Raw genomic sequence first — 112,787 nt, forward strand, 5'->3', positions numbered from 1 at the left:
GAGACGGCTCTCCCTCAAAAAGCAATCGACCAGCTTTTTGAATAATGCCATAGCATGAGAAAGACCGGTGAGCATTAGCTGCACCGGTCTTTTCCATTTAGAAGTGATTTAAAACCTCTTTATATTCATCATAACATCCTTCAGCACATCTACTGAACCTACCGGATCCTCTGAATCTTCCAGACTGTGGTCAGCCCCGTTTATGAGGACACGCTCAAGAAATGGATTTTCTGAAAGCTTCTCAAACCGTTCGGGGTCATAGCAAGGGTCTGAATCGCCGATGATGCATAAACCTCTCTTTTTGCTTGTGTACATGCCCTCAAATACATCATCCCTTTTCAGCAAAGGCGTGAGCCAGACAATTTTCGCATCGAGGAATGCCGTTCTCCCAAGTTCAGCAGCAAGTGCGATCGTGCCGAGTGATTTTCCTATCAAGTAAAAGTGTTCATAGGAGTGCGCGCTTAATACGGTATCAATGACATGCCGGACATCTCTTTTTAACGCATCATCAAGCTCTTTATCTGAAAATGATTCATAAAAAGGCGACTGGTAGGAGTAGTTGAGATGCAGCACATCCTCACCGCGGTTCAGGAAAATTCCTGTTGAATAGTGAAACAGCGGGCCCTGCGCTGTATACCCGTAGCCCGGAAACATAATAGCAAGTGTTTTTCCTTGAGAGGCTTTTTTGAGCAGGGAATAGGAAACAGTGCCGTCTTTGTAGCCTGTGATGGAATCTTTCTGGATTTGGACCATTGGATTTTATCCTCTCTTTTTTAGTATGATACTACTAATTCCACTAATTGGGTGCAGATTCCTTTCTTGAGTAAAAAAGAAGCTTATCTTTCGCCGGGAGAGGGTAATACATTTGGTGGCGCTATGATAACACTATAGAAAAAAGGTGAGCAGATGATCCGGTTTGAGAATGTGACAAAGGTATACAAAGACGGTACGAAGGCAGTAAACGCCCTGGACTTAACAATAGAAAAAGGTGAGTTTTTTGTCTTTATCGGGCCTTCGGGATGCGGCAAGACGACGACGATGAAAATGATCAACAGGCTGATTGATGCCACAGACGGCACTGTCAGCATAGATGGCAAAAATGTTCATGATTACGACATTCACGAACTGCGGTGGAATATAGGGTATGTTCTTCAGCAAATTGCGCTTTTTCCTCATATGACGATTGAAGAAAACATCGCGATTGTTCCTGAACTGAGGGGATGGAATGCAGAGAAAATACGGCAACGCACAGATGAACTTCTGGATATGGTAGGGCTTGATCCGGATACATACAGAACAAGAAAACCGAATGAGCTGTCAGGCGGTCAGCAGCAGAGAATCGGGGTCATCAGAGCTCTTGCTGCAGACCCGGATATTATTTTAATGGATGAACCTTTTAGTGCACTAGACCCGATCAGCAGGGAAAAACTGCAGCAGGATATCATAGACCTGCAAAAACGTATTCATAAGACGATTGTGTTTGTGACTCATGATATGCAGGAGGCCCTTGCTCTTGGTGACCGGATTTGTGTGATGAAAGACGGGGAAGCCGTGCAAATTGACACCCCTGAAGCGCTCGTCAGACGTCCCACCAGCGATTTTGTCAAAGAATTTATCGGGAACAGAGGACAGGCTGCTGTTCTGGAAGGATCCATTGAACCCTGGATCAGGCCTCTGCAGGAAACAGATCCGCTCAAAAAGCCGATATCTTTTACGGCTGACCGGCAGGAAGCCCTCCAGAGACTGGGGACAGAAGACATGATTCCTGTTGAGCGGAACGGACAGATTATCGGGACCATAACGAGAGAGTCCGCGGTACAGTTCTTAGCCGGCCGTGCGGAAGAAAGAGGGAGAGTATGACGGCATTTATTGACGTATTTAAAGAACGGCAAAGCGAGCTTTTAGCTGCTTTGCTTGAGCATATCCAGATCTCATTTATTGCTTTACTGCTCGCGGTCGCCATTTCCATTCCGCTGGGCATTTATCTGACTAGAAAATCAGGAGCCGCAGAAGGAGTGATTGGTGTTTCTGCCGTCCTGCAGACCATTCCGTCACTTGCCCTTCTCGGACTGCTGATTCCTCTTGTTGGCATTGGAGTAGTGCCTGCCATTATTGCACTGGTCATCTATGCACTGCTTCCGATTCTGAGAAATACGTACACCGGCATCAAAGAAGTGGATTCTTCCTTAATTGAAGCGGCCCGTGCGATGGGGATGAACAGCATGAAACGGCTGTATAAAGTAGAACTGCCCCTTGCCATGCCGGTCATCATGGCTGGTATCCGCACGGCGATGGTACTGATCGTTGGAACTACCACACTTGCGGCCCTTATTGGTGCAGGCGGACTCGGAAAACTCATTCTGCTTGGAATCGACAGAAATGACAACATGCTGATTTTGCTAGGAGCGATTCCTGCAGCCCTGCTTGCTATTTTCTTTGATGCTGTTCTGCGGGGCGTTGAAAAAGCGGCATCGAGGCGATCAATGAAAGTAATCGGCATTGCAGGATTAATTGCCATACTGGCTGTTGCTGTGCCGCTTGCGTTTGGTGCCGGCAAGAAAGACATTGTCATTGCAGGAAAACTGGGGGCTGAACCGGAAATTCTGATCAATATGTACAAACTGCTGATCGAGCAGGAGACGGATCTTGAGGTTGAATTAAAGCCCGGTCTTGGAAAAACGACATTCGTCTTTAACGCTCTAAAATCAGGAGATATTGATATTTACCCTGAATTTACAGGAACAGCGATTACGACCTTTTTAAAAGAAGAGGCCGTCAGCACTGACCGGAAAGAAGTATACGAGCAGGCAAAAGCAGGTATGCTCAAGAAGTTTGACATGGCATATCTTGAGCCGATGTCATTCAACAATACGTATACACTCGCTGTGCCTAAGGAAGCTGCAGAACAGTACAGCCTTGAAAAAATGTCAGATCTTAAACCGGCTGCAGGGAATATAAAAGCAGGGTTCACTCTTGAGTTTTCGGACAGGGAGGATGGCTACAAAGGCATACAGAAAGTTTACGGCACCACCTTTGCAAACTTAAAAACAATGGAGCCTAAGCTCAGGTATGAAGCCATTCAGACAGGCGAAATCAATTTAATTGATGCTTACTCGACAGACAGTGAGCTGAAACAATATAATCTTTTAGTGCTTGAAGATGATAAAAAACTGTTTCCACCCTATCAGGGAGCACCGCTGCTGAGAAAAGAAACGCTCGATCAGCATCCAGAACTCCAGAAAGCCCTGAATCAATTGTCAGGAAAAATAACGGATGACGAAATGAGAGAAATGAACTATCAGGTAAATGTTGAAGGGCAATCTGCTGCAGAAGTTGCTGAGCAGTACTTAAGTAATGAAGGTTTATTAGGGAAATAAGGAGCAAGAGGGAGAATGTCATGATTCTCTCTCTTTTTCTGATGGATGTGTTAGACAAAAAGGATTTCTGACAGAAAACAAGAATAAAGAAAGAAGATCATTCCGGAGGTGAAGCACAAATGAAAGCTGACGGAGTATTTGAAGGCGGAGGAGTCCGGGGCATTGCGTTTACAGGTGCTATTCAGGCAATGGAGGAAGAAAAAATTGAATGGGAGCGCCTTGCAGGGACATCTGCGGGTGCAGTCATTGCCGCTCTTTTGGCAGCAGGCTATAAAAGCTATGAAATCAGGGAGCATCTCATAGAGCTGGATTTTACAAAATTCAGGGGCAGAACCTTTTTGAATTATATCCCAATCATCGGCGGACTGCTCCAGCTTATGATTCATCTCGGTTTTTACAAAAACAGCTATCTGGAAGAATGGATAGACGGTCTCCTTTCGGCAAAAGGGATTCGCACGTTTGCAGACCTGCCCCAAGATAAGCTGAAAATCATTGCATCAGACGTATCCAATGGCGAAATACTTATCCTGCCCGATGATCTGCCCAAATATAAGATGAAACCCTCCGATCTGAAAGTCTCTAAGGCGGTTATGATGAGCGCATCGATTCCCTTTTTCTTCAGGCCGGTAAAATGGAAATCATCTTCCCAGTTCACTTCCTATATATTAGATGGCGGATTGCTGAGTAATTTTCCGATCTGGCTGTTTGATTCGAAAGAAGAACCGCGCTTTCCAACCTTCGGATTCCGTTTTATTAAAGAAGAAATCAGAGCGGGGGCTGTTATACCGACACCCGTTCATCTTTTCAAAAATATGTTCAAAACGATGCTGCAGGCACACGATTTGAGGCATCTGACAGAAGAAACAAGAGAACGGACCGTACAAATCCCCACAGGAGGAATAACAGCAACTGATTTTGATTTGAATAAAGACGAAATCGAGTTTTTGTATCAATCAGGGTATTCTTCCGCACAGCAGTTTCTGAAGAGCTTTGATTTTCAGAAATATAAAGAAATACGAAAAAAAACCAAAAACGCTGCGGGTCTGTAACTGGCCCGCTTATTTGCAGTTTATGCTGGTATCTTATTCAAATTTGACTATAATAGAAGATGAAGCTTCATAAACTTAACTATTAAGGAAGTGAAGGAAATGGACGCATCTCAACAACATACCCGGCTGGTTGTCGCAGGTCTTCTCCTCGGTATTTTTATGGCTGCAATTGATAATACCATTGTTGCAACTGCCCTGGGATCGATTGTCAGTGATCTTGGAGGACTTGATCAATTCGTGTGGGTGACGTCTGCCTATATGGTGACGGTCCTTGCGGGTATGCCGATTTTTGGAAAGCTTTCTGATATGTACGGACGAAAACGGTTTTTCATCATTGGACTTATCATTTTTCTTGCAGGATCTGCCCTGTGCGGGATTGCACAGAACATTACTCAGCTGAGCATCTTCAGGGCTATACAGGGAGTTGGCGGCGGTGCGCTTCTGCCAATTGCATTTACCATTGTGTTTGATATTTTTCCGCCGGAAAAACGCGGGAAAATGACAGGACTTTTAGGTGCAGTGTTCGGATCTGCATCTGTTTTCGGCCCGCTGATCGGAGCGTATTTAACAGAATACATCAGCTGGCACTGGGTTTTTTATGTGAACATTCCGATCGGCCTTTTATCTGTCATTCTTGTCGGAAAGTTTTATCATGAAAAAGCAAAGCTTGAAAGGCAGAAAATTGACTGGGCCGGTGCCCTCACGCTTGTAGCCGGCGTTGTCAGTCTTATGTTTGCTCTTGAGCTTGGAGGAAAAGAGTTTTCCTGGACTTCATGGCAGTCCTATTCCTTGTTCGGCTCTTTCGTCTTATTTTTGATTTTATTTTTAGTGGCCGAAACAAAAGCAAAAGATCCAATCATTTCCTTCTGGATGTTTAAAAGCAGGCTGTTTGCAAGTTCACAGATCCTTGCTTTTTTGTACGGGGGGTCATTTATTATTCTTACGATCTTCATTCCGATTTTCGTTCAGGCTGTATACGGGGGATCAGCAACAAGTGCCGGTTACATTCTTATGCCACTTATGCTTGGGTCTGTTGTCGGCAGCGGGCTTGCGGGTGCATTTATGACTAAAACAAGCTACCGCAGCATTATGTTTGTTTCCATCATTTCCTTTATAGCCGGAATGGGGCTGCTCAGCACGATGACTCCGGACACGGGAAGGCTGCTGCTGACGCTGTTTATGATACTTTCAGGATGTGGCGTCGGATTTTCCTTTTCGCTCCTACCAAATGCGTCCATTCATAATCTGGACCCTCGTTTCAGAGGTTCAGCGAACGCAACGAATGCCTTTTTCAGATCGCTTGGGATGACAATCGGAGTGACAATCTTCGGAGCTATTCAAACAAAAATCTTCATAAGAGAGCTTGAAAATGCCGGTTCTGCCGGCAGCGGTTTTGATATGGGCAATCCTCAGGGGATTTTTCAGCCGGAAGTACGGGAGCAGATTCCTCCCGGGGTGCTTGAACCGGTTGTAAATGCGATGTCAGATTCAATTACCGCCATGTTCCTGTTTGCCCTTATTCCGCTTGGAGCTGCCCTGATCACCGTCTTTTTCATGGGTAAAACAAGACTGATCACCGGGAAGAAAGAAGAAGTATCCGCCAATTAAAAAGAGAGCTTAAATGAAGCGTACTGCTTTGTTTAGGCTCTTTTTTATTGCGGAAGGTTTTAAAAAAAATGAGCCGAAAGACGGTCTAATCAGATATACTTCCGTATACTGCGAGTATTTATTCGCTATTATAAGGAGAATCAGAACCTGTCCATGTTCCTGTTTTGAATGGGATTGAACATACCATAGGAAGACATAGGAATATAAAACTAGTTTGAATTTTTTGATAATATGATCTTTTTCCTCTAGGATTGTAAGCAAATGACAAGAGGAGTTGGGAAAATTTGAAGAAAAAGGCGATTCCTGTTTTGCTGACAGCGAGCTTCCTGCTTGCCCCTGCAGTCAGCGCAGAAACACCATACTATGGAAAAACGTATACACAGCCCGAACAAGTGAGGCCGCTTTTTCCCGATGTTTCACTAACTGATGAAACACCGGCTTTTACTAAAGGTGAAGAGGCCTTTACCACCCAGGAGGAAATGCTTGCTTACATAGAAGAACTCAAAAAAAAATCTCCATACGTATCAGTAAAAGAGATTGGCAGATCGCAAAACGGAATGGCGATTCCTGCGCTTTACTTTACAAAGGACGGGAGCATAAAACCGAGCTACGCATCGCGTAAGCCGACGGTCTGGATTCAGAGCCAGATTCACGGAAATGAGCCTGCAAGCGGTGAATCCATTCTCGCCATCGCAAATCGTCTGACTGGCGAACTTGGGAATGAGCTGCTCGATGATATCAATATTATTATTGTTCCACGTGTAAATCCGGATGGTTCTTACAATTTTAAACGACAGCTTCAAAATGGCCTTGACGGCAACCGTGACCACGTCAAGCTTGAATCGCCGGAAGTCCAGGCCATCCACAGAGAATATAATAAGTACACGCCTGAAGTTGTCATTGATGCCCATGAATATACGCCATACACCCGCTCGTTCGACCGGTTTGGGGAAGAGGGTCTTCTGAAATATCATGATATCCTGCTGCTGTCAGGCAGAAATTTAAACATTCCTGAAAAAATCAGAACCATGTCAGACAGCCTCTATGTTGAACCAACGTTTGCTGCACTTGAAGATCAAGGGTTTTCAGCTGACCGTTATTATACATCGGCTGTGACAAATGGTGAAATCGATATTTTAGAAGGAGGGACAGAACCGCGCATCGGAAGAAACTCCTTTGGACTGCAGCCTGCTTTTTCGTTCCTTGTGGAAAGCAGGGGCATTGATATTGGGCGAGAGGACTTCGGGCGCAGGGTTGCAGCACAGATTGAAACACATGAAAACATCTTAAGACAAACAGCAGAAAATGCCCGAAAAGTGAAAGTGACCGTTGCAGCTGAACGGGCAAAGCTAGTTAAAAAAGGTCTGCTTCCAAAAGACAATGATCCTGTTTATGTGAACAGTGAAGCATTGGAAATAGATGGACAAACTCTTGAAATGATTGATATTGCAAGCGGAACCGTTCAGGATGTGCCTGTTAACTACTTCAGTGCAACAGAAGCTGTTCCGACATTGACACGCGAGCGTCCGACTGCATATGTCCTGCAGCCTGATCAGGGTGATGCTGCAGCAAGGCTGATGAATCAGGGGGTAAAAGGATTTAAGCTTCCGAAACAAATGAAACTCCCTGTTGAAGCCTATCAGATAACAAGCAAAGAAGAGACGGAACAGTACGAAGGAAAGCAGCTGGTCGAAGTAGAGACAGAGCTCACTAAAAAAGAGGTCGTTTTCTCGAAAGGCTCATATATCTTCCTGTCTGCTCAGCCGCAAAATAATCTGCTGTCTCTTTCCCTTGAGCCCGAGTCGATTGACAGCTATGTAACATTCGGCTATATTCCGTCAGAGATTGGAGAAGAATTGCCGGTTTACCGGTTTATGTTTGATGGAAAAAAGCTGAAGTAAGGTAATAAAAAAACAGATCCCGCTAAATAACGGGATCTGTTTTTTCATTATAGTACGATACTTACAATAATCGCTGACAGGATACTTACAAGTGTAGCACCATAAAGCAGCTTCAAACCGAAACGTGCAACTACGTTTCCTTGTTTTTCATGCAGACCCTTCACCGCACCGGCAATAATTCCGATGGAAGAGAAGTTGGCAAAAGATACAAGGAACACAGAGATAATACCAAGTGTACGCTCACTGAACGTATCTGCAACATTTGCAAGGTCCATCATGGCTACAAATTCGTTTGTCACAAGCTTTGTTGCCATGATTCCGCCCGCAGCTACTGCTTCATTCATAGGAACACCCATGATAAAGGCGAATGGGGCAAAGATGTAACCGAGAATACCCTGGAATGTAATGCCGAAGACCATATCAAAAATGTTGTTGACCGCTGCAATCAGTGCAACGAAACCGATCAGCATGGCACCGACAATAACTGCTACTTTGAAGCCGTCCATGATGTATTCGCCAAGCATTTCAAAGAATGACTGCTTTTCTTCTTCCTGAATGACGAGAATATCTTCTTCATCTGAAACAGTGTAAGGATTGATGATTGAAGCAATGATAAATCCGCCGAACAGGTTGATGACGATTGCCGTTACAACATACTTTGGCTCGATCATTGTCATGTATGCTCCAACAATGGACATGGATACAGTTGACATGGCAGATGCGCAAAGCGTGTAAAGACGCTGTGATGTCAGCTGTCCAAGCTGTTTTTTAACGGTGATGAAAACTTCTGATTGACCAACGATGGCAGATGCGACAGCGTTGTAAGACTCAAGTTTTCCCATTCCGTTAACTTTGCTCAGTACAAAACCTATGCCCTTCATGACAAAAGGCAAAATCTTAAAGTACTGGAAGATCCCAATCAATGCTGAAATAAAGACGATCGGAAGAAGAACATTCAGGAAGAACGGAGCTTGTCCATCGTTCGCGAGTCCTCCAAAGACAAACATAATTCCTTCATTTGCATATTCGAGAAGCTTTCCGAAACCGTCGGCAATAGCTGTAATTAAAATGAGTCCGAATTTGGTATTCAGTAATAGGAACGTTAAAGCGATTTGAATAACAATCATTAATGCAACTGGTTTAAACTTAATCTTCTTTCTGTCGCTGCTTGCAACCCAGGCAAGACCCAGAACAATCGCAAGTCCAAGAAGGGCAATCAGGTATTTCATTTCGTTCACCTCTATGATGGAATAGTAATCGTTTTTTGAAAGAATACTGTATACGCTTTCATCAACTTTGAAAAAGAGAGTCAGCGTCATCTGATGTCTGACCTCTGACGTATTCAACTATAATAGATTTATAGGAACAAAGCAATAACAAATTTTTGAAAGTTTAAGGAAGATACAAAGGATAAAATACTATAGTTAAATGACAAATTTATCCTCGGCCAGCTCCAGCGCCTAGATCCTCTGTCAGAACAAATCCGCCAAAAAAGTCAAACCCGGACTTTTCCGCCGGATTCTTATCTGCCTATCGGATCTGACCAAGGCGCTTGCGCTTTTGTTCTTACTTATAAGATAATCTGCTGCTCATACGCAGCAGCAATCCCTCAAACTTCGGATGGAAATATTGAACAACAAACCCAAGTGTAAGTGTTACAGCAAATGTGCCGATGCCGATTGCTCCCTGAAAAGCAAAAGCGAGAAGCAGCGCAAAGGTTTCGCTGATGATCCTTGAATTTCTTAAATTAAGACCGAAACGGGTATGAATGGCAACCATCAGTGTATCCATCGGACTTGCAGGGAACTTCGCCTGAAGGTAAACCGCAACGCCAATGCCCATTGTCAGAATCCCGGCAATTAAAGCAGATGCCTGGAAGAATAGTCCTGCAGGGGAATAATGCTTTAAAACTACAAGAAGCCAGAAGTCAATTAATGCACCTATTAAGAGAATGCTTCCTGCTGCCAGCAGTTCAGGTTTCTTTTTCATCAAAAATGAGTTAATAAAGATCAGCACGATGCCATTTATAAAAATACAGGTACCGACTGTGAGCCCAAATAAATTGGATTCTCCTACTGCAAGGGCGTCCCATGAGGATGCGCCGAGACCTGATTTGATAATCAGCGCCACACCGAGCGTAAGGGCCAGTAAGCCTGTGATAAAAAATAGTGTTCTTTCTTTCATGGAGTTTCCCCTCTCAAGTGGAGTTGTTTGAATAGTGGTTAGTCGTCAGACCTCTTGAATTCGTTTTCATCATATCCAATAATCTTCCCTTTGGCAAGAGAAAATGAGGTGGAAGAAGAATCCACAGGTTTGGGGGAAAATGAAAAAGCCGCAGAAACCATGTTCTGCGGCTTTTATTCAGCTTAGCTGAGTCGTTCTTAAAAACTCTTTTGTACGCTCTTCTTTAGGATTTGAAAAGAACTCTTCCGGGTGTCCGATTTCAACAATTCTGCCTTCGTTCATATATACGATCCAGTCGGCAACCTCTCTCGCAAACTGCATCTCATGTGTGACGACAACCATAGTCATTCCTTCTTCTGCAAGCTCCTTCATCGTTGCGAGCACCTCTCCGACAAGTTCCGGATCAAGAGCGGATGTAGGTTCGTCAAACAGCATGATTTCAGGCTTCATGGCAAGTGCACGGGCAATGGCAACCCGCTGCTTTTGTCCCCCTGACAATTTGTTAGGATAGACATCTGCTTTGTCGGAAAGGCCTACTTTTTCAAGGAGAGCCCGTGCTTCCGCTTCAGCCTGGTTCTTTTTCATTTTCTTTACCATCAGCGGTGCTTCCATAATGTTTTCAATCACTGTTTTATGAGGGAACAGCTGAAAATGCTGGAACACCATGCCGACTTTCTGGCGGACTTCGTTGATGTCATGTGTGCCCTGTGTGACTTCTTCGCCGTTTATGATGATCTTTCCGTTATCTTTTTTCTCAAGAAAGTTAAGGCACCTGAGAAGGGTACTTTTACCGGATCCGCTTGATCCGATTAAGCAAACAACATCGCTTTCACCAACTTTCATATCAATATCTTTTAGGACATGCAGGTCGCCGAAAGATTTATTCAGCTTTTCCACTTTGATCATTTCTTTTGATTCCAAAAAGATTCCCTCCTTTAGCGGTCACTGATGGACATTTTCTTTTCAAGTCCGTTTACAACGAGTGTCAGAATTGCAACCAGTATTAAGTAGTAAACGGCAACAATCAGCAGGAATGTCATTTCATCGAAATTGTTTGAACCGAGTGTGGTCGCAACGTTAAATAATTCATTGATGGAGATAAATGCTGCCAGAGAAGAATCCTTTAAACCGATAATCATCTGGTTTCCAAGAGGAGGAAGCGCACGTCTGAACGCCTGAGGCATGATGATGCGCCTCATTGTGAGACCTCTTGTCATGCCGAGGGAACGGCCCGCTTCCATTTGACCTTTGTCGATGGACTGGATGGTGCCCCTGAATATTTCAGCAATATAGGCACCATTGTGGAAGGCGAGAGCAAGGGATGCAGCCCAGAAATCAGGGATTAGAAACAATCCGCTGAAACCGAAGTACAGAATGAAAATCTGAACGATTAATGGTGTACCGCGGACAAGGTAAATATAAGCATCCGAGATCCAGCCGAGCACTTTCAGTTTGGATATTTTCAGCAATGCGAAAAAGAGACCGATAACAATCCCGATTAAAATGGACACTACTGTCAACTGGAGAGTGACAAGCATCGCATCGAAAAATACGCCTCTGCTTGCTATGAGAGAATCAAAAAAATGAGAAAAGCTAGGCAATATAAACAACATCCTTTCTGTACAGGCAGTGATTATTCCGGTTTAGTTGTAATGTCTTCTCCAAAATACTCAATGCTGATTTTCTTCAATGTTCCGTCTTTGCGCAGGTTTTCGAGTGCTTCGTTAACACGCTTTAAGAGTTCGGGGTTGTCCTGCGGAATAACAACAGCCTGTTCACTTCTTTCAATCAGCTGCTGTCCGGTAATGTCAAATCCGCCTTTTGCTGCACTTTTTCCTGTTACAAAATCGGTGATCACCGCGTCATGGCGGCCTGTACTAAGCGCTTTAAGAGCAGTGATATCGCTGTCGTACATCTTTATGTTGTCTGTATATTTCTCTGCGGTTGCAGCATATGTAGAGCCTTTGGCTACAGCGACTTCTTTTCCTTTTAGATCTTCAACTGTTTTGATGCTGCTGTCAGGACGCGTGAAAATTTGAGGTCCTGAATAGTAGTAGGGTGTGGAAAAGGACACGTGCTTTGCCCGCTGGTCATTGATGGTGTGGCTCGCCACCGCTGCATCGGCCCGGCCGGTTTTGACACCTTCAACAATCCCTTTGAATTTAATCCGTTTCTGGACGGGCTTAAGTCCAAGCTCCTTCGCAATCGCTTCTCCGACGGCAACATCAAATCCGGTCATCGTCATATCGTCCTTCACGTAGCTGAATGGTTTGAATTCACCTGATGCAGCAAATACAAATTCATCCTTGTCAATCAATTCTGTTCCGTCTGATAATTTTTCTTTCTCAGCACAGGCTGCTAAAAAAACACCTGTCATCAGAAGCAGGATCATAAGATATACTTGTTTTTTCATAAGTTGCTCCAAGTCTCCTTTCTGTATGGTATGTGTGATTATGGTAAACAGGAAAAAATGCGCTAGTTGTACATACCCTTATCTTACTTACTGTAATCGCATTTTTTAGAATTTTTCAGAAAAAGAAAATGTAAACTTGCATAAAAAAAGAAGCAGCTTTATAGCTGCTTCTACTGCATAGCATTCCATTCAATTTCTCCTGCCTGCTCTTCGTAATCAATGCTTACTTTAAAGTCATGCTTTTCGTAAAAGTGCACAAGACGGTCGACGTGATCCCAGTCTCTTTTGGCGATATCCCCGGTTATAGATGGAATGTTCTGGTCTTTAGCGATTTCTTTTAAATAATTCATGCAAATTGATCCGTAGCCTTTGTTTGCAGGGCCTTTAATGTCGCCAATATGAATGGCCTGATCGTCTGAATAGGTGGCATGAATGGAAAAATCCCATTTCCCCCGATAGGCTGTTTCACAATCATTAAGCATCACTTTGCATGAATCACCGTCATTTTGTGCATAAACAACGACCCATTTGTCTTCTTTTGTCTGATCAATTCCGACAACTTTCCACCTCTTGGCGATTTCCTTGAGATTATCCTGCATTCTATAAAGCTGAAACTGCAGTTCTTCCGCGTCCACAGGTGCCTGATTTCCGCCAGTCAGTACAGATTGATACATAAATATCTCCTTCCTTTATGGTAGTCCGTACGTAAAACACAGTTATCTATTGTACTGGACTGGAGCAAAAGCATCAACCGTTTTGCTCAAATTGGAAGGAGTTGCTTAATAAAAAAACGGCGCCAGTACAGGCGCCGGATGCTAGTCTTCATGACTGTCATAAATACAGTGGTCAAAACTGTCATTGTGGATTTGATTCAGTTCCTTTACCCCGTAAATTAAAAACTGGTGGTCGTCGCCATACAAGTCAAGCTTGTTTGCTTTTTTATACTGCTCTAAAGCTGTGCGTGCTTTATCTTCTTCTGTAAAGACACCAACTACGTTTGAAGCCTCTCCACAGTCTGAGCAGCCTATATCAACTACAACATAGTACATGAAATCACCCTTTATGCTTTCATTCGTCCCTTATTTTCTCACGATGGCCGGGTGAAAACAAGGAATTGGCATAAGCGGATCAGACATCCAGTGTCTGAGGTGTTTTCTGTCCGCTGTTCATCAGGCGGATCTTGTTCGGTTTAATGGCAAGAACAATATAGTCCGGGTCATCAGGACCCTTGAACCAATTTTTCATATGCTCATTCCAGATACGGTCTTTCAGTTCCTGGTCTGTGCTGATTTCCGCTGTTCCTTCAAACTCTACATAGGAATCACCATATCCCTCACCTTCATAGCCAAGCAGGATATGTACGTTCGGATTTTTTTCAATTTCATCTGCTTTGTGCGTGTGAACATTAGTCGGGGTATAGAGCATGAGTTCATCATTGGAAAAGGTCATATAGCGGGAGTGGGGTTTATCGTCCACGACGGTGGACAATGTGCCGACTTTGTGTTTCTCAAGAACGTCCAGAACTTCTTTGTTCAGTGTCTGCTTATTCATACATACATCTCCTTTAAACGTGATAGTGTATGTATTCCTTCCTTTCCTTTATCTAAAACCTGAAAGTGAAAAGGGATGCTTTATATTGGAGTGGAAATACCCGGATTAATCATCGTCAGCTCCCTGAAGAAACGTTTTTCATCTTTTGGCAGCGAAACAAGCGCAAATTTTGAATAGGCAGGGCGGCTTGATGAAAAAGAACCTGTGTACACAATTTTCAGGCGCTTGAATGTCCAGGCCGGTGAAGATAGTGGATTCATTGAATAGTGCACTTCTTTCATGTCTCTAATAAAAATTTCTTTTCTGATGAGTCCGAATACAATTTTCAGTTTCTGATCTGCAATGACAAAATAGGAGTTAAAAAGAGCATGTGCAAGAAAGGCTGCAATTAAAAAAGGAAAAACAAGAGGTGCCGCGGGTTCACCCTGATACAGGAGAAAAAACGGGAAAAGAATTAAAAACACGATGATACATACAAGAATTGGGTTTCGCTTTACTTTAAACTTCATGACAGACCTCCTCTCATTTATTTTAGCATATTTTTCCTGGAGTTATGACGGACAAATGTCGTTCTAAGTTTCTTTTAACGGAAGTTGGAGTAAGGCGGATGCGCGGAAGGAGGCCAGGGTAAGTTAAGGGAAATGAATGAAATATAAACTGGTATAGACAACTAGTTGAATAGATGTTATAGTATGTGTGAAAACGGATGCAAGGAGCTGTAATGATGGCACAAATATGCTTATTGAACGCTGAAATTTATACTGGCGAATCCATTATTGAGAGTGGGTACGTTTTAATAGAAGATGAAAAAATAAAAGAAGTCGGGATGATGGAGGATTATCAGGAGCAGAGCGGATTTGAGCGCGTAATTGATTTAAAGCACGCTGCAAAGGCCGTGCCGGGGTTTATTGATCTCCACATCCACGGCGCACATGGCGCGGATGTGATGGATGCTACTGAAGAAGCGCTGCAAACAATGACTTCAAAGCTTCCATTTGAAGGAACAACAAGTTTTCTGGCAACTACAATGACTTCAAGTAAAGAACAAATTTCTAAAGCGCTTGTTAATACAGCCGGATACTTAAAAGAAAAAAATCAAACCGGTGCAGAGATCCTTGGCATTCACCTTGAAGGTCCATTTTTAAATCCGAAACGCGCAGGAGCTCAGGCACCCGGAAATATTATTGAACCCTCAGTTGAACTTTTTGACAGGTGGCATGAAGAGTCAGGCGGAAGTATCAAACTTGTGACACTGGCAGCGGAACGCGAAGGCGGGTATGAGCTTGCGAGCCATTTAAAGAGTTTGTCAATCGTCCCGTCAATCGGCCACAGTGATGCTGTTTATCAGGAAGTGGAGACGGCGGTTGCAAGCGGAGTTCATCATGCAACACATCTTTTCAACGGGATGAGAGGCATTCATCATCGCGATGCAGGCACTGCCGGCGCTGTTCTGATGAAGGATGAAGTGATGACGGAAATGATTGTGGACGGCATTCATATTGCACCTGAAATGGTCAAGTTTGCTTATAGAATGAAAGGCAGTGAAAGGGCCATTCTCATAACAGATGCCATGCGTGCTAAAGGGCTCGGTCCAGGCACATACGATCTTGGCGGACAGGAAGTAACAGTTGACGGGGAGCGGGCGACACTCGCCGATGGAACACTGGCGGGAAGTATTCTTACATTTAGAGATGCAGCGGTCAACATGATGTCATTCACGGGATGCTCTCTTTTGGATGCTGTCACGATGTCATCTGTTAATCCTGCTAAACAAATTGGGGTCTACGACAGAAAAGGGAGCCTTGAGAAGGGAAAAGATGCAGACATTGCCGTGCTCGATGACGAGTTAAATGTGATGATGACGATCTGCAGAGGAACGATATCTTTTACAGGGAGTGCTGACAAATGAAGCTGATTGAAGCGAAGGATTACAAGGAAATGAGCATACTTGCTTCAAGAATGATCTCAGAGCAGGTCCGGTCCAAAAAAGACACAGTGCTTGGGCTTGCAACGGGAGGAACGGTTTTAGGCACCTATCAGCAGCTGATCCTTGACCATCAGGATAACGGAACAGACTACTCTGAAGTTAGAACTTTTAATCTGGATGAGTATGCAGGTCTCCATAAAGATGATGAAAACAGCTATCATACGTACATGAAAAAGCATTTTTTTGACAGCGTCAATGTCTCTGCTGCCAATACACATCTTCCTGACGGAGAAGCATCCGATTTAGAGAAAGAGTGCGGGGATTACGACAGGCTGATCAGCGAAAGCGGCGGCATTGACCTGCAGCTTCTGGGAATAGGTCAGAACGGGCACATTGGATTTAATGAACCGGGCAGCTCATTTGATTCAAACACCCATCTTGTGAAGCTTGCACAATCGACCCGCGAAGCGAATGCAAGGTATTTCGACAGAATCGAAGATGTACCGAAACATGCGGTTACCATGGGAATCGCTTCAATCATGAGAAGCAAAAAAATTCTTCTTCTTGCATCAGGTGTTCAAAAAGCAGCTATATTAAATGATCTTTTTCATGCGGATGTATCTGAAGATATTCCGGCGACTGTCCTTAGAAACCACCCGAATGCAGTGATTATTGCAGACCGGGAAGCCCTGTCAAAGCTTCAGCCGGATGAAAGGAAGATGTTTGCAAGATGATTCAAAAGAACTCACCCCTGCCAATCTACTATCAGCTCGAAGAAGCCATCAAAGAAGCAATTCAAAATCAGGAGCTGACACCAGGCCGGATGATTCCATCAGAGAGAGAATACGCGGAAAAGTACGGAATCAGCAGAATGACTGTCAGACAAGCTCTTTCTAACCTTGTAAATGACGGATTTCTTTACAGACAGAGAGGGAAGGGAACGTTTGTCGCCCACCAGAAAATTGAACAGCCGCTTCAGGGGCTGACCAGTTTTTCTGAGGATATGAGGTCGCGGGGCCTTGAACCAAGTACGCGGGTCATCAGCTTCAAGGAAGTGCCTGCAAGTCATGACCTTGCTTCCAAGCTTGAGGTGGAAGCGGGAACATCCCTTTTTGAATTAAAACGGATCCGGCTTGCAGACCAGCTGCCGATGGCCTATGAAATGCTGTACATTTCAAAAGAAGTGGCACCCGATCTGACCGAAGAAATCGCTCAATCTTCTATCTATGAGTACGTGGAAAATAAACTGGGACTGAAGATTCAGCATGGACGCCAAGTTCTTGAGGCCTCTATTGCCAGAAGGACAGAAGCGGAAATGCTCCAGGTCGAAGAAGGTGCCCCGGTCCTGATGATCGAGCGGAGAAGCACGCTTGAATCAAATAAACCCCTTGAAGTCGTTAAATCTGTTTACCGGGCTGACCGCTATAAATTCACCATTGATATGGAGCGATTCTCATGAAAAAACGCGCAACAGAAGAAAAAAACATCCGAACGTCTGCCATTGATGAAATGACTTCCTATGAGATGGTTAAACTTATGCACCAGGAGGACGCGGCAATATCTGCTGCTGTGGAGAAAGCACTTCCCAAAATTGCTGAAGCAGCCGATGAAATTGTAGTGCGATGGAACAAAGGCGGAAGAGTGTTTGTGATTGGAGCAGGAACCAGCGGAAGAGTGGGCATGCTGGATGCTGTGGAGCTCGGACCGACTTTTTCTGTAGAGGAAGACAGATGGACGGCCATTGTATCCGGAGGAAATGAAGCGATGTGGATGCCGCTTGAGGAGACTGAAGACGATGAAAACGCCATCAGGGAGGAATTGAAATCCCATTCACTGGCTGAGCAGGACTGTGTCATCGGCATCACAGCCAGCGGTTCAACTCCGTTTGCTGTAAGCGGCCTTGACTATGCGAAACAGGCGGGTGCCTGTGCAATATCGATCAGCAACAATGAACATTCCGTCATATCCAAGATAGCTGATGTTGCCATAGAACTTACAACTGGACCTGAAGTCATACGGGGGTCAACAAGACTAAAAGCGGGGACTTCTCAAAAAATCGCTCTGAACATGATCTCAACAAGCGTCATGATTCAGCTTGGGAAAGTATACGGAAACGAGATGGCCGACATGAAACTGATCAACCGCAAACTGAAAAAGCGGGCAGAGTTGATTTTGGCGGAAACGACGGGCATTGATGAGGAAACAGCAGGACTAACCATGGAAAAAACGCAGTACAATCTTAAAGAAGCCATTTTCATGACAGTCACACATGCATCTCGGGAAGAAGCAGGCCTCAATATTCATGAGGCTCAAGGGAGATTGAAACAAGCGATTCATCGCTTTTTCGATAATAAAAACAAGTAAGGGGGAATTATTATGTTGGGGTTTTTACAGAAAATAGGTAAATCACTGCAGCTGCCGATCGCCGTACTTCCGGCTGCCGGGCTTATGCTGCGCCTTGGACAGGATGACCTGCTCGGCATTCCGTTATTGGCGCAGACAGGCGATTTCATTTTTGCAAATCTGGCTCTTATCTTTGCCATTGGGGTTGCAATCGGCTTATCGAAGGATGGGCATGGTTCGGCCGCGCTTGCAGGTACAATTGGCTACCTGGTTTTAACGAAAGGGATCGAAGTCATCAATCCGGATATTAAGCTGTCCGTTCTTGGGGGGATTATAGCAGGTATTATAGCCGGTCTCTTATATAACCGTTTTTCAGAGATAAAATTGCCTGAATGGCTCGCATTCTTTGGGGGGCGCAGGTTTGTTCCCATCATTACGGCTGCCGTTATGCTTATTCTCTCTCTTGCATTCGGCTATCTTTGGGGTCCTGTGCAGGAAGGGATCAACAACGTGGGTGTCTGGTTAACCGAGGCTGGTGCCGCAGGTGTAGCCATATATGGATTCTTAAACCGAATCTTAATTCCAGTAGGACTTCATCAGTTTATTAATAGTTTGGTATGGTTTGTATTCGGCGAATATAACGGAGCGACAGGTGATCTTAACCGATTCTTCGCCGGTGATCCAAGTGCAGGATTTTTCATGTCAGGCATGTTCCCGATCATGATGTTCGGCCTTCCTGCAGCTGCAGCTGCCATGATTATGGCTGCTAAAAAAGAGCGCCGCAAAGCTGTATCAGGGTTGCTGATCGGTGTTGCGTTTACATCTTTTTTAACAGGTATTACAGAACCGATCGAGTTTATGTTCATGTTCTTATCGCCATTGCTGTATGTTATCCACGCTGTCTTAACCGGTGCGTCGATGGCAATAGCACAGTTGCTTGATATTCACCTTGGCTTTACATTCTCTGCTGGAGCCATTGATTATGTATTGAACTTTAACGCTCCGGCTGCGAAAAATGCATGGCTGCTCCTTGTCATGGGAGCTGTGTATGCTGCAATCTATTTCTTCCTGTTCTACTTCCTGATCAAGAAGCTTGATCTGAAAACGCCTGGCCGCGAGGATGAGACAGATGAAGAAGCAATCAGCGAACCTGCTGCAGGCGGAGACAAATATGCTGCAATGGCAGCAAAATATATGGCCGGTCTTGGCGGTAGCGACAATCTGACAGAGATTGATAACTGTGTGACGCGCCTTCGCCTTAAAGTGAAGGACGCAGGTGCAATCGATGAAAAAGCACTCAAGCAAGCTGGTGCAAGAGGCGTTATCAAGCTGACGAAAACAGATGTACAGGTGATCGTCGGAACAGACGTTGAGTTTGTATCCAATGAACTGAAAAAACTGAAATAAAGAAGAATGCCTGAATCATCTCCTGATTCAGGCATTTTTTATGCGGACAGAAAAACGGTCTGCTTCTGTCTTTACTATAAATGAGACAGCATGATGATTGAATCTGTCAGGCTGATCAATATTGCAGACGTGACCTGAATCAGCTATGTACACGGCCTGTACATCCTTGTTTTCCGAGGCAATCTCTTTTACCGGCTTTAAAAATAAATGGTCTTGTTCTCCCATTAAAAACAGGACAGGAATTTTGTGGAAGTCTTTTTGAAGCTCTATCAAGTACGGATTCACGAAACGCGTCAGTGAAAACCATTGAATAAACTCTTTTTGGCACATCTTCTTTGCCTGGCTGATGAACATCGTGCGGGATTCTTTATGAGTTGCATAGGGCATTATGATCCAGGCAAACAAAGAGTAAAGCCACATATACGGGAGAATTCTTTTGCCGAGGTTGCCAACAACAAGCAGCATTCTCGTAAAGACGTTCAGTTTTGTGATGGCCCCGCCGAGAACCATGGAAGAGAGAAGCCTTGGCCTGATCTTCGCGATGGTTTGAATAACAATCGTGCCAAGTGAAATCCCGACAAAATGAGAAGAGGATATTTTCAGCCGGTCATGAACATCGATAACTTCTTCAGCAATGTCTGAAAAATCATCGCCCTCTTTCCACATCCCCTTTGCGGATCTTCCATGTCCGCGCAGATCAATGAGCAAGATGTTAAAATGTTTTTTAAATTCCCTTATTTGCTTGTACCAAATTGACGAGCTTCCGCCTGCACCATGTATAAAGGTAACCCACGGCTTTTTCTCGTGAAGTTTCAGGGTTCTGTAATATAAAATGTGTAACACCTGCCATCTGGTAAGATTATAGGTTCATAGGAACTTATATCTTAATATGAGCAGGGAACAAATAGTAGAAAAAGAGGTCAATTGTAAGAAAAGTGTCACAATTGAGAGGCAGGCTCATGTCGTGGAAGAACGCTGCGCGTGTTCTGCCATAATATGCACACAGACAAGTAGATTCCTACTTTAAAAAGATCTTAGAAACGGTTGCGGGTCCTTTAGGCTTTTGTTATAATGAAGTTACTTATTTTTGTTCGTAATATGATTAAAAAGGCACTCGTCTTGAAGAATATTATTTAGAGCAGGGATAGTAATACAATTGTGCGCTTGGCGCACGAGGAGGATACACACATGTTACAAGGTAAAGTTAAATGGTTTAACGCAGAAAAAGGTTTCGGTTTCATCGAAGCAGAAGGTCAAGAAGACGTATTCGTACATTTCTCTGCTATTCAAGGCGAAGGCTTCAAATCTCTAGAAGAAGGCCAAGAAGTTACTTTCGAAATCGTTGAAGGCGCTCGTGGACCACAAGCTGCTAACGTTCAAAAGTAATGACTGAAAAAGACTCCTGTTAAGGAGTCTTTTTTTGTCTGCACAATTAAAACACGGCAAGCGTGTGAATCCTACCCTCGGAAACCGTAAAACGATCTGGGAGGGTAAGCAAGCTCTGGGATCGTACCCTCGGAAACCGTAAAACGATCTGGGAGGGTAAGCAAATGCTGGAATCCTACCCTCGGAAACCGTAAAACGATCTGGGAGGGTAAGCAAATGCTGGAATCCTACCCTCGGAAACCGTAAAACGCTATTGGATGGTAAGCAAGCGCCCGAATCGTACCCCGCGAACCGGTAAAAACGTTATTGAAGGGTAAGCAAGCGCCCGAATCGTACCCAGCAACACGGTAAAACGTTAATGGAGGGTAAGCAAAAGGCAGAATCGTACCCAGCAACCCGGTAAAAACGCTATTGGATGGTAAGCAAGCGCCCGAATCGTACCCCGTGAACCGGTAAAAACGTTGATGGAGGGTAAGCAAAAGGCAGAATCGTACCCAGTAAACCGGTAAAAACGTTAATGGAGGGTAAGTAAAGCCCCAAGGTCTCCCCCCTGCAAAACTTACTCTTCCTTTATCATTTTCAGCGGCTTATCAGCCGGCCCTTCTATCACATCACCCTTATAAGAAAACCTCGACCCGTGACACGGGCAGTCCCAAGAGCGGTCTCCGCTGTTCCATTCCACTTCGCAGCCGAGATGGGTGCAGGTCATGTCCACAAGGTGAAGCACTCCATGTTCGTCTTTATAGCCCCCTGCTTTTTTCCCGTTCACCATCACCGCACAGCCTTCATCAGCATGAAGATCATCAGGTGTCTTTGATGGACGCTTGATTTTACCTGCTATTAGGTGCTTTGCTACATCGGCATTTGCTTTCAGAAATTCTTTTACACCAGGGTCAGAGTGAAAGCGGCTCGGAGTGAAAAGGTCAAAATAGCGTGATTCTTTCTTCACAATTAAATCCCTGAGCATATGTGCAGCAAACGTGCCGTTTGTCATGCCCCATTTATGAAACCCCGTGGCTGCGTAGATATTGGGATTGCTTGATGTGAGGGGGCCGATGTACGGGATTTTATCCAATGTAAACAAGTCCTGTGCGGACCACCTGTGTGTAATCTCCTCCAAGCCAAAAATCTCTTCTCCAAAACCTTCGAGCTTTTCATAAAGTTTGTGGGTATCTTTCTCCTGGCCTGCTTTATGTCCTTCGCCTCCGATCAAGACGACATCCTGACCGCTGGAGGATGCGGATCTTAGCGAACGCTTAGGTTCATCGACACTTAGATACATGCCGCCGGGATACGGTTTTGACGTTTTTGCACTGATGACGTATGAACGATCAGCATACATTCTGGCAAAATAAAAGCCGTTTCCGTCATAAAAAGGAAAATGAGTCGCTGCAATGACATGTTCACAAGTGACCTCAAAACCTTCATTTGAAAGCAGAACAGGCTCTTCTTTTGTGCCTTTCACGTCAATTATCGCTGTGTTTTCATAAATCTGTACACCAGACTGCAGCATTTCTTCAAGAAGGGCGTGCAAATAATTCAGCGGGTGAAACTGAGCCTGGTTTTTTACAACCAGGGCGCCTTTAATGTCTATATTCAACGAGAGCTTTTCAATAAACTCATAAGGAATGCCAATAGCATCATAAGCATCTTTTTCCTTAAGGAGTTTGTCCAGCGATTCATCTGAAACTGCATATAGAACGGCATCCTGATTGCTGAAATCACACGGGATGTTTTTTTCTTTAACGGTATTCCTTATAAAATCCAGACCTGCCTGGTTCGCTTCATAATAGTGTTTGGCCCCATCTGTGCCTGCATGCTGAATCAGCTCGTGATAAATAAGATCATGCTGAATGGTAACTTTAGCAGTCGTATGGCCGGTCGTGCCATTGAGCAGACAATCAGAATCAATCAGTGCGACCTTAAGTCCTTCTTTCGCAAGAAGATATGCTGAAGTGATGCCGGTAATGCCCCCTCCGACTACAGCAGCATCAACAGTTATGTGCTTTGAAAGCTTGGGAAAAGCGGGAAGGTTTGACGTGTCTCTCCAGTAAGGTTCAGGAAACCGGGGCAGTTTCGAGTTCGTATTTTTCATATGTAATCCTCCTCCTGAGTCATTATTAGAATATCCTCATGGTAAAAATACATGTATTTGGAAGAATGGATTGATAATTCTGAAAGCGGCAGGTTATAATAGTAGTACTTTAAGGAACGGAGGTGGATGAGAGATGAACAGTTTGAATGTGCTGCACGGTAAAGAATTATCATACCTTTATTTGTGTCGTGCTATTTTTCATGCATTTGCTGCTGACGGGATACGTCTGTCCTTTTTCAGCAACTGCATAAACACATTCAAACGTTAAGAAGATTCTCTTATCCACAAGTGATGCGGAGGGCTTATTAGCTCTCCGTTTTTTGTTTTGGCGCGTTCAGATAAACTCGCTGAAGAACCAGGATAAGCAGGAAACTGCTTATTCTGGTTTTTTTTATATTTGAAAGGGGTTCCTACTAATGACGATATGTTCGGTTCAGGGATTAACAAAATCATACGGTAGCCAGCTGATTTTTGAAAAGCTGAGCTTTGAAATAAACGAAGGCGAAAAGATTGGGTTTACAGGCAGAAATGGTACAGGGAAAACGACGATTTTTAAATGTTTGTCAGGAATTGAGCAGCCGGACGAAGGCACAATTGCTATTAAAAAAGGAAAAAAGATCGGCTATCTGGCGCAAATCCCTGTTTTCCCTGAAGGTACGACTGTGGAAGATGTGCTGAGAGAGGGGTTCTCGGAACTGACAGAGCTGTCAGCTGAGATAGCTGAACTTGAGATGAGAATGGCTGAGGAAAAAGATCCCCATCTACTAGAACGGGTGATGGAGCGTTACGGCAGCTGCAGGCAGCAATTTGAATTGCTCGGGGGCTACGAAATGGATGCGAAGGTGCAGGCTGTTGCCAGCGGACTGAAGCTTCAGGAACTCCTGAATAATGAGTTCCAGGCCATAAGCGGAGGAGAAAAAACGAAAGTTTCAATTGGCATGATCCTTTTAAAGCAGCCGGATATTCTGCTGCTTGATGAACCGACCAACCATTTGGATATTGCAGCTGTAGAATGGCTGGAGGGCTATCTCAAAGAATATAAAGGTACCGTTGTTGTAATATCGCATGACCGGGCGTTTCTGGATGAGACGGCTGGAAAAATCCTTGATCTTGAAGGAGGGGAAGTGACTGTCTACCATACTAATTATTCAGGTTTTATCGCCCAGAAACAGAAAAGGCTGCTGGCGGAATTTCAGGCCTATCAGGACCAGCAGAAAAAAATCAAAAAAATGAAAGAGGCGATTAAAAGATTGAAAGAGTGGGCAAATCAGGCTAATCCCCCGAATGAGGGCCTTCATAAGCGGGCGAGAAATATGGAGCGCGCGCTCATGAGAATGGAGAAACTGAAACGACCTGTCCTGCAGCATAAAAAAATGGATTTGTCCTTTGAAGAGACGGACAGAAGCGGAAAAAGAGTATTGTGTCTTGAAGGCGCTTCAAAATCATTTGGAAATCGGACGATTATAGAAGAGATTTCACTGGATATTCAGTACAAGGACAGAACCGCCATAGTCGGGGAGAACGGCTCAGGCAAATCCACTTTGCTGAAGATGGTCATGGGACAGGTCGAACCTGAAAGCGGGGCTGTGAAAATAGGAAGCAGTGTTAAGATCGGTTACCTTTCCCAGCAGTTTGCGCTTGAGGACACCGATGCTGCAATTATTGATTTTTTCAGGGAAGATGTGCATGTATCTGAGGAAGAAGCCCGTCACATTCTTGCAGGGTTCATGTTTTACGGACCAGCCGTTTTTAAAAAAATGAAGCATACAAGCGGCGGCGAACGGATGAGAATTCAGCTTGCAAAGCTTATGCAGCAGGATTTGAACGTGCTTATTTTAGATGAGCCGACAAATCATCTGGATATAGATTCCAGGGAGGTGCTTGAAGATGCGATTGAGCAGTTTGAGGGAACAATCCTGGCCGTTTCCCATGACCGTTTTTTCCTCAACAAGCTTTTTACAAAGACATGCTGGATCCATCAGCAAAAGCTCTACTCCTTTGATGGGAACTATGCCTGGGCCCGTGAAAAAATGGAGCCAGTGATGAATCAGTCTCCAAAAGGCATTAAAGAAAGTCAGCCTTCAATTCTTAAAACGAAACAACCGCAAATAAGAATGCGGGAAAATGTTGAGGACGTACTGAACCAAATTGAACAGCTTGAACATGAGGTGTATGAGATTGAACTGAATATGAATAAACAAAGTGAACTAAATGAGCTGATCCTGCTTAACAGCCGGAAAGAAGAAATAGAAGGAGAAATTAAATGTCTGTATGAAAGACTTTAGAATGAAAAAAGATCCGCTGCCTGTGCAGCGGATCTTTTTTATTGTTGAGTAACATCAAGCGGTTACTTGAAATTTTCTACGCTTTCCGGGTTATCCGAATGATTATCTTTCAAGATGCCATTTTCTTCGATATGGCGTTTGGCTTCTTCGTCGCCAAGCAAATAAATCATCCCGTAAATTTTTCTCATCGAATCGTCATATGCTTTATTTTCAGCATCATGATGATATTCGCGGAATGGCACCTGCGCGCGCTGAAAGGTTTGAAAGTCAGCCGAGCTGTTCTCACTGTAATAGGACTTCAGCTGATCAATCTCAGCCGGAGTGGCATACAGTTTGAAGCTTGGACTTGATTCTGCAGGATTCTGAAGGATTTCTCCGCTTGCCACGTCAATATAGTATGTTTGTTTTTCCTGATTCATCCAACCCATCTCCTTTTAGTGATTTGTCTTTCTTTACCACTAATCGGAGAAATGTAACCCTCTATTAACTCAGCATGACCTTGTCTGACAGTGAGCTTCCGCCTTTTATTTTTGAAAATTCGTTCAGCAGGGAGGCTACAGTCAGTTTTTTCTTTTGATCTCCCTCTGCCTGAAAGATAATTCGTCCGCCGTCCATCATGACAAGGCGATTGCCAAGGTCGACTGCCTGCTGCATATTGTGGGTAATCATCAGAGTCGTTAACTGACCTTCTGAAACGAGCTTTTCTGTCAGGTTTGTAATGAGGTCGGCCCGGGAAGGATCAAGTGCAGCTGTATGCTCATCGAGCAAGAGTATTCCCGGATTCGTGAACGTGGCCATTAAAAGGGAAAGCGCCTGCCGTTCGCCTCCTGAAAGAAGCCCGACTTTTGCAGAGAGTCTGTCTTCGAGTCCAAGGCCGAGCGTCGTCAGCTTTTCCTTGAAAAATGCTTTTCTCCTCGCTGTAACGCCGGGTCTCAGTGTGCGTTTATGGACACGTGCATAAGCGATGGCGAGATTCTCTTCTATCGTGAGCGCAGGTGATGTTCCGGCCATCGGATCCTGAAAAACGCGGCCTAGGTATTTGGCGCGCTTGTGCTCGCGCAGGTTTGTCATCGATTTTCCTTCGATCAGCACGTCCCCGTAATCAGGAAAAAGCCTGCCAGATATAACGTTCAGCAAGGTGGATTTACCTGCTCCATTGCTGCCGATTACGGTTACGAAATCTCCTTTTTTAAGAGAAAGGGAAAGCCCGTTCAAAGCTTTTTTCTCATCGGGAGAACCTTCATTAAACACTTTTTCAATCTGCTTCAGCTCAAGCAATATGAACATCTCCCTTTCTCCTGAGAAGTTTTTTCCTTTTTTCTTTCTGTTTTGCCAGCAGCTGCGGCACGACGAGGGCCGCGATGACGATGGCTGCCGTGATCATCTTCATATCGCCTGTCTCAAGGAAGTCTGCTCTAAGCGCAAGCGCAATAATAATGCGGTAGAGTATGGCTCCAATGATGACAGCGAGAGTTGCCCGGATGATCGTTTTTGTTCCGACAAGGGCTTCCCCGATAATGACAGATGCAAGACCAATGATGATCATGCCGATTCCCATGCCAATATCGCTGAATCCTGAAAATTGAGCGATGAAAGCACCAGAAAAGGCAACAAGTGCATTGGATATGCCGAGACCGATAATTTTCAGAAGATCCGTATTGGCTGAAAAGCTTGAGATCATTTTTTCATTATCACCGACAGCGCGGATGGCAATGCCGATTTCTGTTTTCAGGAAATAATCGAGTGAAAGCTTTATAAGCACAATAATGGCGCACATGGCTGCGAGAACTGACCATGTTTTCGGGATAAATGCTTCAAGACCTGCTGATACAAATACAGACTGTATAAATGCGTCGATTCCAAGCCGATTCCAGCCATCAAGCAAAACAGAAAAGACCGTGCTTTCCTGAAGCAAAGGGACGTTTGATTGTCCCATGATCCGCAGATTTATCGAATATAAGGCAATCATCATCAGGATCCCCGAAAGCAGGGGATTGATTTTCCCTTTCGTGTGAAGAATTCCCGTAAGGCACCCTGCAACAAATCCGGCGACAAGGGCCGCCAGAGTTGCGATAAAAGGGTTAACGCCATTTACAATCAATGCAGCACATACCGCGGCACCTGTGACAAAGCTGCCGTCAACGGTGAGATCGGGAAAATCGAGAATCCTGAAGGAAAGATACACACCAAGAGCCATGATGGCGTAGATCAGTCCGGATTCAACAGAAGAGAATAGGGCAGTAAACATGGTGTATCCTCCTTAATCGATTAATTCAGCGTCTTTAAAGTCTTTTATGTCAACATTCATCGCTTCAGCCGCTTTTTTGCTGACCTGCAGTTTTAATTTCTGAGGGTAATCAACAGGGATATCTCCCGCTTTTTTTTCTCCTTTTAGGATATCAGCTGCCTTTAAGCCCGCTTCATATCCAATGTCCCCGTAGTCAAATCCATAAGCAGCAAAACCGCCTCTGGCTACTGAATCAAGCTCTCCGACAAACAGGGGAATGTCTTCGTCGCCTGCAACAGAAATAACAGACTCTAAAGCGGATACGACCGTATTATCAGTAATAATATAGAAAGAATCTACTTTTCCGACTAAGCTTTCAGCGGCCTGCTTGACTTCAGCTGAGGTTGAAACAGATGCTTCAACAATTTCAATATCTGTTCCCTTAGCTGCTTTTTTAACAAGATCAATTTGAGCCGCCGAGTTTTGCTCACCTGAGTTATAGATCATCCCGACCTTATTTCCGTCCACATTTTCATCTATGAATTTGACCGTATTCGGAATGGCATCAGGGTGAGTATCTGTCGTTCCGGTAATGTTTGCACCCGGTTTTTCAAAGCTTTCGACTAGGCCTGCCCCTATTGGATCCGTGACTGAAGTGAAAACAATCGGAATATCTTTAGTAGCATTGAGTGCGCTCAGAGCACTTGGTGTGGAGTTGGCGAAGATCAAGTCAACGCCATCGCCGACAAAATTGCTTGCAATGGTCTGATTATTATTCTGATCGCCGCCTGCAATCTGCACGTCATAGTCAACCTTTAGACCTTCATCTTTCAGTGCTTTTTGAAATCCTTTTAAAGCAGCATCAAGAGAAGGATGCTCGACAATTTGAGTGACACCCACCTGATAGGTCTTTTCGCCGCTGCCTCCCGACGTTTCTTTGCTTCCGCAGCCGGCAGCGATCATCATGCTTGACAGTGCGATTCCCATTCCAAGGTTTTTCCAGTTCATTTGACATACCCCCGTTTTATTTGCTTTTACGCTTTTATGCTTTTATTCATTAAATTATACCGCAATATTTAGTTTCGACAATCATTATTTTCTGATTTGAGTGAAATTTCAGCTATTTTTTCTGTTTAAAAGAAGAGATAATGAGGGAAATTACATGTATGTCAAATACATCTAGGAGGATTCCATGTCAGACACCCGGAAAATTGCCGAAGAAGTCATCTGGGCACTTGGAGGCCGTGAAAATATCACATCTGTGTCGCACTGTGCGACAAGGCTTCGCGTAATGGTGAAAAGGAAAGAAGACATTGATCAGAAAAAAGCGGAGTCCATTGATAAAGTAAAGGGAGCCTTTTTTCATTCAGGGCAATATCAGCTGATTTTCGGAACAGGGACGGTGAACCGCATTTATGAAGAGGTCATTGCGCTAGGTGTTACCGGGTCTGCAAAGGATGAACAGAAAGAGGCAGCAGCAAAAAGCGGCAATTTGTTTCAAAGATCCGTCCGTGCGTTTGGGGATGTTTTTGTTCCAATCATTCCGATTCTCGTTGCTACCGGGCTTTTTATGGGGATTAGGGGCCTTATCCTCCAGGAGCAGGTGCTTGCTTTTTTCGGCATGACACCTGAACAGATCCCGCAAAATGTCATTACGTTTTCAGAGGTGCTGACGGATACAGCCTTTGCTTTTCTTCCCGCGCTTGTTGCATGGTCTGCGTTCAGGGTTTTCGGGGGAAATCCCGTCATTGGAATGGTGCTCGGCTTAATGCTTGTAAGTCCTGCCCTTCCAAATGCCTACGATGTGGCGGCAGATAAAGCCGAGGCGTTGACGTTTTTTGGTTTTATTCCGGTTCTTGGCTATCAGGGGTCGGTCCTCCCTGCATTTATCGCGGGGCTAATAGGAGCAAAACTTGAGCGTTCAATCAGGAAACATACAAGAGAATCGCTTGATTTGATTTTGACACCATTTTTAACGCTTTTATTCATGATCATTCTTTCTCTTTTTATCATAGGACCAGTTTTTCATACAGTTGAGGAATTTATCCTGAACAGCACAGTAGCCATATTAAACTGGCCTTTTGGCATAAGCGGTCTCATCATAGGTTCATTAAATCAGCTGATTGTTGTAACAGGCGTCCATCATGTGTTTAACCTGCTTGAGATCCAGCTGCTCGAGCGCTTCGGATACAATCAGTACAATGCGATCATTACGTGTTCTGTCGTTGCACAGGGGGGAGCGGCGCTTGCTGTGGGCCTGAAAACCAAGTCAAAAAAACTGAAGGCCATTGCGCTGCCATCTTCTTTTTCTGCTTTGCTCGGAATCACAGAGCCCGCGATTTTCGGCGTGAACCTCCGCTATATCAAACCGTTTGTCATGGCGCTGATTGGCGGCGGCATTGGCGGATTTGCTGCCTCTCTTGCAGGCCTTAAAGCAACAGGAATGGCGATAACGGCAATTCCTGGAGTTCTGCTGTACTTAAATGGACAGATCATCATGTATCTCGCTGTGAACTTTCTCGCAGTCGCAACGGCATTTGTCCTGACATGGCTGTTCGGTTTTTCAGATAAGATGATTGATTTAGACGATGAAAAGGAATAAATTCCTAAAAATTCACAGATATATAACAAACGGGTAAAAACTATATTACAAAATGATGATATGAAACATTGGCCCTAAGACAATATGTATACTGATTTGTAACAGATTGGATTAGGTGGCATAGAAATGAACATAAATGAGAGAGCATTGGTACATCTATCAGGCATCTATTCAAAGCTTCTAGGGTATTTGCTGGTTCATCGAGATGCTGACGGAAATGTCGCATATGACATCAGCGAGCTGTCGGATGAACTGGGATTGTCAAAGAGGACCGCTATTCTCAGAATGCAGCAGCTTGAGCAGTTTGGCGCCATTCAGACAGAAAAGCAGGGGGTGTGCAGAATCATCACCACCCGCATTGAAAAAACACCGATAAGCCTTTGCTATCAGGCATTGCATGCTTTGAAAAGAAAACCCGGCCTGGCAGAAGATCCTTTGAAGCTGGCTGATGAAATGAATGTGGATGAAAAAGATGCAGAAATGATCCTGCACGTTCTTTCAAAATAATGAAGTGAATACCTCCGGGCTCCCGGGGGTATTTCTGCTGCCGAAAAATATTCTGTTTGAACTCGGGGCCAATCAATTGGGCATGCCGTTATAATAGTTTTATAGAGATGCTTTGACACAGGGGGATGACGCAGCATGCTGGAAGGAAAAATTATTAAATTTTACCGTGAATTCTACAACATAAAGCAAAGGGACCTTGGTGAGGCGATTTGTTCGGCCACGCACATCAGTAAAATAGAACGCGGGCTGACAGAAGTATCGAAGGAAACCATTCAATTGCTGTGCGAGCGGCTTGGAATCAGCATCGATTCAGAAATTGAAAACTACTATAAGATTAAAAAACTTCTTAATGAATGGCACGAAGCCATCATACACAAAAGCCATTCAAAAACCGAAGCTGTCAAAGAGCAGCTTGAAAACAGCCGCCTGCTTCAGATTCAGGACTTTCACCGTACATATACGCTTATTTTAACCAGGTATTATCTATCATCTTCTAAAAATGAAGAAGCAGAAGCTCTTTTAAACGAGATGCGCCTGTGGACCGGTCTGTCCCCATATGAACAAAATCTTTTGCTGCATATCCAGGGAAATTATCATTTGAGAGCCCGGCATGATTACTTTAAAGCAATTGCCGTATTAAAAGAAATTAATCTTGCAGAATATTCTAACCGTGAATATTATTACGATCTGGCGCTTGCTTACCATTCGATTCATTCAAATGTCCTTGCTTACTTTTATGCGGGCAAAGCCCTCCAGTTCTTTACAGAAAACAGAAGCCTGTCACGAATCATTGAAACGGAAATGCTTATGCTGATTCAGCTGGAGCAATCGGATGATGCTGTTTTTCAAAACAAAGAATATGAGCGCCTCATAGAGATGGCAGGAGATTACGGACTGTCTCATCAGCAGGCGCTGCTGCACCACAATTTCGGATATCATCAGCTCAGGCAGGGGGAATTTACAGCTGCAGCAGAATACTATAAAAAATCTGCCGATAAACGGCAGCCCGGAGATCCCAATTACCTTGGTTCTTTTGAAGGATATGTGAATGCTCTCTCAAAAGAGGGCCTGACAAAGAAGGAAGACCTGGCAGCCCTTGCCCAAAAGGGTCTGTCACTCGCCGAAAAAGACGACAATAAGACTTTTATTCATTTTTTTACGATGCACCTATTAAAAATAAACGGGGAAGTCGAATCCTACTATCAGTACATAGAAAACCATGCTTATCCGCACTTTAAAGAACTTGGATATGTTCTTCCGGCACAGCATTACGGTTTATTGCTGTTTGATTATTACATGGAAAAAGGCGATTTGAAAAAGGCCAATGACTTCGCTAAAGGGCTGATGGAGAAGTTCAGGAGGAACAATCAGTTTGTTTAAGCGGATTTTTTCAGGTGACTACTTGAGATCATACAAAAAGAGCCATCATCTTATGCGGATGATGGCTCTTGATTATTCTTCTGAATCTCCTTCGGCAGCATCCCGGAGCAGATCAGGCGCTGTCAAGTAGAGCAGTCCATTGCCTTCGAGCGTCTTTGGATTTCCATAAGGAATTGTACGCTTAATGAGCTGGGCGTATAGTTCAGCTTCAGTCAGCGTCCTGTCAAATTCTTTTTCTTCCAGCTCTTTAATTAAAGCAAGTGCACCTGAAACGTGCGGAGTGGCCATAGAGGTACCGCTGAATGCAGCATATTCCCCGCCAGGTATAGTAGAAACAATCCTTTCACCAGGTGCAACTAAGTCAAGTTCATTATTGGAATTGGAAAAAGGGGAAGATGCCCTGTTAAATCCTACTGAGCCAACCGAAATCACTTCATTATATGAGCCGGGATAAGAATACTCGGAAGTGCCCCCGTCCTGATCTCCTTCATTTCCCGCAGCACAAACGACGGATATCTGATTCGCAACGGCTTTTTTTACAGCCTTGCGCAGCTCAGAATGATCAGACGGTCCTCCGAGTGACATCGAAATAACATCAACTTTCTGTTCAATGGCGTAAAGAATGCCTTTCACAATCCAGTCGTACTCACCGCTTCCTGTATCTCCTGCCAGCACTTTTACAACGAGAATTTTTGCCTGCGGGGCAACTCCCACATATTTTGATGCGGCAATTGTTCCCGCTACGTGAGTGCCGTGGCCGTGGTAATCGTTCACCCGGTTTTGGTCCCCGTTGTCATCGGTCGTAAAATTACGCCCTCCTGCTATATTGCCGCGCAGATCAGGGTGATTGATGTCACAGCCTGTATCAAGCACTGCGATCGTTATGCCCCTTCCGCGGACTCCCTTTTCCCAGATCTTTGGGGCTTGAATCATTTCCACACCTTCAGAATTGGTTTTCACATTTTTAACAACCGGGCCATATTTATGGGGGAGCAGCCTTACTTGTCCTCTCATCTCTCCCTCTCCTTTACTCGTAATGCTTTAGGTATATGATGGCGTGAGCAAAAGCATGATGAATGACGAGAAGAAACTCATGACTCGTTCAAAACTCCCAAATGTGCTTTGCTTATTTTAATTTGACTAATTAAGGGTATGAAAAAAAGACAGGCAAAATACACTAATTGTGAAAAGGAGGAGGTCATCATGAAGAGATTTTCCGGTTTTGCCCTTCTGAATGCGGCGGGATATGTTCTCGTCATTGTTGTTAACTATCTGGCAAATGCCCTGCCGCTCAATGGACAGACATCTGCAGAGGTGTCTGACAGTATCCCGGTTTTGTTCACGCCTGCAGGCTATGCATTTTCCATCTGGGGACTGATTTACCTGCTGCTTGGAATTTGGACGGCAAGACAATTTTTTGTGAATGAAGAAGAACGCATGAACTATGCAAAGATTGGCATTTGGTTTTTCCTGAGCTGTATCTTTAACAGCCTATGGCTTTTTGCTTTCCATTATGAACTGTTTCCGGTCTCGCTGCTTGTCATGCTGGGACTGCTGATTTCCCTGATTATCGTGTATACGCGCATTCAGCGTTTACCAGAACGGAAATGGCTCATGAGAACACCGTTTTCGATTTATCTAGGCTGGATTTCAGTTGCAACAATCGTAAACTTTTTCATTTTCTTTTATACGGCAGGCATTGAATCATTCCTTGGCTTGAATGAGCTCGCCTGGGCAGTTATTATGCTGATTGTCGGAGCCGTGCTTGCCGTCTGGTTTACATTCAAAAATGATGATGTCTATTATCCGCTTGTCTTCATCTGGGCATATATTGCCATTTATGTGATGCAGGATCCGGCTGCCATCAAAAGAACAGTTGTCATAACGGTGATCGTCATTGCAGCGGCTGTTCTGTTAAAACTTATTCAAAAGCTTCGGAAATAAGAAAAGTGATGCTGGAACTTAACGATTTCAGAGATGAAAAACACCGAACTAGGATATAGCTAGCTCGGTGTTTTTTTCGTGTTAAAGTACAGGACTAGAAGAGGGTGCCGCCACTTTTATCAGACATGGAACCTCGTTTGTGGCGTTATTAGAGGTACTGCTGCCACTTTCATCGGAAGAGGAACCTCATTTGTGGCGTTATTCGAGGTAGTGCTGCCACTTTCACCGGAAGAGGAACCTCATTTGTGGCGTTATTCGAGGTAGTGCTGCCACTTTCACCGGAAGGACCTCATATGTGGCGTCATTCGCGATAGTGCTGCCACTTTCACCGGAAGAGGAACCTCGTTTGTGGCGTTATTCGAGGTAGTGCTGCCACTTTCATCGGAAGAGGAACCTCATATGTGGCGTCATTCGCGATAGTGCTGCTACTTTCATCGGAAGAGGAACCTCATATGTGGCGTCATTCGCGATAGTGCTGCCACTTTTATCAGAAAAGGAACCTCATTTGTGTAGTCATACCCTGAAACAGCATCAGTTTTAAGAATATTTTCAAGTGAACTACCGACATGTTTTCTCCCAGCCCCTAGGATGATTCTTTTTTAAAACTTCCTTCCAGTACCTTCTGATAGCCGTAAATCAAAGCTGCATAGGAAACCGAAAGTGCAAAGAGGCAGTGCTTATTTAATTTCTTCAGCTTATATAAACCTGTTTTTTCGAAAACGTAGGTGAGAGGATAGGCCAATAGGAAATCCATGGCCGCATTAAGCAGCATAAACCTCCAAAATTTTCCGTGTGTAAGGTGGAATATCCAGAGGGTTCCTGAAATGAACGGGCCGAATATAAAGCTCAGATCTCCCCATAAGCGGTTTTTCTTTCCTCCTTTAATCGTCCAAAGCTGATAAGGCCCTGCGATCATTGTTTCAACCGCCAACAACAATGAGACAAGAAAAGAGGCAGGCGAAAAGCGAAGGATGGAAGCGGGCTTTAATAAGAACAGGCTTCCCCAGGAAAGAATAAGAATGATGATTCTGATCGGTTTTGAATAGGTCACAAAAAATCCCTCCTGTTATTCATCATGCTCGAATGGGGGAGGAATTATGAAAAAACGTCCAGACAATTGCCTGAACGTTTTTTGTTATGCTTTTTTGTCGTCATACTGCATGTAAACGGCTTGTGTGACAGTGAAGTCTTCAATCCCGTGTTTGCCGTCTGCTCCGCCAAGCCCTGATTTACGCAGGCCGGCATGATAGCCTTGAATGGCTTCGAAATTTTCACGGTTAATGAAGGTCTCGCCGAACTTCAGTTCATTTGCTGCACGCATGGCTTCGTGGACATTATCTGTATAGATGGACGATGAGAGGCCGTAATCAGAATCATTTGCAAGCTCGATTGCTTCATCAAGCGTTTTATACGTCATAATCGGAAGAACGGGTCCGAAAATTTCTTCCTGGATGATTTCTGAATCCTGACTGACATTTGTTATGACGGTAGGTTCATAAAAGAATCCTCCGGATATGTCAGCCCGCTTTCCGCCAGTAAGAATTTTTGCCCCGCTGTCAACAGCATTATGAACCATCTTTTCAACCGTTTCCAGGCGGTCCTTGCTGACGAGCGGTCCCATTTCAGACTCTCTGTCTGCAGGCATTCCAACCTTTGTATCTTTCATAGCTACTGTCATTTTCTCGATAAATTCTTCAGCAACATCCTCATGCACATACACACGTTCCGCATTTGTACAAGCCTGACCGGAATTTGTGATTCTCGACTGTTTGATGCTCTTAACGGCAGTCTCGAGATTTGCATGCTTCGTCACGATGGCAGGTGCCTTACCGCCAAGCTCCAGGTTCACCTTCGTGATGTTTTGGGCAGCTGCTTCCATAACCTTTGTTCCTGCTTTCACGCTGCCGGTCATGGTAATGATGCCAACCTTAGGGTGAGAGGCCATCACGTTTCCGATTGTCGAACCTTTTCCGGTAATGAAATTGTAAACGCCGGGAGGAATATCTTTCATTTCATCAATGATTTTTGTGAACTCAGCTGCGGTATTTGGTGTTTGCTGGCTTGGTTTGAGAACAATGGTGCAGCCTGTAATAAGAGCGGTTGCGACTTTCCTTGCCAAGATGAAAACAGGAAAGTTCCATGGGACGATTCCCGCAACAACGCCTATCGGCTTCCTGAACATCAGGATGTTTTCATTCGGACGGTCACTCGGAATGATTTCCCCTTCAATCCTGCGTGCCCACTCGGACATGTAGTAAAAGTAGTCAATTGCCGTATCAACCTCACCGCTTGCCTGCTTATATGGCTTTCCCTGTTCCTCCATCAGTAGTTCAATAAAGGTTTCACGCCGTTCCTTCAGCCTGTCCCCAAGAGCTCTGACGATTTTTCCTCTATCTGCTGAGGGGACTTTTTCCCATTGCTTCTGAGCTTTGAATGCCGCTTCAATCGCTTTGTTTGCATCTTCTTCTGTACCTGCAAAAATGGCTGAAATGACTTCCTCTGTCGCCGGATTTACGACTTCAATTGTTTCATCTGAAGTTGAATCCATGTATTCTCCGTTAATATATAATTTATGCCGTTTCATAGTGATCCTCCTTCAATTTCAATCTAGTAGACTGTTCCACTCATGGTTATCCCTTAAACATGAGAATCTTTTTTAATGTGCAGCGAAAAATTGGAAATTGAAACTTTTTTGTGCTAGATTCGTAGTACAATAGAAGCAGACTTCCTTTAATGGAAAATATTTTTAGGGGTGATCAACTTGTCAATTTCATTATCAAAAGGACAGCGCATTGATCTTACGAAAACAAATCCGGGTTTAACAAAAGTGATTATCGGTCTTGGGTGGGATACGAATAAATATTCAGGCGGCAGAGATTTTGATTTGGATGCGTCGGCATTTCTTGCAGATGGAAATGGAAATGTACAGAACGATCTTGATTTTATCTTTTATAACAATTTAAAGAGTCCAAATGGGGCAGTTGAACATACAGGGGATAACCGCACAGGTGAAGGAGACGGGGACGATGAACAGATGATCATTGATTTTTCCCTGATGCCTTCTCACGTTGAGAAAATCGGCATTACCGTTACCATTCATGATGCAGAAGCCCGAAGCCAGAACTTCGGCCAGGTTTCCAATGCCTTCGTGCGCGTTGTAAATGCAGACAACTCTGAAGAAGTGCTGCGCTATGACCTCGGTGAAGACTTCTCAGTCGAAACAGCAGTAGTTGTATGCGAATTGTACAAGCACGGCCAGGACTGGAAGTTCAATGCAATCGGCAGCGGCTTCTCAGGAGGACTCGCTGCATTATGCCGAAACTACGGACTTGATGTCTGATAGGAGGCTGTGAACATGAGCACAATCAATTTGATGAAAAAAACGGCCGGTATCGTTCTTGAGAAAAAAAAGCTTACAGGTGTCGTCGCAAGAGTAGGTCTTGTTCTTGATATTTCCGGTTCAATGCGGAGCCTCTACAAGGATGGAACCGTGCAAAAGGTGGTTGAGAGAATTCTTGCAGTGGCAAGCCAGTTTGATGATGACGGAATGCTTGACGTCTGGGTATACGACAATGAATTTACAAGACTTCCATCAGTCACAGAACGAGATTTCGAAAACTATGTAAACAGAGAGATTCTTTTTAACGATTCTATACATAAATTCGGGCGCAACGATGAACCGCCGGTCATGTTTGATGTCATGACAAAATATTTAAAGGAAGAGCCGAGCAGTGATCCTGCGTTTGTCGTGTTTATAAACGACGGAGGCTGTAAAAGCACAATTAAAAAACCGGTTGTGTCATCTTCTGATAAGCCGCTTTTCTGGCAGTTTGTCGGGATTGGAGATTCCAATTTTAAAGTGCTTGAAAATCTGGACACAATGGAAGGCAGGTTCATCGACAACGCAAACTTCTTCCATGTGCAGAACATCGATGCAATGACAGATGAAGAGCTTTATGACCGTTTACTGAATGAGTTTCCGGACTGGATCAGAGAAGCAAAGGACAAACGAGTATTGTGATTTTGAGGCCACAGGGCATAATCCTGTGGTCTTTTTTTTCTGTTCTGATTGAAAAATCATTCCTTTTTCCTGTTTGCTTATGTGAATCTGCATACAAACCAATCTTTTTTCATGCCCCGCTCACAAAAAACGAATCAAAAGACCCGTAAAATTGTGGGCATTTACATAATTTACAATTGAGAAAACAGGTCGGCACCTCTTGCCGTCTAGTCATAAAAGCGCTATCATGGACGTATAATCTGAAATGTAATTTCAAAAAAGTTAAGTTTAAATTGAAATTATGTTTAGATTAAAATATACTGAATAGTAAGAATTTTGTTAGGGGGCAACATCCTTTTATGGAAAAACAGCTGCGTTCATTAACGACAGAATTGAGAAATGAACAAACAATGAAGATCGACAGCGCAAGCACGCTTGAAATCCTCTCGATCATGAATAACGAGGATATGAAAATAGCGGCGGCAGTACAAGAAGTTCTTCCTGAAGTGAAGGCGGCCGTAGAGTTTGCCTATGAATCTCTTAAAAAGGGAGGCAGGATCATTTATATTGGTGCAGGCACAAGCGGCAGGCTCGGAGTCCTCGACGCTGTCGAATGCCCGCCGACCTTCAGTACATCACCGGATACAGTCATCGGGCTGATTGCCGGTGGGGAACGAGCTTTTGTTAAAGCGGTAGAAGGAGCAGAAGACAGAGAAGATTTTGGAGTAAATGATTTAAAATCCATCCAGCTCACAGCTAATGATACGGTAGTAGGCATTGCCGCAAGCGGAAGAACGCCTTATGTTTACGGAGGCCTTCAATATGCAAAAAGCATCGGGGCTAAAACAGTCGCTCTTTCATGCAACAAAGATGCGAAAATTTCTGAAGCGGCGGAAGTCGGTATAGAAGTGATTGTTGGGCCTGAAGTTGTAACGGGTTCAACAAGAATGAAAGCGGCTACTGCCCACAAGATGGTTTTAAACATGATCTCAACAGCATCCATGATCAAAATCGGAAAAGTGTATGAAAATCTGATGGTTGATGTGAATGTGAGCAACTACAAGCTCAAAGAACGGGCCGTCAGCATCATCCAGACGTTAACTGGATCAGATTATGAAACGGCAAAAGAGACTCTTGAAAAAGCGGAGCTGAAAGTGAAGCCGTCCATTGTCATGATTAAAGCGGGAGTCGCGTATGACGAAGCATCTGATTTATTGCTTCGCGCAGACGGAGATGTCCGAAAAGCCATCTCACTTCATGAAGGGTAAGGAGCGAAAGCTATGACAACCGGTGCTCTCTCCATTATCCAAACGATGCTTTCCAAGCTGCCGCAATCTGAACAAAAGCTTGCCGAATATATTCTCAAACATCCGCACGAAGTGGTAAACAGCACCGTAAGCGAGCTCAGCACATCGGCAAAGACAAGCGGGGCAGCTGTTGTCAGGCTCTGCAAATCACTTGGACTCAGAGGGTTTCAGGATCTGAAAATGAGAATTGCCGGCGACTTGATGAAGTCTGTTGAACAAGGCTACCGTGATATTGAGCCTGGTGAATCTCTTTACAGAGTTGTTGAGAAAACGACAAGCAATACGATTCAGATTATAAGAGATACAGCGGAGATTATTGATCATGACAATCTGAAAATGGCAATCAGCATGCTCATGAAGGCGAAAAACGTTCACTTCTGCGGGGTAGGCGCATCAAACATAGTCGCGCAGGATGCCCAGCAAAAGCTGATCCGCATCAACAAAGGAGCAACTGCCTTTACAGATATGCATCTTGTTGCAACATTAATAGCAAATGCACAGCCGGACGATGTGCTTTTCGCCATTTCGTTTTCGGGTGAAACGAAGGAAATCGTCAATGTGATGAAACTTGCAAGAGAAAGAGGAGTGAAAACGATTGGGCTTACCCATTTCGGGCAGACGACTGTTTCCTCACTCAGCGATGTCTCGCTTCATACTTCTTTCTCAAATGAAGCTCCATTCAGGAGCGCCGCGACGTCATCACGGCTTGCGCAGCTTTATATGATTGATATTTTATTCCTCGGAATGGCGACCGAGCAGTATGATGAGACCGTTCGATATATTGACAATACAAGAGCGGCGATCAAATCAATGACAGAAAAAATGAAATAGGCACAACAAAAGGGGGATTACAGAATGGCTAAGGGGAATAACAGAAACTTACTCATTGCCGAGCAGCTGCTTGAGCATCTTGGAGGAGCAGAAAACGTCAGTGCTTCTACACACTGCATGACTAGGCTTAGAGTTTCTCCGTATGACAAATCAAAAGTAAATATGGATGCCATTAAAAAAACAGACGGTGTTCTCGGGGTTGTAGAGGAAGAGACGATTCAGATCATTCTTGGACCTGGAGCTGTCAACAAGGTTTCGGCCGAGTTTGAAAAGCTGCTTGCTTCAGCGGACGGATTCGACTTAAAGGATGCCGCATCGAAAAACAAGTCGGAAATCGATAAAAAGAATGCAAAGCCTTTTAAACTGTTCCTCAGAAGAATTGCAAGCATCTTTATTCCGCTAATTCCGGCACTTGTCGCATCCGGGTTGATTACCGGTATTACAAAAGCAGTTGTCCAGGCAGAGTGGCTTGCAGCCGATTCACAGCTGGCCATTATTTTAACTGTTATAGGTTCAGGATTGTTCGCTTACCTAGGAATATTAGTCGGTACAAACGCGGCAAAAGAATTTGGCGGTTCGCCGGCGCTTGGCGCACTCGCAGGTATTCTGGTCATTAACCCCGCAGTGGGCGATATTGCCCTGTTCGGCGAAAATCTTCTTCCTGGACGCGGCGGCTTAATCGGAGTCCTTTTCGCTGCCATCTTTATTGCTTTCGTTGAAAAGCAGGTTCGCAAATTTGTTCCGCAGTCTCTTGATATTATCATTACACCTACCATTGCACTTTTAATTACAGGGATCGTAACCTATATCGTATTCATGCCAGTTGGAGGTTTTGTATCTGATACGATCACAAAAGGACTTCTGAGCGTGCTTGATCTTGGAGGAGTAGTTGCCGGTTTTGTCCTTGGAGCTACGTTCCTTCCGCTTGTTGTAACAGGTCTTCATCAGGGTCTGACACCTGTACATCTTGAGCTGATTAATTCAATCGGCGATGATCCGCTTCTTCCGATTCTTGCTATGGGAGGCGCAGGTCAGGTAGGGGCAGCCTTTGCCATCTACTTCAAAACAAAGAAGAAAAGCCTGAAGCGCGCCATTGGCGGCGGTCTTCCATCAGGCATGCTCGGCATCGGCGAACCGCTGATCTTTGGTGTCACACTGCCTCTGGGCCGTCCTTTCCTGACAGCATGTCTTGGAGCAGGAGTAGGGGGAGCCTTCCAGGCGCACTTTGATATTGCGACAATTGCAGTCGGTGTATCCGGCCTTCCGCTGACATTCCTGGTTCACACAAACCAGATCCTTCTTTACCTTGCAGGACTCGCCATCTCTTATGCTGCAGGTTTCATCTTTACGTATCTATTCGGATTTAAAGACGAAATGGCAGCTGAGTTCAAGTGATCGGCATATCATTTTATCTTCAGGACCCGCATGCAGAACAGCAGATTCTGCATGCGGCAGCATCAGGCGTGAAGCGGGCGTTTACCTCGCTTCACATTCCTGAAGAAAAGGGAAATCTGAAGCAGAGGGCGGCAGAGCTTCTGGCACTTGCAGAAAACCATGACATTGAGATCCATGCCGACGTATCACCTTCCACACTAAAGCATCTTGACATACATAATTTTGAAGAGCTTTCTGCATTTGGTATCAGGGGAATCAGACTTGATGACGGATTCGATGAAGCTGCGATACAGTCACTGTCTGCCGTTTTTGCCCTTTCTATTAATGCGAGCACGATAACCGGGCCCGAGCTTGCATCTTTGCTGAAAAAAGGCTTGGAACCTCAAAAGACGATAGCATGGCACAATTTCTATCCGAGGAGAGAAACCGGTTTAGACGAAGAATTCTTTCATTCTCAAAATGAGCTGTTCAGAAAATACGGCATTGAGACAGCAGCCTTCATCCCCGGTACAGGGACAAAAAGAGGACCGCTGTATGATGGACTGCCAACTTTAGAGAAACATAGAAACATATCCTCCTATGCAGCCGGTGTTGAACTGCTTCAAAAGGTCGATCACGTCTATATAGGCGACCCGGGTACAGAAGACGGCCTGATAGAAAAATTGTCTCTTTATAAAAGACGGAATATTCTAACTCTAAGGGTTCATTCAGACCAGTTTACAGGCGGCTTTTATCAGTTTCGGCCAGAAGCATCAAGAGATGTTTTCAGACTAAAAGATACGCGATTGGCTGAAGAGGTAAAACCATGCAATACGATTGAACGGCAAATAGGAATGATTACGATGGATAACAGCGGGTACGGCCGCTACAGGGGAGAAGTCCAGATTTGCAGGCGGGTCTTAAAAGCAGATGAAAGAGTGAATGTCATCGGAAAAGTGATAGATGAGGATTTGCCGCTTTTGAACCTTGCCCTGCCCGGACAAAAAGTGAAGATCGACGCGGTTTAAAAAAATACGGAAAACAAAGGGGAAACACATGAAAAAATGGACAGCCAGCGCACTTAGTTCGGTTCTTGCTCTATCGCTTATCGCACCATCTGCATCGTTTGCAGAAATCAAAGCCTCGCCTAAAGCTAAAACAGAGTACTCTGTTCTGTCGAAAGCAAAAAAACCTGAAGAAGCCGGTTTCTCTTCTGAAAAACTTGAAAAAGTAGACCAGCTGATTGAAAAAGAAGTCGCAGCCGGTTTTCCGGGAGCCGCTCTGATTGTCATAAAAGACGGCAAAATCGTAAAAAATGAAAGCTACGGCTACAAACAAAAATTTGACGGTCATACACCGCTTAAGAAATTTTTGAAGATGGAGAACGATACGCTGTTTGACCTCGCCTCCAATACAAAAATGTATGCTGCAAACTTTGCTCTGCAAAAACTGGCAAGCGAAGGAAAACTGGATGTTTACGACAAAGTTCAAACGTACATTCCGGAATTTAAGGATTCAGAGTCTGATGTGATCAAGGGCAAAGACACGATGCGCATTATTGATGTCCTGCATCACACAGCAGGATTTAAGCCTGACCCGCAATATCATAACCCTGCAGTATCAAAGGAACTGTATTCGCAGGAGCGGGAAAAAACAATTGCAAATATCAACAAGACGCCTCTTACATATGAACCGGGAACACAGAATATTTACAGCGATGTAGATTATATGCTTCTTGGCACGATCGTTGAAAAAATTACTGGACAAAAGCTTGATCAATACGTTGAAAACGAATTGTACAAGCCTTTGAAATTGAAGGATACAGTCTTTAATCCGCTGCAAAAAGGGTTTAAACCGAAGGAAATCTCAGCAACAGAACTTATGGGCAATACCCGCGACGGCGTCATCAGCTTCCCGAACATCAGAACATATACACTTCAGGGGGAAGTTCATGATGAAAAAGCCTTCTATTCAATGGAAGGTGTATCTGGACACGCAGGTCTGTTTTCAACAACACAGGACCTTGCCGTTCTTCTTCAAGTGATGCTGAATGGAGGAGGCTACGGAAACGAGAAGCTTTTTGACAGAGAGGTTATCGAAGAATTCGTAGAGCCTTCTGACATGAATGGCACGTACGGCCTCGGCTGGAGATTAAATGGAAACGACAGCATGGACTGGATGTTCAGCAAGTATGCAAGCGACAGCGCTTATGGTCATACAGGCTGGACAGGCACTGTCACGATTATTGATCCTGAGTATGACCTTGGCATCGTTCTTTTAACAAACAAAAAGCACTCTCCGCTAGTGAATCCGGCTGCAAACTCTAATCAATTCTTCGGAGATCTGTTTACAACAGGCAGCTATGGAAGTGTTGTAACAGCTGTTTATGAAGCTTTGGAAACCAAATAAAAAATAAGGGGATGGGTAACATGGGGAAAAAGAAATGGATATCCGCCGCTCTTGCAGCGGTCCTGTCAGTATCAGCTTTAGCCGGAATCAAGCCGGTTAAAGCATCGGCAGAAACAGATGTGAAAGCCATTGTAGAAAACATGTCCGTTGATGAAAAAATCGGACAGATGCTGATGCCTGATTTCCGCAACTGGAAAAAAGAAGGGGAAAGCACTGCGACAGGCTTCACGGTTATGAACGATGAAGTCGGCGGCATCATTCAGAAATATCACCTTGGGGGAGTCATTCTTTTCGCAGAAAACGTTGTCGGAACCGAACAGACAGCACGTTTAACAGACGGCCTTCAGCAGGCAAGCCCTGATATTCCGCTCTTCATTACAATTGATCAGGAAGGCGGGATTGTCACGCGTCTTCAGACAGGGACAAACCTTCCAGGCAATATGGCACTCGGTGCTGCAAGAAGTGAAAAATATGCCTATCAGACAGGTGAAATTGTCGGCAAAGAGCTTTCCTCTCTCGGAGTGAACGTTAACTTTGGTCCGTCGGTTGATGTGAACAATAACCCGGGGAATCCGGTAATCGGCGTCCGTTCGTTCAGTTCCAATCCGGAACTTGTTTCAAAGCTTGGCATCCAGACAATCAAAGGACTTCAAAGCCAGAACATGGCTGCAACAACAAAGCATTTCCCGGGACATGGCGATACAGCGACAGACAGCCATTATGGGCTTCCTATCGTGACGCATGACAAAGAAAGACTTCGTGCTGTGGAACTCGCTCCTTTCCAAAAAGCCATTGATGAAGGCGTTGACATGGTCATGACGGCTCATGTTCAATTCCCGGCATTTGACGATACGACGTACATCAGCAAAAAAGACGGACAGGAAATTCTTGTTCCGGCTACGCTTTCCAAGAAAGTTCTGACTGGACTGCTTCGCGAAGAAATGGGCTTTAACGGTGTCATCATTACGGATGCCCTGAATATGAAAGCCATCGCCGACAACTTCGGCCAGGAAGAAGCTGTTGTTCTTGCACTGAAATCCGGTGTGGATATCGCATTAATGCCTGCACAGGTAAATTCACTTGATATGGAGCAAAATCTTGCATCTGTCTTCAATGCTGTGAAAGAAGCGATCTCAGAAGGGGAGCTTCCGATTGAGCAGGTGAATGCATCCGTTGAGCGCATTCTTACACTGAAGGAAAAACGCGGCATCTTAACACCTGATTCAACTCCTATTGAGGAAAAAGTAGAAAATGCACTTGAAGTAGTCGGAAACAAAGATCACCTGAAAAAAGAAAAGAAAATGGCAGAAGATGCTGTCACCCTTTTGAAAAACGAAGATAAAACACTTCCTTTCAAACCGAAAAAAGGCGAAAAAGTATTGGTGCTTGCACCATTTGCGGATCAAGTAGAAGCGATGACACGCAGTATTAAAGAATTAAAAGGCAAGAAAAAAGACGTTGAAGTCTCCGGATATGCTTTCTCCGGAAAAACATTCGGTCCTGAAACAGCAGCGATGATTGATGGGGCTGATTATGTCATTACCGGTTCCTATGTGGTGAAAAACGACCCGGCTGTAAACGACGGCGTCATTGACGACTCAGTACAGGATTCAAGCAAATGGGCAACGGCCTTCCCGAGAGCAGTCATGAAAGATGCACAGTCAAAAGGCAAAGATTTTGTCCTTATGAGCATGCGCAATCCGTATGACGCAGCAAATTTTGAAGAAGCAAAAGCTGTCATGGCCGTTTACGGCTTCAAAGGCTATTCAAACGGCGCATACAGACAGCCAAACATCCCGGCCGGAATCAGAACGATCTTCGGAGAGTCAAATCCAAAAGGCAAGCTTCCAGTCGACATTCCATCCGTCACAAATCCAGAAGAAACGCTGTATCCGTTCGGATATGGACTGGACATCCGCTCAGGCAAACAGCTTAAATAACCTGATCTAAGGGAGAGGCTGAAATGAAACGAATACTTGTGCTCATAACGGTACTGATGCTTGCAATCAGTGCATGGCCGGCTGATAAAGATGTTTCTGCCCATAAAGAGAAAAAGAAAAACAAAGTCACACCGGGTGTTGAAGTACTGCTGAAGGATGAGAAAGAACTTCTCAAGGGGAAAAAAGTCGGGCTGATTACAAATCCGACGGGAATTGATTCAAACCTGAACAGTATCGTTGACCAGCTCCATAACGATCCGGAGATTGAACTGACGGCCCTTTTCGGCCCTGAGCACGGCGTCCGCGGAGATGCTCAGGCCGGCTCGTACGTCGAGTTTTACATCGACGAAAAAACTGGACTTCCTGTATACAGCCTGTACGGTGCAACAAAAAAACCGACGCCTGAAATGCTTGAGAACGTAGAGATTCTTCTTTTTGACATCCAGGATGTCGGAACGCGCTACTACACATACATTTACACAATGGCTTATGCCATGGAAGCAGCGAAAGAAAACAACATTCCGATTGTCGTGCTCGACCGCCCGAATCCGCAGGGAGGGGACAGTGTTGACGGACCTGTCCTAGAACCGGAAGCAGCGTCCTTTATCGGACTTTATCCGATTCCGACTAAGCACGGCATGACGGTTGGAGAGCTTGCTTCTCTGTTTAATGAAGAATTCAACATCGGAGCCGATCTCACAGTCGTGAAAATGAAAGGCTGGAAACGCTCCATGGATTACGATGACACAGGACTTCCGTTTGTTCTGCCTTCTCCAAACATGCCGACTGTGTCGACAGCATTTGTCTATCCTGCAACTGGTCTGATTGAGGGAACGAATCTTTCAGAAGGACGGGGTACAACAAAACCGTTTGAGCTGATTGGAGCACCATTCATCAACAGCACAGACCTTGCTGCGGAGCTGAACGCACTCAGCCTGCCGGGCGTGAAGTTCCGGGCTGCATCATTTACACCGACCTTCTCAAAGCATGCCGGCAAACTCAGTCATGGTGTAGAAGTTTATGTGACCGACAGAGAGGAATTTGATGCCGTGCCGACAGGTCTGCACATCATAAAAACCGTCCATGACATGTATCCGGAAGACTTCGAGTTCTTATCAAACAACTTCTTCGACAAGCTGATCGGCAACACATGGACAAGACCGATGATCCTTGAAGGAGCAGCAGTCTCTGACATAACAGACAAATACAAAAAAGACCTTGATGCATTCAAAAAAGTACGAAAAGAATATTTGATCTATAAGTAAACGCAAAAAGGATGGAATCTTCGGATTTCATCTTTTTTGTTGCCCTCCAGCACTGTAAAACGGTTTGGGAGGGTAAGTAAGAGCCGGAATCGTACCCTCGGAAACCGTAAAACGATTTGCGAAGGTAAGCAAACAGGAGAAACGTACCCTCGAAAACCGTAAAACGATTTGCGGGGGTAAGCAAACAGGAGAAACGTACCCTCGAAAACCGTAAAACGATTTGCGAGGGTAAGCAAACAGGAGAAACGTACCCTCGAAAACCGTAAAACGATTTGCGAGGGTAAGCAAACAGGAGAAACGTACCCTCGAAAACCTTAAAACGATTTGCGGGGGTAAGCAAACAGGAGAAACGTACCCTCGAAAACCGTAAAACGATTTGCGGGGGTAAGCAAACTCGGAAACCGTACAACTAAAAGCATGTTCCCCCAATCTAACTGCAATCCAAATAAATAACCACAGGTTGCAGGATATATATGGAATACAGAGAATGTTTTAGTTAAGTAAACAGAATTCCTTTTCAACGTTGCTGTAAAGGGAGACATTTTATGAGAAAACAGGTAAATATGAGGGCAGTGCAGCAATCATATCGCGAAAGAAAGAAAAAGAAGGCAGCAGAAAATAAGGAAATGCTCAGGGGCAGCCGCGGTTCTTTCCATCTTCTTGCTTTTTGCTTTTTTATTTTTTCATCAGTATCTCGTGTGGTAGCAAGAATAAAATGGAAAAGCGGTGGACATGTTGATTGAAACGAAGAGGTGTCAGGCGTCCCGGATCCGAATAGCAGACATAGAAGAAGTAAAACAGCTCTATTTAAACCCGGAAGTGCGCAAATATCTTGGAGGAGTTCGCGATGAAGAGTCGCTTGCGCCTATGATTGAAGCTGTAAAGGTCGCTGAAGGCCAGCTGCCTTATTGGGTTGTAAGGGAAAAAATGACTCAGCAGTTCATGGGTACTGTTTCTCTTGATGTGCATCATGAAGGCGTGCATACGGAAATCTCCTATCAGTTCCTGCCAAAATGGTGGGGAGCGGGGTATGCTTCTGAAATTGTCCGTGCCGTAATAACATATGCTTTTGAAGAGATGAATCTTCCGGTTATCCTTGCCGAAACGCAGACAGCCAATCTGGCATCATGCAAAATGCTTGAGAAGATTGGCATGAAGCTGGAACGTAACCTGGTGCGCTTTGGGGCACAGCAGTCGCTGTATGCTTTGGAGTCATGCAGCCAGAAAGAGAATCCGAGGATATTGTATAAATAGAGGAAGACTGCACCTGTTCCAATCATATATTAATGTATCCTTTGAGCGGAGGGGTTCGATGGATAAGAATGATGATAAGACAAAGGTGAGGGAAGATGCCTGGAACCGGACGGTTTACGGGAGTCCGACAATAGGGGGATTCATAGTCTTCGGAAGTATTGCTGCAGTTATTATTTATCAGTGGCTGTTTGGATGAAAACAAAAAGGAACCGGATTAAAACCCGGTTCCTTTTTGTTTTTTCAGGCTGTTGCCGAAACGCTGTTTTCTTCAGTTTCAGCATGGCCGCTTTCACGCTCGAGCGGAGCTTTTTTATGGTATCTTCCGAGAATTGCCGTCATGACGAAGATGGCAATGGCCGAGTAGATAATTTGCAGGGGACCGAATACAAGCAGTGCTGATCCGACAATCATCAGGTCGGTGATAAGCATGGTTCTGCCTGGGTTGAATCCGAATTTCTTCTCGAGAAAAATACAAAGAATGTTCATGCCGCCAAGTGACGATCCGTTTCTGAATAAGAAGATGAGACCGATTCCAATGGAGATTCCTCCAAGTATGGCTGCGATGACAGGATGCGGAAAATGGACAATGAATGTTTGCTGCAGAAATTCTGAGGTGATGGACAAGATGCTGACGCTGATGAACGTCCTTAGGGTAAATGCGATGCCCAGCTGTGTGACGGCAAGTGCATAAAAAGGCAAGTTAATGACAAAAAAAAGAGTTCCGAATGAGTAGGCTGAAAGGTGCTGTGCTACAATTCCCATTCCTGCCGTTCCGCCGATGACAAGCTCTGAGGATGATAGCAGATGAACGCCGAGCGACACGGCAAAACAGCCTGTGATGATGCTGATCCAGCGAATAACAATGTGCATGCTTTCCGTACGACTCCTTCTATAGATGATAAAACTCATTATACATGAAGATTCCAGGAAACCTTTTGTTATTGAAAAATGGAAATGTTATGAAAATTAATGGAGGCTGAATACGCTGAAATTCCTGTCACACAGATTTATTGTGTTTCATTTTTCATCATAATGGGTATTAGTGCTAGGTTCTTAGAACGAGAAAGATCAACGATGAAGTTCAGAAGGGCTGGTGAACAGAAGTGACAGACACGCTTTTAGGTTTGAGCAAGCCGATAAAGAAATATTCAAATTTTGATGAAGCTTCTGAAAGCATACTTCAAATGATGAGCAAGTTCATTGAAATTAACACCTTGTTCATTGCGAAAAATGATCGGCAGCGTAATGAAATTGTGAAAGTTTTTAATAAGGATTCAGTACTCCTCGAGGAAGGCTCTGAGCTCCCATTCAGGGAAACATTCTGCAAGCTGAGCGTCGATCGGGGAAGAGAGGTTCTGATTATTCCGGATTTGGCAGGCAGCGGCTTGACGAAGGATCTGGATGTGACGAAAAATTTAGGCGGAGGATGTTTTATCGGCATTCCGATTTACTATGAAAACGGAGAGAATTACGGAACAATATGCGGACTGGATACAAATTCTCTTCCTTTTACAGATAAGCATGTTGAGCTATTTGAAACGATGGCAACCCTCCTTTCTTATGTACTTGAGCTTGACCGGGCGAACAAAGAAATTATTCACTTGTCAGCTCCGATTGTCCCAATCACTAAAGGAGTGGCTATTCTTCCGATCATTGGTGATATCAGCGAATACCGTGCAGAAAAGATCATACATACGGCACTTACCTCGAGTACAGATTTGTCATTAAACTACCTGATCATCGACTTATCGGGGATTCTTCAAATAAATGACGATGTGAGCGTTCATTTGCTTAACCTCGTCAGAATGCTTGAGCTGATCGGGGTGACACCTGCCCTTACAGGAATACGTCCTGATTTGGCGATGAAGGCTGTTCAGCTGAATCTTGATTTGGATAATATCCTGATTGGAGGAGATGTCGAGGGGGTTTTAAGTCATATCGGCTTTTCTCTGAACCGCAAATGAGTGTAACTTTAAAAGCATGAAGCCGCGGCTTCATGCTTTTGCTGGTTTTATATAATCAGGAAAATCGGTCGTAATGCCGTCCAAATCAAGCTGAAGAAACGCATTTGCAGATCTTCTGTCACGGATGGTGTAGGGAATGATTTTCATGTCATGTGCGTGAATGCGGGAAATCAGCTTTTTTGTCACCAGGCGTTTGTTTGGATTTACGTAGTTTGCATATTTTTTGAACTCTTCCAGCTGGGCATTTGAGATTCCCTTTGGTGTGAATTTTACGAGTACGCCAATTGGGACAGTCGGAGCGATATCATGAAACAGCTTCATTGAATTCGTATCAAACGACTGAACAATGATTTTGGGTTCACGGTTTTCAATGAGCCCCCTGCCTGCAAGCGCGTCATAGACTTTCTGCTCAATTCCGGGATAAAGGGCAGGGCTTTTGAGTTCAATCAGCAATCCGCATTTTTGAGGATACCGGTCGAGAACTTCATCAAACGTCGGGATGCGCTCCCCTGCAAAAACGGGATCAAACCAGCTCCCTGCATCTAAGGCCTGAAGTTCGCGACGGGTCAAGTCACGTACATTGCCTTTGCCGTTTGTTGTCCGCTCGACAGAATCGTCGTGGATCACCATCAGTTTTCCGTCTTTGCTCAGCTGGAGATCAATTTCGATAAAGTCGGCTTTCATGTCCATTGCCTTGTCAAAGGATGCCAGGGTGTTCTCGGGTGCATATCCCGAAGCTCCCCTGTGGGCAATTGTCAGCATGGATTTTGCTTGCCCGCGGTGTGAAATCTTTTTTATGAAATAAATAACTGCCAGTATAATGACTGCAGCAGCAATCACAATCGTTTCCATAAATCTGTCCCTCCCGTTCAAGCTTGTCTTTTTATAGTACCCCAGTTCAGGAATGTTTGCCAGCTGGATGGTAAGAGTTCTCATGGAACTGTGATATACTGCAAGTAAAAAAACACAGGGGAGTTCGTATGGAAAAAATTCTGGTCGTGGAAGATGAAGTGAAAATTGCGCGTGTTCTGAAGCTTGAGCTGGAATTTGAAGGGTACAGCGTCCATTCTGTACATGACGGCCTTGAAGCGCTCGAGGAAATCCGTTCTTCTTCATGGGACTGCATCCTTCTTGATGTCATGCTGCCCGGGGTTACTGGTTTGGAAGTGCTGAGACGGCTCAGGGCACAGGATGACCAAACACCGGTTATTCTTTTGACAGCCCGTGATACCCTGCCGGATAAAGTGAGCGGACTTGATCAGGGAGCAAATGATTATATAACTAAGCCTTTTCAGATTGAAGAACTTCTTGCAAGGATCAGAGTATGCCTTCGTTCAGCGAAGCCTGCTCATGTTCAGAAAGAAGCAGAAATTCTAAAGGCGGGAAATCTTATAGTGAACATAAAAACAAGGGACGTAACACGAGGAGATGACTCAATTGAATTAACTCCGCGTGAATTTGATCTTCTTGTGTATTTGCTTTCGCATAAAAATCAGGTTTTAAACAGGGAGCAGATTCTAAACGCAGTGTGGGGGTTTGATTACTACGGAGACACAAATGTTGTTGATGTGTACATACGGTACTTGAGAAAGAAAATTGACAGCGGCGATAATCAGCCCCTCATCCACACTTCTAGAGGGGTCGGGTATTCTATCAAGGAGCCAGCAGAATGAAAATCAGCCATAAAATCCAGCTGTTTTCAACGGTATGGATGCTGATTATTGTCCTTGGCATTCATGCGGCCATTTATTTTCTTTTTTTAACAGTCACTCTTGATCGCGAGGTTGAACGAACGGAGAAGCAGGCACATGCCGTTGCAGCAGCATTAAAGGAAGAAGACGGCAGAACGATGAATACAACGAATCTTTTAAGGGCTTATTTACCTGCAGATGGAATGATCCGAATCATTGACGAGTCGTCAAGGCAGCTTGCCACTGTTTCTAAAAAAGGAGAGTACCGTTCAGATTTTGATCCGGATTACTCAGCTTCTGAAAGTAGCGGCACTGTCAAATCTGATGGTGTCACCTTCTCAAGGGCTGCCATTCCTCTCATCTGGACGGACGGTGGAGTTGTCCAGCTTGAGGTGACAGAAAACCTTTCGCATGTTGATGAGGATATGGACCGGCTGAAGGTCGTCCTAGCCCTGGCTTCTCTTTTTGTGCTGCTGCCGATCTTTGCAGCGGGCAGCACATTAAGCAGAATCATCCTGAAACCCATTCACACGCTAATACAAACGATGGAAGAAATTCAAAAGAAAGAAACGTTCAAAAAAATAGAGACAAACAGCGGTTCAAAAAAAGATGAACTTCATCAAATGACCGAAACATTCAATAAAATGATCGGGCTGATTCAGACGAATTTTGAAAAACAGCAGCAGTTTGTGTCTGATGCAAGTCATGAACTGAAGACTCCTCTGACGGTCATTGAAAGCTATGCTAAACTGCTGAAACGATGGGGCACAAAAAAGCCTGAGATTATGGAAGAAGCGGTTGAAGCCATCTATTCCGAAGCAGTAAGAATGAAAGAAATGACAGCCCAGCTCCTCCTGCTTGCAGAAAATGATGCACACATGCAGGCTGAAACGAAAAGAACAGATGCAGCAGCTATATGCAGGCAAACAGGGAAAAGCCTGGAACAGGTATATCAAAGAAGGGTGGTCTATCACTTTTTCAAGCAGGAAGTGATGGTGTCTGCAGATGAGTTAAAGCTAAAACAGCTGCTCTTTATCTTACTTGATAATGCCTTTAAATACAGCGAAGAAGAAATTGAATGCACAATCGATCAAAAGGGGGACATGATTCATTTTTGCATCAGAGACAGCGGGATCGGCATCCCCAAAAAAGATCTCCCCTTTGTTTTTGAGCGGTTTTTCAGAGTGGATAAAGCACGTGCCAGGGGAACTGGAGGAACGGGCCTTGGCCTGTCGATTGCCCGGAAAATTGTCGCTGCACATAATGGCGAGATTCGGATTGACAGTTCAGAAGGACAGGGAACAGAAGTTCATGTGTATCTCCCTGCTTTCTCATGAAATTTTAATGTTTGGGGTTTATGCTGAACATATAGATTAAGGGGGGAGCTCATGCCAAACAAATGGACGGTGCTGATAACTTTCATTCTTTTAGCAGGTGCAGCATCACTGGCTGTTATGGTTTTTTTCAAGGACGAGCCTCTCACTGAAGCAGAGGCGAGAACACTTGTTAACAGCCAGTACTCTGGAACAATCACTGCACTCGAAGAGACACGGGCAGACGGAGAACATCTTTTCATTGCTGAACTTGAGGAAAAGGGAGCCCTGTACTCGGTGTCCGTCGATGCTGATGCCGGTAAAATTAAAGAACTGAAAAAAATAAAAGACGTTGATGAGAAAAGAAGTCTTCCTGTTACAACGGCAGAAGCGAAGGAAATTGCTGAGGAGCAATATCAAGGAAAGGTAGAATCATTGTCCTACGATGAACCTGAACAGGCTTACAGCATCCGGCTTGTAGCCGGCAAGGATGAAATTTCGCTGAAGATGGATGCGTCAAGCGGGAAGATACTATCTGAAGACCGGAAGACAATAGGTTCAAACAATCCGAAGGTGAAGCTGACAGAAGAACAGGCGATTGAAATTGCAAGGAAAGAAGCAAAGGGTGAGGTTGGTGATCTTGACCTTGAAGAGGAGGACGGCCGGCTATATTACGAGGTTGAAATTGAAAATGGCGAGAATGAGACAACCGTTCAAGTCGATGCTTTTACAGGAACTGTCCTTTCCGTTTCTGTTGAAGATTAAAAGTGAACCTTTTGCCATCAAAAGGTTCTTTTTTATCGTTTACACCAGAAACTAATCGATTTCTCATCAAATTCTAATCTTTCTCTCTCTTGTTTATCATTTTTCAGAGGTAGGATAAATGTATACAAACCAAGGAGGAATTCAGATGAAAAAAACAGCAGCTATTTTAACCGGAGCATTAATTGTCGGAGGAATCGGGGTAGGTTCACAGTTTATCACGCCTGGAGATAAAGCGCTGGCAGAAAAAACAGCAGAAGAACAAAATTTGAAAATCAGCTATGAAAAAGCAAAAGAAATCGTTCTGAAGGAGAAAAAGGGCAGTATATCAGAAATGGAGCTTGAGCAGGAGGCTGACGGCTGGGTTTATGAAGCCGAAGTGAAGTCAAAAGGAATAGAATACGATTTTACCATTAACGCCGATACCGGCGAAGTGACAAAAATGCATGAGGACGACGAAAGCAGCGATGACGGCAGTGTAAATCAGGATGAGGTTAAAGTGACAATGGAAGAGGCCAAAAAGGCTGCTTTAAAAGAAGTGAAAGGCAAGGTCACTGAAGCGGAGCTTGAAAGTGATGACGGCCAGGCTGTCTACAAGTTTGAGATCGTGGCAGAAGACGGCAGAGAAGCTGAAGTTGAAATTTCCGCTGAAAGCGGAGAAACGGTCAAAACGGAATGGGAAGATAAAGACTGATATAAGTATCCCTCAGGGTGCCCTCAGGGCGTTTGAGGGATTTTCTCAAATCTCCACTCTTGTCCTATATCAATCTCTATCATTCTACATATTTTGATAAGGAAAGTGAATAAGAGGTGAAATGGAGGAAGAGACATGTCAGGTGGATACGAAAACGGCTTCGCGCTTGTAGTTGTATTGTTTATTCTTTTAATCATTGTAGGAGCGTCATTCTTCAACTAAGTATAACATGACAAAGAGAAGCTGCTGATGAGTAAGATCAGCAGCTTCTTTTTATGTTTCTTGAAAGGCTGCAGCTTCGGTGCGGGGCGTATAAAGGCAATTGCTGATTTTTGGCGGAATTTGTTAAAAATGGACAAATTCCACATAGCAATCTCCTGTACGCTGAATAGGATATGCTATGAGAAAATAATTTTTCTCATAAGCCTCATGTTTGTAAGACACCTCTTCCTGCTTGCGCATGCTGACACCGGCATGCGCTTTTTTTGAGGCAATTATTCAGCTTGATCTGTATCTTTTTGTCTTGATGAAAGCTGATCGATGCTTTGTCTGATATTCCCTTTGCCGGAATAGTTTTCGATCAGTTCTTTCATATCAATGCCGGATGATGCCTTCAGTGTTTCCTGCAGGGAGCTCATGAGATTGGTGGCATAGCCTGTGATTTTATTCGCCCCGCTGTTTTCTCCGCCGCCTCCAGTGTCCACGACAGTAATTTTGTCAATGTTGGACAGGGGCGCAGCTACTTGCTTGGCATATTCAGGAAGCATCTTCACAATCATATCGAGTACGGCTGCCTTGCCGTATTGTTCAAAGGCTTCTGCAATTTTTTCCTTAGCTTCAGCTTCTGCAAGTCCTTTGAGGCGGATGATTTCAGCTTCTGTTTCCCCTTGAGCACGCTCGGCTTCAGCCTTTGCGAGACCGTCCATGCGGATTCGTTCAGCTTCTGCTCTTGCAAGTGCCTCGATGCGGTATTGATTCGCGTCGGCATCTGCAAGCTGTTTCGCTTTTTCTGCTGCAGCGGCTTGTTCTACTGAATAACGGTCAGCGTCTGCTTTTTTCTTTACTTCAGAATCGTATTGAAGCTCGCGGCGCAGGATTTCTCTTTCTTCAAGCTCGATCTGCTTCTGGCGTTCAATGATTTTGACCTGCATTTCCTGTTCAGTGACCTTCTGCCGTGCTTTTGCCGCTTCAAGGTCATAGGCTTGGTCAGCGTTTGCTTTAGCCGTATCCTGGTCTCTTCTGTACTCTGCCATTTTCAGCTGATTCATTTTTTCAGCTTCTGCAATTTCTGTTGCCCTCTCAAGCTCTGATTTTTTTGCTTCTTTTGCTGCCTCAGCACGTTTAATGCGCGTTTCTTTCTCGGCTTCCGCTGTTGCAATATCTGCGTCCCGCTTCACCTGAGCGATACGGGGCTTTCCAAGTGAATCGAGATATCCGTTTTTGTCGCGGACATCTTTAATGGTAAAGGAGACGATGACAAGACCCATTTTTGCCAGGTCCTGAGAAGCGACCCGCTGTACTTCCTGTGAAAACTTCTCCCTGTTTTTGTAGATTTCCTCTACCGTCATAGAGCCAAGAATGGAGCGCAGGTGCCCTTCGAGGACTTCACGTGCCTCCTGCTCTCTGTCTGTTTTTGATTTCCCGAGAAATTGTTCGGCAGCGGTTGCGATCTCGCCTATAGAACCTCCGATTTTAATAATCGCGGTGCCGTCCGCCATGACCGGAACCCCTTGTTCTGTATACACTTCCGGAGTTGATACATCAAGCTTGCTTGACAGGAGGCTCAGCGGTTCAGCCTGCTGAAAGACAGGCAGCACGAAAGTTCCTCCTCCGCGTACAATTTTAATTTTATTGCTGTTTTCATCCATGTGGACATTTTTGCTGCCCAGATAGCTTCCCGTAACAATCAATGCTTCATCAGGTCCTGCAGTACGGTACTTGGCTACAAAAACGGCAAGCAGAGCGATTAGGACAAAAAGAGCAATTCCAGCAATGATAATGATAGTAGTTAACATAAAATACCTCCTAAAGTGTATCCTCGAATGGCTGATAGGGTGCTACATAGACGATGCTGTTTTTGCTTTCAATCACCAGTATTTTCGTGCCTCCGGCAATTGGTGTATGATCAAAGCTTGAGGCCGTTTTTGAAATGGACCCCACACTGCTTGTAAGCAGCACTTCTCCAAAGCCGTCTGCAGGAATAGATGTAATGACCTGTCCTGTTCGTCCTTTTAAATCCGATTCATGATAAGAAAGAGACTCTTCTGCAGATGACAAAGGGACAAGGACGAAAAAATGAAGAAGAGCAACAAGGACACCGGATGCCATAACGGAAAGAACAGCAGATAATATGGTAGAGAAGATGCCGGTTACTTCAAAGATGTATCCGCCCGCACAGAAGAATGTGATAAAAGCGAGAACAAGAGTGGGACTGAAAAAAGGTACGGCTTCGCTCATTCCTTCAAAGATGTCTCCGAAAAAGACGAAGAGAAGAGTCAGAACACCGGCAATAATGAGTCCTGCAAGGTAAATGCTCTCAATAGTATGAACTGAAATGCTGATCACCCCCTGACCGTTTTAAACTGAGGAAGAAAAGGAATAGGCCTTCAATCAGTAATACGCTCAATTTTACAGAAAGTTTCATTAATTCTAAATAATGGAGCTGTGGTAAGATAAATCAAAAATCAGCAGGTGAAAAACAATGAATGAAAAACTCGCAAAAGAAATCGTATCAAGAACAATGTCCATCATTCCATATAACATAAATGTCATGGACAAAGACGGCACAATCATTGGCTCAGGAGATAAGAAAAGGCTTGGAGACATTCATACGGGTGCAATAAGTGTCATTCAAACCGGGAAAAAAGCCGTTGTATCAGAAGAAGACGGCAAGAAACGGATGAAAAAAGGAGTCAACCTCCCAATCTATTTTCATCACGAATTAATTGGAGTCATTGGCATTACAGGGGATCCGGATGTGGTCGGGCCGCTCGGAGAACTTGTGAAAATGGCGGCAGAACTGACCGTTGAGCAGGCATATTTGTCCGATCAAATACGGTGGAATGAAACGTTGAGGCAGGAAACACTGATTCAGCTGATAAAAGGAGAAATAACGGACAGGAGAGAATTTGCAGAACGGGCGCAAAGGCTGCGGATCAATCTGGACATTGAAAGGCAGGCTATTGTCTTTATTTTAAAAGAGGATATGAACTTAAAGAAACGGAACATGTTCTTAAAACAGCTTGAAGCCGCTGCAGATGAAGATGGCTTGATTGTCATTCCGGGTGCTGGTGAAATTGTGCTTCTTAAAGACAGCCGCTCTAGTCAAAGCCCCGCATTTTTACTGAAAATGGCGGAATTCTCGCAGCAATATTCGCTTAGAGGGGCAGCGGGCTACGTTTATAAGGGATTTAACGGCCCTGCCCTTTCGTATGAAGGTGCAAAGGAGGCCCTTGCTTCAGGAGGAGGGGGAGAAGGTTCATTTATTGACTATAAAGAAATGGCGCTGCCTGTATTGATTCGAAGAGGATATGACAGGCAAAAAGATGTTTACTTGCAGGATATTAAGAACACTTTTGAAGAAATGGACAAAAATGGGGAGCTTCTTGACACCCTGCGATTATTTTTCAATCAGAACGGAGATATGAACCATACAGCAGAAGAGCTGTTTATTCATCGAAATACACTAAGATACAGGCTGGATAAAATAGAAGAATCGACCTCTTTGAACCCGCGGAAAATGAAAGATTTACTGACGCTTTATACGGCATTGCTGGTTGTCTGATTGTGCACATGCACAAAAAAGAGGCAATGGCAGGCCGTCTTTTTTTGTCTGTACGGACAATGAATTCATAAAAGTAAGCGATTACAATTAAGAGAGTGAAAAGAGAGAAGGAGGAAATCACGATGGAGATTCAAGTAAGCGCTTTCGGGGCGTTATGCGCACTCATTGCAGCCATTTTTCTAATTCTGAAAAAAGTTCCTCCCGCTTATGGAATGATCGCAGGAGCTCTTATTGGGGGGCTTCTGGGCGGAGTAAATCTGACAGGAACCGTTGAGCTGATGATCGCGGGAGCAAAAGATATTACCCCCGCGGTTCTTAGAATCCTCGCAGCGGGAGTCCTGGCAGGAGTACTGATTGAATCAGGATCTGCTTCGGTGATTGCAGATACGATTATAAAAAAAATTGGAGAAAAGCGTTCACTTCTTGCCCTGGTCTTATCGACCATGCTTCTTACTATGGTCGGCGTGTTCGTGGATGTGGCCGTCATAACAGTGGCGCCGATTGCCCTGGCCATTGCATATAAAGCGAAGCTTTCAAAGCCTGCGATACTCCTTGCCATGATCGGTGGAGGAAAAGCTGGAAATATTATGTCGCCAAATCCGAATACGATAGCAGCTTCTGATGCGTTTGATGTTCCTTTAACATCGGTCATGGCGGCAGGCGCCATTCCTGCCATTTTCGGTGTGGCCGTCACGTATGTGCTTGCTAAGAGAATGGTGAGAAAAGGCGAGCAGATCAAGTCGGAAGAAATCATTTCAAAGGATGGGGGCACCCTTCCATCATTTGCGGCAGCTGTCAGCGGTCCGGCTGCAGCGATTCTGCTTCTTTCCCTGCGGCCTGTCTTTGATATAGCTATAGACCCGATTATTGCATTGCCTGCAGGGGGGCTGATCGGTGCGATTGCTACAAGAAATATGATGCGTTTAACAGAGTTTGCGGCATCCGGGCTGCTGAAGATGTCAGGTGTTGCGATCATGCTGATTGGAACCGGTACACTTGCAGGCATCATCGCAAATTCAGGGCTGAAAGATGTCATTGTTGCTGGACTTAATGCATCCGGTCTGCCTGCCTATATTCTGGCGCCGGCCTCCGGGATTTTAATGTCAGCAGCAACAGCCTCTACAACAGCGGGCACAGCTGTTGCAAGCAGTGTGTTTGCTCCGGCAATCATGGAGATTGGAATTCCTGCACTTGCAGGTGCGGCTATGGTTCATGCGGGTGCAACCGTTCTTGATCACCTTCCCCACGGAAGCTTCTTCCATGCAACAGGAGGCAGTGTGTTTATGGGGATGAAGGAGCGAATGAAGCTTATTCCATATGAGTCACTTGTCGGGCTGACGCTTGCAGTGATTTCTACCCTGATCTTTGGTGTATTTAAACTGTTTGGATAGGAGATGTTCGAGATGAAGATTGTCATTGCACCTGATTCTTTTAAAGAAAGCATGACGGCCCTTGAAGTATGCGAAGCAGCTGAAAGAGGTCTTAAAAAGACGTTTCCCGGTGCGGAAATTGTAAAAGTGCCTGTTGCAGACGGCGGAGAGGGGACGGTGCAGGCGCTTGTTGATGCCACGAACGGCAGGATGACAAAACTGTCCGTTACAGGTCCGCTCGGTCAGCCGGCAGATGCGGAGTACGGCTGGCTTGGTGACGGAAAAACAGCTGTTATCGAAATGGCGTCTGCCTCCGGACTGCATTTAGTGCCGCCGGAACGGAGAAATCCTCTTATAACGACATCGGCCGGTACTGGAGATCTGATCAGAGATGCGGTCAAAAAGGGAGCAGAGCATATCATCATCGGCATCGGCGGCAGTGCAACAAATGACGGCGGAATGGGGATGGCAAGAGCCCTCGGAGCTCTCTTTCTGGATGATCAGAAAAAGGAAATCGGACATGGCGGGGGAGCATTGGCGGAGCTTGCTGAAATTGATGTTTCCGGCTTAATGCCTGAGCTTTCCAACGTGAAAATAGAAGTAGCGTGCGATGTGGACAATCCTTTAACAGGGCCAAATGGTGCATCTGCCATATTCGGCCCGCAAAAGGGGGCAACGGCTGAATCGGTTGCTATTCTTGACCGCAATCTTGCCCATTTCGCATCCTTTTTAAAACAGACAACCGGTGCGGATGTGGCGCAAACAAAGGGAGCTGGTGCTGCCGGAGGGCTGGGAGCGGGACTGATGGCCTTCTTAAACGCTGAACTGAAGAGTGGAGTGGACATTGTATTAAATACAGTGAATCTTAAACAGCACATGTCAGATGCAGACCTTGTCATAACAGGGGAAGGCAGAATTGACGGCCAGACCATCCATGGCAAGACTCCTGCAGGCGTATCAAAGCTTGCGAAGGAACATGGAATTCCAGTCATTGCTCTTGCCGGTTCAATTGGAGAAGGATATGAATCTGTTTATGAAGCGGGGATTGGAGCTGTATTTTCCATTGTGCCGGGCATAGTCACACTCGGCGAAGCTCTGAGAAAGGGTCCTCAGTATGTAGAGCAAACAATGGCAAATATCGGACACATTCTGAAGCTGAAGCAATAAGGAGACCCCATGCGGTCTCCTTATTTTTGTGATGGAACGCCTCTAAGACACTGCAGAGTACTGTCCTGAAGAACTTTCCCTCAGAAGATTTTTCATATTAATAGAGTATTACGATATAATGAAACTATCAAGATGCGTTCACTGTGAAACTTTTTCCACAGCTGTCCGTATTACAAGTGAAAGAAAGAAGGAGTTGATCTTATGAGAACATCGAATCCTGCATTGAAAGCTTTTGCCAAACGGGAAGGTTCTTATTCCAGCCAGCCCATGACGCTGATGGGTGCTATTAATAAATCGTTTCTGCTGCTGTTTATTTTAATTACGGCCGCAGGAGCTGCCTGGTATTACAGTGCACAGGGGCAGGACGTATCTGCCATCATGATCGGAGGGGCGATCGGCGGATTTGTGATTGCACTGATTGTAAGTTTTGTTCCGAAAACAGCGCCGGTGCTCGCGCCCGTGTATGCGGTCCTTGAAGGAATGTTTGTAGGAGGCATCTCAGCCTATTACGCATCCCTCTACGAAGGAATCGTGATGCAGGCGGTCCTTCTGACAGCAAGCGTGTTTTTGGCCTTGCTGCTTGCCTATCGCTTCAGGCTCATTAAAGTGACACGCAACTTCAGACTGGGTGTCTTTGCCGCAACCTTTGGCATTTTAATCATGTATTTGCTGTCGTTTATTCTTGGGTTTTTCGGTGTAGCCATTCCGTTTTTGCATGATGCAAGCCCGGTTGGAATCCTCATTTCAGTTGCGATTGTGATAGTCGCATCGCTTAACCTTGTTTTGGATTTTGATTTTATTGAAAACGGGTCGAATGCAGGGCTTCCTAAGCACATGGAATGGTATGCAGGCTTTGCTCTTCTTGTGACGCTTGTCTGGCTGTACCTTGAGATCCTGCGCCTGCTTGCAAAGCTGCGACGCAACTAAACAGGAATGCCCGCTCATCTGAGCGGGCATTTTTTATTTGATTTTGATTTTTGTTTTTTCCTTTATAAAGCCTGGATAGTCGATGAACTTCATGGTCAGGGGGCCGCTGCCTGCTTTCCGGCGGTCAAATCGAACAGAGAAGCGTTTTTTGCCGTCTCCAAAGTCCTCATTGGAAGAATGGACATAGACGCTTTTTCCATTAGCATCCGTCACGTCATTAATCAGCATGCCGGACATTTCTCTGTCTTCGGTATAGGTGAACCCAACTTCATTTTCTGATACTTCTATAAGGCTGAAAACATTGTCTTTTGGCTTTTTAACAACTTTCATTTTGACAGGATCAATGATGACCTCTGCATCATCTTTACTGATTCCCCGTATTCTGCTGAATTCCAGATACAGTTCTATAGGCGTTTCAAAGTAATTGCTCTCCAGATAAATCACATCTTCTGTGTCGCTGACTTCTGTTCCCACCAATCCATTATGGAAAAGTGACCATGGCTCGCCTTTTTCATCTGTAAGCCTGATATCATCAAAGGCGAATAGCTCCATCGTATTCTCTTTATCGTATTCTAGGTAAAGGGCTGCAGAGAGAGGAGTGATTTCAAGTTTTCTGAATGTAATCTTCTGGTTTTCTACTGAAACGGTTTTATTCATCTCAATCTCTCTCATCTTTTCCTTCACTAAATCCTGATCCAGTTTAAAATCGAATTGAAACGTATCTTCTTGAGCCATTGACAGAGGTCTTTGTGTCTTCACAACAATGTTCAGCTTGAAATCCTCATGGTTCATTGGATCTGCAAAGTCATAATCAATCGACGAATGTTCGCTCTCATTATGAGAGAGCGTTTCATCGGTATGTCCGAAGCTGATCATCGCATTTTCGTTAAGATTGTTTGTTCCTGATGTTAGTTGGACATTCTTTAATCCAGCTTCGGCTTTTTCTGCCTTGTTTTGAACGGTATAAAAAATACGGAGCTTTCTCTGGTCGACAATAGCTGAGTTCAGGGTGATTTCTATGCCGCTTTTCTCATCGGACAAGCCAATTTCCTGTACAAAATCATTTTCTGCGGCGGACATTAACCCTTTATTGTACCTGATGATTTCAACCACTTGTTCCATGCCCGGGATGCTGCTGACATAGGAAGCAAACGCCGGAGAAACTCTGACTAACGTGATAAAAATAAAAATGAACAGGGAAGCGGCCAATGCGGGCCATCTTAAAGGATAAGGCCTTTTTTTCTTTTTTGCTTTTTGAAATCCGGCAGTGATGGCATCATCAAGCTCATCAAATGGAACGGAAATCATATCTGTTTTCGTCTTCATCTTTTCCAGCAGAGCCTCTTCCTTTTCAAACATGACCTTCACCCCCATTGTCTTCAAAATGTTTTCTAAGCAGGGAAAGCGCTTTTTTCAGTCTTGTTTTTACCGTGCTTTCCGGACAGTTTAACTGATCGGCTATTTCTTTTATTTTCAGATCCTGAAAATATTTCATGACGATGACATCCTGATATTTTTCACTGAGGCTGCATAGCGCCTCCTGAATTTCCACCGAATGCAGGGAATCTGCAGCCGTACCGGATGAGGCTAGCTTTTCGTCAAGCTTCACTTTCTTTTGACGCTTAAGCTGATCATGGCAGTAGTTCATCATGATTCGGATCAGATACGTTGTAAAATAAGACGGCTCCTTCACTTTTTTGAGTGATTTATACGCACGGTACGTCACTTCCTGAACAGCTTCAATCGCATCGTTTTCATTTTTAAAATACAAATAGGCGGTCCGGTAAAGCTGTTCTTTATGCTGTTTCATGACAAGCAGAAAGGCCCGGTCATCGCCCCTGATCGCTGCCTTTGCGAGAGTGGGGTCTGTCAATGGTGATTCCTCCTTGATGGGATCATATATCCTGATAATAAAAAACAAGTTTCAGCTTTATGAGAAAGCATTTGCCTCTTTACTCATTAGACTTCAAACGTCTGAAAAAGTTTTCAGTTTTCATCCTTTTTTTAAGCTTACAAGAAAAAGAATCTCAGAGATAAATATTTTTTTATTTTTTTGTTTGATTAAAAGCGCTTTCATGTTAAAATGAGTTTGTCGAAACGTTTCACATTGATTTTCAAGAACAGGAATAAGGGATTTATACATATTTGCCCCATATCTTGTGAAACGTTTCAAATCACGTATAAATACGGCAGCGGCTTAAGCACGCTTCCAGAACGGGTCCTGACAATGGGCCGGAATGAACCCGGAGGTGGACAATGAGTACGATTGTTCGAGTTGGAATTATCGGGTGCGGAGGAATTGCAACCGGCAAGCATATGCCTGCTCTCGCACGCCTGAAGAATGTTCAGATGGTGGCATTCTTTGATCTTGTGGAAGAAAGAGCCATCGAAGCAAAAATGCAGTTTGGTTCAGAGATGGCTGAACACTACACAGATTATGAGGAATTGCTTGCAAATCCGGGTATTGATGTCGTTCATGTCTGCACACCGAATGATTCCCATTCAGATATTTCAATTGCAGCCCTTGAGGCAGGCAAGCATGTTATGTGTGAAAAGCCGATGGCAACTTCAGCTGCCGAAGCGAAAAGAATGCTTGAAACAGCGAGGCGCACAGGCAAAAAGCTTTCTGTTGCTTATCAGAACCGCTACCGCGCAGACAGCCTGCACCTGAAAAATCTCTGCGAAGAAGGGGAGCTTGGCGATATTTATTTTGCGAAGGCCCATGCAGTCAGAAGACGTGCAGTGCCGACATGGGGAGTGTTCCTAGATAAGGAGAAACAGGGAGGCGGACCGCTAATTGACATCGGCACCCATGCCCTGGATCTGACACTTTGGATGATGGATAATTACGAGCCGAAAATGGTTGTCGGAACAGCTTTTCATAAGCTCGGACCTAAGGAACATGCAGCAAATCTCTGGGGACCCTGGGATCCTGAAAAGTTTCAGGTGGAAGATTCGGCTTTTGCCTATATTACGATGCAAAATGGCGCCACCATCTTTCTTGAGTCAAGCTGGGCACTGAATACCGTCAATATCGGAGAAAGTAAATGCACGCTGATGGGAACAGAAGGCGGAGCGGATATGGACAGCGGCCTACGCATTAATGGGGAACGCCGCGGGAAGCTTTATACGACAAATGTCGATCTTGATGAATCCGGGGCTTCTGTTGTGGACGGAAAGCCTGAAAGTGAAGCTGATATTGAAGCAAGACTGTGGATTGAAGCCATTGTCGAAGACAAAGATCCAGTTGTAAAGCCTGAACAGGCCCTGATTGTAACGGAAATTTTGGAAGCGATTTATAAATCGTCCGAAACCGGCGAACCAGTATACTTTGAGAAAAAATAAGAGATTTCTGCAGCAGGAATCGATTTCATCTTTTTAACTACTAGGAGGAAGAGAAACATGAAAACGTTAAAAATCGGTATTATCGGATGCGGAAGCATTTCAAAACACAGACATCTGCCTGAGTGGGCTGGAAACAAATTTGCTGAGATCGTTGCTGTCTGCGACATTAACGAAGACCGTGCAAACCTTACTGCACAGCAGTACAATGCAAAAGCATTTACAGATTACAGAGAGCTTCTTGCCCTTGAAGAGATTGACGCTGTAAGCGTTTGTACTCCAAATGCCCTTCATGCGCCAATGTCAATTGATGCGCTGAATGCAGGCAAGCATGTTCTTTGCGAAAAGCCGATGGCCACTTCAAAAGAAGAAGCAGAAGCAATGATTCAAGCCGCTGAAAAAAACAACCGCAAGCTTATGATCGGACACAACCAGCGTTTTGTGCCTTCTCATGAGAAAGCAAGAGAGCTGATCAAAAACGGAGATATCGGAAAAGTGTTTTCTTTCCGCACGGCATTTGGCCACGGCGGTCCGGAAGGCTGGAGTGCTGATGGACGCGACAGCTGGTTCTTCAAAAAAGAGGATGCATTTATCGGCGCTATGGGAGACCTTGGTGTTCATAAAGCTGATTTAATGCGCTACATTCTTGGCGAAGAAGTAACAGAAGTAGCTGCTTTTGTAGATACAGTTGCTAAAGAGGGAGCGGACGTTGATGATAACGCTGTCTGCGTGGTTAAAACAGAAAGCGGCATCATGGGAACGCTTGCAGCAAGCTGGTCATACAGCAAGGAAGATAATGCGACGGTAATCTACGGTGAAAAAGGAGTGCTTCGTTTAGAAGATCACCCTCAATTCTCTTTAATCGCACAATATACGACTGGCGAAGTAGTAAACTATGAGCTTGGCAAAATTCAGTCAAATGATGAAGGCGGACAATCCTCATCTAAAGTGATCGATAAATTTGTCGACAGCATCATCGGCAATACAGAGCCTGCCGTTTCAGGGGAAGAAGGCTACAAATCTCTGAAGATCGTACTTGGCGCATTAGAGTCAAACGAAACAAAAACAATCGTAAAACTTTAATCATAAGGGGGATTATCTCATGACGAAAAAAGGGCTTCAGCTCTATACAATCAGAACGCTGCTCGAAAAGGATTTTTTCGGCACATTAAAAGAAGTTGCCGGATACGGGTATGAAGGGGTACAGTTTGCAGGCTATTACGACACGCCGGCAGACCGTCTGAAAGAGGCATTGAACGAGTATGGACTGAAGGCAGCGGGGAGTCATGTGCCTTATGAACAAGTGACAGGGGACGGGCTCAGCCAAGTCATTTCCTACAATAAAGAAATCGGCAACGATTTAATTATTGTTCCTTATTTAACAGAAGAGCAGCGCACGGACCTTGATGCATATAAACGCGTTGCGCAGGAGTTGAACAAAGCAGGGGAAGTGATTAAGCAGCAGGGACTTCAGCTTGCGTACCATAACCACGATTTTGAATTTCAATCATTTGGAGATCAGACGCCATTTGACGTCCTGCTTCAGGAAACAGACCGCAATCTGGTCAAGTTTGAGCTTGACTGCTACTGGGTTACTTATGCCGGCTATGATCCGCTTTCACTGATTAAAGAACAGCGGGACCGTGTTGCGAGTCTCCATATTAAAGATATGAAAGAAACAAACGGTGTTAAGCACAGCACAGTCATAGGCGAAGGAACCCTTGATATGAAAGGGCTGCTGACTCTTGGAAAAGACCTGGAACTGCCATGGTTCATTGCTGAGCAGGAGCACTTTGAAGGCGAGTTAATGGAAGCTGTTGCGCTTAATTCGAAAAAAATGGACGAACTATTAAAAGCATAGAAAGGAAGATCACGATGAAACTAGGAGTATTCACGGTTTTATTTTCAGATAAAAACCTCGATGAAATGCTGGATTATGTGAAAGAATCAGGTGTGGAAGCTGTTGAGATTGGAACAGGCTGCTATCCTGGAAATGCACATTGTTCTTTAGAGGAGCTTCTTGGCAACAAGGAAAAGCAAAATGAGTATTTGGAGAAAGTTACTTCACGCGGACTGACAATCAGCGCATTCAGCTGCCACGGCAATCCGATTTCACCTGACTCGGCTTTTGCTGCTGAGTCTCATGAAACACTTGTTAAAACGATCAAGCTTGCAAACGAAATGAACGTTCCGGTTGTCAACTGCTTCTCCGGTACTGCAGGTGACCACGAAAATGCTAAATATCCAAACTGGCCGGTTGCCCCTTGGCCAAACGAATATGGCGACATTCTGAAGTGGCAATGGGAGCAAAAGCTGATTCCTTACTGGAAAGAAGTCGGCGAGCTTGCTCAAAGCCTGAACGTGAAAATCGGATTAGAACTTCACGGAGGGTTCCTGGTTCACACTCCATACACGCTGCTGAAATTGCGTGAGGAAACATGTGAAGCTATTGGTGCCAACCTTGATCCAAGTCACTTGTGGTGGCAGGGAATTGATCCTGTTGGAGCGATTAAAATCCTTGGAAAAGCGGGAGCGATTCATCATTTCCACGCTAAAGATACGTATCTTGACCAGGACAACATCAATATGTATGGGCTGACAGACATGCAGCCATACGGAGAAATTCAGTCAAGAGCATGGAATTTCCGTTCAGTCGGCTGCGGACACAGCATGCAGGAGTGGTCAGATATGATCAGTGCCCTTAGAACATACGGCTATGACTATGTTGTAAGCATTGAACATGAAGATCCGATCATGTCGATTGAAGAAGGCTTCCAGCGTGCAGTATCAAACTTAAAGAGCGTACTGATTAAAGAACAGCCTGCAAATATGTGGTGGGCATAAGAATTTCTATATGGGATACACCGTACAGGCGGGTTTGACACCTGCTTGTACGGGTTATTTCCAAAAAAACCTTTCCTCTCTTTATTCACCCCAAGCACCCCGCGCAAAACTCTGTTCAAGTAATTCAGAAGAAGCCATGAAAGTAAGGTGGAGAAGAATGGCCACAATCAAAGATGTTGCAAAATTGGCCGGTGTTGCTGTTTCCACAGCATCCTATGCATTAAACAATAATTCAAGAGTCAATTCAGAAACGGCAAAACGCGTTCTGGAAGCTGCCAAAACCCTGAATTATCAGAAAAACGGGATAGCCAGGGATTTAAAGCGCAGCAAAACAGAAACAATCGGCATCATTGTCCAGGACCTGTCAGGACCTTTTTATTCAGAATTGATGAGAGGCGCACAGGATACCCTTCTCACTCACAAATACGGGCTGATTGCCTGCAGCGCCATCGGCGGAAATGTATGTACTGCGACAAAATTTTTAAGAGAACGAAGAGTAGACGGGGTCATCATTCTTGCTGAAAGCCTTCCGGATGAGCTGATTCTGCAGTCCGTCAGAGAAGATTTTCCGATTATCGTTCTTGACCGCAAGCTCGACAGTGACAGCATCATTCATGTCCTCGTCGATAATTTTTCAGGCGGATATCAGGCAACGCAGCATCTCATCGATCTTGGCCATAAAGAGCTTGCCTATATTGGGGGACCGTCGCATAACCGCGACAATCAGCTCCGTTTTGAAGGCTATAAGCAGGCTCTGAAAGACTCGGGAATTCATCTCCATCCAAGCTGGATTCTTCAAGGCCAGTATACACGCGAAGGCGGATACTCTGCGGGCAAAATTCTCATGATGCAGGGGAACGCCCCGTCTGCTGTTTTCTGCGCAAATGACGAAATGGCGGTAGGTGCGATTAAAGCTTTTAAGGAAGCGGGTTTAAAAATACCGCATGATCTCTCTATCATTGGATTTGACGACATAGAAATCTCTCAGTATATCTCTCCGCCGCTGTCAACCGTTAAGCAGTCTAACTACGAAATTGGGTCTCTCGCGGCCCACTTGATTTACCAGGCTCTGAATGAAGGGATAGAAGGCAGGGATTATCTGCTGCCGACCGAACTTGTTCTTAGAAGCTCAACAGCCCGGAAGCAGCTTTAACAGCATAGCCGGGAGGAGAAATGATGCTCTTTTTATGATATAATTGAAGGCATCTTAAAAAGGAATGGAGTGAGATCGTTGAAAAAAGGCCCATTTTTCGTGAAAATTTGGTCAAATGGTCAAGTGATGATTCCTTCCTATATACGAAAAAAACTAAACATACAGTCAGGTGAGCGTGTCATTGTACGAACAGACGGCAGAACGATACAGCTGATGAAAAATGACAGCAGCACATTTGAAAACGAAACCATTATAAGCAGCAAAGGAACCGTGACCATACCAAGCGAAATAAGAAATCTCTGTGATATTGATGTTGGCGAGAAGCTGAAAATAGACTGGAACGAAGCGATGCAGAAAATAACGTTCAGCCTGCCGGATCACATGTCTACATTATCAAGCTGACGCAGAAGACGTGTCTTTTGCAGAGCGCAGGAGGACTTTAGTGAAAAAAGTTACGCTCTTTCTCATGACAGCCTTATTTGCTTTTCTTCTGTCAGGCTGCAGGGACGAAGACGAAGGAAGAGACCGGAGGCTTGTTGCAGCAGAAGATATGTTAGAGGCAATTTTAGAAGAAGATGAAAGGGAGATGAAAGACCTTTACCTCAAAGGAGCTTATCATACACCCGAAGAATTGATTTCCCTCAAGAAAAAATGGGGAATTGACAATCTGGAACTAAAGGATTTTGATTTTCAGGAAGAAAGCTTTTACGTTTACCGCGCCTATTATGACCAGGATGACCAGACGGAGAGAAAAGCGATTGTCCTGCGCGTCAGGGAAACGGAAGATGACCGGATCATTGTTGATTTTGTTGATCAGATTACGGAAAAAAAATAAGAGTGATCTGAATAGAAACGGCGTTGAAACGGTATTAATGAAAAACCAGGCTCAGATGTTGAGCCTGGTTTTTTATATGGATATCAGCGGAACACTAACTTTTCAATCAAGCTGATAATCTCCTGACCATCCCTTGGTTCAATAGAAACGAGCTTTGTGTTGTTCAGGATATCTTCTGTATCTTTTTGAAGTTCTTTTTCATCAGTACCGGGAGGGGGAGCTTCCCAGCGCATCGGGGTCGCATACACATGAATGGTTCCGTCGCCATTTCCTCTGTAAGTAACCGATCCATCAACTAAACGGGAGCCGGATAACTGAATGACGTCTTCCGGATAGACTGCACTGTTGTCTATATTGGGATTGACAGGTTCTCCCGGGGGAATATGCCTGATATTGAGCTCATCAATCTCCTGATTCGGACCAAGCTGAGCCCACACTCTTGCGTATTCAATTTCTTCGGTGGAGTAGCTGTTCAGTGAGTCTGTCTGCCTGGAGCTGTCATCATCAGCCCCGCTCTTTTCAATGTCTTTTGGATCGCCGCTTTTTACAGAGGAGGAATCTGCTTCTTTAGGAGCAGATTCCTTCTTCTCATTTATAGGTTCATCTATAACCGCTTCCGCGTCATCATCAATGTTCGCACCTGAACCTGAAGATGAGCTGTTTTTTGTAGAGGCAGGTTCTTTGGCTATGTTTTCAGTGCACCCTCCAAGCAGCACCAGCAGTCCGAGAAATAAAAAAAGCATCGCCGTTTTTTGCATTCGTAAAATGTCTCCTTTCCATTTACAAGTTCCGGCCGCAAATATTAACTACTTAGGACTGAAGCCGGTAAAGCTGGAAGTCCATCCTCTATTATGACATAAGTTTCCTTTTAAGTTCATGTAAAACTTCAAAAATATTCCAATATTATATATTCTTGCCGAATCCAGCAAATGAACAGAAAAAAGCCGGGTGATACCTGATTGGTTTCACCCGGCTTTATATATGATTTCAATTAGAAGCATCCTGGATTCTGCTGCCAATGTTTAAGAGGCGGTCCAGCTGCTGGCTTGCCCTGACTGTGGAAGCGGAACTCAGCCCTTCACGTTTAGCGCTCTCTACCATTTTCTTCCGATATTTTTCGATTAACATGTCCATTCGGTTCAACATACCACCGCTCCTCTGCATGCGTTATTAATCTATATATCGTCCATTTTTTCCTTTTTTAAACATTTGTATTGATAGACGTCAGCTTTTTCAGTAAATTTCTGAACTCAAGGTTTAATCGTTCAAAATCTTCCTGATTGAGTCCGCTCGCTGAAAGCATATATTCTGGAACGCGGTATGCTTCTGTTTGAAGTTTTCTGCCGCGCTCTGTCAAACAGATATTTACTTTGCGTTCATCTTTTTTTGAGCGGTTGCGCTGAACAAAACCGGCTTCTTCCAGTCTTTTCAGCAGCGGAGTAAGAGTGCCGGAATCCAGGAACAATTCCTTTCCAAGTGCTTTTACACTGATTTCTTCCTGTTCCCAGAGAACAAGCATGACAAGGTATTGAGGGTAGGTCAGCCCCAGTTCCTGGAGTATGGGCCTGTACAGTTTTGTCATTTCTCTTGAACAGGCATAAATGGAAAAGCATAGCTGCTGCTCCAGGCTGAGAGAGTTTTCTGATGCCATGATGAATGATTCTCCTGACATTTCATATTTGACAAGAACAGTATACCCTTGTTATATTAGTTTTGCAAAAATAAATTGTGCACAATTAAATTATACAAAATCAAAGGAGAGATTCACATGCAAAAGCTATACACTGCAACAGCATCAGCCATTGGCGGCAGGGAAGGACGGGTGCAGACCTCTGACAATTTCCTGGATCTTGCAATTGAGATGCCGAAAGCGCTGGGAGGACGCGGCGGAGAAGGAACGAACCCGGAACAGCTGTTTGCCGCAGGGTATGCAGCATGTTTTGACAGTGCACTGAACCTGGTTGCCCGTACTGAGCGTGAGAAAATTGGCCAGACAAAAGTCACTTCCCACGTTTCGATCGGCAAAGATGACTCCGGCTTTGGACTGTCGGTTGTACTTGAAGTTCATATTCCAGAGGTCTCAGAAGAACGCGCGATGGAGCTTGTTCAAAAAGCTCACGGCGTATGCCCGTATTCAAAAGCGGTCAAAGGTAATATTGAAGTGGAATTGAAAATTGTTTAAAGATAGAAAAGAGCTCACGCAGGACGTGAGCTCTTTTGCTTTATTGAATGGCGGCCTGGACATTAATCAATCCCGCACCATAATAAAATGGGTCGCCCAAAGGCAGAGCAGTGCTTTTCAGCCTGCTTCGGACTTCTGTATTAGACATGGATGGATATTTTGACAAAATAAGGGCTGCAGCACCAGCTACATGAGGCGAAGCCATTGAAGTTCCATTAAATGATGCATACTTATTTCCAGGAACCGAACTTAAAATATTTACACCCGGAGCCATCACTTCAAGTTCGCTGCCGACACTTGAAAATGAAGCTCTGGCATTTGCTGAATCAACGGCTCCAACAGCAATGGCAGAACTGTATTTGGCAGGATAGCCAATCGTATTCCGTTTGCCCTTTGTTCCGCTGTTTCCTGCAGCAGCAACAACGACTACTCCTCTGCTGTAAGCGAGGTCTACGGCCTGTTTAAGAGCTGTTGAATCCTGACTGCCGCCGAGGCTCATGTTAATAACATCCATACCATTAGCAACAGCCCACTCAATTCCCTGTGCGATTCCACTGTAGCTGCCGCTTCCTGTCGAATCAAGAACCTTTACAGCATAAAGAGAAACGTCCGGTGCAGTACCAAGCACTCCAACTGTATTATTTAATGCTGCTACAGTACCTGCTACATGAGTCCCGTGACTGTCTCCATCAACAAATGGATCGGGCTCATTTGGGATAAAGCTTGCTCCGCCAGAAACATTCAGATCTTCATGGGAAGCGTCAATTCCGGAATCGAGAATGGCAACTTTTACACCGCTTCCTTTCACCCCTGACGCCTGAACAGCGTCTGCTTTAATTTGTGAGATTCCGTAAGGCACCGATTGTCCAATGGCCTTTGCTTGGAAATCCTCTTCAACAAACAGTACGTTCGGGTTTTTCTCGAGTGCTGCCGCTGCCTGATCCGGCAGGGTGGCATGAACAACATTCATATATTTATATTGATGCTTGACCTTGCCCCCGAAACCGGAGATGATAGATGCCTTCATTTTAGAATCTTTAACAGTTGGTTTCATCCCGATGAGGTAATCTTTTTTTACTGTCTCCGCTCCTGCCGGCTGGATGGAAAATGCCATTGTGAAAGCTAGAATAGCAGCAAGAAGCAGACTGAAAATCTTTTTCTTTTTCATCAAATTCCCCCCTAGAATAAATAACTGAATAGATTGACTATTCTATTAATTATGCTACCATTTTAATAGAAGGTCTTGTATTGGGAAAAATGAGCCTTTTTTCACCGCTTAGTGCAGAAAAGCAGAGGGGTGTTTCCTCACAACTTTTAATATTGGGAAATAAGGTCGTATTTTTTCAATTAATTTCGGAAAATTAAGTCTATTTTCCCAATACGAAACGACAAGGAATCGTCATAATAAAGAGAGAATGACATATACAGATTAGTAGATGAGGTGCTGCCCATGGAAATCGGAAGTCGGATAAGGTTCTATCGCATACAGCAGAATATGACCCAGGAGGAACTGTCTAGAGGCATCATTTCCACTTCATACTTATCGAAAATTGAAAATAACCAGACCACAGCAAGCATCGAGGTGTTGGATTTCCTCTGCAGCAGACTTACAATCAACCTCATCGAAGAAGAAGAAATTCCGCTCATGAAGTCCCTGTTTGACTGGTACCATGATATCGTTCACCGCAGGCAGGATACTCTCAAAAAAAGATACGAAGAGCTCCGGGAGAAAATCCATTCCACAAGCGACACAACAGCCATGCTGTATTTTGTTCTTTTTGAGTTCAGATACTTGCTCACAGAAAGAGATTTTGCAGAAGCAGAAGCAAAGCTTGAGAAAATCAGCCTCTATAAAGATATCTTTGAAGAAAAAATGACGTACTATTACGAGAAATTCGTCGGGCTTCATCACTACCTTCAGAGCAAATATTCCTCAGCCCTCATGCATCTTAAAGGAGCTGAACGGTTTTTAACGAAGCATCTCCCCTTTGAAAAATGGGAAGAAGCGGATCTCTATTATTCAATCGCCCTTACCCTCAGCCAGCTGCGAAAGGCAGCCCTGGTCATTCAATATACTCACTTCGCATTAAATATCTACCAGTCAAGATATGATTTAATGAGGTGTGCTGAGTGCCAGATTCTGCTTGGGATTAATTATTTGAGGTGTGAGGAGTACAGCAGGTCAGAGGAAAGCTATCAGCTTGCCCGAAAAATAGCCGAACAGCTGAATGATAAAAGTTTACTGGGCATGATCTGCCATAACATGGGGTATTTAAGTTCTATCACCAAAAAATACGAGCAGGCAATTATTCATTACAACGAGGCCTTGAAGTACAAAAATAAACATGAGGCGTTAAGCACAATTTTCTCCATTCTCTACGCCTATTACCAGCTGGACAAGAAAGAGGAGGCCGAAAAGTGGATTCTTGAAGGCCAAACCATTTTAAAGCAGAATCCTAATCAGGAATATGCTTATCATTTTAAAGTCTATGCTTCTCTGCTAAAAGGCAACCTTTCAGCTGAATTTGAATTCTTTATGCTGGAAGTGGTAATTCCATACTTTATTGAACATGAAAAGCAGCAATATATTATCGAATACTCGGAGCTCATGGCCTCTTACTTCGAAGAGCGCCACAAATATAAATCAGCGGCACACTACTATCAAATCGTATGTCATGCTTTAAAAAGAGCTTATTCAAATTAGGAAAAGAGGAGAATGATTCATGAAGAAACTATTAGTTGGATTAACCACTGGCGTATTCTCTCTGGCATTTGCAGCGGGAGTTGGACTTTTCTCAGAACCGGACCATCCGAAAATTGTTTCTGAACCTGATCACCCGAAGATTGTTTCGGAGCCGGATCATCCAAAAATTGTTTAATCTTTAAACATAGGCTGTGACCAGCGAGTTTGGCTCGATACTATTTTTAGTAAAAAAAAACCGAACTAGGGTGCTAGTTTGGTTTTTTTATGTTTAAAGTCTATGAATGGATTCGTGTTTGTGTGTTTTTATACTAGTGTTGCCGCTTTTATCGGAGAAGGGTCTTAGTTTGTGGCGTCATTCGCTGTAGTGGTGCCACTTTTATCGTAGAAGGATCCTAGTATGTGGCATCATTCACTGTAGTGGTGCCACTTTTACCGGGAGTGAATTCTAGTTTGTGGCGTCATTCGCTGTAGTGGTGCCACTTTTAACTGGAGTGAAACCTAGTTTGTGGTGGCATTCGTTGGAGTGCTGCGTGGATCATTCTCTACTAACAACACTTTCCCTCATCAATTGAACCAAGTAAGTGTTCTATACCGTGAATAGCAACACTTTCCCTCATCAATTGAACCAAGTAAGTGTTCTATACCGTCAATAGCAACACTTTCCCTCATCAATTGAACCAAGTAAGTGTTCTATACCGTGAATAGCAACACTTTCCCTCATCAATCAAACCAAGTAAGTGTTCTATACCGCCAATTGCAACATTTTCCCTTAACCATTGAACCAAGTAAGTGTTCTAAACCGCTAGTAGCAACACTTTCCCTCATCAATTGAACCAAGTAAGTGTTCTATACCGTCAATAGCAGCACTTTCCCTCATCAATTGAACCAAGTAAGTGTTCTAAACCGTCAATAGCAACACTTTCCCCCATCAATTGCTCCATTCATTCTTTTGACCTGCCGATTTGCTAAATATTCTGCCAAAATGGCCGATGTATGGTGTATAAGTCTTTTTGCACACATACATACTAGGCAGATTTGGTTAAAAGGGAGGTCTGGAAATGAAGAAGTTAAAATTATGGAATGTAAAGAAGAGGTCAAACCTCACATTGAAGGGCAAGCTGCTGGGGAGTTTTTCGATTATCATGGTGCTCAGCCTGCTGATGGCTGGGTTTACGATTGCCGGTTTCACGATGGTCAACAGCCAGACGAAGAAAATTGTGCAGGAGGATATGCAGTCGCTGCTTGCTGAAGGGAAGCTGAGGGACAATATCACGCAGCGGGTTTCTTTGATCAGGGCATACTTCATTTATGGAAAAGATGAATACAAAGATCAGTATTATGAATTGACGGAAGAAAGCAAATCTCTTCAGAAAAACCTGCTTGAACGAAGTGTGAATCCTAAAAGCAGAGAGCTTATGGAAAAGAGTTCCGAGTGGGAGAAGATGGTTGAGGAAGATGTGATTAAAAGCTTTGATTCCGGAATGAGAGTGACAGCCAATCAGACGTTGAGAGGCGATGTTCAGAATCTTGCGGATGAGCTTACAAAGGGTTTTGACGCCCTGGCTGCAGAGCGCGAAAAATCGATTGTAAGAGATGGTGACGCCATCATCAGTCAGGGAAGATTGATTAATATCCTTGGAATTGTTTTGTCACTGCTAATTATCGGAGCGGGTATTTTTCTTTCTGTCCGGATTTCAAATGCCTTGACGAAACCAATTCATTCCATCGCCAAAAGGATGGAGGATATTTCAAAAGGGCAGCTGAATCATGAGCCTATGTCCCTTGATTCGAAAGATGAAATCGGCAGTCTTGTTGCAACTGTAAATGAAATGAATGTGCAGCTGAGCGGAATTGTCCGGGACATTTCGGAAGCATCAGTTGTTGTTTCAGCGCAAAGCGGTCAGCTGCAGGCTTCTTCAAAAGAGTTAAAAGCAGGAAGCGAACAAATTGCGTCAACGATGCAGGAGCTTTCATCGGGAGCTGAAACGCAGGCATCTTCCGCTTCGGATCTTTCTGAAACGATGGGTGAACTGATGGAATCCATTTACGTAGCGAATCAGAGCGGGGAGGCTGTTGCAAAGGCATCAGCTGAAGTCCTCACTCATTCGTATGCGGGGTATGAACTTATGAATGAATCTGTGAATCAGATGAACCGCATTAATGGACTCATGGAAACAACTGTTGAAAAAGTAGAGCATCTGGATGAGCAGTCAGAGAAAATATCCACTTTGGTGGATGTCATTCAGAGCATCGCAGATCAGACAAATCTTCTTGCTCTAAACGCAGCGATTGAAGCTGCCAGAGCGGGGGATCACGGCAGAGGGTTTGCGGTTGTCGCAGATGAGGTCAGAAAACTTGCTGAACAGGTATCAAGCTCGGTTGTTGATATTAACAAGATAGTCAGCAATGTCCGTAAAGAAACGGAAGAGGTGGCTGAAAACCTGAAGGATGGATATAAGCAAATTGTCAAAGGGTCTGCATCCATCAGTCAGACAGGGGAAAGTTTTTCCGAGATAAAAGAGTACATTGAAGAGATGTCGGGAAGAATCACGACCATTCAAAAGGATTTAAACCGTATTATGAAAAGCAGCGAAGTCATGAATGATTCCATTTCGAGCATTGCATCTGTATCGGAGGAGGCTGCGGCAGGGATTGAGCAGACTGCTGCTTCTGCAGAACAGTCAAGCCAGTCCATGGAAGAGATATCAGGACATGCTGATTCACTGGCTGCCGTCTCATCAAGACTTACACAGCTTGTAAACCGGTTTAAACTATAAAAAAATGAGGTGCCGCACGGCGCCTCATTTTTTATTGCGGAAGTGGAACTGTGCGTTCAGCTGGCCTTCAAGCATTTTTTTGCGGTAATCAGGGTTAGAACGCATTTCCTTCTTGCGCATTTCTTTCAGAATTTCATTCGTCTGCACGCCGTCTTCTCGTTTGTTGGCAATGTCCATTAATCGTTCTACATCCGAAAAAGAATACTTTCGTGTGCCTCTTGAGGTCCGCTGCGGAGAAATCAGATGCCTCTCCTCGTAATAGCGGATCTGGCGCAGGGATAACCCGGTAAGCTCGCTTACAATCCCGATTGAAATCACTTTTTTATCTTTATATGAGTGGTCTTGCTGTTCCATTTTTCCACCCCGCACTTTCATTTCTTTTTCCAATTATACCTTATGGAAATGAGTTGAAGTGCACTTTTGTCAGAAAATCTAACATGAATTGTCAGGTTTATGAAAAACATTGTGAGTTTATTTAACAACAATGATGATTTATGAATCTTTTCTCATTACACTTGAATTAACAGATTGAAGGAGGAGACACCATGGATTTGAAGAAGGCAGCTGAAATTGCCAGGATGATTGTAGAACTGGATGTAAGGAGGGATGAAATGCTTGAGGATCTGCAGAATGAAATCGGAAAGGATGCGCATGAATTTCTGAGGTACATGCAAAACTCATGCCTGAAAAAGTCATCCTGATCTTCTGGCCATTCGGGAAGGAAGAAAATTCGTTAAAAAATGACTGAGCTCAAAAAGATAGTCTTCTGTAAACATAGAAGTTACATCGCTGAAGCGGTCATATCTGTGTTCATAGGCACATAAAAGCAGCAGTATCCCGGATTTGAATTCAGCAATATACAGCTGTTCGTTTTTCGGTTCAAGTGTATTCAGAAAATAGATTTGATGCCGTTCGTCACGTGTACGATAAGCAATCGGGCGGATATGCTTCATCGTCAAGCCTCCTCCATGTAAGATCCTGAGACTAGTCTTGACCGTTTACGGCTTTTTAACACATTCAGCTGAACTTTTACACTGGCTTAACCGTGGACTTACAATCAGCGGGTAAAGTGATAACTAGACAGTTTGAAAGGAGAAGTGAAAAATGAGCAAATTGTTCAGGAAAGCTCTTGAAGATCAAAGGGTTTTTTACAGCAGGAAATTGAACTCGCTCGGCATATACGACCAAGAGGTGCTTAGCAGCATGACGCTGTCTGAATTAAAAAAGGAATATCAGCATTTTTACAGCAGTGTGCCTTTTATGAAACTCACCCATAAAAAACCTGTGCAGCCGTAGAATACGGGTTTATGCTCTTCAGAGCGGGCGAAATTTGCAAAATTGATGCCATTCTTCTAATCAGCTTTCCTCATGAAATCCCCGCCAAAAGCCGAGAGGTTCTCCGGCTTTTTTTGCTGTCTGGAAAACTCGCGGTGCAGGAACAGAGGGAAAAAGAGAAGATAGCCTCGGGACACGAAATTGTGGTAAGATGATAAAAAGAAGTTACCGGAGGCATTTATGACAGTTGCAGGTATTGTACTGGCCGGCGGAATGTCGCGGCGCTTTCAGTCTGACAAGGCATGTGAACCATACAAAAACGGCACATTCCTCTCGCATTCATATACGGAATTGAAAGCGGTATCAGATACTGCGGCAGTCTCCGGGCGCAAATGGAAAGATCCCGGGATCACAAGTTTTGAAGACTGTCCTCCTTTTAAAGGACTTGGACCGCTTGCCGGAATTTACTCGGCTATGAAAATAGTAAAATCTGAATGGTACCTGGTCCTTGCTTGTGACATGCCGCTTATTGACCGGCAGACTCTCTCTGTCTTTACGGGGTTGAAAACGGCTGGACATTCAGCTGTTGTACCTGTTATAAACGGAAAAGTTCATCCGCTTTGTGCGATGTACCATTGCTCGCTGCTTCCTGTACTGCAGAAACAGCTTGAGGACAGGGAACTGAAAATGATGTCACTGCTGCATGCCGCAGAGCCGCTTATGCTCGATCAATCGCATTTTGACCGGCCTGACCAATTTGCAAATATCAATAAAAAAGAGGATCTCGTCTTACTGAATGAGTCAAAGTTCCAGCATGAAAGAAGCCTTTAAAAAACAGTGTTTTCGTAGTAAAATAATCCATATGGTTTTTTGAATTTTTAGATATCTTCACAATGTTAAGGTAAGAGGGCGATGAGAATGAAGTCTTATACAAATGAAGAACTTGAACTTGCACTGAATCTTTTTAAAACGTTTGCGAGAGCATTTAAGAGTGTTTCTGAACATTCAATCCGTGACAGCAAGGAACACGGGTTTAACCCGACAGAGTTTTCAGTGCTTGAACTTCTTTATACGAAAGGACCGCAGAAGCTTCAGCAAATTGGCTCGCGTCTTTTGCTTGTCAGCGGGAATGTTACGTATGTGATTGATAAGCTGGAAAAGAATGAATTTATATACAGGGAGCAGGATCCAAAAGACAAGCGTTCTGTTTATGCCAATCTTACTGAAAAAGGAAGAACCTACCTGGATGAGATCTATCCGGTACATACATTGCGGATGGCCCGGGCTTTCTCCGGCCTGTCCATCGACGAACAGCAGCAGCTGATGGCTTTGCTGAAAAAAGCAGGCGTTCACAGTCAGCATTTGCTTTTCAGATAAAAAATCCCGAATCCGGGATTTTTTATTTTTAATCAGCGTGAAGTTTGACAGCATCCTGTGTCCATTTCCACATCAGGCAGCTCACTGCGATAAAGAACAGATGGAGCGCTGTGAACGAGGCGAAGCCGGTGTGATAAGTAAATAATCCATTTTCCAGCAGGCAATAGTGAGTGATGAGAAGGATAAGAAAAAGCAGCAGTTTAATGGCTCTGCGGCGGATTAGGACGATCAGTGTGTAAAAAAAGCAGGCAATGCTGAAAAAGACCGAGTTTGCTGCAAGATGATCACGGACGGGATTTTCAAACCATCCCGGCTGAAACAAATACATGGTAAGCGGAACGGTTGCTGCCCATGTGATTGTTAAGGATACGCTCAAATTCATAAAGTAAAGGCCGAGTTTGGCAGCGGGCTGATTGTCCTTTTTCAGCAGCCTGTACCACCAGGATGAAATGAGAAAGGCAACAGGCAGCAGCAAAGTTGTATAGTAAACTTTCCACCAGTGATGCTCATAAATCCCCAAATGCAAAAAGAACAATTCTACAGCTGACATGCCAAAACTGATCAGCAGCATCACCGGAAAGGTGAGCCTGTAAAATGCAGCTGTGACTCCAATCATCGGGACAATCATGAGCTGGCTGAAAATAGAGCCAAATGAGCTGTCTGAGAAAGGGTCACTGAAAACTTCCGGTTTATATGTATAAGAATGAAAGAAAACAAAGATGACTACTTCAAAAATAATCGCAAGCCCCGCATTTAACAGCCACAGAGGAACGAGCATGAGACGGTCTTTTCGAGCAGCTGCATAAGCAAGCGCTGCGGTTGCTGCGAGAAGGAGAAAGAACCAAAAAAAATTCGGCATAGGTCAGGCCTCATTTATATAAGAGTATGACTTATTTTTGTCATTCTCCAGGTGAATTATGTTTGGCTTAATAAATTCGGGATCATGGCGCTGTTATTCTTTTGATTTTTGCTCCTCGATGAAATGCAGGATTTGCGTTATCACTTTATCCTGCGGAGATGTAAAAAAATCTGCAAATGGACATGGCTGATCCTGCAGGCGATCGGCAACAGTGTTCATTGTATAGGAGTCGGGATTAAGGCTGTCCTTTACTTCCTCCCAATAGAGCGGTGCTGCTGCATAGGCTCCGGCAGGATTTCCCCTGAGAGAATAGGGTGAGATGATGGTCTTTCCTTCTGCATGCTGAATATAATCGACATACAGCCTGTTTCCGCGGTTTTTCTTCAGTCGTTCAATCGTAAATGCTTCAGGGAATACCTGTACAAGATAAGAAGCAATAAATTCTGTAAAGCTTCTCGTCTGCTCGTAGGAAAATGTCCCCTCCGTTATGGGGATGTGAATCTGGATGCCTTTTCCTCCTGAAAGCTTTGGAAAAGACGTAAGAGAGAATGATTCAAATAGTTTGTGCATTTCAAGAGCCGCTTTTACAGCAAGTCCAAATTCATTTCTTGAAGGCGGGTCAAGGTCAAATACGATTTCATTTGGCTGATGGGACTTTCGGGTCTGAAAGGGAACGTGAAATTCGATGGCACCCTGGTTGCCGAGCCACAATAAAGTGGAGTGGTCGTTGCAGAGAATGTACTCTATTCCTTCATGTAATGATGTTTTAATAAAATCCGGCGCGTAGTCAGGGCAGTTTTTCTGATAAAAAGCTTCATCAGAAGTACCGTGCGGATAGCGGATGACAGTCAAGTGTTTATCTTCAAGAAAAGGGAGCATGCTTTCAGAAACATCAATCAAGTAAGCAAGATAATCTTCCTTTGACCTCACCGGTTTGTTCCAAAGAGGCTTGTCAGGGTTAGTAAGCTGAATGTCTTCATGAACGGAAACAGAATGTACTTTAAGCTGTGACCATGTGCAGAGTTCATGAGAAAGGTCAAATCTGAACGCATGAAATGAAGGCTCACGCAATTGATTTTTGTACAGTCCGAGAAATTGAAGTTCCACACAGATTGCTGGAGCAATCGTAATCCATTGGGAATCTTCCGTCTCTTTATTTTGTCTGAGAATCTCCACTAGGGATTCTCTTTTTTCCCCCTCAAGCCCGTGGGAAAATACACCGGCTTCCTTAATCGTGCCGTGATCGTATGTGCCGGTTTTAAAGTATCCGTTTTTCTTGTCATATCCGAGAATAAATACAAGGCCGTATTTATAGTTTTTTATTTTGAGCCAGTTTTTTGTCCGGATGCCCGGCTCCCACCTGCTGGTTAGATCTTTCGCCACAATTCCTTCTGAGTCATGGCGTATCGCATTCTTAAACAGGGCATCTCCGTCTGAGAAAGAGGGGACATATTGTATGCGGACTTCCCCGGGTGCGGGGGTGAGCGGAAAACCGCATGCTTCAGAAAGAGATAAGAGTTTCTCCTTTCTGATTTTTAAAGGGGAAGCAGCTGTCTTTTCACCGGCGCACTCTATAAGATCAAACACCAAAAACGTACATGGATCAGTGTGTACTGCACGCTGGATATTCTCCTCCTTTTTCAGCCTGCCCCGCTTTTGAATCTTCTCAAATGATGCTTTGTGCGCACTTTGCAAAACGGTTAATTCCCCGTCAAGTGTACAAGGCATAAACGGCTGAAACTTGGAAAAGCTTGAACGGACAGCTTCTATGATTTCGGGAAAAAGAGGAGCAAGGTCTTTTCCGTTCCGGCTTGTAAAGGAAATGGCTGATTCTGAGATGGAAAGAAGGGCTCTGAATCCGTCAAATTTTATTTCAAAGCTCCATTGGCTTCCTTCAGGCTTCTTTAAAGAAAGAGATGGAAGCATTGGTTTTACATACATAGCAGACTTCCTTTGCTTTTTATTACTCTTACTATTTCTTATTAACGATTTGTTTATGAAAGGATGTTCTAATGATGAAAGCCGTATTTTTGGACCGTGATGGTGTGATAAACGAAGTGCTTACAGAGAGGGTCCGCTTTGTGAACAATCCCTCTCAGCTTTATCTGCTTGCCGGCGCTGCAGAGGGCGTGCGGATTCTGTGCGATAAAGGCTATAAAGTGTTTGTCGTCACCAATCAGGGCGGAGTTGGACTTGGGTATATGAAAGAGGCTGTCCTTAAAGATATCCACCGTAAAATGGTTGAAGAGATTGAAAAAGCGGGAGGGAAAATCGAAGAGGTCGCCTATTGTGCACATTCCCCGCATGCCGGCTGCGAATGCAGAAAGCCCGGTTCTCTCATGATTACAGATCTTGCTGAACGGCATGGCATTACAATAGAAGAAAGTTACATGATCGGTGACAGGGATGTGGATATAATGGCCGGAAAAAAAGCCGGAACCAAAACCATTCTGGTCGGCTCAACTGATCATGGCGCGGATATGAATTTTCCTTCTCTGCTTGATGCCGCGAAATGGATTGGGGGACAGCAGGAATCCCGCTGATCGCTCAGCGGGACTGTCCTTACGCTTTTTTTCTGGCTGTTTTCGTTTTTTTGCCGGCTTCCGGTTTTTTCTTTGTTTTTGCAGCTGGTTCTTTTGCTGCCGGCTTTTCTTTGGATTTGTCAATGCTTGCCTGAAGGGCGCTCATCAAGTCAACGACATTTTCACGCGGAGCATCTGCAGGTGTTTTGCCCTCATTCTTGCCGGCTTTTTTCTGGATCAGATTCAGGAGTGCTTCCCGGTAGTCATCTTTATAAGATTCTGGATTGAAAGAGGTTGTCAGCTGGTCAATGAGCATGATTGCTGTATCAAGTTCCTTTTCCCCCAGATCTGTCTTCTCCGGGACACTTGGAACGTCTGATGCTTTTCGGACTTCATCCGGGTAATGAATGGTTTCCATTACAATCGTATTCTGGTATACCCTCAAAACGGCGAGCTGCTGTTTGGAACGGATGGTCATTTCTGCAACACCGATCTTACCCGATTTCAGCAGGGCTTCGCGAAGAAGGGAATATGCCTTTGCTCCATTTTCGCCGGGGCCTATAAAATAAGAGCGATTAAAGTAGATCGGATCGATTTCATCAAGGTTGACAAAGTCGATAATTTCAACCGCTTTATCTTCAAGCTCCTGCTTGAGCTGCTTGAGTTCATCTTCTTCAAGGATGACAAATTTTCCTTTTACGTATTCGTAGCCTTTTACAATGTCGTCATTTCCGACTGCTTCATCACAGTTCGGGCATTTCTTTTCATATTGAATGGGTGTATGGCATTTACTGTGCAAATTCCTCAGTTTCACATCTTTATCTTCAGTAGCGGCATATAATTTAACCGGTATATTGACCAGTCCAAAACTGATGGATCCTTTCCAAATGGTGTGCATATCAGATCTCCTGCTTTCCTTGATGATATATCATTAGGTTTGCCAGAATTTCTGTGATAATGTGCAGCTTCCGTTCAGCTGTTTATTGTTTATGATCTTTTTAAATGGGAATATTTCTAGAAAAGAACAGGAGGGGAAGACATGGAGCACAGTAAATCTGCGGCAAAATTAAACTCGGCTGAAATGGCAGTGGCAGGATCCGTTGATCAGACATCTGATTTCCGCATCAGCCAAATCATGAATTCTTCAAGAAGAGCGTTTGCCTCCTGGAGAGAAAAGAGTACAGGTGAACGGTTGTCATATCTGAAAAAGCTCAAACACGTACTGATTGACCATATGGAGGAATGCATTGAAGTTCTCGCAGCCGACACCGGAAAAGTAAAAATAGAAGCTGTTACAGCAGATTTAATGCCTGTCCTTGACACATTGTCCTTTCTTGAGAAAAATGCTGAAAAAAGTTTGAAGGCGAGGCGTGTTAAAACACCGATCCACTTTATAGGGAAAAAAAGCTACATTGAATATATGCCAAGAGGAGCCGCTCTCATTATTTCGCCATGGAATTATCCCCTCCAGCTCGCACTCGTGCCTGTCGTAAATGCTCTGGCGGCAGGAAATACCGTTATTTTGAAGCCTTCGGAAATAACCGCTGAAACAGGATTGTTTATTGAAAAAGCCGTCCAGCTTGCAGGTTTTCCGGATGGAGTCATTCAGGTTGTTCATGGTGGAAAGGAAACGGGGCAGACGCTGGTTAAGGCTAAACCGGATTTTATCTTTTTTACAGGGTCTGCTGCTGCAGGCAAGAAGATTCAGGAAGAAGCCGCAAAGACCCTGATTCCCGTTACACTGGAGCTTGGCGGGAAGGACCCCTTCATCGTTTTTGAAGATGCAAATCTTGAAAGAGCAGCGAAGGCTGCTGCATGGGGTTCCTTCACAAACAGCGGGCAGGTCTGCATGAGTACAGAGAGAATTTATGTGCAGGAGGCTGTGTATGAAACATTTCTTGATCTGCTCGTATCCGAAACAGTCAAGCTGAAGCAGGGGCGGGGTGAGGATGATGATATCGGCGCGATGACACATCCGTCGCAGCTTTCAGTGATAAAGGACCACGTGGAAGATGCTGTTGAGGGTGGCGCACGACTCATTGCGGGGGCGCTTCCTGAAAACTGGGAGCTGTCAGAAGGCCTGTTCATTAAGCCGATGGTATTTGCAGACGTAAAGCAGCACATGAAAATTATGCAGGATGAAACCTTTGGGCCTGTTGCAGCCGTCATGCCGTTTCAGTCTGAAGAAGAAGCCATTGCTCTGGCCAATGATTCGGTCTACGGGCTGAATGCAAGCGTCTGGAGCAAAGATCTTAAAAAAGCCAAGCGTGTTACTTCAAGACTTGAAACTGGTAACGCCGTTATTAATGATGTGATGATGTCCATAGCCAACCAGCATCTCCCTTTCGGAGGAGTGAAACAGAGCGGAATCGGAAAGTATCACGGCAAGGACGGAATCCGCCGCTTTTGTCATGAGAAATCAGTCATGGTGGACAGGGGCAGAAAAAAGACAGAGATGCAGTGGTATCCTTACAAAAACAAGTACACGAAAGTAAAGTCGCTTTTAAAGATGCTTTACGGCAGGAAAAACAAACACTAAAAAACAGCGGAAAAGGCTCCGCTGTTTTTCTGTTACCCCTTAAACTGAATGAATAGAATAACCGCTCCCAATACCCATACGTAAACCGCAAAGCCCCTCAACGAATGATTCTTCACAAATTGGATCATCCACTTAACAGCCACATATCCTGTCAGTGCAGCACTTAGCGTTGCAACGAAAAGAGGAAAGAAGCCAATAGTCGCGGCCTCGCCTGAAAACAAATCGGATACTTGAAAAAGAATGGCTCCGAAAATAGCAGGGATTGACAGAAGAAACGAAAAATAAGCAGCTGTTTCTTTGTCAATTCCTCTCATAAGAGCCCCTACGATCGTCATTCCCGATCTTGAAATGGCAGGGAAGATGGCAAGTGCCTGAAAGGAACCGATGAAAAAGGCATCAAAAACGGTGAGGTCATCGAGTTTCTTTGCTCCTTTTTTTATGGAATCAGCAAACCATAAAAATGCTCCGGTAATAAGAAACTCCCATCCGATCGTTGCCCCTGATTTGCTGATGCCGTCAAAAAAATCGCTGATGAAAACACCTGCCGCAACCGCAGGCAAGGTTCCAACAGCAAGCAGAAGAGTTAATTTGCTGAATGGCTGTTTCAAAAGCTTCCATAGAATATCTTTGTAAAAGACAATCAGGGCGATAAATGTGCCGATATGAAGCATCGTATCGAGAAAAATCCCGCCGTCCTTCATGCCAAACAGCATTCTGCCCAAGTAAAGATGGCCAGTTGAACTGATGGGAAGAAATTCCGTCAGTCCCTGAATGACGCCCAAAATAAACGCCTGAATCCAGTCCATTTTCATCACCCCTGTAAAATAAGCGTTCATAAAAATGCCAAAATAAAAGTATTGTAAAGTTGTCCCTTTTTAATGGTATGTATAGTATGATAGCTTGTAGAACTGAAAGGCTGATTTGTGCGGCTGCTTCTGATAAAAGGAAAGGACTGCACGGATTCAAAGCCTTGAATAAAGGAGTCTGGAACTGAATATGGAACATTACATACTTGCTTTTATTGAGTACTTTAAAGACCTCTCCTATTTTGGGGTGCTTTTTGCTCTTTGTTTTGAATTTGTGCCTGCCGAGATTGTTCTGCCGCTCGCCGGATACTGGGTGTATCAGGGAGATATGCTGCTGTGGGGCACTGTGCTTGCCGGCACGATCGGCGGTACTATCGGTCCGCTTACCCTTTATGCACTTGGCCGCTATGGAGGAAGACCCTTCCTCATCAAATATGGAAAATACATGTTTATCAATGAAGAAAGTCTCGCTAAAGCGGATTTGTTTTTCGAAAAAAACGGGGCTATGGTTGCTTTTACAGCAAGGTTTCTGCCAGGAGTCCGAACGCTGATCTCCATTCCATGCGGCATGGCAAAAATGAACGTCTGGGTATTTTCCATCTATACCTTTGCAGCTATGCTGCCGATCACATTCCTGTATGTTTATCTCGGATTTAAGCTTGGGGATAAATGGGAGCAGGTGGGCGGAATGGCGAACGATTACCTTCTTCCTGCCGCTGCAGTCATCGTAGCTGCGTTTATTTTGTACAAATTCATCACAAGAAAAGCCATCAAGCCATCAGCCATTTCTCAGGATAAGAAAATCAGCTAAAAACACTTGCTGCATCCCGACATGGATTTCCCGAAACATCTTTTCCAACATTAGGAAAAGATGTTTTTTTGATAAGAGTGAAAGGAAATTGGGTATATAGAGAAAATACAGATATAGGAGGAATGTTGAATGGATGTTGCCCTTTTGCTTGAATACGGGTGGGTATTGCTTGTTTTAATTGCACTGGAGGGAATTCTTGCGGCAGACAATGCTCTTGTTATGGCCGTGATGGTTAAGCACCTACCTGATGATCAAAGGAAGAAAGCCCTGTTTTACGGACTTGCAGGAGCTTTTGTCCTGAGATTCGGCTCGCTTTTTTTAATTTCATTTTTGGTGGATGTCTGGCAGGTACAGGCAATAGGGGCTGTTTATCTGCTGTTTATTGCCATAAATCATTTAGTGAAGAAATTCGTTTTAAAAAAGGATTTGCATGGTGAAAAGGACAGAAAAGAATCAGGCTTTTGGATGACGGTCCTTAAAGTGGAACTTGCAGACATTGCGTTTGCGGTTGATTCTATCCTTGCGGCAGTCGCACTTGCAGTAACACTGCCTGCAACGGGACTGCCGGAAATCGGCGGTCTGGATGGCGGACAGTTTGCCGTCATTTTGGCCGGGGGCATCATTGGCCTGGTTATCATGAGATTTGCAGCGAGCTTTTTTGTCGCCCTGCTGCAAAAACGTCCGAGTCTTGAGACTGCTGCATTTGTCATTGTGGGCTGGGTGGGAGTGAAGCTTGCTTTGTACACGCTCGCTCACCCGGATATTAACATCATCGATAAACATTTCATTGAATCTGCAACATGGAAGCTTATCTTCTGGATTGTACTTGCAGGAATCGCTGTTGCCGGGTGGCTGTTATCCAAAGATGAAAGCATCCAGCCGGAATCAGAAGAAGAGAAGCTTGTGGAAAAAGCTGAAGACCGCCTTGATTAAGCACCCTTTACGGGGTGTTTTTTTTATTGAAGATAAATGACATTTTATGGATGGAATGGATGATTTATATTAAAATTTTTACAATTAATCAACTTTTACCCTGGATTCCCACCTTTATTTGTAACCTTTTTGTAAAAAAACTAATATTACACCCTCAAATTCCAAACTCGCTTCGTAGCTGTTTAGTAAGAAAAAAGAAAGGAGAACAACCTTAATAATTCTTCATCTGTTGCTTCATCAACGCCTGAAAGGTTCATCTTTACCTCAAGGCTCTCACGATTCCAAATTTCTTCCTTTGCGCTCTCAGGGCAAATTAGCTATGATTATACGAAGTAATATGGGAGAACTGAGGTGAGAACCGGTGCTTAGCCTGTTGTTTAAACTTGGCAAAAAGAAACCAACTTTAGAAGAAACTGTCCTGCAGATCCAGGACGGCGACAAACAATTGCAGAACACATTAATTGACCAGTATAAACCTTTCGTGGCAAAAACCGTTTCTTCGGTGTGCAAAAGGTATATTGATGAAAAAGACGATGAATTCAGCATTGGTTTAATTGCCTTTAATGAGGCCATTGAAAAATATTCAACTGAAAAGGGAAGTTCCCTGCTCGCTTTTGCCGAATTGATTATAAAGAGAAAAGTCATTGACTATATTCGGAAAGAAGCAAGAAACGCACAAACAGTAAATATTGATCTTCAGGAACACGAAGAAGGCGAAGCTTCGCAGAGCAAGATAGAAGCGGAGCTGTCCGTTGAAGAGCATCAAAAGCTCATTGAACAGGAGCAGCGGAGGGAAGAGATCGTTTATTTCCATAAAGTGCTCCAGGAGTTCGGCCTTTCTTTTTCAGAGCTGATGGAGAATTCTCCAAAACATATGGATGCAAGGCAAAATGCAATAAAAGTAGCTCAAGTTCTGATTGAGCACGATGAGCTGAAGCGGATTTTGTTTGCGAAAAAACAGCTTCCAGTTAAACAGCTTGAATCGCTTGTATCTGTCAGCCGCAAAACAATAGAGAGAAACAGAAAATATATTATTGCCATGACAATTATTTTATCGGGGGATTACGTTTATCTGAAAGACTATATAAGAGGGGTGCTTCAATCATGAAAAAAGGGATCGTCGTTGACCGTAATGATGATTATGTTACATTGCTTACCCCTGATGGACAATTTTTGAAAGCAGCAAAACAAAAACGTTCATACGAGCTGGGTGAGGAAATTACTTTTTTTCAGCTTTCAGATACAAGCGAAAGAGCATCAAAATCAGTAAGTATTTTTAATCTGCGCGGAATTCGAAACGGGTTACTTGCAGTTGCAGCTCTTATTCTTATTTTTTTTACCGTGCTGCCCGTTTTGAAAGAGGACAGAGTATATGCTTATATGACGATTGATATCAATCCAAGCTTTGAGCTTCAATTAAATGAAGAACTTAAAGTCATAAGGATTGAACCCATGAATGAAGATGGGAAGGCTATGCTTGCCGAACTGAAAGACATGAATAAACGCAGTGTATCAGATGTCTTTTCAACCATTGTGGACAAAAGCAAATCTCTCGGCTATTTAACAGACGATAAAGAGATTTTTGTGACGACGGTAACAGCAGATGACAAGCATGAAGAGACAAAAAAGAAAATGCTTGCAGATGTTGTGCGCCTGAAAGAGTCCTACAAGGAGCAAAGCCTGAATGTTCAGGCGGTAGAGACAGATGTTGAAACACGCAATAAAGCAGTGGAACAAGGGATTTCTACTGGTAAATATGTAAGACTTCAAAAAACAGAACAAGCTGATCCTGCAGAGAAAGAAGAAGCGGAAAAGCGCAATGAAGAGGAAAAGGCTGAGAAAGAGACAGAACCAGCCAAAAAGGAATCTCCTGAAACGGCACCTCCTGTTAAAGATACGCCTAAAGCGCCAAAAAAGGATAAAGAAGCGCCTGGCCTGAAAGAGGACGAAGACAAGGAAATCGACAAAAAGCCTGTTGTTCCAAAACCTCCTAAAGAAAAAGAAACGGACATGAAGATTGAGAATCAGTCAGAAAAAGAAAAGGCTGAAGGAAAACAATCAAGAAAAGAAGCAGATAAAGCGAGAAAAGAAAGAGAGAAAGAAAAAAAGCGGAATGAAGAGAAATCCCGTGATGAAGATGATGACAGCAGAGACGCCGGCAGCCGCGATGGATCTTCATACTGGAACAGCTACAATCGTGACCGGGATGATGACCGCGACGAAAATGAAGAGAACGACAACGACGACAATGACGATGATGATAATGAGGGGTCAAGATCTGATCGTGATTGAAACATAGGGTGCCGCGAAAGCAAAACAGACCGGATAGGCACCTGCTACATAGATAGAAAGAAGAAAACCGCAGGAGGCTTCCTGCGGTTTTTGCCATGTTATTCAGTTTTAGAAGCTTGTCCGCCAAGACCAGCCTGTGCTTGTGCGACTAAGCGCTTCGTGATTTCTCCTCCAACAGAACCGTTAGAGCGTGCAACTGTATCAGAACCAAGCGTAACGCCAAATTCCTGTGCAATTTCATATTTAATTTGATCCAGGGCCTGTTCAATGCCTGGAACAAGCAATTTATTGCTGCTGCGTGCCATTATATTCAACTCCTTCATAAAAGTTTGCAGCCATATGGCTGTGTTTATAGTCTTGTTTCAAACGGACAATCTATACTGGCAATTGTGCCCTGTGATAGGCGGTGAAGAGATTGAGTAAATTACATTTCTTTAAAATGCTCCTGCAGAAAAAGACGGGTTCTCTTCTGAAGATAGGATGTGATGACGGAAAGCACGGTGATCGTCAAAATATCCTTCACCTGATTCCAGCCATCTTCCGGAAGATCCTGAAAAAGGTCATGAGCCGCCTGTATTTGATCCTGAACATCCTTTTCGAGCTCATGTTCAGAAAGCGAGAATACCGTGATCGATTCCATACGTTCAAGAATTGTCCCGTAAGCTGAATAGTATCGCAATGGTGAAATCAAATCATCGCTCCGGTCTGATAATGTATTAAACAGCAGCTTCAGCAAATGCCTGATCGTATCAAAATCAAATGCTGATTTCAGGTCTCTCACAATGAGGAGGATGGCTGCTTGTTCGATTGAATATTTTTTGCCGTGTTCAGGTGATCCGATCAGTTCCTTCATATCCCTCTTTATCCAATTCTGAATCGATGTGGACTTTAAAGAAGTCAGTTCGCACAGTTTTGCAAGTGAAACAATTTCATTTGATGAAAGTCCTCTTGGCAGAGGCTTGGAACTTCTGATGAAATCAGGAAAATCAGACGGGTCGATCCCGATTTCTTTCAGTATAGATGCCGGAGCTGCATCCGTTTCACCCTGCAGAGTGAATAGCAGTCTGGCCATTTCTGAGCGTTTCAGCTGTATTTTCATGCGCATCACCTCTTTGTCATTTAAGTGTCTGTTCTTTAAGCAGCCATTTTCAGATCGTGCTGCATAACATTACCAAGTGCTTAGTATTTGCGATTATTCCTCTTTATTCTTTATACTATAAATTATAATATAAGTTCAAATGAACTCAAAACCTTTGGGGGTGCAAGATGGCAAAACGTATCTTTTTGTTCCTTTTAACCAATATTCTCGTACTGACAACAATAGGAATTGTCTTATCTTTGCTTGGAGTCGGCTCCTATGTAACGGCTGAAGGTGGAATCGATCTCATCAGCCTGCTCGTATTCAGTGCCGTTGTCGGCTTCTCCGGCTCATTTATATCTTTGATCATGTCAAAGTGGATGGCTAAAATGATGATGGGCGTAAAGGTTCTGAAACCGGATCAGAATTTATCTGCATATGAGCGAAACCTTGTAGAACGCGTTCACAGACTTGCAAGAGCTGCAGGCATCAGAAAAATGCCTGAAGTGGGCATCTATCAGTCCCGCGAGGTCAATGCGTTTGCAACGGGTCCGTCTAAAAATAATTCTCTCGTTGCCGTTTCCACAGGTCTGCTTGAAGAAATGGATGACGCTGCAGTCGAGGGTGTTCTTGCCCATGAAGTTGCCCATATCTCTAATGGCGATATGGTGACGATGACTCTGCTGCAGGGTATCGTCAACACATTCGTTGTGTTCCTGGCAAGAATTGCAGCTTGGATTGCTTCCAGGTTTGTAAGAGAGGACATGGCGCCGATTGTTCATTTTATTGCTGTTTTAGTGTTCCAAATCCTGTTTTCGATTCTTGGAAGCCTTGTCGTTTTTGCTTTCTCCCGCCACAGAGAATTCCACGCGGACAAGGGAGGAGCCGATCTCGCAGGCAAGGACAAAATGGTGCACGCTCTGCGTATGCTGAAAGGATACACGCAGCGGATCAGCAGCGATCAATCTTCAGTCGCGTCATTGAAAATAAGCGGGAAACGCGGGCTTGCCCTCTTTTCAACTCATCCTGACCTTGATGAGCGAATCCGCCGTTTAGAAGCAAAATAACGAGGGTATGAATCTGAGGAGATGATGTCTCCTCTTTTTTTGTTTGTTCACCCAAAGTATGTTTTCGTCTGCACATGCTGAAAATGAAAATAGGCGCGACAGATAAATTTTGGAGAACCCCTTTTCATTCGTCCAGGTTTTCATTATGATAGAGAACATGCAGTTCACCCTAAATTTTAAGGAACGATATCCATGAACCGAACTAGAACTTTTTTTCAATCATTAACGCCTTTTCAGCTGATTGTAGCTTATTATGCCATAGCTGTCTCCGTCTCGGTTGCTTTGCTTAGCCTGCCTGTAGCCCATCAGGCGGGAGTAGAATGGACGTTTATGGACGGTCTTTTTACAGCTGTAAGTGCTGTAAGCGTGACAGGATTGAGCGTCATAACGGTAGCAGATACCCTGACAACACCCGGCATTTTCATTCTGATGTTTGTGCTGCAGTTCGGGGGGATTGGCGTCATGACGCTTGGAACATTCGTCTGGCTGATTGTCGGCAAGCGAATTGGCCTTAGAGAAAGAAGACTGATTATGGCTGATCAGAATCAGTATGCCCTTTCCGGAATCGTCAACTTGATGAAGCAGGTCCTGTTTTTGATTTTGATCATTGAATTCTGCGGAGGCATGATTCTTGGAACTTACTTTTTAAACTATTATCCCACTTGGCAGGAAGCGTATTTGCACGGTTTCTTTAATTCAGTCAGTGCAACTACAAACGGAGGCTTCGACATTACGGGATCATCGATGATTCCATATGCGGACGATTATTTTATTCAGTTTGTCATCATTCTTTTAATTACGCTTGGAGCGATTGGATTTCCAGTGCTGATTGAAGTGAAAACCTTTCTTTTCAGCAAAAAAGGCAAGTACAGGTTTTCCCTTTTCACAAAGCTGACGACTGTCACATATACCTTGCTCGTTATCGGCGGAACGATTATGATCGCACTGCTTGAGTATCAGTTTTTTTTCAGCGGGAAAAGCTGGCACGAAAGTTTTTTTTATTCCCTGTTCCAGTCAACCGCCACACGAAGCGGGGGACTTGCAACGATGGATGTCAGCCTGTTTTCTGAAGCCACGCTGCTCGTCATGTGCGCTCTGATGTTTATCGGAGCTTCCCCAAGCTCAGTAGGCGGAGGGATCAGGACAACGACATTTGCTTTAAATTTGCTTGCCCTTTATCACTTTGCCAAAGGAAACAAAACCATTAAGATCTTCAAACGGGAACTTCATGAGGATGATGTGAAAAAATCACTCGTCGTCACGCTGATGGCCTTTGTCCTTTGTTTTGGGTCCGTGTTTATTCTTTCAATTACAGAAAAATTCACGCTCATTGAAATTCTTTTTGAAGTATGTTCGGCATTCGGAACGACAGGCTTATCAATGGGAATTACAGCAGAGCTGAGCACGATCGGCAAATGCATCATAATGGTCTTGATGTTTATCGGACGGATCGGCATTGTTACGTTCATTTACATTATCGGATCAAAAGCATCAAAACCAAATTACCACTATCCGAAAGAGCGCGTTATTATCGGGTGACAAAGGATGAAGCAGACAGAGAGACTGTCTGCTTTTGCTGTTTCACAGAGTTTCGTTCAGGAAAATCCTCCCTTGTCTATGCTATACTTTAGCTAATACGTCTTGGGAGAGGTAAGATAACGTGAAAAAATGGATGGCAGTGCTTTTTTCGGTAGTAATGCTTGTGATTCTTTCGGCATGTTCAAAGGGACCGCAGCCTGAAGAGCGGTTTCAGAAATACGTCAGCCTGTGGAATGACCAGGATTTCAGCGGAATGTATGATTATTTATCTTCAGATGCTAAAAAAAGCATAACAAAGCAGGAATTTACAGAGCGATATCAGCAGATTTATAAGTCTATTGAGACGGAAAATCTGAGCATCAGCTATGAGAAGCCGGAGGAGCCAGAAGAGAGAAAAGATGAGAAAGAAGCCTCTTTGCCGTTTTCGTTGAAAATGGATACTCTGGCAGGACCTGTTGCATTCGATCATAAGGCGTCACTCGTTAAGGAAGAGACGGATGATGGAGACAACTGGTTTATCTCGTGGAATCCATCGATGATATTTCCGCAGCTGAAGGAAGGAGATGCGGTCAGAATTTCGGAAGATAAGCCGGAAAGGGGAAGCATCTTGGATAAAAACGGTAAAGGTCTGGCCATAAATGCCGTCGTTCCTGAGATCCAGGCAGTTCCTGAAAAGCTCGGAAGCGATCCTGAAGCCGCAAAAGAAGCAGCGGCAAAGCTTTTGAATCTGACAGTTGAGGACATAGATAAAAAGCTGTCAGCAAGCTGGGTTAAGCCTGATATGTCCGTGCCGGTCGCAAAGGTGGACCCTTCAGAAACTGAGCTGCTCAAAAAAGTGACATCCCTTCCCGGTTTTCAAAAGGCGGATGTATCCTCAAGGTACTACCCGCTGGGTGAGAATGCTGCCCATTTAACCGGATACATAGGCAATATTTCCGGTGAGGAACTCCAAGAGCTGAAAGGGAAAGGATATACAAGTACATCGCAGCTTGGAAAAGCAGGGCTTGAAGAAGTTTACGAAGACGATCTCCGGGGGCAAACCGGATTCAGAATTTATACAGATCCTTCAAACGAAACCATTGCAGAGCGGCCTGCCGAAGACGGCAAGGACATCACTGTAACAATCGACTCTGCTCTGCAGACAGTGCTTTACAATCAGCTGAAAGGTGATTCAGGTACGGCTGCAGCAGTTCATCCGCTGACAGGGGAAACACTTGCGCTTGTCAGCAGCCCGGCCTACAATCCGAACAGCTTTGTTTTTGGAATGTCAGGTGCAGCTTATCAGGCGCTTACAGAACAGACAGGGAATCCGCTGAGCGCCAAATTCAATAAAACATTCTCTCCGGGGTCTGTGTTTAAGCCTCTTACAGCTGCAGCGGGTTTAAAAGCAGGGACACTGAATCCCGCTGAAGTCAAAACCATTACGGGTTTAACCTGGAAGAAAGGGCCTGAGTGGGGGAATTACTCTGTCACAAGAGTAACAGACGCCTATTCAGTGGTTGACCTAAAAAGGGCTCTTGTCTCATCTGACAACATTTACTTCGCACAAGCAGCGCTGGAAATGGGTGCAGATGCTTTTAAAGACGGAGCAGCTGCTTTTGGGCTAGGGGAGCGATTTGAGTTTGACTTCCCGACTGCGGACTCATCAGTCGCGGAGTCTGATCTTGCTGCAAAGGACGTCCTGCTGGCTGACTCAGGATACGGGCAGGGCGAGGTTTTGATGAGTCCGGTTCATATCGCTGCATCCTATACGGCCTTTGTCAATAACGGCAGCATGATTATGCCTTATCTTGAGAAAAAGGATGATGCAGCTCCTGAGATTTGGAAGGAAGGCATTCTAACGCCTGAACAGAGCTCCTTAATCCTGAATCACTTAATCAGCGTCGTGGATGATCCAAGCGGTACCGGCCATGAGCCTGTCGTGCCGGGTCTGAAGCTCGCAGGAAAAACCGGCACAGCCGAACTGAAGATGGCTAAAGGTGAAATAGGTCAGGAAAACGGCTGGTTTGTGGCTGTGAATACGGATCAGCCAAAGCTGCTGATTGCGATGATGATTGAGGATGTGAAAGACAGAGGCGGAAGCCATTATGTGGTGCCAAAAGTAAAACAGGCGTTTTCCGCCTATCATAAGCAATAATCAAAAAAGAAGCTGCCAGCGCAGCTTCTTTTTTGATACCTTTACCATCTGTAAAAGCTTTTATCTGCTTCTTAACAATTCTTAATAATCCTTTACCTTGACTTTAGATGGGCTTCATTCTGGCGTGATACGTTAGAAGCAGCATCAGAGGGAGGGAAGGCCAATGAAGCATTCTGTAAAAACAGCAGGCATTTTATTCATGATAGTTTTATTTTTATTTTTTGCATCTGTTTTTGGAGAAAGTCAAGGGCGCGCAGGTACAGATGACAGCAAGCTCACTGAAATCCATCTGCTTGGAATCAATGATTTTCATGGTCAGCTGGACACTCATTCTGTTCAATCAGGCAAAAAGGTGGGCGGAGCCGAATATCTTGCTGCTCATATTAACAAACGGAGAGAGCTGCATGAGCACTCGCTGCTCTTGCATGCGGGTGATATGACAGGAGGAAGTCCGCCGCTGTCATCCCTGTTTCTGGATGAGCCGGCCGTTGAGTTTATGAATCAGCTTAAGTTTGATGCCGGCACACCGGGAAACCATGAATTTGACAGAGGAATCGGAGAGCTTAAAAGGCTGATAAACGGAGGGTATCACAGAAGTACAGGATACTTCAAAGGTGCCGATTTTGATTATGTTTCAGCCAATGTGATTGATAAAGAGACAGGAAAACCGATTTTTCCAGCATATACAATAAAAGAAATGGACGGCGTACAGATAGGCATAATCGGTGTGGTAACGAAAGAAACCAATCAATTTCTGCTTCCTGAAAACCGGGAGCAGATTGAAATTACTGATGAGTCTGAGGCAATCAATCAGGCAGCTTCACAACTGAAAAAACTCGGAGTAGAATCAATCGTCGTTTTGGCGCATGCAGCCGCAGCTTCAGATCAAAACGGTGAACGTGCTGGAGAAGAACTTGTCGAGATGGCTCCGAAAATCACCGATGAAGTAGATGTCATATTCGGGGCTCACAGCCATAAGCGTGCAAATACCAGAATCGGAAACAAGCTGATTGTACAGAGCTATTCTTACGGGAAAGCCTTTTCTGATGTAACGCTTCTTATTGACCGCAGCCAGAAGGAAATCATCCAGAAAGAAGCGCAAATTATCCTGACCGACCATAGTCAGGCTGTACCCGATGAAGGTGCTCTCAAGCTTATTGATAAATACAAGAAGAAGGTGGGAGCAGAATACAGCAAGGAAATTGGGAGTCTTCCCCGCGATTTAACAAGAAAAAAGAATCATCAGGGCCAGTCACCTCTTGCCGCACTCCTGGCTGAATCCATGATGAAAGAAATGAATACCGATATTGCTTTCGTCCATCATGGCGGCATCAGGGAAAGCCTGAAGAGAGGGCCTGTGACAAAACAGCACCTTATTGCCGCTCTCCCTTTTAATCATTACGCTGCAGAAGTTTCTTTATCCGGGAAACAAATAAAAGAGGTTCTTGAACAGCAGTGGAGTTTAAAAGCAGAGAACTTGCTTCAAACAAAAGGATTGACCTTTGAGATCGACCGGAGTGCGCCAAAGGGAGAGAGGATAAAAGAATTAAAGACAGAAGATGGTGAAGTAATTGAAGAGAAAAAAATGTATCGTGCGGCCGCAAGCAATTATCTTGCATCAGGAGGAGATGGCTTCGAAGCATTTAAATCAGGAGTAATCATTCAAAAAGGACCGGAACTTTCAGATATACTGTCTCACTATTTGGTTAAAAGTTTTGACAAATAAAAGCCGCTCTTTCCCCAATGGCTGCACCTTTGGGGAATAAGGGCTTATTTCTAATCCTGTCCATACCCTGCATCTTTATCAGGATGAGAAAACGGAAAGCCATCAGGCTTTTTTTTGCTTTCTAAAAGCTCACGGTTTTCAGGTGTGTTCCAGCCGATGTCGTTAGTAGGATGGACCCATTGATCGCCCGCCATGATGGAAGGATCGACATCATCGCTCCACTGATTTAAGGGAGACTGTTTGGAATCATAAAAACTGTCCCCGATTAAAACGCCGTATTCATTGATAAAGGGTTTTTTCATGGTTATGCCTGTTCCTTTAAAGGACGGGGCACTTGCCTGGTGAGGCATTGTTTCATCCATCGCAAATTCATCTTTTTCACTCATATTCATCACCTCTGTAGTAGTATTGTCTGCTTTTTGGCAGGCTATGAAAGAGACATCTACAAGGAGGAAAAGGATATGAACAAGGAATTTCCGGTTGCAGCTCTTCAGGATCAGTTTCTTGAAAAAGTGAAAAAGATGGAAAATGAACTGAGAGAACAAACAGGCGAAGAGATTGTACTTATTGCCTACAAACACAATAAACAGCAAAACTGACTCGTTTTCCCTCTAATGAAGGATTCGGATTCGCCTAACACTATAAACAGTGAGGTGCTTCTCACAGACTTTCAGGGGGGTATGAAGATGAAAAGAAAAGCCGCAAGAAATCAGGCAGTGAAAAATAATACAACACCGAAAGAAAGCATGGCCGATACTGAATTTGCTGCAGAGGCGGTATATAGCAGCGAGAATCCTGCCAAGGGTGCAAACCGCAACAGTAAAAACGGCAGCAAGGGACGGTCAGGAGGGTCATTCTCATGACAAAGAAGACACACAAAAGCAAAGAGAGCGGACAGCATAAAAAGCAGATGGATCCTGATCTGCTGAAAGAAGAGTTCGGCACTGAAATGGGCGATTATAATTCAGCAAAGTTTTTGGAGGCGGCATCATCCAAAAAGAAGACATGCAAATAAAAGAAAAACCGCTCAGGGGAGCGGTTTTTCTTTGTTATGTCAGCTGACTTTATTATGGAGTTTGTTTTCTTGTACAGCATAGGAGCTTGCCGTCCGTGTAACTGGATCATAATGAACAAGCAGGATGCTCTCGCCGGGCAGCATTTCTCCGTTTCTCAAAAATGTATCCATGTCAAACGGCACCTTATCAAGAATCGTATGCTTATAAAGATCTTTTTCAGTGAAAGCTTTTTCCACAAATTCTTTTCCAAGCAGTGATGGCTGGGATAGAATCGCCTGATAAATCGTGCTGCGCTCTGACTTCGTCAGCATGTCGTTCCACCATGGCTTGCGCGGTTTATGTTTTTGAGAGGACAGATAGTCGTATTTCATAAATCCTTCTGCCATGTCAGCCTGTTCTTTATGAAGGACAGACAGGAACTCATAAAGACGTTTAAATAAGTCTTCAAGCTGATGCCCGATTCGGACCCATCCCTGTTCGTCCCAGTAGGTACCGAATTGCTGGAAGAAATCAAACGGGGTCTCAAACACATTCTTGATCAGAAATTCGACCGTTGCATCCATCCTGTGATCATTCCAGTACTTCTCAAGCACATCTTCAACTTGTTTAATCTTCACGATATCTTCAAAAGAAAGAACATTATTTTTCAGGATTTCATAAGGCGAGTGGTCCATGTACACATAGTCATGGTCGGCAGCGCGCAGCCGCAGCCCTGTGCCGCGCAGCATTTTCAAGAAGCCGAGCTGCAGCTCCTCAGGACGCATTTCAAATACATCATTAAATGTCTTTTTAAAGGATGTATAATCCTCCTCAGGAAGTCCGGCAATTAAATCAAGATGCTGGTCAATCTTTCCGCCTTCTTTAACCATTGTGACTGTCCTCGTAAGCTTGCTGAAATTCTGGCGTCTCATCACAAGATCATTTGTCGCATCATTTGTGGACTGCACGCCGATCTCAAAACGGAAAAGTCCTTTTGGGGCATTGTCATTTAGAAACTGAATGACTTCAGGCCGCATAATGTCGGCGGTTATTTCAAATTGAAAAACCGTTCCCGGCATATGCTCATCAATAAGAAACTGAAACATCTCCATCGCATAGCTTCTGCTGATGTTGAACGTCCTGTCAACGAACTTTATGGTTTTAGCGCCGTTTTGCATCAGGTAGCGGATGTCATCTTTCACTTTTTCACGGTCAAAATAACGGACGCCTACCTCGATGGAAGACAGACAGAACTGGCAGCTGAACGGACAGCCTCTGCTTGTTTCGATATAGGTAACCCGCTTTGAAAGGTGTGGAATGTCCTCTTCAAAACGAAAAGGAGAAGCAAGTTCAGCCAGATTGATTTTATTCCGCTGAGGATTGATCAGGACCTCGCCATGATTTCTGTAGGCAATTCCAGAGACATTCTTCATATTTTTGTCTGATTGAAGAGCAGTCAAAAATTGCTTGAACGTCTCTTCACCTTCGCCGATGACAATATAATCCGCTTCGGGTATGGATTCCATCCATTCTCTTGTGTCATACGTCACCTCGGGACCGCCGAGCACGATGATGAGGGAAGGATCGATTTTTTTCATCATTTTCATGATTTTAATGGTTTCTTCGATATTCCAAATATAGCAGCTGAAACCAACAACATCAGGTTTCATGCGAAACAGATCGGTCACGACATTCATCGCCGGATCTTTAATTGTATATTCAGCAATGGCCACATCAAAGTCAGGCTGAGCATGTGCTTTCAGGCAGCGCAGGGCAAGACTTGTGTGGATGTATTTTGCGTTCAGCGTACTCAGTACAACGTTCATTTATTAACACCACTTCTAACATAATTTTTAATCCTATCTATTCTATCACATTTTATCCATAATAAAGCGACCTAAAAACATGGAAAAACCCGCTGCACTAGCAGCGGGTCCTATTTTTAGCGGTACTGCACCTTTTCTTCTCTGTTTTTGAAGAATTTGCGCAGATTTGTTGCTTTTAGCTCAATAATCGGCTGTGTAACAGTTTTAACAGCATTTGTAGACAAGATGAACGTCAGAAGAACGGACAGAAGAACAATCAGTGTGACGCTCTGATAATCTTTAAGCCATTCGAGAGCCTCGCTGTTTCTGAAGGATCTGACAATGAATCCGTGCAGCAGGTAAACGTAAAATGTCCGTGTTCCCCAATGTGTAAAGAAAAAGCGACTTTTAGGAATCAGGGAAAGAAAACTGAATGTAAGGACAAATGTCAGTGTGTAAAACCCGAGACGGATCAGCCCGTCTTCAATGCCGACTCCGCCAAACTGGGAGTATGGTTTTGAACCAAACAGCCACTCGTAGTCAAAATCCATAAAGAAATAGGCGGCGAAAACTGCCATCAGCATGGAAATTGATGCGAGGCGCACTTTTACTCCAGTCAGTCGTTTGAAGTGTGATTTATCAAGATAGAACCCGACTAAAAACAGCGGGAAGAAGACAAACGTTCTTGACACACTCAAGTAATTGCTTGCTGAATCGACATAGCCAATTCCTACTCCAAGCGCGATGGCGACAAGAATGGCTGCTCTCTTATCAAGCTTCGTATAGGCGAACAGGAAGAGATTCCAGAAAAACAAGCTCATCAGGAACCAAAGCGACCAGTGCGGATCGAGCGGATTGACGGCAAGAGCGCTTTCGGATTCAACAAGGAAGTAATAGACAGAGTAAATTCCCTGGAAAATCAAATACGGGATAATCAGTTTTTTAAAGATTTTCTGAACATAGCCTTTTTTATTGTACCCTTTTGCAAAGAAGCCTGATATTAAGATAAAGGCAGGCATATGAAAGGTGTACACAAATTTATAAACATTCAGCATAAACTCGTTATCATCAATAAATGAGCGAATAACATGACCAAACACAACAAGAATGATCAGAATAAATTTCGCATTATCGAAATAGCTTTCACGATTTTTCACAGTATCACCCATTTTCACAGAAGTCATTAAAGGCTCCTGCAGTTAGTTTTCCCATAAGGGATATTACTACCCTTTGTACCCTTTCTTAAAAGAGTTTAAAACAGCCAAATAGCAATATAGCTGTTTTTAAAGGGATTGTAAAGAAGTTGTAAGGTGCATGTAAAAAGAACAAATTTTTGCATTCTTCCATGATTCCTCCTTTTTGCATAGGTCCTTAGCAATAAAATTGTCAAATCAGGTAAAACGGTGAAGGACTATTCAGTATTCTGTAGAATTACAGGGGAGATGAAAATTTGCCCGTCGGCAAGGAGCGGAATGATGCATGAGCAAAGTAATGAATGAATGTGAAGTGACGTCATTGCAGGAGCAGATCACGATATTGAAAGAAGAAAATAAGCGGCTTGCAGAAGAGAGCCGTCAGCAGGAATTGATTATTGAAAGTGCGATGGAAGCGATCATCATCCTTGATGAATCGTTTCATTTTATAGATTGCAACAAATCTGCCTGTCATCTTTTTCAGCTGGATAAGCAGGAAATGAGCAAAAGAAAGATGTGTGATTTTCTTTCACTTGTTCCCCACCAGCAGCTGCTGAATCAAGTGGACGAGCTTCGTGACAGGGATCAAATAGAAGATGAACTGATTATCAAGCTTGACAACGGCCAGGTGAAATTTATTGAACTGTCCATTAAGAAAAATGCACTCGGAACCCGGCATCTTGCTCTTATGAGGGATATATCCTCCAACAAAATGCTTGAGCGGGAACGGACGATCAACGAACAGCTCTTTAAAGATCTGTTTCACAGGGCGGTAGACGGCATCGTCATATTTGACGGGAGCGGCCAGTTTATTGATGCGAACGGCTCGTTTTGTCTGAATTTTGAAATAGATAAAAACAGCCTGGGCTCATTTAAGCTAGAGGATTTTGTTGAGCACCAGAATCAGTTTAAACTTGATAAGCTCTGGTCTATTTTAAATGAAGGAGGCAGGGCAAAAGGTGAAATGCCTGTGACGCTTTTGTCAGGGCGCAGAAAAGTATTTGAATTTACATCCACCTCCAATGTGCTCAGCGGGTTCAACATGGCCATTATGAGGGATATCACGGAAAAGCGGAATATGGAAATGAAACTGTTCAAAAGCGAGGAACGTTTCAGGGAAATATTTGAAAATGCAATAGATGCCATTATTATCTGGAACAATGACGGGCGGATCATCAGCGCCAATCAGTCAGCCTGCAGAACGTTTGAGCTTTCAATGGAAAACCTGATCAGCAGCAGCATTTTTGATTTTATGGATCTCAGTGAATCCAAATTCAGGACAGTCAAAAAAGAATATGTAAAATCAGGAGCTATTCGCGAGGAGCTCTTGTTTTATATGCCGAACGGCCAGTGCAAGCAGCTGGAATTCACATCTAAAATGGATGTAACGGACGGGCATCATCTGACTATTCTCCGGAACGTTAGCGACCGAAAGCAAATGGAAAAAGAATTAAGGGAAAGCGAACAGAAATTCAGGAAAATTTTCAACGGGGCAATGGACGGCATTGTACTGATCGATGACAATTACACCATTATTGACGCCAATCAGGCAGCAGGAAAAATCCTCGAGATCCCTCTTGAGGACATCCATAAGTACAATCTGCATGAGCTCATTTCCTATGATAAAATGGAAGGCAGCGCCATGTATCTCATGGACGAAATGACAGAGGAAATTCCATTTAAACTCCAGAACAACAAAGAAAAAATTCTTGAATTTTCATTAAAACGGCATATTATCGAAAACATGAACCTGGCTATTTTCAGAGACGTTACGGAGAAGAAGGAGCTTGAAGAACGGCTCCGCAAATCTGACACGCTGAGCGTTGTCGGAGAGCTTGCAGCAGGGATTGCGCACGAAATCCGAAACCCGATGACGGCTTTAAAGGGTTTTATCCAGCTGCTTGAGGCGAATGTGAAAGAAGACTTTTCCATGTATTTTAACGTGATTACATCTGAACTGAGCCGGATTGAATCCATCATTACAGAATTTCTCATACTCGCAAAGCCGCAGGCCATTTCCTATCAGGAAAAAGATGTCGTGACCATAATGAAGGAAACAATCGATCTTTTGAACGCTCAGGCTATATTGGTCAATGTGCAGATCGAGCTTTTTCATAATGGCTGCGTGCCTCATGTATACTGCGAGCCGAATCAGCTCAAGCAGGTCTTTATCAATATTTTAAAAAATGCGATTGAGGTTATGCCGTCAGGCGGTACAATCCAGGTCAATATATCCCTGAAAAACGAAGATGAACTTCATATTTCGATTATTGACGAGGGGTCAGGCATTCCTGAAGACAAAATCAAGCGCCTCGGGGAACCTTTTTATACAACGAAAGACAGGGGAACTGGACTCGGCCTAATGGTAAGCTACAAAATCATCGAAGAGCACTGCGGAAAAGTGGAGGTTGAAAGCGAAGTCGGAAAAGGCACAGCTTTTCATATCAGCCTGCCGCTTCATCAGACATCATGCTGAAAGGAAGACATCATGAACGCATATAAATCAGTCAGCACGCCAATGGGAATTCTCCGCATAACATCAGACGGAACGTATATAACGAATCTCTTTTTAATGGAAGAACACCTGCATGATTTCATGGAAAAAAATCAGGTGCAGGAGAGCAGCGAAGACCCGCTCCTCAATAAAGCAGAGAAGCAGCTGAATGAATATTTTGCAGGCACCAGAAAAGACTTCAGCCTGCCTCTGAAGCAAAAGGGAACAGCCTTTCAGGAAAAGGTGTGGCAGGCGCTCACTGAAATTCCTTATGGCACTTCCTGCACGTATCAGGCCATCGCTGTAAAGACAGGCAACCCAAAAGCTGTCCGCGCAGTCGGACAGGCCAACAGAAAAAATAATCTTCCCATCATTGTGCCTTGCCACCGGGTAATTGGAGCAAACGGCCGTATGACGGGGTATGCAGGAGCGAATGTCCATTTAAAGCAAGTGCTGCTGGACCTGGAAAAAATACCATATAAAATGTAGGTTTGCTTGTCACTTTTTAGCCTTCGCGACATATCATTTGATAAGGGTAAAAAAGTTGCTTAAGGGCAAATTGGAAGGGCGGGCTTAAAATGTGGAAAAGGCCGAATAAACTTGCATTTTATACGAGTCTCCTGACTGCCATGCATGTGCTGACAGAAGAACAGAAAAAGCTGATTTTAACTGATAAGAACAGATAAAGTGAAAAGGAGTTCAAGCGATGAACTCCTTTTGCATGAGGAGAATTGGGGCGGGGGGGAAATCATGAAAGATCCAAAAGACGAAAAAGGGATACATACCGATTTCAGCAGCCGGATGACATACGGGGAATATTTGAGTCTCGGACAGCTGCTTGGCAGTCAGAACCGATTATCTGGCCATCATGATGAAATGCTGTTTATCATTATCCATCAAGTCAGCGAATTATGGATGAAGCTGATTCTGCATGAGCTGCAGGCGAGCATACAGGCAATCGAAGATGGAAACCTGTCGATGGCATTTAAAATGCTTGCCCGCGTCTCAAAAATCCAGTCACAGATTATCGAATCCTGGGACGTGCTTTCTACATTAACGCCGTCTGAATATGTGCAGTTCCGCGACAAGCTTGGCCAGGCTTCAGGATTTCAGTCCCATCAGTACAGACTGATTGAATTTGCCCTCGGCTATAAAACCACGCATGTTCTGGAAATTTACAAAAAAGATGAAGGGCTGCACAGCGAGCTGTCAAAAGCCCTTAACAGCCCAAGCATTTATGATGTTTCAATTCAGGCACTTGCTAAAGCAGGGCTTCCAATTAAAGATGAGATTCTGAACAGAGATCATTCACTGACCTATAAAGGTGATGCATCCGTAGAGGAAGCATGGCTGGAAGTATACCGGAACCCCGGTACCTACTGGGATTTATATGAGCTTGCTGAGAAATTGATTGATATTGAGGACTGGCTTCAGCAATGGCGTTTCCGCCACATGAAAACAGTCGAACGAATCATTGGATTTAAAAAAGGAACAGGCGGCTCTTCAGGTGTCACCTACTTAAAAAAAGTACTCGATCACCGTTTTTTCCCCGAACTGTGGGATATCCGGACAAAATTATGATGACATGGTCCCAAGCTGAATGCTTGGGATTTTTTTATTTGCGGTTGTGCTGTAGGCATCGTTTAAGAGCACTTATGGGTCCGGGCTAAATGTAGTTCGTGTTGAAAAAGTTGGTTAAGAACACTTGCGCGCCGGTGCCACTTACAATTGGTGGTGCAAACATCGTTTAAGAGCACTTTCGTATTGATGTGAATCGGAATTCTTGTTGCAAATCTCGTTTAAGAACACTTTGGTCTTGCTGTGAATCGGAGTTCTTGTTGCAAACATCGTTTAAGAGCACTTTGGTCTTGCTGTGAATGCGAGTTCTTGTTGCAAACATCGTTTAAGAGCACTTTCGACTTGCTGTGAATGGGAGTTCTTGTTGTAAACATCGTTTAAGTGCACTTACCCTCCTCCCCGGCAAGGCCGCAAGATTTTCAAAAACCTGATTGACAGAAATATCTAATTCGATTATCATCTAATTAGATAATAATCGAATTAGATGGAGGGGAACAACTATACAGCTCAGCAAACTTGTCACATTTCACAAAGTAATGGGAGATGCCACACGCATCCGCATTCTGGCTCTTTTGGCGAAAAGCCCTAAAAACGGGCAGGCGCTGGCCGGAATACTGGGTTTGACGCCGCCTACCATCACACATCATTTAGCGAAACTAAGGGAGACAGGCGTTGTCACTGAAAAACGGGTAAAAAACACCGTCTATTTTCAGGTGAACGAAAAGCTGCTGCAGCAGCTTTCACTTGGGATGATGGAAATTGTCACTGGAAAAGGGGAGCTTGAGATGAATCAGGAAAAAACGGGTGAACATGCGAGAATTCTGGGGAACTATTTAACAAAAGATGGAAAATTAAAAACCATTCCGCCGCAGCGGAAAAGAAGGCTTATTGTTTTATATCACTTGGCTAAAGAATTTGAGCCGGGAAGAAAATATCCGGAAAAAGAGATCAATGACATCATAAAAAAATACCACGAAGATTTTGCGACGATCAGGCGGGAATTTATAGTGAATCATATGATGTACCGCGAGAACAGCATCTATGAACTGAACCCTAAAGAGCTTTGGGCGAAGATTGAATAGGGGGCATTGTATGCTGACATTTGTACCGGTGCAGGACAAGCATCTCCTTGATGCAGAACTCTGTATCATGAACTCAAATCCTGCGTATAACTTAATTTCTGAAGACAGGGAAATGCTTAATAAGCAGGACATAGCAGAAGACAGGGAAGAAGGGAAAGCAGTCAGTGCCAAACGATTTTTAATCATGGACGGCGATGTTCCTGCAGGGATTTTTGAATATTGCCCGCTTAATCCGAGTGATCAAAAACCATGGATTGGCTTGTTTATTCTTCATCATTCCTACCAAGGAAAAGGATATGCCGCCGCAGCATATGAGACAGCAGAAAAGCTGCTTCTGGATGAAGGATTCACCGAAATGAGGCTTGGAGTCCTGACCGAAAATGAGCGGGGCAGGAAGTTTTGGAGGAAGATGGGGTATTTTGCTTTTAAAGAGGGAGTGCACAAAGGCAAGCCCATCATCCACTTCACAAAACAAATGAAGTAGAGCCTGATGGCTCTACTTTTTGACTTACTGGAAGAGGCTGTTTATTTCCAGCAGATAGTCTCCGGATAAAACGCCTTCCTCTGTTATAATGCCTGTGATTAATTCATTAGGCGTTACATCAAATGCGGGATTGAAAACCTGCACCCCTTCAGGTGCAACGCGGCAGCCCGCTATGTGAGTGATTTCTTCCGCATCACGCTCTTCTATTGGGATGTCATCCCCGCTGCCTGTCTCTGGATCAAACGTTGAAAGAGGTGCCGCTACATAAAACGGAATCTGGAAAGCATTTGCAAGAAGGGCAAGGCCGTAGGTGCCGATTTTATTGGCTGTATCTCCGTTTGCAGCAATCCGGTCAGCACCGACAATGATGGCTGAGATCTGTTTTGTGCGGATCGTATGCGCAGCCATACTGTCTGTAATCAGCGTTACATCAACGCCTGCCTCCATAAGCTCCCATGCTGTCAGCCTTGATCCCTGCAGCACAGGACGTGTTTCACAGGCGTATACACGCAAAGGGATGCCTTTTTCTTTTGCCAGGTAAAAAGGCGAGAGAGCCGTTCCGTATCTTGCTGTGGCAATAGAGCCTGCATTGCATATGGTCATAACAGCGTCGCCTTCATTAAAAAGAGGCAGAGCATGCTCGCCGATTTTCCTGCACGTTTCTTCATCTTCAACCTGTATTTGTATCGCTTCATGCAGCAGAACTGTTTTTGCTTCTTCTGCAGATATGGCATGCTGCACACTGTTTTTCAAGCGGCTGAGAGCCCAGAAAAGGTTGACGGCAGTCGGCCTTGAACTGGCAAGATAATCATGATCGCGGGAAAGCCATTTTTGAAATTTCGAAATATCATCTGTTTCATAGTTTTTTGCCGCGAGCGCGAGCCCGAAAGCAGCTGCAATGCCGATTGCAGGGGCTCCGCGCACTTTAAGGGTTTTAATGGCATCCCACACATCCTCAACCGTTTCGAGGTGAAGATATTCCGTCGCAGCAGGCAGTTTCTGCTGATCAAGAAGGCGGATATAGGATTCTTTCCATTCGACAGAACGGGGTATGATGGATTGCTGATATGTCATGGTGCATGCTCCTTATCTGACAGGTACTTGTTTGAAATAGTCTGCAATTTGTGCAGGTGTTTTGATGCTGCTGCGGTGCTTGACAAGTTTCTTTCCGAGTTCGAGCGCGCGGATTTTAGCTTCGATCTTTCTGTCATGCGGCTCTATTAAATCAAGGTCTGCAACGTGCGCAAGCCCGATGGTTCTTCTGATGATTTCCACACCTGCAAAGCCAACCGCATCTTCAAACGTTTTTTCCAGGATGAAGGAAAGATAGCCGTCGATTCCTGTGTAAACTTCAAGGCCGTCTTTCTCCCATGCTTTAGAAAATTCCTCTGCAAAGACAGTCCAGGCCGTTTCAATATGATCAAGGAGGACCTGCTGTTTTGCTTCCTCGCGTGAAATGGCATTCATTAATAAATTGGCTGTGAAATGTCCATAGTCAAAACCAGTCGGTCCATAATAAGCAAATTCCGGATCGATGACTTTTGTCGTTTCATCATCTGCAAAAATACTGCCCGTATGAAGATCTCCGTGAACGAGGGTTTCTGCTTCTGTTAAAAATTTATGCTTCAGCTTGGCAACTTCAAGCTTTAGTTCCGTGTCGTTCCAAATGGCTTCTGCTGCAGGTCTCAGTTCATCTTCAAAGCTGTTTGATTCGACATCAAAAAAGGGATCTGTAAAAACGAAATCTTCCGTTATTTTGCATAGCTCAGGGTTTGAAAACTGCTTTACCAGCTGCTTTTTTGTCTGCGGATTTAAAGCGAAATCCGAGCTGTAGAAAAGGGTTTTTCCAAGAAATTCACCAATGTGGCGTCCAAGAAGAGGGAAGTCTTTGCCTTCGATCAATCCGGCGCGTGCAATCTGAAGATGGGATAGGTCCTCCATCGCTGTAATGGCAAGTGTTTCGTCTGAGTAATAAATCTTCGGCACGTAATCTCCTGCCGTTTCAGCCTGCTTGAGCATGGCGCTGCTTTCAATTCTTGCACGGTCGAGCGTAAGCGGCCAGCTCTCGCCGATAACCTTTGCATATGGAAGAGCCTGTTTAATGATCAGGCCGTTATTTGATTGATCGGTAATGCGGAAAACGAGATTTAAGTTGCCGTCTCCTATTTCCGTGCAGGAAAGCACGCTCTTTTCTTCAAATAATCCAAGCCTGAGGGCCAGTGTGACGGCAGCGCTTTCTGTTAATGGTTCATAAGATTGATAGTTTGACATGGGTTTCTTCCTCCGGTTTCATATGGACTTTTACTGCCAGCAGCAGGAACATGTCATCTGAGAAAGAGGCTATGTACATGTAAAAAAGCCTCTTTCACAGGGAAAGAGGCTTGAAGGCGCAGGCTTCGCACCTCTTATCTGCCAGAAAGATGTCTTTCTGCTGGAATTAGCACCGTGCCTTGTGGAAGATGTCTTCCGGCGCAAAAAGCTGCGCCCCATTTCGCAATGGTATTACGGTCGGTTGCTGGGCATCATAGGGCCAAATCCCTCCGCCTGCTCTTGATAAGAGATTGTATTAAGTTTGTTTTCAAATAATTCGCAATTAATCACTTGTTCTGAATGTTAACAGGTTTCAAAGAAAAATGTCAATGATTTTTTTAGAAAGTTACAAATAAAAATGGGGAAGTCTGTCTTCAAAAACGGGAATTTGCTTTCGGATTTCTTTCACTTTTTCCAGGTCGATTTCTGCTGTAAGAACGGATTCCTCTGTCCCTGCTTCAGCAAGAATTTCTCCCCATGGATCTATGATCATGGAATGACCGGCAAATACATTTTTCGGATCCTCCCCTGACCTGTTGCACGCTACAACGTAGCACTGATTTTCAATGGCGCGGCTGATCAGCATGGTTTTCCAGTGATGAAGTCTCGGAAGCGGCCACTCTGCGACAACGAACAGGATCTCAGCTCCATTAACGGTATGAGCGCGGATCCATTCTGGAAAACGAATGTCATAGCAAATGACTCCGGCACTTTGAATTCCTTCAAGCTTAAAAAGCCCTTTTTCTGTGCCGCCATTTAGATATAAGTGTTCATCCATCAGTTTGAAAAGGTGCAATTTGCTGTATTCGTGCAAGAGTTCACCCTGTCTGTCAAACACGTACATGGTGTTTGTTACCCCTGCCTCTGTCCTTTTAGCCACAGACCCTGCTATGATATTAACCGAGCAGTTTTTTGAAAGTCCGCTCATCAGAGAGAGGGTGCGTTTTCCTTCATCATCTGCGAGCACATCAAGACGTGTCAGGTCATATCCGGTCGTCCATAACTCCGGCAGTACAATCACATCAGGTTTGTCGCTAAGCATGATGGATTTCATCTTTTCTTCCACTGCTGCAATGTTTTCGTCCGGTTTTCCGAAAGCAATGTCTGTCTGAAGGCAGGCGATTTTAAGTTTCATATGCGTCATCTCCGCTAAAAAATATTTTCCTTTACAAGCTGACTATAACAATATATGATTTTTCACTAGAATTTCAAGAATTTTCATAAGAAGGTGCAAAGATGAAAAAGTTCGAGCAATCAGCGCTATTAAATAATCTTCCAAAACAATTTTTTGCAGGTCTCGTTGCAAAAGTTAACACAAGTATTGAGGCCGGACATGATGTCATTAATCTTGGCCAGGGGAATCCGGATCAGCCGACGCCGCCTCATATTGTAAAAGCCCTGCAGGAAGCAGCAGGCAAACCGGACTATCACAAATATTCCCCGTTCAGAGGACAGCGTTTTTTAAAAACGGCGATAACAGAATTTTATCAAAGGGAATATGGCGTTACACTGGATCCTGACACAGAAGTGGCGATTCTATTTGGGGGAAAGGCAGGTCTTGTCGAAATTCCGCAGTGTCTCCTTAATCCCGGTGAGACGGTTCTTGTTCCCGACCCGGGCTATCCCGATTATTGGTCAGGCGTAGAGCTTGCGAGGGCCCGTATGGAATATATGCCTCTTTTGAAGGAAAATGAGTTTTTGCCTGACTATTCCAAGCTCTCTGAAAAAGCGAAGGCGGATGCTAAGCTCATGTTTTTAAACTATCCGAACAACCCTACAGGGGCAGTTGCAAGCCGGAGCTTTTTCGATG

117 protein-coding genes and 1 riboswitch (2 of these 118 cut by a window edge) are annotated in these 112,787 nt (G+C 44.3%); of the genes, 74 read left to right on the forward strand and 43 right to left on the reverse strand.

The features are described from left to right. Positions 1-45, forward strand: the 3' end of a protein-coding gene (locus AZ46_RS20905; RefSeq protein ID WP_051865112.1) for a cell wall-binding repeat-containing protein. Its footprint begins 1,386 nt before the window's first position; only the last 45 of its 1,431 coding nucleotides appear in the window; its start codon lies off the left edge, out of view; its stop codon occupies positions 43-45. Positions 46-108: 63 nt separating this feature from the next. Here AZ46_RS20905 and AZ46_RS01935 read toward each other — a convergent pair whose 3' ends face one another. Further along, complete coding sequence (locus AZ46_RS01935) at positions 109-753, reverse strand: alpha/beta hydrolase (RefSeq protein ID WP_029281981.1); 645 nt, start codon at positions 751-753, stop codon at positions 109-111. A 153-nt stretch (positions 754-906) separates the two neighbouring features. On the opposite strand from AZ46_RS01935, the gene AZ46_RS01940 reads away from it, so the two are divergent. From AZ46_RS01940 to AZ46_RS01960, 5 genes are all read left to right on the forward strand, one after another. Beyond that, positions 907-1,860, forward strand: coding sequence for an ABC transporter ATP-binding protein (locus AZ46_RS01940; protein ID WP_029281979.1), 954 nt, complete (start codon positions 907-909; stop codon positions 1,858-1,860). Continuing rightward, positions 1,857-3,377: an osmoprotectant update ABC transporter permease/substrate-binding subunit OpuFB gene (opuFB, locus tag AZ46_RS01945; protein WP_029281977.1), complete on the forward strand. Its 1,521-nt coding sequence runs from the start codon at positions 1,857-1,859 to the stop codon at positions 3,375-3,377. The genes AZ46_RS01940 and opuFB overlap by 4 nt, the downstream gene beginning before the upstream one ends. Before the next feature lie 119 nt (positions 3,378-3,496). Beyond that, positions 3,497-4,426: a patatin-like phospholipase family protein gene (locus AZ46_RS01950; protein ID WP_029281974.1), complete on the forward strand. Its 930-nt coding sequence runs from the start codon at positions 3,497-3,499 to the stop codon at positions 4,424-4,426. 99 nt (positions 4,427-4,525) lie between these two features. Beyond that, complete coding sequence (locus tag AZ46_RS01955; protein WP_029281972.1) at positions 4,526-6,034, forward strand: MDR family MFS transporter; 1,509 nt, start codon at positions 4,526-4,528, stop codon at positions 6,032-6,034. 284 nt (positions 6,035-6,318) lie between these two features. Beyond that, a complete protein-coding gene (locus tag AZ46_RS01960; protein ID WP_029281970.1) occupies positions 6,319-7,935 on the forward strand; it encodes a M14 family metallopeptidase in 1,617 nt (538 codons plus the stop codon). Positions 7,936-7,982: 47 nt separating this feature from the next. Here AZ46_RS01960 and AZ46_RS01965 read toward each other — a convergent pair whose 3' ends face one another. The 9 genes from AZ46_RS01965 to AZ46_RS02005 all read right to left on the reverse strand — a co-directional run bounded on the left by AZ46_RS01965 (position 7,983) and on the right by AZ46_RS02005 (position 14,592). Continuing rightward, positions 7,983-9,164, reverse strand: a complete 1,182-nt coding sequence (locus AZ46_RS01965; protein ID WP_029281968.1) for a NupC/NupG family nucleoside CNT transporter — start codon at positions 9,162-9,164, stop codon at positions 7,983-7,985. 337 nt (positions 9,165-9,501) lie between these two features. Further along, entirely contained in the window at positions 9,502-10,119 is a 618-nt protein-coding gene (locus AZ46_RS01970; RefSeq protein ID WP_029281966.1) for a YczE/YyaS/YitT family protein, read from the reverse strand. Positions 10,120-10,296: 177 nt separating this feature from the next. Beyond that, complete coding sequence (locus AZ46_RS01975; protein ID WP_029281965.1) at positions 10,297-11,025, reverse strand: amino acid ABC transporter ATP-binding protein; 729 nt, start codon at positions 11,023-11,025, stop codon at positions 10,297-10,299. A 29-nt stretch (positions 11,026-11,054) separates the two neighbouring features. Next, positions 11,055-11,720, reverse strand: a complete 666-nt coding sequence (locus AZ46_RS01980; RefSeq protein WP_029281963.1) for an amino acid ABC transporter permease — start codon at positions 11,718-11,720, stop codon at positions 11,055-11,057. Between the two features lie 32 nt (positions 11,721-11,752). After that, entirely contained in the window at positions 11,753-12,532 is a 780-nt protein-coding gene (locus AZ46_RS01985) for a transporter substrate-binding domain-containing protein (protein WP_029281961.1), read from the reverse strand. A 170-nt stretch (positions 12,533-12,702) separates the two neighbouring features. Next, positions 12,703-13,206, reverse strand: coding sequence for a GNAT family N-acetyltransferase (locus AZ46_RS01990; RefSeq protein ID WP_029281959.1), 504 nt, complete (start codon positions 13,204-13,206; stop codon positions 12,703-12,705). A 141-nt stretch (positions 13,207-13,347) separates the two neighbouring features. Further along, on the reverse strand, positions 13,348-13,581 hold the full coding sequence (locus AZ46_RS01995) for a hypothetical protein (protein WP_029281957.1): 234 nt from the start codon (positions 13,579-13,581) through the stop codon (positions 13,348-13,350). Positions 13,582-13,660: 79 nt separating this feature from the next. After that, complete coding sequence (locus tag AZ46_RS02000; RefSeq protein WP_029281955.1) at positions 13,661-14,083, reverse strand: pyridoxamine 5'-phosphate oxidase family protein; 423 nt, start codon at positions 14,081-14,083, stop codon at positions 13,661-13,663. 80 nt (positions 14,084-14,163) lie between these two features. Then, entirely contained in the window at positions 14,164-14,592 is a 429-nt protein-coding gene (locus tag AZ46_RS02005) for a PH domain-containing protein (protein WP_029281954.1), read from the reverse strand. Between the two features lie 215 nt (positions 14,593-14,807). On the opposite strand from AZ46_RS02005, the gene nagA reads away from it, so the two are divergent. The 5 genes from nagA to nagE are packed head-to-tail and all read left to right on the forward strand — an operon-like array spanning position 14,808 to position 19,760. Continuing rightward, on the forward strand, positions 14,808-15,992 hold the full coding sequence (gene nagA, locus AZ46_RS02010) for an N-acetylglucosamine-6-phosphate deacetylase (protein ID WP_029281952.1): 1,185 nt from the start codon (positions 14,808-14,810) through the stop codon (positions 15,990-15,992). Further along, the gene (gene nagB / locus AZ46_RS02015) at positions 15,989-16,744 is read left to right on the forward strand and encodes a glucosamine-6-phosphate deaminase (RefSeq protein ID WP_029281950.1); all 756 of its coding nucleotides are present in this window, start codon (positions 15,989-15,991) and stop codon (positions 16,742-16,744) included. The genes nagA and nagB overlap by 4 nt, the downstream gene beginning before the upstream one ends. After that, the gene (locus AZ46_RS02020) at positions 16,741-17,469 is read left to right on the forward strand and encodes a GntR family transcriptional regulator (RefSeq protein ID WP_029281948.1); all 729 of its coding nucleotides are present in this window, start codon (positions 16,741-16,743) and stop codon (positions 17,467-17,469) included. Before nagB ends, AZ46_RS02020 begins: the two co-directional genes overlap by 4 nt. Continuing rightward, positions 17,466-18,374 carry an N-acetylmuramic acid 6-phosphate etherase gene (gene murQ / locus AZ46_RS02025; protein ID WP_029281946.1) on the forward strand — a complete coding sequence of 303 codons (909 nt, stop codon included), beginning with the start codon at positions 17,466-17,468 and terminating at the stop codon, positions 18,372-18,374. The genes AZ46_RS02020 and murQ (AZ46_RS02025) overlap by 4 nt, the downstream gene beginning before the upstream one ends. A gap of 12 nt (positions 18,375-18,386) precedes the next feature. Further along, on the forward strand, positions 18,387-19,760 hold the full coding sequence (gene nagE, locus AZ46_RS02030) for an N-acetylglucosamine-specific PTS transporter subunit IIBC (protein ID WP_029281944.1): 1,374 nt from the start codon (positions 18,387-18,389) through the stop codon (positions 19,758-19,760). A 27-nt stretch (positions 19,761-19,787) separates the two neighbouring features. Here the strand turns inward: nagE and AZ46_RS02035 are convergent, their stop codons facing one another. Further along, positions 19,788-20,603, reverse strand: a complete 816-nt coding sequence (locus tag AZ46_RS02035) for an alpha/beta fold hydrolase (RefSeq protein ID WP_324606977.1) — start codon at positions 20,601-20,603, stop codon at positions 19,788-19,790. A gap of 345 nt (positions 20,604-20,948) precedes the next feature. On the opposite strand from AZ46_RS02035, the gene AZ46_RS02040 reads away from it, so the two are divergent. Beyond that, complete coding sequence (locus AZ46_RS02040) at positions 20,949-21,146, forward strand: cold-shock protein (RefSeq protein ID WP_029281940.1); 198 nt, start codon at positions 20,949-20,951, stop codon at positions 21,144-21,146. A gap of 559 nt (positions 21,147-21,705) precedes the next feature. Here AZ46_RS02040 and AZ46_RS02045 read toward each other — a convergent pair. Next, entirely contained in the window at positions 21,706-23,241 is a 1,536-nt protein-coding gene (locus AZ46_RS02045) for an FAD-dependent oxidoreductase (protein ID WP_029281938.1), read from the reverse strand. Between the two features lie 133 nt (positions 23,242-23,374). Between AZ46_RS02045 and AZ46_RS22480 the strand changes: the two genes are divergently transcribed. Next, complete coding sequence (locus AZ46_RS22480) at positions 23,375-23,509, forward strand: RAxF-45 family protein (RefSeq protein WP_277987863.1); 135 nt, start codon at positions 23,375-23,377, stop codon at positions 23,507-23,509. Positions 23,510-23,657: 148 nt separating this feature from the next. Then, entirely contained in the window at positions 23,658-25,526 is a 1,869-nt protein-coding gene (abc-f, locus tag AZ46_RS02050; RefSeq protein WP_029281936.1) for a ribosomal protection-like ABC-F family protein, read from the forward strand. A 62-nt stretch (positions 25,527-25,588) separates the two neighbouring features. On the opposite strand, the gene AZ46_RS02055 is transcribed toward abc-f, so the two are convergent. The 4 genes from AZ46_RS02055 to AZ46_RS02070 all read right to left on the reverse strand — a co-directional run bounded on the left by AZ46_RS02055 (position 25,589) and on the right by AZ46_RS02070 (position 28,719). Further along, on the reverse strand, positions 25,589-25,945 hold the full coding sequence (locus AZ46_RS02055) for a hypothetical protein (RefSeq protein WP_051865114.1): 357 nt from the start codon (positions 25,943-25,945) through the stop codon (positions 25,589-25,591). A gap of 64 nt (positions 25,946-26,009) precedes the next feature. Then, complete coding sequence (locus AZ46_RS02060; protein WP_029281932.1) at positions 26,010-26,804, reverse strand: ABC transporter ATP-binding protein; 795 nt, start codon at positions 26,802-26,804, stop codon at positions 26,010-26,012. Then, the gene (locus tag AZ46_RS02065; protein WP_029281930.1) at positions 26,797-27,774 is read right to left on the reverse strand and encodes an ABC transporter permease; all 978 of its coding nucleotides are present in this window, start codon (positions 27,772-27,774) and stop codon (positions 26,797-26,799) included. The genes AZ46_RS02060 and AZ46_RS02065 overlap by 8 nt, the downstream gene beginning before the upstream one ends. Positions 27,775-27,786: 12 nt before the next feature. Next, positions 27,787-28,719 (reverse strand): ABC transporter substrate-binding protein, encoded by a 933-nt coding sequence (locus AZ46_RS02070; RefSeq protein WP_234703382.1) that lies wholly within the window; start codon positions 28,717-28,719, stop codon positions 27,787-27,789. A 226-nt stretch (positions 28,720-28,945) separates the two neighbouring features. On the opposite strand from AZ46_RS02070, the gene AZ46_RS02075 reads away from it, so the two are divergent. The 3 genes from AZ46_RS02075 (at position 28,946) to AZ46_RS02085 (ending at position 32,242) form a co-directional block, all read left to right on the forward strand. Further along, positions 28,946-30,355, forward strand: coding sequence for a sucrose-specific PTS transporter subunit IIBC (locus AZ46_RS02075; protein WP_029281926.1), 1,410 nt, complete (start codon positions 28,946-28,948; stop codon positions 30,353-30,355). 126 nt (positions 30,356-30,481) lie between these two features. Then, a complete protein-coding gene (locus AZ46_RS02080; protein ID WP_029281924.1) occupies positions 30,482-30,862 on the forward strand; it encodes a hypothetical protein in 381 nt (126 codons plus the stop codon). Between the two features lie 135 nt (positions 30,863-30,997). Further along, entirely contained in the window at positions 30,998-32,242 is a 1,245-nt protein-coding gene (locus AZ46_RS02085; protein WP_029281922.1) for a helix-turn-helix domain-containing protein, read from the forward strand. 72 nt (positions 32,243-32,314) lie between these two features. Here AZ46_RS02085 and AZ46_RS02090 read toward each other — a convergent pair whose 3' ends face one another. Continuing rightward, the gene (locus AZ46_RS02090; protein WP_029281920.1) at positions 32,315-33,256 is read right to left on the reverse strand and encodes a S8 family peptidase; all 942 of its coding nucleotides are present in this window, start codon (positions 33,254-33,256) and stop codon (positions 32,315-32,317) included. A gap of 189 nt (positions 33,257-33,445) precedes the next feature. On the opposite strand from AZ46_RS02090, the gene AZ46_RS02095 reads away from it, so the two are divergent. Then, entirely contained in the window at positions 33,446-34,186 is a 741-nt protein-coding gene (locus tag AZ46_RS02095) for a TspO/MBR family protein (protein WP_029281918.1), read from the forward strand. 583 nt (positions 34,187-34,769) lie between these two features. On the opposite strand, the gene AZ46_RS02100 is transcribed toward AZ46_RS02095, so the two are convergent. Together AZ46_RS02100 and aldA are read right to left on the reverse strand one after the other, a co-directional pair. Further along, the gene (locus AZ46_RS02100) at positions 34,770-35,237 is read right to left on the reverse strand and encodes a hypothetical protein (RefSeq protein WP_029281917.1); all 468 of its coding nucleotides are present in this window, start codon (positions 35,235-35,237) and stop codon (positions 34,770-34,772) included. Positions 35,238-35,321: 84 nt separating this feature from the next. After that, positions 35,322-36,770 (reverse strand): aldehyde dehydrogenase, encoded by a 1,449-nt coding sequence (gene aldA / locus AZ46_RS02105; protein WP_029281915.1) that lies wholly within the window; start codon positions 36,768-36,770, stop codon positions 35,322-35,324. A 177-nt stretch (positions 36,771-36,947) separates the two neighbouring features. On the opposite strand from aldA, the gene AZ46_RS02110 reads away from it, so the two are divergent. The 12 genes from AZ46_RS02110 to AZ46_RS21835 all read left to right on the forward strand — a co-directional run bounded on the left by AZ46_RS02110 (position 36,948) and on the right by AZ46_RS21835 (position 48,762). Continuing rightward, positions 36,948-37,526, forward strand: coding sequence for a TerD family protein (locus AZ46_RS02110; RefSeq protein ID WP_029281912.1), 579 nt, complete (start codon positions 36,948-36,950; stop codon positions 37,524-37,526). Positions 37,527-37,541: 15 nt separating this feature from the next. Beyond that, a complete protein-coding gene (locus AZ46_RS02115; protein ID WP_029281910.1) occupies positions 37,542-38,207 on the forward strand; it encodes a vWA domain-containing protein in 666 nt (221 codons plus the stop codon). A gap of 338 nt (positions 38,208-38,545) precedes the next feature. Then, positions 38,546-39,454, forward strand: coding sequence for an N-acetylmuramic acid 6-phosphate etherase (murQ, locus tag AZ46_RS02120; RefSeq protein WP_029281908.1), 909 nt, complete (start codon positions 38,546-38,548; stop codon positions 39,452-39,454). A 12-nt stretch (positions 39,455-39,466) separates the two neighbouring features. Next, complete coding sequence (locus AZ46_RS02125; protein ID WP_029281906.1) at positions 39,467-40,324, forward strand: MurR/RpiR family transcriptional regulator; 858 nt, start codon at positions 39,467-39,469, stop codon at positions 40,322-40,324. 24 nt (positions 40,325-40,348) lie between these two features. Continuing rightward, a complete protein-coding gene (locus tag AZ46_RS02130) occupies positions 40,349-41,719 on the forward strand; it encodes a PTS transporter subunit EIIC (protein ID WP_029281904.1) in 1,371 nt (456 codons plus the stop codon). Further along, on the forward strand, positions 41,716-42,726 hold the full coding sequence (locus AZ46_RS02135) for a MupG family TIM beta-alpha barrel fold protein (RefSeq protein ID WP_029281902.1): 1,011 nt from the start codon (positions 41,716-41,718) through the stop codon (positions 42,724-42,726). The genes AZ46_RS02130 and AZ46_RS02135 overlap by 4 nt, the downstream gene beginning before the upstream one ends. Before the next feature lie 28 nt (positions 42,727-42,754). Then, positions 42,755-44,107 (forward strand): penicillin binding protein PBP4B, encoded by a 1,353-nt coding sequence (pbp4b, locus tag AZ46_RS02140; RefSeq protein ID WP_029281900.1) that lies wholly within the window; start codon positions 42,755-42,757, stop codon positions 44,105-44,107. 20 nt (positions 44,108-44,127) lie between these two features. Next, entirely contained in the window at positions 44,128-46,047 is a 1,920-nt protein-coding gene (locus AZ46_RS02145; RefSeq protein ID WP_029281898.1) for a glycoside hydrolase family 3 protein, read from the forward strand. A gap of 23 nt (positions 46,048-46,070) precedes the next feature. Then, positions 46,071-47,312 (forward strand): exo-beta-N-acetylmuramidase NamZ family protein, encoded by a 1,242-nt coding sequence (locus tag AZ46_RS02150; RefSeq protein ID WP_029281896.1) that lies wholly within the window; start codon positions 46,071-46,073, stop codon positions 47,310-47,312. Positions 47,313-47,857: 545 nt separating this feature from the next. Next, on the forward strand, positions 47,858-48,055 hold the full coding sequence (locus tag AZ46_RS02155) for a hypothetical protein (protein WP_029281894.1): 198 nt from the start codon (positions 47,858-47,860) through the stop codon (positions 48,053-48,055). Continuing rightward, positions 48,048-48,566 carry a GNAT family N-acetyltransferase gene (locus AZ46_RS02160; protein WP_051827032.1) on the forward strand — a complete coding sequence of 173 codons (519 nt, stop codon included), beginning with the start codon at positions 48,048-48,050 and terminating at the stop codon, positions 48,564-48,566. The genes AZ46_RS02155 and AZ46_RS02160 overlap by 8 nt, the downstream gene beginning before the upstream one ends. Positions 48,567-48,624: 58 nt before the next feature. Continuing rightward, the gene (locus AZ46_RS21835; protein ID WP_161781192.1) at positions 48,625-48,762 is read left to right on the forward strand and encodes a hypothetical protein; all 138 of its coding nucleotides are present in this window, start codon (positions 48,625-48,627) and stop codon (positions 48,760-48,762) included. A 44-nt stretch (positions 48,763-48,806) separates the two neighbouring features. Here the strand turns inward: AZ46_RS21835 and AZ46_RS02165 are convergent, their stop codons facing one another. Next, entirely contained in the window at positions 48,807-49,436 is a 630-nt protein-coding gene (locus AZ46_RS02165) for a YitT family protein (RefSeq protein ID WP_029281890.1), read from the reverse strand. 233 nt (positions 49,437-49,669) lie between these two features. Here AZ46_RS02165 and AZ46_RS02170 point away from each other — a divergent pair, with 233 nt between their 5' ends. Then, positions 49,670-50,530: an STAS domain-containing protein gene (locus tag AZ46_RS02170; RefSeq protein ID WP_081870114.1), complete on the forward strand. Its 861-nt coding sequence runs from the start codon at positions 49,670-49,672 to the stop codon at positions 50,528-50,530. Positions 50,531-50,560: 30 nt separating this feature from the next. Here the strand turns inward: AZ46_RS02170 and AZ46_RS02175 are convergent, their stop codons facing one another. Next, positions 50,561-51,382, reverse strand: a complete 822-nt coding sequence (locus tag AZ46_RS02175) for a glycerophosphodiester phosphodiesterase (protein ID WP_029281886.1) — start codon at positions 51,380-51,382, stop codon at positions 50,561-50,563. Positions 51,383-51,510: 128 nt separating this feature from the next. Here AZ46_RS02175 and AZ46_RS02180 point away from each other — a divergent pair, with 128 nt between their 5' ends. The 5 genes from AZ46_RS02180 to AZ46_RS21360 all read left to right on the forward strand — a co-directional run bounded on the left by AZ46_RS02180 (position 51,511) and on the right by AZ46_RS21360 (position 55,212). Next, complete coding sequence (locus AZ46_RS02180) at positions 51,511-52,203, forward strand: response regulator transcription factor (RefSeq protein WP_029281884.1); 693 nt, start codon at positions 51,511-51,513, stop codon at positions 52,201-52,203. Further along, positions 52,200-53,558: a sensor histidine kinase gene (locus AZ46_RS02185; protein ID WP_029281882.1), complete on the forward strand. Its 1,359-nt coding sequence runs from the start codon at positions 52,200-52,202 to the stop codon at positions 53,556-53,558. The genes AZ46_RS02180 and AZ46_RS02185 overlap by 4 nt, the downstream gene beginning before the upstream one ends. Positions 53,559-53,609: 51 nt before the next feature. Further along, on the forward strand, positions 53,610-54,299 hold the full coding sequence (locus tag AZ46_RS20910) for a PepSY domain-containing protein (protein ID WP_029281880.1): 690 nt from the start codon (positions 53,610-53,612) through the stop codon (positions 54,297-54,299). A 145-nt stretch (positions 54,300-54,444) separates the two neighbouring features. Next, the gene (locus AZ46_RS02195; protein WP_029281878.1) at positions 54,445-54,990 is read left to right on the forward strand and encodes a PepSY domain-containing protein; all 546 of its coding nucleotides are present in this window, start codon (positions 54,445-54,447) and stop codon (positions 54,988-54,990) included. Positions 54,991-55,125: 135 nt separating this feature from the next. Further along, the gene (locus AZ46_RS21360) at positions 55,126-55,212 is read left to right on the forward strand and encodes a YjcZ family sporulation protein (RefSeq protein ID WP_035206476.1); all 87 of its coding nucleotides are present in this window, start codon (positions 55,126-55,128) and stop codon (positions 55,210-55,212) included. 272 nt (positions 55,213-55,484) lie between these two features. Here the strand turns inward: AZ46_RS21360 and AZ46_RS02205 are convergent, their stop codons facing one another. Together AZ46_RS02205 and AZ46_RS02210 are read right to left on the reverse strand one after the other, a co-directional pair. After that, positions 55,485-57,005: a flotillin family protein gene (locus tag AZ46_RS02205; protein WP_029281876.1), complete on the reverse strand. Its 1,521-nt coding sequence runs from the start codon at positions 57,003-57,005 to the stop codon at positions 55,485-55,487. 10 nt (positions 57,006-57,015) lie between these two features. Then, a complete protein-coding gene (locus tag AZ46_RS02210) occupies positions 57,016-57,552 on the reverse strand; it encodes an NfeD family protein (RefSeq protein ID WP_029281874.1) in 537 nt (178 codons plus the stop codon). A gap of 139 nt (positions 57,553-57,691) precedes the next feature. Between AZ46_RS02210 and AZ46_RS02215 the strand changes: the two genes are divergently transcribed. The 4 genes from AZ46_RS02215 (at position 57,692) to AZ46_RS02230 (ending at position 62,238) form a co-directional block, all read left to right on the forward strand. Further along, the gene (locus AZ46_RS02215; RefSeq protein ID WP_029281872.1) at positions 57,692-58,774 is read left to right on the forward strand and encodes a CdaR family transcriptional regulator; all 1,083 of its coding nucleotides are present in this window, start codon (positions 57,692-57,694) and stop codon (positions 58,772-58,774) included. 122 nt (positions 58,775-58,896) lie between these two features. Beyond that, entirely contained in the window at positions 58,897-60,165 is a 1,269-nt protein-coding gene (locus AZ46_RS02220) for a GntP family permease (RefSeq protein ID WP_029281870.1), read from the forward strand. Between the two features lie 12 nt (positions 60,166-60,177). Beyond that, positions 60,178-61,311 carry a glycerate kinase gene (locus AZ46_RS02225; protein WP_029281868.1) on the forward strand — a complete coding sequence of 378 codons (1,134 nt, stop codon included), beginning with the start codon at positions 60,178-60,180 and terminating at the stop codon, positions 61,309-61,311. 201 nt (positions 61,312-61,512) lie between these two features. Then, a complete protein-coding gene (locus tag AZ46_RS02230) occupies positions 61,513-62,238 on the forward strand; it encodes a Bax inhibitor-1/YccA family protein (RefSeq protein WP_029281866.1) in 726 nt (241 codons plus the stop codon). Positions 62,239-62,271: 33 nt separating this feature from the next. Here AZ46_RS02230 and AZ46_RS02235 read toward each other — a convergent pair whose 3' ends face one another. Both AZ46_RS02235 and AZ46_RS02240 read right to left on the reverse strand, forming a co-directional pair. Further along, positions 62,272-63,597 carry a DUF4179 domain-containing protein gene (locus AZ46_RS02235; protein ID WP_029281864.1) on the reverse strand — a complete coding sequence of 442 codons (1,326 nt, stop codon included), beginning with the start codon at positions 63,595-63,597 and terminating at the stop codon, positions 62,272-62,274. Beyond that, positions 63,590-64,111, reverse strand: coding sequence for an RNA polymerase sigma factor (locus AZ46_RS02240; RefSeq protein WP_029281862.1), 522 nt, complete (start codon positions 64,109-64,111; stop codon positions 63,590-63,592). Before AZ46_RS02240 ends, AZ46_RS02235 begins: the two co-directional genes overlap by 8 nt. A gap of 383 nt (positions 64,112-64,494) precedes the next feature. Here AZ46_RS02240 and AZ46_RS02250 point away from each other — a divergent pair, with 383 nt between their 5' ends. The 7 genes from AZ46_RS02250 (at position 64,495) to AZ46_RS02280 (ending at position 70,412) form a co-directional block, all read left to right on the forward strand. Beyond that, on the forward strand, positions 64,495-65,583 hold the full coding sequence (locus AZ46_RS02250; protein WP_029281858.1) for a Gfo/Idh/MocA family protein: 1,089 nt from the start codon (positions 64,495-64,497) through the stop codon (positions 65,581-65,583). A gap of 57 nt (positions 65,584-65,640) precedes the next feature. Further along, on the forward strand, positions 65,641-66,663 hold the full coding sequence (locus tag AZ46_RS02255) for a Gfo/Idh/MocA family protein (protein ID WP_029281856.1): 1,023 nt from the start codon (positions 65,641-65,643) through the stop codon (positions 66,661-66,663). A gap of 19 nt (positions 66,664-66,682) precedes the next feature. Then, on the forward strand, positions 66,683-67,441 hold the full coding sequence (locus AZ46_RS02260) for a sugar phosphate isomerase/epimerase family protein (RefSeq protein ID WP_029281854.1): 759 nt from the start codon (positions 66,683-66,685) through the stop codon (positions 67,439-67,441). A gap of 14 nt (positions 67,442-67,455) precedes the next feature. Then, positions 67,456-68,424, forward strand: a complete 969-nt coding sequence (locus tag AZ46_RS02265; protein ID WP_029281852.1) for a sugar phosphate isomerase/epimerase family protein — start codon at positions 67,456-67,458, stop codon at positions 68,422-68,424. Between the two features lie 157 nt (positions 68,425-68,581). Continuing rightward, a complete protein-coding gene (locus tag AZ46_RS02270) occupies positions 68,582-69,577 on the forward strand; it encodes a LacI family DNA-binding transcriptional regulator (RefSeq protein WP_029281850.1) in 996 nt (331 codons plus the stop codon). Between the two features lie 78 nt (positions 69,578-69,655). After that, on the forward strand, positions 69,656-69,979 hold the full coding sequence (locus AZ46_RS02275) for an AbrB/MazE/SpoVT family DNA-binding domain-containing protein (RefSeq protein WP_029281848.1): 324 nt from the start codon (positions 69,656-69,658) through the stop codon (positions 69,977-69,979). A 40-nt stretch (positions 69,980-70,019) separates the two neighbouring features. Beyond that, positions 70,020-70,412 (forward strand): hypothetical protein, encoded by a 393-nt coding sequence (locus AZ46_RS02280; protein ID WP_051865115.1) that lies wholly within the window; start codon positions 70,020-70,022, stop codon positions 70,410-70,412. An 83-nt stretch (positions 70,413-70,495) separates the two neighbouring features. Here AZ46_RS02280 and AZ46_RS02285 read toward each other — a convergent pair whose 3' ends face one another. The 3 genes from AZ46_RS02285 to AZ46_RS02290 form a co-directional block, all read right to left on the reverse strand. Continuing rightward, the gene (locus AZ46_RS02285; RefSeq protein WP_029281846.1) at positions 70,496-71,170 is read right to left on the reverse strand and encodes a hypothetical protein; all 675 of its coding nucleotides are present in this window, start codon (positions 71,168-71,170) and stop codon (positions 70,496-70,498) included. A 229-nt stretch (positions 71,171-71,399) separates the two neighbouring features. After that, positions 71,400-71,558 carry an aspartyl-phosphate phosphatase Spo0E family protein gene (locus AZ46_RS21365; protein ID WP_161781193.1) on the reverse strand — a complete coding sequence of 53 codons (159 nt, stop codon included), beginning with the start codon at positions 71,556-71,558 and terminating at the stop codon, positions 71,400-71,402. A gap of 55 nt (positions 71,559-71,613) precedes the next feature. Further along, positions 71,614-72,063 (reverse strand): MarR family winged helix-turn-helix transcriptional regulator, encoded by a 450-nt coding sequence (locus tag AZ46_RS02290; RefSeq protein WP_029281845.1) that lies wholly within the window; start codon positions 72,061-72,063, stop codon positions 71,614-71,616. 117 nt (positions 72,064-72,180) lie between these two features. Here AZ46_RS02290 and AZ46_RS02295 point away from each other — a divergent pair, with 117 nt between their 5' ends. Further along, positions 72,181-72,594 carry an organic hydroperoxide resistance protein gene (locus AZ46_RS02295; protein ID WP_029281844.1) on the forward strand — a complete coding sequence of 138 codons (414 nt, stop codon included), beginning with the start codon at positions 72,181-72,183 and terminating at the stop codon, positions 72,592-72,594. 40 nt (positions 72,595-72,634) lie between these two features. On the opposite strand, the gene AZ46_RS02300 is transcribed toward AZ46_RS02295, so the two are convergent. Continuing rightward, positions 72,635-73,762 (reverse strand): S8 family peptidase, encoded by a 1,128-nt coding sequence (locus AZ46_RS02300; protein ID WP_029281843.1) that lies wholly within the window; start codon positions 73,760-73,762, stop codon positions 72,635-72,637. A 282-nt stretch (positions 73,763-74,044) separates the two neighbouring features. On the opposite strand from AZ46_RS02300, the gene AZ46_RS02305 reads away from it, so the two are divergent. The 3 genes from AZ46_RS02305 to AZ46_RS02310 all read left to right on the forward strand — a co-directional run bounded on the left by AZ46_RS02305 (position 74,045) and on the right by AZ46_RS02310 (position 78,075). Continuing rightward, positions 74,045-75,298, forward strand: coding sequence for a helix-turn-helix domain-containing protein (locus tag AZ46_RS02305; protein WP_029281842.1), 1,254 nt, complete (start codon positions 74,045-74,047; stop codon positions 75,296-75,298). Positions 75,299-75,317: 19 nt separating this feature from the next. Next, on the forward strand, positions 75,318-75,473 hold the full coding sequence (locus tag AZ46_RS21840) for a hypothetical protein (protein WP_158001601.1): 156 nt from the start codon (positions 75,318-75,320) through the stop codon (positions 75,471-75,473). Positions 75,474-76,356: 883 nt separating this feature from the next. Continuing rightward, a complete protein-coding gene (locus tag AZ46_RS02310) occupies positions 76,357-78,075 on the forward strand; it encodes a methyl-accepting chemotaxis protein (RefSeq protein ID WP_029281841.1) in 1,719 nt (572 codons plus the stop codon). A gap of 24 nt (positions 78,076-78,099) precedes the next feature. On the opposite strand, the gene AZ46_RS02315 is transcribed toward AZ46_RS02310, so the two are convergent. Then, a complete protein-coding gene (locus tag AZ46_RS02315) occupies positions 78,100-78,429 on the reverse strand; it encodes a MerR family transcriptional regulator (protein ID WP_029281840.1) in 330 nt (109 codons plus the stop codon). Between the two features lie 191 nt (positions 78,430-78,620). Here AZ46_RS02315 and AZ46_RS22115 point away from each other — a divergent pair, with 191 nt between their 5' ends. Continuing rightward, positions 78,621-78,776, forward strand: a complete 156-nt coding sequence (locus AZ46_RS22115; protein ID WP_168713756.1) for a hypothetical protein — start codon at positions 78,621-78,623, stop codon at positions 78,774-78,776. On the opposite strand, the gene AZ46_RS02320 is transcribed toward AZ46_RS22115, so the two are convergent. After that, positions 78,768-79,028 (reverse strand): hypothetical protein, encoded by a 261-nt coding sequence (locus tag AZ46_RS02320; protein ID WP_029281838.1) that lies wholly within the window; start codon positions 79,026-79,028, stop codon positions 78,768-78,770. The two genes, AZ46_RS22115 and AZ46_RS02320, sit on opposite strands and share 9 nt — an antisense overlap. Before the next feature lie 151 nt (positions 79,029-79,179). On the opposite strand from AZ46_RS02320, the gene AZ46_RS02325 reads away from it, so the two are divergent. The 3 genes from AZ46_RS02325 to AZ46_RS02340 all read left to right on the forward strand — a co-directional run bounded on the left by AZ46_RS02325 (position 79,180) and on the right by AZ46_RS02340 (position 80,727). Then, positions 79,180-79,371, forward strand: coding sequence for a hypothetical protein (locus AZ46_RS02325; RefSeq protein WP_029281836.1), 192 nt, complete (start codon positions 79,180-79,182; stop codon positions 79,369-79,371). A 219-nt stretch (positions 79,372-79,590) separates the two neighbouring features. Continuing rightward, positions 79,591-80,181 carry a molybdenum cofactor guanylyltransferase gene (gene mobA / locus AZ46_RS02335; RefSeq protein WP_051827036.1) on the forward strand — a complete coding sequence of 197 codons (591 nt, stop codon included), beginning with the start codon at positions 79,591-79,593 and terminating at the stop codon, positions 80,179-80,181. Between the two features lie 87 nt (positions 80,182-80,268). Then, positions 80,269-80,727 carry a MarR family winged helix-turn-helix transcriptional regulator gene (locus tag AZ46_RS02340; RefSeq protein ID WP_369732696.1) on the forward strand — a complete coding sequence of 153 codons (459 nt, stop codon included), beginning with the start codon at positions 80,269-80,271 and terminating at the stop codon, positions 80,725-80,727. A gap of 28 nt (positions 80,728-80,755) precedes the next feature. Here the strand turns inward: AZ46_RS02340 and AZ46_RS02345 are convergent, their stop codons facing one another. Then, a complete protein-coding gene (locus tag AZ46_RS02345; protein WP_029281829.1) occupies positions 80,756-81,586 on the reverse strand; it encodes a hypothetical protein in 831 nt (276 codons plus the stop codon). 93 nt (positions 81,587-81,679) lie between these two features. Beyond that, positions 81,680-83,527 (reverse strand): DNA ligase D, encoded by a 1,848-nt coding sequence (locus tag AZ46_RS02350; RefSeq protein WP_029281827.1) that lies wholly within the window; start codon positions 83,525-83,527, stop codon positions 81,680-81,682. 71 nt (positions 83,528-83,598) lie between these two features. Here AZ46_RS02350 and AZ46_RS02355 point away from each other — a divergent pair, with 71 nt between their 5' ends. Next, a complete protein-coding gene (locus AZ46_RS02355; RefSeq protein WP_029281825.1) occupies positions 83,599-84,129 on the forward strand; it encodes a D-glycero-alpha-D-manno-heptose-1,7-bisphosphate 7-phosphatase in 531 nt (176 codons plus the stop codon). 19 nt (positions 84,130-84,148) lie between these two features. Here AZ46_RS02355 and ku read toward each other — a convergent pair whose 3' ends face one another. Continuing rightward, the gene (gene ku / locus AZ46_RS02360; protein WP_029281822.1) at positions 84,149-85,006 is read right to left on the reverse strand and encodes a non-homologous end joining protein Ku; all 858 of its coding nucleotides are present in this window, start codon (positions 85,004-85,006) and stop codon (positions 84,149-84,151) included. Positions 85,007-85,147: 141 nt separating this feature from the next. Here ku and AZ46_RS02365 point away from each other — a divergent pair, with 141 nt between their 5' ends. After that, positions 85,148-86,647 carry an aldehyde dehydrogenase family protein gene (locus AZ46_RS02365; RefSeq protein ID WP_081870118.1) on the forward strand — a complete coding sequence of 500 codons (1,500 nt, stop codon included), beginning with the start codon at positions 85,148-85,150 and terminating at the stop codon, positions 86,645-86,647. A gap of 32 nt (positions 86,648-86,679) precedes the next feature. On the opposite strand, the gene AZ46_RS02370 is transcribed toward AZ46_RS02365, so the two are convergent. Then, on the reverse strand, positions 86,680-87,453 hold the full coding sequence (locus AZ46_RS02370; RefSeq protein WP_029281819.1) for an undecaprenyl-diphosphate phosphatase: 774 nt from the start codon (positions 87,451-87,453) through the stop codon (positions 86,680-86,682). A 190-nt stretch (positions 87,454-87,643) separates the two neighbouring features. Here AZ46_RS02370 and AZ46_RS02375 point away from each other — a divergent pair, with 190 nt between their 5' ends. From AZ46_RS02375 to AZ46_RS02390, 4 genes are all read left to right on the forward strand, one after another. Next, positions 87,644-88,264, forward strand: coding sequence for a DedA family protein (locus AZ46_RS02375; protein WP_029281816.1), 621 nt, complete (start codon positions 87,644-87,646; stop codon positions 88,262-88,264). A gap of 129 nt (positions 88,265-88,393) precedes the next feature. Beyond that, on the forward strand, positions 88,394-89,197 hold the full coding sequence (locus tag AZ46_RS02380) for a TerC family protein (RefSeq protein ID WP_029281814.1): 804 nt from the start codon (positions 88,394-88,396) through the stop codon (positions 89,195-89,197). A gap of 361 nt (positions 89,198-89,558) precedes the next feature. Further along, positions 89,559-90,305, forward strand: a complete 747-nt coding sequence (sigI, locus tag AZ46_RS02385; RefSeq protein ID WP_029281812.1) for an RNA polymerase sigma factor SigI — start codon at positions 89,559-89,561, stop codon at positions 90,303-90,305. Beyond that, entirely contained in the window at positions 90,302-91,489 is a 1,188-nt protein-coding gene (locus tag AZ46_RS02390; protein ID WP_029281810.1) for an anti-sigma factor domain-containing protein, read from the forward strand. Before sigI ends, AZ46_RS02390 begins: the two co-directional genes overlap by 4 nt. A gap of 98 nt (positions 91,490-91,587) precedes the next feature. Here AZ46_RS02390 and AZ46_RS02395 read toward each other — a convergent pair whose 3' ends face one another. Both AZ46_RS02395 and AZ46_RS02400 read right to left on the reverse strand, forming a co-directional pair. Then, positions 91,588-91,794, reverse strand: coding sequence for an alpha/beta-type small acid-soluble spore protein (locus AZ46_RS02395; RefSeq protein WP_029281808.1), 207 nt, complete (start codon positions 91,792-91,794; stop codon positions 91,588-91,590). 119 nt (positions 91,795-91,913) lie between these two features. Beyond that, the gene (locus AZ46_RS02400) at positions 91,914-92,588 is read right to left on the reverse strand and encodes a DUF1836 domain-containing protein (protein ID WP_051865117.1); all 675 of its coding nucleotides are present in this window, start codon (positions 92,586-92,588) and stop codon (positions 91,914-91,916) included. Positions 92,589-92,755: 167 nt separating this feature from the next. On the opposite strand from AZ46_RS02400, the gene htpX reads away from it, so the two are divergent. The 4 genes from htpX (at position 92,756) to AZ46_RS02420 (ending at position 99,036) form a co-directional block, all read left to right on the forward strand. Next, a complete protein-coding gene (gene htpX / locus AZ46_RS02405; protein WP_029281804.1) occupies positions 92,756-93,634 on the forward strand; it encodes a protease HtpX in 879 nt (292 codons plus the stop codon). Between the two features lie 192 nt (positions 93,635-93,826). Continuing rightward, positions 93,827-95,173, forward strand: coding sequence for a TrkH family potassium uptake protein (locus tag AZ46_RS02410; RefSeq protein WP_029281802.1), 1,347 nt, complete (start codon positions 93,827-93,829; stop codon positions 95,171-95,173). 121 nt (positions 95,174-95,294) lie between these two features. After that, entirely contained in the window at positions 95,295-97,310 is a 2,016-nt protein-coding gene (locus AZ46_RS02415; protein ID WP_029281801.1) for a penicillin-binding transpeptidase domain-containing protein, read from the forward strand. 163 nt (positions 97,311-97,473) lie between these two features. Next, on the forward strand, positions 97,474-99,036 hold the full coding sequence (locus AZ46_RS02420) for a bifunctional metallophosphatase/5'-nucleotidase (protein ID WP_029281799.1): 1,563 nt from the start codon (positions 97,474-97,476) through the stop codon (positions 99,034-99,036). Positions 99,037-99,086: 50 nt separating this feature from the next. Here the strand turns inward: AZ46_RS02420 and AZ46_RS02425 are convergent, their stop codons facing one another. Further along, entirely contained in the window at positions 99,087-99,422 is a 336-nt protein-coding gene (locus AZ46_RS02425) for a DUF3905 domain-containing protein (protein WP_029281797.1), read from the reverse strand. 75 nt (positions 99,423-99,497) lie between these two features. Between AZ46_RS02425 and AZ46_RS22120 the strand changes: the two genes are divergently transcribed. The 3 genes from AZ46_RS22120 (at position 99,498) to AZ46_RS22130 (ending at position 100,051) form a co-directional block, all read left to right on the forward strand. After that, positions 99,498-99,635, forward strand: coding sequence for a hypothetical protein (locus tag AZ46_RS22120; protein ID WP_168713757.1), 138 nt, complete (start codon positions 99,498-99,500; stop codon positions 99,633-99,635). Positions 99,636-99,722: 87 nt separating this feature from the next. Next, a complete protein-coding gene (locus tag AZ46_RS22125; RefSeq protein ID WP_029281795.1) occupies positions 99,723-99,899 on the forward strand; it encodes a hypothetical protein in 177 nt (58 codons plus the stop codon). Further along, the gene (locus AZ46_RS22130; protein WP_168713758.1) at positions 99,896-100,051 is read left to right on the forward strand and encodes a hypothetical protein; all 156 of its coding nucleotides are present in this window, start codon (positions 99,896-99,898) and stop codon (positions 100,049-100,051) included. Before AZ46_RS22125 ends, AZ46_RS22130 begins: the two co-directional genes overlap by 4 nt. A 39-nt stretch (positions 100,052-100,090) precedes the next feature. On the opposite strand, the gene AZ46_RS02435 is transcribed toward AZ46_RS22130, so the two are convergent. Both AZ46_RS02435 and AZ46_RS02440 read right to left on the reverse strand, forming a co-directional pair. Then, positions 100,091-101,857, reverse strand: a complete 1,767-nt coding sequence (locus tag AZ46_RS02435; RefSeq protein ID WP_029281793.1) for a B12-binding domain-containing radical SAM protein — start codon at positions 101,855-101,857, stop codon at positions 100,091-100,093. Between the two features lie 116 nt (positions 101,858-101,973). After that, the gene (locus tag AZ46_RS02440; protein ID WP_051865119.1) at positions 101,974-103,020 is read right to left on the reverse strand and encodes an acyltransferase family protein; all 1,047 of its coding nucleotides are present in this window, start codon (positions 103,018-103,020) and stop codon (positions 101,974-101,976) included. A 295-nt stretch (positions 103,021-103,315) separates the two neighbouring features. On the opposite strand from AZ46_RS02440, the gene AZ46_RS02445 reads away from it, so the two are divergent. The 5 genes from AZ46_RS02445 (at position 103,316) to AZ46_RS02465 (ending at position 108,667) form a co-directional block, all read left to right on the forward strand. Next, positions 103,316-105,505 (forward strand): PAS domain-containing sensor histidine kinase, encoded by a 2,190-nt coding sequence (locus tag AZ46_RS02445; RefSeq protein WP_029281789.1) that lies wholly within the window; start codon positions 103,316-103,318, stop codon positions 105,503-105,505. A 12-nt stretch (positions 105,506-105,517) separates the two neighbouring features. Continuing rightward, the gene (locus tag AZ46_RS02450) at positions 105,518-106,012 is read left to right on the forward strand and encodes a methylated-DNA--[protein]-cysteine S-methyltransferase (protein WP_029281787.1); all 495 of its coding nucleotides are present in this window, start codon (positions 105,518-105,520) and stop codon (positions 106,010-106,012) included. A gap of 261 nt (positions 106,013-106,273) precedes the next feature. Then, on the forward strand, positions 106,274-107,104 hold the full coding sequence (gene kynA, locus AZ46_RS02455; protein ID WP_029281784.1) for a tryptophan 2,3-dioxygenase: 831 nt from the start codon (positions 106,274-106,276) through the stop codon (positions 107,102-107,104). A gap of 497 nt (positions 107,105-107,601) precedes the next feature. Next, positions 107,602-108,183 carry a DUF2087 domain-containing protein gene (locus AZ46_RS02460; RefSeq protein WP_029281783.1) on the forward strand — a complete coding sequence of 194 codons (582 nt, stop codon included), beginning with the start codon at positions 107,602-107,604 and terminating at the stop codon, positions 108,181-108,183. 10 nt (positions 108,184-108,193) lie between these two features. Next, positions 108,194-108,667, forward strand: coding sequence for a GNAT family N-acetyltransferase (locus tag AZ46_RS02465; RefSeq protein WP_029281781.1), 474 nt, complete (start codon positions 108,194-108,196; stop codon positions 108,665-108,667). Positions 108,668-108,691: 24 nt separating this feature from the next. Here AZ46_RS02465 and mtnA read toward each other — a convergent pair whose 3' ends face one another. From mtnA to AZ46_RS02480, 3 genes are all read right to left on the reverse strand, one after another. Continuing rightward, complete coding sequence (gene mtnA, locus AZ46_RS02470; RefSeq protein ID WP_029281779.1) at positions 108,692-109,741, reverse strand: S-methyl-5-thioribose-1-phosphate isomerase; 1,050 nt, start codon at positions 109,739-109,741, stop codon at positions 108,692-108,694. 12 nt (positions 109,742-109,753) lie between these two features. Further along, the gene (mtnK, locus tag AZ46_RS02475) at positions 109,754-110,938 is read right to left on the reverse strand and encodes an S-methyl-5-thioribose kinase (protein WP_029281777.1); all 1,185 of its coding nucleotides are present in this window, start codon (positions 110,936-110,938) and stop codon (positions 109,754-109,756) included. A gap of 131 nt (positions 110,939-111,069) precedes the next feature. Beyond that, positions 111,070-111,227, reverse strand: a riboswitch (SAM riboswitch). A gap of 96 nt (positions 111,228-111,323) precedes the next feature. Continuing rightward, the gene (locus AZ46_RS02480) at positions 111,324-112,112 is read right to left on the reverse strand and encodes a carbon-nitrogen family hydrolase (RefSeq protein ID WP_029281775.1); all 789 of its coding nucleotides are present in this window, start codon (positions 112,110-112,112) and stop codon (positions 111,324-111,326) included. 101 nt (positions 112,113-112,213) lie between these two features. Here AZ46_RS02480 and AZ46_RS02485 point away from each other — a divergent pair, with 101 nt between their 5' ends. Next, positions 112,214-112,787 carry the 5' end (the start) of a pyridoxal phosphate-dependent aminotransferase gene (locus AZ46_RS02485; RefSeq protein ID WP_029281773.1) on the forward strand. It continues 617 nt past the right edge of the window, so 574 of the gene's 1,191 nt are visible here — the first part of the coding sequence; the start codon lies at positions 112,214-112,216; its stop codon lies off the right edge, out of view.

It is taken from the genome of Metabacillus indicus LMG 22858 (assembly GCF_000708755.2).
In the GTDB taxonomy this organism is placed as follows: Bacteria; Bacillota; Bacilli; order Bacillales; family Bacillaceae; genus Bacillus_P; species Bacillus_P indicus.

What these genes read in the sequence shown, in the direction of transcription:
- AZ46_RS02020 (WP_029281948.1), top strand. Translation starts at nt 16,741, where the DNA reads ATGATTCAAAAGAACTCACCCCTGCCAATCTACTATCAGCTCGAAGAA.
- AZ46_RS02345 (WP_029281829.1), bottom strand. Translation starts at nt 81,586, where the DNA reads ATGCCGAATTTTTTTTGGTTCTTTCTCCTTCTCGCAGCAACCGCAGCG.
- AZ46_RS21360 (WP_035206476.1), top strand. Translation starts at nt 55,126, where the DNA reads ATGTCAGGTGGATACGAAAACGGCTTCGCGCTTGTAGTTGTATTGTTT.
- AZ46_RS02235 (WP_029281864.1), bottom strand. Translation starts at nt 63,597, where the DNA reads ATGTTTGAAAAGGAAGAGGCTCTGCTGGAAAAGATGAAGACGAAAACA.
- AZ46_RS01935 (WP_029281981.1), bottom strand. Translation starts at nt 753, where the DNA reads ATGGTCCAAATCCAGAAAGATTCCATCACAGGCTACAAAGACGGCACT.
- AZ46_RS02155 (WP_029281894.1), top strand. Translation starts at nt 47,858, where the DNA reads ATGAGAAAACAGGTAAATATGAGGGCAGTGCAGCAATCATATCGCGAA.
- AZ46_RS02185 (WP_029281882.1), top strand. Translation starts at nt 52,200, where the DNA reads ATGAAAATCAGCCATAAAATCCAGCTGTTTTCAACGGTATGGATGCTG.
- AZ46_RS02410 (WP_029281802.1), top strand. Translation starts at nt 93,827, where the DNA reads ATGAACCGAACTAGAACTTTTTTTCAATCATTAACGCCTTTTCAGCTG.
- mtnA (WP_029281779.1), bottom strand. Translation starts at nt 109,741, where the DNA reads ATGACATATCAGCAATCCATCATACCCCGTTCTGTCGAATGGAAAGAA.
- opuFB (WP_029281977.1), top strand. Translation starts at nt 1,857, where the DNA reads ATGACGGCATTTATTGACGTATTTAAAGAACGGCAAAGCGAGCTTTTA.
- AZ46_RS02440 (WP_051865119.1), bottom strand. Translation starts at nt 103,020, where the DNA reads ATGACTTCTGTGAAAATGGGTGATACTGTGAAAAATCGTGAAAGCTAT.
- AZ46_RS02045 (WP_029281938.1), bottom strand. Translation starts at nt 23,241, where the DNA reads ATGAAAAATACGAACTCGAAACTGCCCCGGTTTCCTGAACCTTACTGG.
- AZ46_RS02250 (WP_029281858.1), top strand. Translation starts at nt 64,495, where the DNA reads ATGAGTACGATTGTTCGAGTTGGAATTATCGGGTGCGGAGGAATTGCA.
- AZ46_RS02225 (WP_029281868.1), top strand. Translation starts at nt 60,178, where the DNA reads ATGAAGATTGTCATTGCACCTGATTCTTTTAAAGAAAGCATGACGGCC.
- ku (WP_029281822.1), bottom strand. Translation starts at nt 85,006, where the DNA reads ATGCACACCATTTGGAAAGGATCCATCAGTTTTGGACTGGTCAATATA.
- AZ46_RS02285 (WP_029281846.1), bottom strand. Translation starts at nt 71,170, where the DNA reads ATGCAAAAAACGGCGATGCTTTTTTTATTTCTCGGACTGCTGGTGCTG.
- AZ46_RS02255 (WP_029281856.1), top strand. Translation starts at nt 65,641, where the DNA reads ATGAAAACGTTAAAAATCGGTATTATCGGATGCGGAAGCATTTCAAAA.
- AZ46_RS02205 (WP_029281876.1), bottom strand. Translation starts at nt 57,005, where the DNA reads ATGTTAACTACTATCATTATCATTGCTGGAATTGCTCTTTTTGTCCTA.
- htpX (WP_029281804.1), top strand. Translation starts at nt 92,756, where the DNA reads ATGGCAAAACGTATCTTTTTGTTCCTTTTAACCAATATTCTCGTACTG.
- nagB (WP_029281950.1), top strand. Translation starts at nt 15,989, where the DNA reads ATGAAGCTGATTGAAGCGAAGGATTACAAGGAAATGAGCATACTTGCT.
- AZ46_RS21835 (WP_161781192.1), top strand. Translation starts at nt 48,625, where the DNA reads ATGGATAAGAATGATGATAAGACAAAGGTGAGGGAAGATGCCTGGAAC.
- AZ46_RS02340 (WP_369732696.1), top strand. Translation starts at nt 80,269, where the DNA reads ATGAAGTCTTATACAAATGAAGAACTTGAACTTGCACTGAATCTTTTT.
- AZ46_RS21840 (WP_158001601.1), top strand. Translation starts at nt 75,318, where the DNA reads ATGAAGAAACTATTAGTTGGATTAACCACTGGCGTATTCTCTCTGGCA.
- AZ46_RS02125 (WP_029281906.1), top strand. Translation starts at nt 39,467, where the DNA reads ATGACAACCGGTGCTCTCTCCATTATCCAAACGATGCTTTCCAAGCTG.
- AZ46_RS02420 (WP_029281799.1), top strand. Translation starts at nt 97,474, where the DNA reads ATGAAGCATTCTGTAAAAACAGCAGGCATTTTATTCATGATAGTTTTA.
- nagA (WP_029281952.1), top strand. Translation starts at nt 14,808, where the DNA reads ATGGCACAAATATGCTTATTGAACGCTGAAATTTATACTGGCGAATCC.
- AZ46_RS02315 (WP_029281840.1), bottom strand. Translation starts at nt 78,429, where the DNA reads ATGGAACAGCAAGACCACTCATATAAAGATAAAAAAGTGATTTCAATC.
- AZ46_RS02080 (WP_029281924.1), top strand. Translation starts at nt 30,482, where the DNA reads ATGAACATAAATGAGAGAGCATTGGTACATCTATCAGGCATCTATTCA.
- AZ46_RS02465 (WP_029281781.1), top strand. Translation starts at nt 108,194, where the DNA reads ATGCTGACATTTGTACCGGTGCAGGACAAGCATCTCCTTGATGCAGAA.
- AZ46_RS02215 (WP_029281872.1), top strand. Translation starts at nt 57,692, where the DNA reads ATGAATGAAAAACTCGCAAAAGAAATCGTATCAAGAACAATGTCCATC.
- AZ46_RS02180 (WP_029281884.1), top strand. Translation starts at nt 51,511, where the DNA reads ATGGAAAAAATTCTGGTCGTGGAAGATGAAGTGAAAATTGCGCGTGTT.
- AZ46_RS02290 (WP_029281845.1), bottom strand. Translation starts at nt 72,063, where the DNA reads ATGGCATCAGAAAACTCTCTCAGCCTGGAGCAGCAGCTATGCTTTTCC.
- AZ46_RS02090 (WP_029281920.1), bottom strand. Translation starts at nt 33,256, where the DNA reads ATGAGAGGACAAGTAAGGCTGCTCCCCCATAAATATGGCCCGGTTGTT.
- AZ46_RS01990 (WP_029281959.1), bottom strand. Translation starts at nt 13,206, where the DNA reads ATGTATCAATCTGTACTGACTGGCGGAAATCAGGCACCTGTGGACGCG.
- AZ46_RS02395 (WP_029281808.1), bottom strand. Translation starts at nt 91,794, where the DNA reads ATGGCACGCAGCAGCAATAAATTGCTTGTTCCAGGCATTGAACAGGCC.
- AZ46_RS02055 (WP_051865114.1), bottom strand. Translation starts at nt 25,945, where the DNA reads ATGAATCAGGAAAAACAAACATACTATATTGACGTGGCAAGCGGAGAA.
- murQ (WP_029281946.1), top strand. Translation starts at nt 17,466, where the DNA reads ATGAAAAAACGCGCAACAGAAGAAAAAAACATCCGAACGTCTGCCATT.
- mobA (WP_051827036.1), top strand. Translation starts at nt 79,591, where the DNA reads ATGACAGTTGCAGGTATTGTACTGGCCGGCGGAATGTCGCGGCGCTTT.
- pbp4b (WP_029281900.1), top strand. Translation starts at nt 42,755, where the DNA reads ATGAAAAAATGGACAGCCAGCGCACTTAGTTCGGTTCTTGCTCTATCG.
- AZ46_RS02085 (WP_029281922.1), top strand. Translation starts at nt 30,998, where the DNA reads ATGCTGGAAGGAAAAATTATTAAATTTTACCGTGAATTCTACAACATA.
- AZ46_RS22130 (WP_168713758.1), top strand. Translation starts at nt 99,896, where the DNA reads ATGACAAAGAAGACACACAAAAGCAAAGAGAGCGGACAGCATAAAAAG.
- AZ46_RS02130 (WP_029281904.1), top strand. Translation starts at nt 40,349, where the DNA reads ATGGCTAAGGGGAATAACAGAAACTTACTCATTGCCGAGCAGCTGCTT.
- AZ46_RS01965 (WP_029281968.1), bottom strand. Translation starts at nt 9,164, where the DNA reads ATGAAATACCTGATTGCCCTTCTTGGACTTGCGATTGTTCTGGGTCTT.
- AZ46_RS01975 (WP_029281965.1), bottom strand. Translation starts at nt 11,025, where the DNA reads ATGATCAAAGTGGAAAAGCTGAATAAATCTTTCGGCGACCTGCATGTC.
- murQ (WP_029281908.1), top strand. Translation starts at nt 38,546, where the DNA reads ATGGAAAAACAGCTGCGTTCATTAACGACAGAATTGAGAAATGAACAA.
- AZ46_RS02040 (WP_029281940.1), top strand. Translation starts at nt 20,949, where the DNA reads ATGTTACAAGGTAAAGTTAAATGGTTTAACGCAGAAAAAGGTTTCGGT.
- AZ46_RS01955 (WP_029281972.1), top strand. Translation starts at nt 4,526, where the DNA reads ATGGACGCATCTCAACAACATACCCGGCTGGTTGTCGCAGGTCTTCTC.
- AZ46_RS02005 (WP_029281954.1), bottom strand. Translation starts at nt 14,592, where the DNA reads ATGAAGTTTAAAGTAAAGCGAAACCCAATTCTTGTATGTATCATCGTG.
- aldA (WP_029281915.1), bottom strand. Translation starts at nt 36,770, where the DNA reads ATGAAACGGCATAAATTATATATTAACGGAGAATACATGGATTCAACT.
- AZ46_RS02380 (WP_029281814.1), top strand. Translation starts at nt 88,394, where the DNA reads ATGGATGTTGCCCTTTTGCTTGAATACGGGTGGGTATTGCTTGTTTTA.
- AZ46_RS21365 (WP_161781193.1), bottom strand. Translation starts at nt 71,558, where the DNA reads ATGTTGAACCGAATGGACATGTTAATCGAAAAATATCGGAAGAAAATG.
- AZ46_RS02435 (WP_029281793.1), bottom strand. Translation starts at nt 101,857, where the DNA reads ATGAACGTTGTACTGAGTACGCTGAACGCAAAATACATCCACACAAGT.
- AZ46_RS22120 (WP_168713757.1), top strand. Translation starts at nt 99,498, where the DNA reads ATGAACAAGGAATTTCCGGTTGCAGCTCTTCAGGATCAGTTTCTTGAA.
- AZ46_RS02325 (WP_029281836.1), top strand. Translation starts at nt 79,180, where the DNA reads ATGAGCAAATTGTTCAGGAAAGCTCTTGAAGATCAAAGGGTTTTTTAC.
- AZ46_RS02195 (WP_029281878.1), top strand. Translation starts at nt 54,445, where the DNA reads ATGAAAAAAACAGCAGCTATTTTAACCGGAGCATTAATTGTCGGAGGA.
- AZ46_RS22480 (WP_277987863.1), top strand. Translation starts at nt 23,375, where the DNA reads ATGAACAGTTTGAATGTGCTGCACGGTAAAGAATTATCATACCTTTAT.
- AZ46_RS02265 (WP_029281852.1), top strand. Translation starts at nt 67,456, where the DNA reads ATGAAACTAGGAGTATTCACGGTTTTATTTTCAGATAAAAACCTCGAT.
- AZ46_RS02230 (WP_029281866.1), top strand. Translation starts at nt 61,513, where the DNA reads ATGAGAACATCGAATCCTGCATTGAAAGCTTTTGCCAAACGGGAAGGT.
- AZ46_RS02445 (WP_029281789.1), top strand. Translation starts at nt 103,316, where the DNA reads ATGAGCAAAGTAATGAATGAATGTGAAGTGACGTCATTGCAGGAGCAG.
- AZ46_RS02295 (WP_029281844.1), top strand. Translation starts at nt 72,181, where the DNA reads ATGCAAAAGCTATACACTGCAACAGCATCAGCCATTGGCGGCAGGGAA.
- nagE (WP_029281944.1), top strand. Translation starts at nt 18,387, where the DNA reads ATGTTGGGGTTTTTACAGAAAATAGGTAAATCACTGCAGCTGCCGATC.
- AZ46_RS22115 (WP_168713756.1), top strand. Translation starts at nt 78,621, where the DNA reads ATGGATTTGAAGAAGGCAGCTGAAATTGCCAGGATGATTGTAGAACTG.
- AZ46_RS01995 (WP_029281957.1), bottom strand. Translation starts at nt 13,581, where the DNA reads ATGTACTATGTTGTAGTTGATATAGGCTGCTCAGACTGTGGAGAGGCT.
- AZ46_RS01940 (WP_029281979.1), top strand. Translation starts at nt 907, where the DNA reads ATGATCCGGTTTGAGAATGTGACAAAGGTATACAAAGACGGTACGAAG.
- mtnK (WP_029281777.1), bottom strand. Translation starts at nt 110,938, where the DNA reads ATGTCAAACTATCAATCTTATGAACCATTAACAGAAAGCGCTGCCGTC.
- AZ46_RS02270 (WP_029281850.1), top strand. Translation starts at nt 68,582, where the DNA reads ATGGCCACAATCAAAGATGTTGCAAAATTGGCCGGTGTTGCTGTTTCC.
- kynA (WP_029281784.1), top strand. Translation starts at nt 106,274, where the DNA reads ATGAAAGATCCAAAAGACGAAAAAGGGATACATACCGATTTCAGCAGC.
- AZ46_RS02480 (WP_029281775.1), bottom strand. Translation starts at nt 112,112, where the DNA reads ATGAAACTTAAAATCGCCTGCCTTCAGACAGACATTGCTTTCGGAAAA.
- AZ46_RS02320 (WP_029281838.1), bottom strand. Translation starts at nt 79,028, where the DNA reads ATGAAGCATATCCGCCCGATTGCTTATCGTACACGTGACGAACGGCAT.
- AZ46_RS01985 (WP_029281961.1), bottom strand. Translation starts at nt 12,532, where the DNA reads ATGAAAAAACAAGTATATCTTATGATCCTGCTTCTGATGACAGGTGTT.
- AZ46_RS02150 (WP_029281896.1), top strand. Translation starts at nt 46,071, where the DNA reads ATGAAACGAATACTTGTGCTCATAACGGTACTGATGCTTGCAATCAGT.
- abc-f (WP_029281936.1), top strand. Translation starts at nt 23,658, where the DNA reads ATGACGATATGTTCGGTTCAGGGATTAACAAAATCATACGGTAGCCAG.
- AZ46_RS20910 (WP_029281880.1), top strand. Translation starts at nt 53,610, where the DNA reads ATGCCAAACAAATGGACGGTGCTGATAACTTTCATTCTTTTAGCAGGT.
- AZ46_RS02260 (WP_029281854.1), top strand. Translation starts at nt 66,683, where the DNA reads ATGACGAAAAAAGGGCTTCAGCTCTATACAATCAGAACGCTGCTCGAA.
- AZ46_RS02450 (WP_029281787.1), top strand. Translation starts at nt 105,518, where the DNA reads ATGAACGCATATAAATCAGTCAGCACGCCAATGGGAATTCTCCGCATA.
- AZ46_RS01970 (WP_029281966.1), bottom strand. Translation starts at nt 10,119, where the DNA reads ATGAAAGAAAGAACACTATTTTTTATCACAGGCTTACTGGCCCTTACG.
- AZ46_RS02400 (WP_051865117.1), bottom strand. Translation starts at nt 92,588, where the DNA reads ATGAAAATACAGCTGAAACGCTCAGAAATGGCCAGACTGCTATTCACT.
- AZ46_RS02145 (WP_029281898.1), top strand. Translation starts at nt 44,128, where the DNA reads ATGGGGAAAAAGAAATGGATATCCGCCGCTCTTGCAGCGGTCCTGTCA.
- AZ46_RS02365 (WP_081870118.1), top strand. Translation starts at nt 85,148, where the DNA reads ATGGAGCACAGTAAATCTGCGGCAAAATTAAACTCGGCTGAAATGGCA.
- AZ46_RS01950 (WP_029281974.1), top strand. Translation starts at nt 3,497, where the DNA reads ATGAAAGCTGACGGAGTATTTGAAGGCGGAGGAGTCCGGGGCATTGCG.
- AZ46_RS02065 (WP_029281930.1), bottom strand. Translation starts at nt 27,774, where the DNA reads ATGTTTACTGCCCTATTCTCTTCTGTTGAATCCGGACTGATCTACGCC.
- AZ46_RS02070 (WP_234703382.1), bottom strand. Translation starts at nt 28,719, where the DNA reads ATGATGATCGCTGCCGGCTGCGGAAGCAAAGAAACGTCGGGAGGCAGC.
- AZ46_RS02370 (WP_029281819.1), bottom strand. Translation starts at nt 87,453, where the DNA reads ATGGACTGGATTCAGGCGTTTATTTTGGGCGTCATTCAGGGACTGACG.
- AZ46_RS02075 (WP_029281926.1), top strand. Translation starts at nt 28,946, where the DNA reads ATGTCAGACACCCGGAAAATTGCCGAAGAAGTCATCTGGGCACTTGGA.
- AZ46_RS02310 (WP_029281841.1), top strand. Translation starts at nt 76,357, where the DNA reads ATGAAGAAGTTAAAATTATGGAATGTAAAGAAGAGGTCAAACCTCACA.
- AZ46_RS02355 (WP_029281825.1), top strand. Translation starts at nt 83,599, where the DNA reads ATGATGAAAGCCGTATTTTTGGACCGTGATGGTGTGATAAACGAAGTG.
- AZ46_RS02305 (WP_029281842.1), top strand. Translation starts at nt 74,045, where the DNA reads ATGGAAATCGGAAGTCGGATAAGGTTCTATCGCATACAGCAGAATATG.
- AZ46_RS02115 (WP_029281910.1), top strand. Translation starts at nt 37,542, where the DNA reads ATGAGCACAATCAATTTGATGAAAAAAACGGCCGGTATCGTTCTTGAG.
- AZ46_RS02425 (WP_029281797.1), bottom strand. Translation starts at nt 99,422, where the DNA reads ATGAGTGAAAAAGATGAATTTGCGATGGATGAAACAATGCCTCACCAG.
- AZ46_RS02165 (WP_029281890.1), bottom strand. Translation starts at nt 49,436, where the DNA reads ATGCACATTGTTATTCGCTGGATCAGCATCATCACAGGCTGTTTTGCC.
- AZ46_RS02175 (WP_029281886.1), bottom strand. Translation starts at nt 51,382, where the DNA reads ATGGAAACGATTGTGATTGCTGCTGCAGTCATTATACTGGCAGTTATT.
- AZ46_RS02300 (WP_029281843.1), bottom strand. Translation starts at nt 73,762, where the DNA reads ATGAAAAAGAAAAAGATTTTCAGTCTGCTTCTTGCTGCTATTCTAGCT.
- AZ46_RS22125 (WP_029281795.1), top strand. Translation starts at nt 99,723, where the DNA reads ATGAAAAGAAAAGCCGCAAGAAATCAGGCAGTGAAAAATAATACAACA.
- AZ46_RS02375 (WP_029281816.1), top strand. Translation starts at nt 87,644, where the DNA reads ATGGAACATTACATACTTGCTTTTATTGAGTACTTTAAAGACCTCTCC.
- AZ46_RS02350 (WP_029281827.1), bottom strand. Translation starts at nt 83,527, where the DNA reads ATGTATGTAAAACCAATGCTTCCATCTCTTTCTTTAAAGAAGCCTGAA.
- AZ46_RS02220 (WP_029281870.1), top strand. Translation starts at nt 58,897, where the DNA reads ATGGAGATTCAAGTAAGCGCTTTCGGGGCGTTATGCGCACTCATTGCA.
- AZ46_RS02390 (WP_029281810.1), top strand. Translation starts at nt 90,302, where the DNA reads ATGAAAAAAGGGATCGTCGTTGACCGTAATGATGATTATGTTACATTG.
- AZ46_RS02000 (WP_029281955.1), bottom strand. Translation starts at nt 14,083, where the DNA reads ATGAATAAGCAGACACTGAACAAAGAAGTTCTGGACGTTCTTGAGAAA.
- AZ46_RS02095 (WP_029281918.1), top strand. Translation starts at nt 33,446, where the DNA reads ATGAAGAGATTTTCCGGTTTTGCCCTTCTGAATGCGGCGGGATATGTT.